Origin of the sequence: Ewingella americana (assembly GCF_006438725.1) — a bacterium.
In the GTDB taxonomy this organism is placed as follows: Bacteria; Pseudomonadota; Gammaproteobacteria; order Enterobacterales; family Enterobacteriaceae; genus Ewingella; species Ewingella americana_A.
Genome location: NZ_RCZD01000012.1, coordinates 1 through 114,662, shown reverse-complemented (window position 1 = coordinate 114,662; position 114,662 = coordinate 1). Strand labels below are relative to the sequence as shown.

Annotated in this window: 111 protein-coding genes, 4 tRNA genes, 1 rRNA gene, 1 other RNA gene and 1 pseudogene (1 of these 118 running past the window's edge); 74 read left to right on the top strand and 44 right to left on the bottom strand. The window is 53.4% G+C overall.

Annotated elements, in window-relative coordinates; genetic code table 11:
* From wecA to EAH77_RS19865, 16 genes are all read left to right on the top strand, one after another.
* On the top strand, positions 1–597 hold the 3' portion of the coding sequence (gene wecA, locus EAH77_RS19940; protein ID WP_140474564.1) for a UDP-N-acetylglucosamine--undecaprenyl-phosphate N-acetylglucosaminephosphotransferase. The gene continues 483 nt to the left of window position 1, outside the view; 597 of the gene's 1,080 nt are visible here — the last part of the coding sequence; the start codon falls outside the window, past its left edge; its stop codon occupies positions 595–597.
* 40 nt (positions 598–637) lie between these two features.
* A complete protein-coding gene (gene wzzE, locus EAH77_RS19935; protein ID WP_140474563.1) occupies positions 638–1,699 on the top strand; it encodes an ECA polysaccharide chain length modulation protein in 1,062 nt (353 codons plus the stop codon).
* A gap of 76 nt (positions 1,700–1,775) precedes the next feature.
* The gene (wecB, locus tag EAH77_RS19930; RefSeq protein ID WP_140474562.1) at positions 1,776–2,906 is read left to right on the top strand and encodes a non-hydrolyzing UDP-N-acetylglucosamine 2-epimerase; all 1,131 of its coding nucleotides are present in this window, start codon (positions 1,776–1,778) and stop codon (positions 2,904–2,906) included.
* On the top strand, positions 2,903–4,165 hold the full coding sequence (gene wecC / locus EAH77_RS19925; RefSeq protein ID WP_140474561.1) for a UDP-N-acetyl-D-mannosamine dehydrogenase: 1,263 nt from the start codon (positions 2,903–2,905) through the stop codon (positions 4,163–4,165). Before wecB ends, wecC begins: the two co-directional genes overlap by 4 nt.
* Positions 4,166–4,184: 19 nt before the next feature.
* Positions 4,185–4,883: a dTDP-4-amino-4,6-dideoxy-D-galactose acyltransferase gene (rffC, locus tag EAH77_RS19920; RefSeq protein ID WP_140474560.1), complete on the top strand. Its 699-nt coding sequence runs from the start codon at positions 4,185–4,187 to the stop codon at positions 4,881–4,883.
* Positions 4,884–4,887: 4 nt separating this feature from the next.
* Entirely contained in the window at positions 4,888–6,018 is a 1,131-nt protein-coding gene (gene rffA, locus EAH77_RS19915) for a dTDP-4-amino-4,6-dideoxygalactose transaminase (RefSeq protein ID WP_140474559.1), read from the top strand.
* 1 nt (position 6,019) lies between these two features.
* Positions 6,020–7,270, top strand: coding sequence for a lipid III flippase WzxE (gene wzxE / locus EAH77_RS19910; RefSeq protein WP_140474558.1), 1,251 nt, complete (start codon positions 6,020–6,022; stop codon positions 7,268–7,270).
* A complete protein-coding gene (locus EAH77_RS19905; protein ID WP_140474557.1) occupies positions 7,267–8,352 on the top strand; it encodes a TDP-N-acetylfucosamine:lipid II N-acetylfucosaminyltransferase in 1,086 nt (361 codons plus the stop codon). The genes wzxE and EAH77_RS19905 overlap by 4 nt, the downstream gene beginning before the upstream one ends.
* Positions 8,349–9,737, top strand: a complete 1,389-nt coding sequence (wzyE, locus tag EAH77_RS19900; RefSeq protein ID WP_140474556.1) for an ECA oligosaccharide polymerase — start codon at positions 8,349–8,351, stop codon at positions 9,735–9,737. Before EAH77_RS19905 ends, wzyE begins: the two co-directional genes overlap by 4 nt.
* Entirely contained in the window at positions 9,734–10,474 is a 741-nt protein-coding gene (gene wecG / locus EAH77_RS19895) for a lipopolysaccharide N-acetylmannosaminouronosyltransferase (RefSeq protein WP_140474555.1), read from the top strand. The genes wzyE and wecG overlap by 4 nt, the downstream gene beginning before the upstream one ends.
* A 244-nt stretch (positions 10,475–10,718) precedes the next feature.
* The gene (gene thrP / locus EAH77_RS19890; protein ID WP_140474554.1) at positions 10,719–12,113 is read left to right on the top strand and encodes a bifunctional threonine/serine APC transporter ThrP; all 1,395 of its coding nucleotides are present in this window, start codon (positions 10,719–10,721) and stop codon (positions 12,111–12,113) included.
* A 143-nt stretch (positions 12,114–12,256) separates the two neighbouring features.
* Positions 12,257–12,333 (top strand) — tRNA-Arg (locus tag EAH77_RS19885).
* Between the two features lie 72 nt (positions 12,334–12,405).
* A tRNA-His gene (locus EAH77_RS19880) sits at positions 12,406–12,481 on the top strand.
* A 31-nt stretch (positions 12,482–12,512) separates the two neighbouring features.
* A tRNA-Leu gene (locus tag EAH77_RS19875) sits at positions 12,513–12,598 on the top strand.
* A 59-nt stretch (positions 12,599–12,657) separates the two neighbouring features.
* A tRNA-Pro gene (locus EAH77_RS19870) sits at positions 12,658–12,734 on the top strand.
* 35 nt (positions 12,735–12,769) lie between these two features.
* Positions 12,770–12,898: non-coding RNA, RtT sRNA (locus tag EAH77_RS19865), on the top strand.
* A 112-nt stretch (positions 12,899–13,010) separates the two neighbouring features.
* On the opposite strand, the gene EAH77_RS19860 is transcribed toward EAH77_RS19865, so the two are convergent.
* From EAH77_RS19860 to hemC, 5 genes are all read right to left on the bottom strand, one after another.
* Positions 13,011–13,265 (bottom strand): hypothetical protein, encoded by a 255-nt coding sequence (locus tag EAH77_RS19860; protein ID WP_140474553.1) that lies wholly within the window; start codon positions 13,263–13,265, stop codon positions 13,011–13,013.
* Positions 13,266–13,656: 391 nt separating this feature from the next.
* Entirely contained in the window at positions 13,657–14,853 is a 1,197-nt protein-coding gene (gene hemY, locus EAH77_RS19855) for a protoheme IX biogenesis protein HemY (RefSeq protein ID WP_140474552.1), read from the bottom strand.
* Between the two features lie 3 nt (positions 14,854–14,856).
* Positions 14,857–16,017, bottom strand: a complete 1,161-nt coding sequence (hemX, locus tag EAH77_RS19850) for a uroporphyrinogen-III C-methyltransferase (protein ID WP_140474551.1) — start codon at positions 16,015–16,017, stop codon at positions 14,857–14,859.
* 22 nt (positions 16,018–16,039) lie between these two features.
* Positions 16,040–16,780: a uroporphyrinogen-III synthase gene (gene hemD / locus EAH77_RS19845; RefSeq protein ID WP_140474550.1), complete on the bottom strand. Its 741-nt coding sequence runs from the start codon at positions 16,778–16,780 to the stop codon at positions 16,040–16,042.
* Positions 16,777–17,718 carry a hydroxymethylbilane synthase gene (gene hemC, locus EAH77_RS19840; RefSeq protein WP_140474549.1) on the bottom strand — a complete coding sequence of 314 codons (942 nt, stop codon included), beginning with the start codon at positions 17,716–17,718 and terminating at the stop codon, positions 16,777–16,779. Before hemC ends, hemD begins: the two co-directional genes overlap by 4 nt.
* Positions 17,719–18,014: 296 nt before the next feature.
* Between hemC and EAH77_RS19835 the strand changes: the two genes are divergently transcribed.
* From EAH77_RS19835 to uvrD, 7 genes are all read left to right on the top strand, one after another.
* Positions 18,015–20,564 (top strand): class I adenylate cyclase, encoded by a 2,550-nt coding sequence (locus EAH77_RS19835; RefSeq protein ID WP_140474548.1) that lies wholly within the window; start codon positions 18,015–18,017, stop codon positions 20,562–20,564.
* A gap of 123 nt (positions 20,565–20,687) precedes the next feature.
* On the top strand, positions 20,688–20,891 hold the full coding sequence (gene lptM / locus EAH77_RS19830) for an LPS translocon maturation chaperone LptM (RefSeq protein WP_140474547.1): 204 nt from the start codon (positions 20,688–20,690) through the stop codon (positions 20,889–20,891).
* 102 nt (positions 20,892–20,993) lie between these two features.
* Entirely contained in the window at positions 20,994–21,818 is an 825-nt protein-coding gene (gene dapF / locus EAH77_RS19825; protein ID WP_140474546.1) for a diaminopimelate epimerase, read from the top strand.
* Positions 21,815–22,525, top strand: coding sequence for a DUF484 domain-containing protein (locus EAH77_RS19820; RefSeq protein ID WP_140474545.1), 711 nt, complete (start codon positions 21,815–21,817; stop codon positions 22,523–22,525). The genes dapF and EAH77_RS19820 overlap by 4 nt, the downstream gene beginning before the upstream one ends.
* A complete protein-coding gene (gene xerC / locus EAH77_RS19815) occupies positions 22,522–23,433 on the top strand; it encodes a tyrosine recombinase XerC (protein WP_140474544.1) in 912 nt (303 codons plus the stop codon). Before EAH77_RS19820 ends, xerC begins: the two co-directional genes overlap by 4 nt.
* Positions 23,433–24,149, top strand: a complete 717-nt coding sequence (gene yigB, locus EAH77_RS19810) for a 5-amino-6-(5-phospho-D-ribitylamino)uracil phosphatase YigB (protein ID WP_140474543.1) — start codon at positions 23,433–23,435, stop codon at positions 24,147–24,149. Before xerC ends, yigB begins: the two co-directional genes overlap by 1 nt.
* A 202-nt stretch (positions 24,150–24,351) precedes the next feature.
* Positions 24,352–26,514 (top strand): DNA helicase II, encoded by a 2,163-nt coding sequence (uvrD, locus tag EAH77_RS19805; protein ID WP_140474542.1) that lies wholly within the window; start codon positions 24,352–24,354, stop codon positions 26,512–26,514.
* Positions 26,515–26,642: 128 nt separating this feature from the next.
* Here uvrD and EAH77_RS19800 read toward each other — a convergent pair whose 3' ends face one another.
* Positions 26,643–27,116: a WbuC family cupin fold metalloprotein gene (locus EAH77_RS19800; RefSeq protein ID WP_140474541.1), complete on the bottom strand. Its 474-nt coding sequence runs from the start codon at positions 27,114–27,116 to the stop codon at positions 26,643–26,645.
* Between the two features lie 432 nt (positions 27,117–27,548).
* Between EAH77_RS19800 and corA the strand changes: the two genes are divergently transcribed.
* Both corA and EAH77_RS19790 read left to right on the top strand, forming a co-directional pair.
* Positions 27,549–28,505: a magnesium/cobalt transporter CorA gene (corA, locus tag EAH77_RS19795; protein WP_140474540.1), complete on the top strand. Its 957-nt coding sequence runs from the start codon at positions 27,549–27,551 to the stop codon at positions 28,503–28,505.
* Positions 28,506–28,630: 125 nt separating this feature from the next.
* The gene (locus tag EAH77_RS19790; RefSeq protein ID WP_431306783.1) at positions 28,631–29,698 is read left to right on the top strand and encodes an AbrB family transcriptional regulator; all 1,068 of its coding nucleotides are present in this window, start codon (positions 28,631–28,633) and stop codon (positions 29,696–29,698) included.
* On the opposite strand, the gene rarD is transcribed toward EAH77_RS19790, so the two are convergent.
* Positions 29,687–30,577, bottom strand: coding sequence for an EamA family transporter RarD (rarD, locus tag EAH77_RS19785; RefSeq protein WP_140474539.1), 891 nt, complete (start codon positions 30,575–30,577; stop codon positions 29,687–29,689). The genes EAH77_RS19790 and rarD overlap by 12 nt on opposite strands.
* Positions 30,578–30,665: 88 nt before the next feature.
* Entirely contained in the window at positions 30,666–31,148 is a 483-nt protein-coding gene (locus EAH77_RS19780) for a thioesterase family protein (RefSeq protein WP_140474538.1), read from the bottom strand.
* Positions 31,149–31,364: 216 nt separating this feature from the next.
* Here EAH77_RS19780 and pldA point away from each other — a divergent pair, with 216 nt between their 5' ends.
* From pldA to rhtC, 3 genes are all read left to right on the top strand, one after another.
* Positions 31,365–32,243 carry a phospholipase A gene (gene pldA, locus EAH77_RS19775; RefSeq protein ID WP_140474537.1) on the top strand — a complete coding sequence of 293 codons (879 nt, stop codon included), beginning with the start codon at positions 31,365–31,367 and terminating at the stop codon, positions 32,241–32,243.
* A gap of 191 nt (positions 32,244–32,434) precedes the next feature.
* On the top strand, positions 32,435–34,279 hold the full coding sequence (gene recQ, locus EAH77_RS19770) for an ATP-dependent DNA helicase RecQ (protein ID WP_140474536.1): 1,845 nt from the start codon (positions 32,435–32,437) through the stop codon (positions 34,277–34,279).
* 38 nt (positions 34,280–34,317) lie between these two features.
* Complete coding sequence (gene rhtC, locus EAH77_RS19765; protein WP_140474535.1) at positions 34,318–34,947, top strand: threonine export protein RhtC; 630 nt, start codon at positions 34,318–34,320, stop codon at positions 34,945–34,947.
* Positions 34,948–35,080: 133 nt separating this feature from the next.
* Here the strand turns inward: rhtC and rhtB are convergent, their stop codons facing one another.
* The gene (gene rhtB / locus EAH77_RS19760) at positions 35,081–35,701 is read right to left on the bottom strand and encodes a homoserine/homoserine lactone efflux protein (protein WP_140474534.1); all 621 of its coding nucleotides are present in this window, start codon (positions 35,699–35,701) and stop codon (positions 35,081–35,083) included.
* Between the two features lie 105 nt (positions 35,702–35,806).
* Here rhtB and pldB point away from each other — a divergent pair, with 105 nt between their 5' ends.
* Together pldB and yigL are read left to right on the top strand one after the other, a co-directional pair.
* The gene (gene pldB / locus EAH77_RS19755; RefSeq protein WP_140474533.1) at positions 35,807–36,796 is read left to right on the top strand and encodes a lysophospholipase L2; all 990 of its coding nucleotides are present in this window, start codon (positions 35,807–35,809) and stop codon (positions 36,794–36,796) included.
* Positions 36,797–36,847: 51 nt separating this feature from the next.
* The gene (gene yigL / locus EAH77_RS19750; protein ID WP_140474532.1) at positions 36,848–37,657 is read left to right on the top strand and encodes a sugar/pyridoxal phosphate phosphatase YigL; all 810 of its coding nucleotides are present in this window, start codon (positions 36,848–36,850) and stop codon (positions 37,655–37,657) included.
* Positions 37,658–37,740: 83 nt separating this feature from the next.
* Here the strand turns inward: yigL and glpQ are convergent, their stop codons facing one another.
* The 4 genes from glpQ to EAH77_RS19730 form a co-directional block, all read right to left on the bottom strand.
* Entirely contained in the window at positions 37,741–38,826 is a 1,086-nt protein-coding gene (gene glpQ, locus EAH77_RS19745) for a glycerophosphodiester phosphodiesterase (RefSeq protein WP_140474531.1), read from the bottom strand.
* Between the two features lie 2 nt (positions 38,827–38,828).
* Positions 38,829–40,181, bottom strand: coding sequence for a glycerol-3-phosphate transporter (gene glpT, locus EAH77_RS19740; protein ID WP_140474530.1), 1,353 nt, complete (start codon positions 40,179–40,181; stop codon positions 38,829–38,831).
* A 380-nt stretch (positions 40,182–40,561) separates the two neighbouring features.
* Positions 40,562–41,125 (bottom strand): DcrB family lipoprotein, encoded by a 564-nt coding sequence (locus tag EAH77_RS19735; RefSeq protein ID WP_140474529.1) that lies wholly within the window; start codon positions 41,123–41,125, stop codon positions 40,562–40,564.
* 103 nt (positions 41,126–41,228) lie between these two features.
* Complete coding sequence (locus EAH77_RS19730) at positions 41,229–41,909, bottom strand: 7-cyano-7-deazaguanine/7-aminomethyl-7-deazaguanine transporter (protein ID WP_140474528.1); 681 nt, start codon at positions 41,907–41,909, stop codon at positions 41,229–41,231.
* 211 nt (positions 41,910–42,120) lie between these two features.
* On the opposite strand from EAH77_RS19730, the gene tusA reads away from it, so the two are divergent.
* Positions 42,121–42,378: a sulfurtransferase TusA gene (gene tusA, locus EAH77_RS19725; protein ID WP_140474527.1), complete on the top strand. Its 258-nt coding sequence runs from the start codon at positions 42,121–42,123 to the stop codon at positions 42,376–42,378.
* A gap of 4 nt (positions 42,379–42,382) precedes the next feature.
* Here tusA and EAH77_RS19720 read toward each other — a convergent pair whose 3' ends face one another.
* Positions 42,383–44,746, bottom strand: coding sequence for a zinc/cadmium/mercury/lead-transporting ATPase (locus EAH77_RS19720; RefSeq protein WP_431306782.1), 2,364 nt, complete (start codon positions 44,744–44,746; stop codon positions 42,383–42,385).
* Between the two features lie 128 nt (positions 44,747–44,874).
* Positions 44,875–45,501 carry a lysoplasmalogenase gene (locus EAH77_RS19715; RefSeq protein ID WP_140474526.1) on the bottom strand — a complete coding sequence of 209 codons (627 nt, stop codon included), beginning with the start codon at positions 45,499–45,501 and terminating at the stop codon, positions 44,875–44,877.
* Between the two features lie 148 nt (positions 45,502–45,649).
* On the opposite strand from EAH77_RS19715, the gene EAH77_RS19710 reads away from it, so the two are divergent.
* On the top strand, positions 45,650–46,021 hold the full coding sequence (locus tag EAH77_RS19710; protein ID WP_140474525.1) for a DUF2500 domain-containing protein: 372 nt from the start codon (positions 45,650–45,652) through the stop codon (positions 46,019–46,021).
* Positions 46,022–46,052: 31 nt separating this feature from the next.
* Here EAH77_RS19710 and EAH77_RS19705 read toward each other — a convergent pair whose 3' ends face one another.
* Positions 46,053–46,331 carry a DUF1145 family protein gene (locus EAH77_RS19705; protein WP_140474524.1) on the bottom strand — a complete coding sequence of 93 codons (279 nt, stop codon included), beginning with the start codon at positions 46,329–46,331 and terminating at the stop codon, positions 46,053–46,055.
* Position 46,332: 1 nt separating this feature from the next.
* The gene (rsmD, locus tag EAH77_RS19700) at positions 46,333–46,938 is read right to left on the bottom strand and encodes a 16S rRNA (guanine(966)-N(2))-methyltransferase (protein WP_140474523.1); all 606 of its coding nucleotides are present in this window, start codon (positions 46,936–46,938) and stop codon (positions 46,333–46,335) included.
* Between the two features lie 252 nt (positions 46,939–47,190).
* Between rsmD and ftsY the strand changes: the two genes are divergently transcribed.
* The 4 genes from ftsY (at position 47,191) to rpoH (ending at position 51,557) form a co-directional block, all read left to right on the top strand.
* Positions 47,191–48,675, top strand: a complete 1,485-nt coding sequence (gene ftsY / locus EAH77_RS19695; protein WP_140474522.1) for a signal recognition particle-docking protein FtsY — start codon at positions 47,191–47,193, stop codon at positions 48,673–48,675.
* A gap of 5 nt (positions 48,676–48,680) precedes the next feature.
* A complete protein-coding gene (gene ftsE / locus EAH77_RS19690) occupies positions 48,681–49,352 on the top strand; it encodes a cell division ATP-binding protein FtsE (RefSeq protein WP_140474521.1) in 672 nt (223 codons plus the stop codon).
* A complete protein-coding gene (ftsX, locus tag EAH77_RS19685; protein WP_140474520.1) occupies positions 49,342–50,322 on the top strand; it encodes a permease-like cell division protein FtsX in 981 nt (326 codons plus the stop codon). Before ftsE ends, ftsX begins: the two co-directional genes overlap by 11 nt.
* A gap of 377 nt (positions 50,323–50,699) precedes the next feature.
* On the top strand, positions 50,700–51,557 hold the full coding sequence (gene rpoH, locus EAH77_RS19680; RefSeq protein ID WP_140474519.1) for an RNA polymerase sigma factor RpoH: 858 nt from the start codon (positions 50,700–50,702) through the stop codon (positions 51,555–51,557).
* Between the two features lie 60 nt (positions 51,558–51,617).
* Here the strand turns inward: rpoH and panM are convergent, their stop codons facing one another.
* A complete protein-coding gene (gene panM, locus EAH77_RS19675; protein ID WP_140474518.1) occupies positions 51,618–52,001 on the bottom strand; it encodes an aspartate 1-decarboxylase autocleavage activator PanM in 384 nt (127 codons plus the stop codon).
* A 401-nt stretch (positions 52,002–52,402) separates the two neighbouring features.
* Between panM and EAH77_RS19670 the strand changes: the two genes are divergently transcribed.
* The 12 genes from EAH77_RS19670 (at position 52,403) to EAH77_RS19615 (ending at position 65,073) form a co-directional block, all read left to right on the top strand.
* The gene (locus tag EAH77_RS19670) at positions 52,403–53,515 is read left to right on the top strand and encodes a branched-chain amino acid ABC transporter substrate-binding protein (protein WP_140474517.1); all 1,113 of its coding nucleotides are present in this window, start codon (positions 52,403–52,405) and stop codon (positions 53,513–53,515) included.
* A gap of 157 nt (positions 53,516–53,672) precedes the next feature.
* Positions 53,673–54,599 carry a high-affinity branched-chain amino acid ABC transporter permease LivH gene (livH, locus tag EAH77_RS19665; protein ID WP_140474516.1) on the top strand — a complete coding sequence of 309 codons (927 nt, stop codon included), beginning with the start codon at positions 53,673–53,675 and terminating at the stop codon, positions 54,597–54,599.
* Positions 54,596–55,885 (top strand): high-affinity branched-chain amino acid ABC transporter permease LivM, encoded by a 1,290-nt coding sequence (locus EAH77_RS19660; protein WP_140474515.1) that lies wholly within the window; start codon positions 54,596–54,598, stop codon positions 55,883–55,885. Before livH ends, EAH77_RS19660 begins: the two co-directional genes overlap by 4 nt.
* Positions 55,882–56,652 carry a high-affinity branched-chain amino acid ABC transporter ATP-binding protein LivG gene (livG, locus tag EAH77_RS19655; RefSeq protein WP_140474514.1) on the top strand — a complete coding sequence of 257 codons (771 nt, stop codon included), beginning with the start codon at positions 55,882–55,884 and terminating at the stop codon, positions 56,650–56,652. The genes EAH77_RS19660 and livG overlap by 4 nt, the downstream gene beginning before the upstream one ends.
* A gap of 13 nt (positions 56,653–56,665) precedes the next feature.
* A complete protein-coding gene (gene livF / locus EAH77_RS19650) occupies positions 56,666–57,367 on the top strand; it encodes a high-affinity branched-chain amino acid ABC transporter ATP-binding protein LivF (RefSeq protein WP_140474513.1) in 702 nt (233 codons plus the stop codon).
* 132 nt (positions 57,368–57,499) lie between these two features.
* Positions 57,500–58,687, top strand: coding sequence for a PLP-dependent aminotransferase family protein (locus EAH77_RS19645; protein ID WP_140474512.1), 1,188 nt, complete (start codon positions 57,500–57,502; stop codon positions 58,685–58,687).
* 203 nt (positions 58,688–58,890) lie between these two features.
* Entirely contained in the window at positions 58,891–60,207 is a 1,317-nt protein-coding gene (gene ugpB / locus EAH77_RS19640) for a sn-glycerol-3-phosphate ABC transporter substrate-binding protein UgpB (protein WP_140474511.1), read from the top strand.
* A 169-nt stretch (positions 60,208–60,376) separates the two neighbouring features.
* Positions 60,377–61,264: a sn-glycerol-3-phosphate ABC transporter permease UgpA gene (gene ugpA / locus EAH77_RS19635; protein WP_140474510.1), complete on the top strand. Its 888-nt coding sequence runs from the start codon at positions 60,377–60,379 to the stop codon at positions 61,262–61,264.
* Positions 61,261–62,106, top strand: a complete 846-nt coding sequence (ugpE, locus tag EAH77_RS19630) for a sn-glycerol-3-phosphate ABC transporter permease UgpE (RefSeq protein WP_140474509.1) — start codon at positions 61,261–61,263, stop codon at positions 62,104–62,106. The genes ugpA and ugpE overlap by 4 nt, the downstream gene beginning before the upstream one ends.
* Before the next feature lie 6 nt (positions 62,107–62,112).
* Positions 62,113–63,186: a sn-glycerol-3-phosphate import ATP-binding protein UgpC gene (locus EAH77_RS19625; RefSeq protein ID WP_140474508.1), complete on the top strand. Its 1,074-nt coding sequence runs from the start codon at positions 62,113–62,115 to the stop codon at positions 63,184–63,186.
* Between the two features lie 3 nt (positions 63,187–63,189).
* Entirely contained in the window at positions 63,190–63,930 is a 741-nt protein-coding gene (gene ugpQ / locus EAH77_RS19620; protein WP_140474507.1) for a glycerophosphodiester phosphodiesterase, read from the top strand.
* Positions 63,931–64,074: 144 nt separating this feature from the next.
* On the top strand, positions 64,075–65,073 hold the full coding sequence (locus EAH77_RS19615) for an aldo/keto reductase (protein WP_140474506.1): 999 nt from the start codon (positions 64,075–64,077) through the stop codon (positions 65,071–65,073).
* A gap of 73 nt (positions 65,074–65,146) precedes the next feature.
* Here the strand turns inward: EAH77_RS19615 and EAH77_RS19610 are convergent, their stop codons facing one another.
* From EAH77_RS19610 to EAH77_RS19575, 8 genes are read right to left on the bottom strand one after another with little or no spacing between them, the layout of a single operon-like run.
* A complete protein-coding gene (locus EAH77_RS19610) occupies positions 65,147–66,325 on the bottom strand; it encodes an acetyl-CoA C-acetyltransferase (protein ID WP_140474505.1) in 1,179 nt (392 codons plus the stop codon).
* Between the two features lie 13 nt (positions 66,326–66,338).
* Complete coding sequence (locus tag EAH77_RS19605) at positions 66,339–66,731, bottom strand: carboxymuconolactone decarboxylase family protein (RefSeq protein ID WP_140474504.1); 393 nt, start codon at positions 66,729–66,731, stop codon at positions 66,339–66,341.
* Positions 66,728–67,942: an MFS transporter gene (locus EAH77_RS19600; protein WP_140474503.1), complete on the bottom strand. Its 1,215-nt coding sequence runs from the start codon at positions 67,940–67,942 to the stop codon at positions 66,728–66,730. Before EAH77_RS19600 ends, EAH77_RS19605 begins: the two co-directional genes overlap by 4 nt.
* An 8-nt stretch (positions 67,943–67,950) precedes the next feature.
* Positions 67,951–68,625: an HAD family hydrolase gene (locus EAH77_RS19595; protein WP_140474502.1), complete on the bottom strand. Its 675-nt coding sequence runs from the start codon at positions 68,623–68,625 to the stop codon at positions 67,951–67,953.
* Positions 68,622–68,852: a tautomerase family protein gene (locus tag EAH77_RS19590; RefSeq protein ID WP_140474501.1), complete on the bottom strand. Its 231-nt coding sequence runs from the start codon at positions 68,850–68,852 to the stop codon at positions 68,622–68,624. The genes EAH77_RS19595 and EAH77_RS19590 overlap by 4 nt, the downstream gene beginning before the upstream one ends.
* 9 nt (positions 68,853–68,861) lie before the next feature.
* On the bottom strand, positions 68,862–69,695 hold the full coding sequence (locus EAH77_RS19585) for a hypothetical protein (RefSeq protein WP_140474500.1): 834 nt from the start codon (positions 69,693–69,695) through the stop codon (positions 68,862–68,864).
* Positions 69,688–70,467 (bottom strand): AfsA-related hotdog domain-containing protein, encoded by a 780-nt coding sequence (locus tag EAH77_RS19580; protein ID WP_140474499.1) that lies wholly within the window; start codon positions 70,465–70,467, stop codon positions 69,688–69,690. The genes EAH77_RS19585 and EAH77_RS19580 overlap by 8 nt, the downstream gene beginning before the upstream one ends.
* Positions 70,468–70,494: 27 nt before the next feature.
* Positions 70,495–71,109 carry a hypothetical protein gene (locus EAH77_RS19575; RefSeq protein ID WP_140474498.1) on the bottom strand — a complete coding sequence of 205 codons (615 nt, stop codon included), beginning with the start codon at positions 71,107–71,109 and terminating at the stop codon, positions 70,495–70,497.
* Positions 71,110–71,353: 244 nt separating this feature from the next.
* Between EAH77_RS19575 and EAH77_RS19570 the strand changes: the two genes are divergently transcribed.
* Positions 71,354–72,283 (top strand): LysR family transcriptional regulator, encoded by a 930-nt coding sequence (locus EAH77_RS19570; protein WP_140474497.1) that lies wholly within the window; start codon positions 71,354–71,356, stop codon positions 72,281–72,283.
* 29 nt (positions 72,284–72,312) lie between these two features.
* Here the strand turns inward: EAH77_RS19570 and EAH77_RS19565 are convergent, their stop codons facing one another.
* Entirely contained in the window at positions 72,313–72,627 is a 315-nt protein-coding gene (locus EAH77_RS19565; RefSeq protein WP_140474496.1) for a DUF2756 domain-containing protein, read from the bottom strand.
* 199 nt (positions 72,628–72,826) lie between these two features.
* On the opposite strand from EAH77_RS19565, the gene EAH77_RS19560 reads away from it, so the two are divergent.
* Complete coding sequence (locus EAH77_RS19560) at positions 72,827–73,726, top strand: carboxylate/amino acid/amine transporter (RefSeq protein WP_140474495.1); 900 nt, start codon at positions 72,827–72,829, stop codon at positions 73,724–73,726.
* Here EAH77_RS19560 and metR read toward each other — a convergent pair.
* A complete protein-coding gene (metR, locus tag EAH77_RS19555; RefSeq protein WP_140474494.1) occupies positions 73,632–74,567 on the bottom strand; it encodes an HTH-type transcriptional regulator MetR in 936 nt (311 codons plus the stop codon). The genes EAH77_RS19560 and metR overlap by 95 nt on opposite strands.
* A gap of 104 nt (positions 74,568–74,671) precedes the next feature.
* Between metR and metE the strand changes: the two genes are divergently transcribed.
* A complete protein-coding gene (gene metE / locus EAH77_RS19550) occupies positions 74,672–76,948 on the top strand; it encodes a 5-methyltetrahydropteroyltriglutamate--homocysteine S-methyltransferase (protein ID WP_140474493.1) in 2,277 nt (758 codons plus the stop codon).
* Positions 76,949–77,148: 200 nt separating this feature from the next.
* Entirely contained in the window at positions 77,149–77,748 is a 600-nt protein-coding gene (locus EAH77_RS19545) for a response regulator transcription factor (protein ID WP_140474492.1), read from the top strand.
* 79 nt (positions 77,749–77,827) lie between these two features.
* On the opposite strand, the gene EAH77_RS19540 is transcribed toward EAH77_RS19545, so the two are convergent.
* The 7 genes from EAH77_RS19540 to EAH77_RS19510 all read right to left on the bottom strand — a co-directional run bounded on the left by EAH77_RS19540 (position 77,828) and on the right by EAH77_RS19510 (position 81,687).
* Positions 77,828–78,169 (bottom strand): hypothetical protein, encoded by a 342-nt coding sequence (locus EAH77_RS19540; RefSeq protein ID WP_140474491.1) that lies wholly within the window; start codon positions 78,167–78,169, stop codon positions 77,828–77,830.
* Positions 78,159–78,620 carry a hypothetical protein gene (locus EAH77_RS19535; protein WP_140474490.1) on the bottom strand — a complete coding sequence of 154 codons (462 nt, stop codon included), beginning with the start codon at positions 78,618–78,620 and terminating at the stop codon, positions 78,159–78,161. Before EAH77_RS19535 ends, EAH77_RS19540 begins: the two co-directional genes overlap by 11 nt.
* 69 nt (positions 78,621–78,689) lie before the next feature.
* The gene (locus tag EAH77_RS19530) at positions 78,690–79,256 is read right to left on the bottom strand and encodes a hypothetical protein (protein ID WP_140474489.1); all 567 of its coding nucleotides are present in this window, start codon (positions 79,254–79,256) and stop codon (positions 78,690–78,692) included.
* A 102-nt stretch (positions 79,257–79,358) separates the two neighbouring features.
* Entirely contained in the window at positions 79,359–79,880 is a 522-nt protein-coding gene (locus tag EAH77_RS19525; protein ID WP_140474488.1) for a ribonuclease domain-containing protein, read from the bottom strand.
* Between the two features lie 26 nt (positions 79,881–79,906).
* Positions 79,907–80,356, bottom strand: a complete 450-nt coding sequence (locus EAH77_RS19520; protein ID WP_140474487.1) for a lysozyme — start codon at positions 80,354–80,356, stop codon at positions 79,907–79,909.
* Positions 80,349–80,954 carry a DUF2589 domain-containing protein gene (locus tag EAH77_RS19515; protein WP_140474486.1) on the bottom strand — a complete coding sequence of 202 codons (606 nt, stop codon included), beginning with the start codon at positions 80,952–80,954 and terminating at the stop codon, positions 80,349–80,351. Before EAH77_RS19515 ends, EAH77_RS19520 begins: the two co-directional genes overlap by 8 nt.
* Before the next feature lie 73 nt (positions 80,955–81,027).
* Positions 81,028–81,687 carry a DUF2589 domain-containing protein gene (locus EAH77_RS19510; protein WP_140474485.1) on the bottom strand — a complete coding sequence of 220 codons (660 nt, stop codon included), beginning with the start codon at positions 81,685–81,687 and terminating at the stop codon, positions 81,028–81,030.
* Positions 81,688–82,024: 337 nt separating this feature from the next.
* Here EAH77_RS19510 and EAH77_RS19505 point away from each other — a divergent pair, with 337 nt between their 5' ends.
* Positions 82,025–82,888, top strand: a complete 864-nt coding sequence (locus EAH77_RS19505) for a helix-turn-helix domain-containing protein (RefSeq protein WP_140474484.1) — start codon at positions 82,025–82,027, stop codon at positions 82,886–82,888.
* A gap of 27 nt (positions 82,889–82,915) precedes the next feature.
* On the opposite strand, the gene EAH77_RS19500 is transcribed toward EAH77_RS19505, so the two are convergent.
* The 5 genes from EAH77_RS19500 to EAH77_RS19480 all read right to left on the bottom strand — a co-directional run bounded on the left by EAH77_RS19500 (position 82,916) and on the right by EAH77_RS19480 (position 87,935).
* The gene (locus tag EAH77_RS19500; RefSeq protein WP_140474483.1) at positions 82,916–83,260 is read right to left on the bottom strand and encodes a PTS fructose-like transporter subunit IIB; all 345 of its coding nucleotides are present in this window, start codon (positions 83,258–83,260) and stop codon (positions 82,916–82,918) included.
* Between the two features lie 43 nt (positions 83,261–83,303).
* On the bottom strand, positions 83,304–84,191 hold the full coding sequence (locus EAH77_RS19495; RefSeq protein ID WP_140474482.1) for a [formate-C-acetyltransferase]-activating enzyme: 888 nt from the start codon (positions 84,189–84,191) through the stop codon (positions 83,304–83,306).
* Entirely contained in the window at positions 84,157–86,454 is a 2,298-nt protein-coding gene (locus tag EAH77_RS19490) for a formate C-acetyltransferase (RefSeq protein ID WP_140474481.1), read from the bottom strand. Before EAH77_RS19490 ends, EAH77_RS19495 begins: the two co-directional genes overlap by 35 nt.
* Positions 86,455–86,472: 18 nt before the next feature.
* Positions 86,473–86,793: a PTS fructose-like transporter subunit IIB gene (locus tag EAH77_RS19485; RefSeq protein ID WP_140474480.1), complete on the bottom strand. Its 321-nt coding sequence runs from the start codon at positions 86,791–86,793 to the stop codon at positions 86,473–86,475.
* A gap of 62 nt (positions 86,794–86,855) precedes the next feature.
* Positions 86,856–87,935, bottom strand: a complete 1,080-nt coding sequence (locus tag EAH77_RS19480) for a PTS fructose transporter subunit EIIC (protein WP_140474479.1) — start codon at positions 87,933–87,935, stop codon at positions 86,856–86,858.
* A gap of 401 nt (positions 87,936–88,336) precedes the next feature.
* Here EAH77_RS19480 and ptsP point away from each other — a divergent pair, with 401 nt between their 5' ends.
* Both ptsP and EAH77_RS25590 read left to right on the top strand, forming a co-directional pair.
* Positions 88,337–90,841, top strand: a complete 2,505-nt coding sequence (gene ptsP, locus EAH77_RS19475) for a phosphoenolpyruvate--protein phosphotransferase (RefSeq protein WP_140474478.1) — start codon at positions 88,337–88,339, stop codon at positions 90,839–90,841.
* A 34-nt stretch (positions 90,842–90,875) separates the two neighbouring features.
* Positions 90,876–90,980 (top strand): annotated as a pseudogene (locus tag EAH77_RS25590) (fructose-6-phosphate aldolase); the annotation flags it as partial.
* An 89-nt stretch (positions 90,981–91,069) separates the two neighbouring features.
* Here EAH77_RS25590 and EAH77_RS19465 read toward each other — a convergent pair.
* On the bottom strand, positions 91,070–91,909 hold the full coding sequence (locus EAH77_RS19465) for a dienelactone hydrolase family protein (protein ID WP_140474477.1): 840 nt from the start codon (positions 91,907–91,909) through the stop codon (positions 91,070–91,072).
* 386 nt (positions 91,910–92,295) lie between these two features.
* On the opposite strand from EAH77_RS19465, the gene udp reads away from it, so the two are divergent.
* The 11 genes from udp to tatD all read left to right on the top strand — a co-directional run bounded on the left by udp (position 92,296) and on the right by tatD (position 102,064).
* Positions 92,296–93,051 (top strand): uridine phosphorylase, encoded by a 756-nt coding sequence (gene udp / locus EAH77_RS19460; RefSeq protein WP_140474476.1) that lies wholly within the window; start codon positions 92,296–92,298, stop codon positions 93,049–93,051.
* Between the two features lie 118 nt (positions 93,052–93,169).
* Entirely contained in the window at positions 93,170–93,949 is a 780-nt protein-coding gene (locus EAH77_RS19455; RefSeq protein ID WP_140474475.1) for a tyrosine-protein phosphatase, read from the top strand.
* A 72-nt stretch (positions 93,950–94,021) separates the two neighbouring features.
* On the top strand, positions 94,022–94,549 hold the full coding sequence (locus EAH77_RS19450; protein WP_140474474.1) for a DedA family protein: 528 nt from the start codon (positions 94,022–94,024) through the stop codon (positions 94,547–94,549).
* A 158-nt stretch (positions 94,550–94,707) separates the two neighbouring features.
* The gene (gene rmuC, locus EAH77_RS19445) at positions 94,708–96,261 is read left to right on the top strand and encodes a DNA recombination protein RmuC (RefSeq protein ID WP_140474473.1); all 1,554 of its coding nucleotides are present in this window, start codon (positions 94,708–94,710) and stop codon (positions 96,259–96,261) included.
* A gap of 139 nt (positions 96,262–96,400) precedes the next feature.
* A complete protein-coding gene (gene ubiE, locus EAH77_RS19440; RefSeq protein WP_140474472.1) occupies positions 96,401–97,156 on the top strand; it encodes a bifunctional demethylmenaquinone methyltransferase/2-methoxy-6-polyprenyl-1,4-benzoquinol methylase UbiE in 756 nt (251 codons plus the stop codon).
* 13 nt (positions 97,157–97,169) lie between these two features.
* Positions 97,170–97,778, top strand: a complete 609-nt coding sequence (gene ubiJ / locus EAH77_RS19435) for a ubiquinone biosynthesis protein UbiJ (protein WP_140474584.1) — start codon at positions 97,170–97,172, stop codon at positions 97,776–97,778.
* A complete protein-coding gene (gene ubiB / locus EAH77_RS19430) occupies positions 97,775–99,406 on the top strand; it encodes a ubiquinone biosynthesis regulatory protein kinase UbiB (RefSeq protein WP_140474471.1) in 1,632 nt (543 codons plus the stop codon). The genes ubiJ and ubiB overlap by 4 nt, the downstream gene beginning before the upstream one ends.
* Positions 99,407–99,499: 93 nt before the next feature.
* Positions 99,500–99,769 (top strand): twin-arginine translocase subunit TatE, encoded by a 270-nt coding sequence (tatE, locus tag EAH77_RS19425; RefSeq protein WP_140474470.1) that lies wholly within the window; start codon positions 99,500–99,502, stop codon positions 99,767–99,769.
* A 3-nt stretch (positions 99,770–99,772) separates the two neighbouring features.
* Complete coding sequence (tatB, locus tag EAH77_RS19420; RefSeq protein ID WP_140474469.1) at positions 99,773–100,444, top strand: Sec-independent protein translocase protein TatB; 672 nt, start codon at positions 99,773–99,775, stop codon at positions 100,442–100,444.
* 3 nt (positions 100,445–100,447) lie between these two features.
* Positions 100,448–101,218: a Sec-independent protein translocase subunit TatC gene (gene tatC / locus EAH77_RS19415; protein ID WP_140474468.1), complete on the top strand. Its 771-nt coding sequence runs from the start codon at positions 100,448–100,450 to the stop codon at positions 101,216–101,218.
* A gap of 57 nt (positions 101,219–101,275) precedes the next feature.
* A complete protein-coding gene (gene tatD, locus EAH77_RS19410; RefSeq protein WP_140474467.1) occupies positions 101,276–102,064 on the top strand; it encodes a 3'-5' ssDNA/RNA exonuclease TatD in 789 nt (262 codons plus the stop codon).
* An 87-nt stretch (positions 102,065–102,151) separates the two neighbouring features.
* Here tatD and rfaH read toward each other — a convergent pair whose 3' ends face one another.
* Positions 102,152–102,640, bottom strand: coding sequence for a transcription/translation regulatory transformer protein RfaH (gene rfaH, locus EAH77_RS19405; protein WP_140474466.1), 489 nt, complete (start codon positions 102,638–102,640; stop codon positions 102,152–102,154).
* Positions 102,641–102,785: 145 nt separating this feature from the next.
* Between rfaH and pepE the strand changes: the two genes are divergently transcribed.
* From pepE to fre, 3 genes are all read left to right on the top strand, one after another.
* The gene (pepE, locus tag EAH77_RS19400; RefSeq protein WP_140474465.1) at positions 102,786–103,511 is read left to right on the top strand and encodes a dipeptidase PepE; all 726 of its coding nucleotides are present in this window, start codon (positions 102,786–102,788) and stop codon (positions 103,509–103,511) included.
* Between the two features lie 159 nt (positions 103,512–103,670).
* A complete protein-coding gene (gene ubiD, locus EAH77_RS19395) occupies positions 103,671–105,206 on the top strand; it encodes a 4-hydroxy-3-polyprenylbenzoate decarboxylase (RefSeq protein WP_241673500.1) in 1,536 nt (511 codons plus the stop codon).
* A gap of 48 nt (positions 105,207–105,254) precedes the next feature.
* Positions 105,255–105,965 carry an NAD(P)H-flavin reductase gene (gene fre / locus EAH77_RS19390; RefSeq protein ID WP_140474464.1) on the top strand — a complete coding sequence of 237 codons (711 nt, stop codon included), beginning with the start codon at positions 105,255–105,257 and terminating at the stop codon, positions 105,963–105,965.
* Between the two features lie 107 nt (positions 105,966–106,072).
* On the opposite strand, the gene fadA is transcribed toward fre, so the two are convergent.
* Positions 106,073–107,236, bottom strand: coding sequence for an acetyl-CoA C-acyltransferase FadA (fadA, locus tag EAH77_RS19385; RefSeq protein WP_140474463.1), 1,164 nt, complete (start codon positions 107,234–107,236; stop codon positions 106,073–106,075).
* 11 nt (positions 107,237–107,247) lie between these two features.
* The gene (gene fadB, locus EAH77_RS19380; protein WP_140474462.1) at positions 107,248–109,437 is read right to left on the bottom strand and encodes a fatty acid oxidation complex subunit alpha FadB; all 2,190 of its coding nucleotides are present in this window, start codon (positions 109,435–109,437) and stop codon (positions 107,248–107,250) included.
* Positions 109,438–109,622: 185 nt separating this feature from the next.
* On the opposite strand from fadB, the gene pepQ reads away from it, so the two are divergent.
* From pepQ to EAH77_RS19355, 5 genes are all read left to right on the top strand, one after another.
* The gene (gene pepQ, locus EAH77_RS19375; protein WP_140474461.1) at positions 109,623–110,954 is read left to right on the top strand and encodes a Xaa-Pro dipeptidase; all 1,332 of its coding nucleotides are present in this window, start codon (positions 109,623–109,625) and stop codon (positions 110,952–110,954) included.
* Positions 110,954–111,565 carry an IMPACT family protein gene (locus EAH77_RS19370; protein WP_140474460.1) on the top strand — a complete coding sequence of 204 codons (612 nt, stop codon included), beginning with the start codon at positions 110,954–110,956 and terminating at the stop codon, positions 111,563–111,565. The genes pepQ and EAH77_RS19370 overlap by 1 nt, the downstream gene beginning before the upstream one ends.
* 39 nt (positions 111,566–111,604) lie before the next feature.
* The gene (gene trkH / locus EAH77_RS19365) at positions 111,605–113,056 is read left to right on the top strand and encodes a Trk system potassium transporter TrkH (RefSeq protein WP_140474459.1); all 1,452 of its coding nucleotides are present in this window, start codon (positions 111,605–111,607) and stop codon (positions 113,054–113,056) included.
* Positions 113,057–113,090: 34 nt separating this feature from the next.
* On the top strand, positions 113,091–113,630 hold the full coding sequence (gene hemG, locus EAH77_RS19360) for a menaquinone-dependent protoporphyrinogen IX dehydrogenase (protein ID WP_140474458.1): 540 nt from the start codon (positions 113,091–113,093) through the stop codon (positions 113,628–113,630).
* Positions 113,631–114,367: 737 nt separating this feature from the next.
* Positions 114,368–114,662 (top strand): 16S ribosomal RNA (locus EAH77_RS19355); the annotation flags it as partial.

Here is a 114,662-nt window from a genome sequence, read left to right as displayed (position 1 = left end):
TTGGGCGGTTTATCCAGTGTTAGCTTTGGCGCGATAGGGATTGTCATGTACATGAGCGGTCACATGGATCTTGCGCTCTGGTGCTTTGCCATGATTGCTGCCACCCTTCCGTATATCATGCTCAACCTCGGCGTTTTTGGCCCGCGTTATAAAGTCTTTATGGGTGATGCAGGCAGTACGCTGATTGGTTTCACCATCATCTGGATCTTACTGCAAAGCACTCAGGGCCCGACGCACCCGATGACGCCGGTCACCGCGCTATGGCTGATCGCTATCCCACTGATGGACATGATCGCCATCATGTATCGTCGTTTGCGTAAAGGCATGAGCCCTTTCTCCCCGGACCGTCAGCACATTCACCATCTGATTATGCGGGCCGGATTCAGCCCGCATCAGGCCTTTGTCTTAATTACGCTGGCTGCTGCATTACTGGCTGCGGTGGGGGTTATCGGTGAGCATCTCGGGTTTGTCCCCGAATGGCTAATGTTGTTACTGTTCCTGCCGGCTTTCCTGTTTTATGGCTACTGCATCAAGCGTGCATGGCGCGTAGCGCGTTCAATCAAACGTTTCAAACGGCGTCTTCGTCGCGCTCGATAACTCCATCAATTATCCATTATTTAGAGGTTTACTGGCTGTGATGACATCAGAGACAAACGCCAAAAAAGTAGAGGCCAGCATCGATAACGAGCTGGATATCCGCGGTTTGTGCTGCACGCTGTGGAGTGGGAAATTTTGGATTGTCGGGATGGGCGTACTGTTTGCTGTCATTGCGCTAGGTTCTTCATATTTGATGAAACAGGAGTGGAGTTCAACGGCGATCACCGACCGGCCGACGGTGAATAATCTGTCTTCTTATTTCTCTCAGGCGCAGTTTTTACGCAATCTGGATGTGCGCAATGCGCAGGCGCCGTTGGACAGTCAGCCCACCATTTCCGAAGATGCTTATAACGAATTTGTTATGCAGCTCGCAGCGTATGACACCCGTCGTGATTTCTGGTTGAACAGCCCTTATTACCAGCAGCGTAAAGAAGGTGATGCGCGGACCGACGCGGTGTTGCTCGATGACATGATTAACGATATCCAGTTCACCTCACGGGACGCACTCAAAGTACCGAATGACAGTGTGAAGCTGACGGCCGAAAGCTCCGCTGACGCCAATAAACTGCTGCGCGAATATGTGAATTTTGCCAGCAAGCGTGCTGCGCAGCATTTATACGATGAATTGCAGGGAGCCTGGGCCGCACGCACACAGTCGATGAAGGCGCAGGTCAAACGTCAGGACGCCGTGGCGCAGTCCATCTTCCAGCGTCAAATGAACAACACCCAGCAGGCACTGAAAATCGCCCAGCAGCAGAAGATTAACGAGAGCCTGACGGCGACGCCGGCTGAGCAACTGCCCTCTTCGGATATGTTCCTGTTAGGGACACCCATGTTGCAGGCCCGTCTGGAATTATTACAAGCTTCAGGTCCGAATTTTGACCTAGACTACGATCAAAACCGTGCCATGTTATCGACCCTGAATGTGGGGCCGACGCTGACAGCGCACTTCCAGACATACCGCTATCTGCGTACCCCGGAAGAGCCGGTAAAACGCGACAGCCCGCGCCGCGCCTTCCTGATGGTCATGTGGGGTGTAGTGGGGGGGCTGATCGGAGCCGGTGTTGCGTTGGCACGCCGCCGGAGTGCCATAACCCAATAAATGAATCTATAAGGGCGAACGATTTCGCCTGGCTAGCAGGATGTGTCTGCGCCTAACTGAACAAGAGAGACTCACTTTGAAAGTGTTGACGATATTCGGCACCCGCCCGGAAGCCATCAAAATGGCCCCGCTGGTGCACGCTTTGGCTCAGGATGACGCCTTTGAGTCAAAAGTCTGTGTCACGGCCCAGCATCGTGAAATGTTAGATCAAGTATTGCATCTGTTTGGTATCCAGCCCGATTATGACCTCAACATCATGCAGCCCGGTCAGGACCTGACAGAAATAACCAGCCGCATCCTGAAAGGATTAAAACCTGTTTTGCAGGAATTCCAGCCAGACGTGGTACTGGTGCATGGTGATACGACCACCACGCTTTCGGCCAGTTTGGCTGCATTCTATCAGCGAATCCCCGTTGGGCACGTTGAAGCCGGTTTGCGCACTGGCGACCTCTCATCACCATGGCCGGAAGAGGCCAACCGCCGTTTAACTACACATTTGGCAAAATGGCATTTTGCGCCGACTGAAACCTCGCGTGACAATTTGTTGCGTGAAGGGATCTCGACAGACGATATTTTCATCACCGGGAATACAGTTATCGATGCTTTACTGTGGGTTCGTGACAGAGTCAAAGCCGATGCCGGTTTGGTTGAGCAACAGGCGTCCCGCTATCCCCTTATCGATGCTAATAAGAAAATGATTCTGGTTACCGGCCACCGCCGCGAGAGCTTTGGCGGCGGCTTCGACCGTATCTGCAATGCGCTGGCAAGCATTGCGCTGCAACATCCGGAGGTGCAAATCGTTTATCCGGTGCATCTCAACCCGAACGTCAGCGAGCCGGTAAACCGTATTTTGCGCGGTATCGACAACATTATATTAATAGACCCGCAGGACTATTTACCCTTTGTCTATTTGATGGACAAGGCCTACCTGATCCTCACCGATTCAGGCGGCATCCAGGAAGAAGCGCCCTCACTGGGTAAACCTGTGCTGGTGATGCGGGAAAGCACAGAACGGCCGGAAGCGATCAGCGCCGGAACCGTCCGGCTGGTTGGCACCGATACTGCAAAAATAGTGAAAGAAGTGAGCCGGCTGCTGAGCGACGAAAATGAATATCACAGCATGAGCCGGGCGCATAATCCTTACGGCGACGGACAAGCCTGCCGTCGTATTCTTGACGCATTAAAGAATCATCGAGTATCACAATGAGCTTCCAAACTATTTCTGTCATTGGACTGGGTTACATCGGTCTGCCGACTGCGGCAGCCTTTGCTTCGCACCAGAAAAAAGTCATCGGTGTGGATATCAACCAGCATGCCGTGGATACCATTAATCGCGGAGCCATACATATTGTGGAACCGGCGCTCGATGCGTTGGTGAAAACCGCCGTTGATGACGGTTTTCTGCAGGCATTCACCCGCCCACAGCCCGCTGATGCTTTTCTGATTGCCGTCCCGACGCCCTTTATGGGCGATCATCAGCCCGACTTGAGATACGTTGAGTCGGCCGTGCGTTCTATTGCGCCGGTGCTGAAAAAAGGCAATCTGGTGATCCTTGAGTCCACCTCGCCGGTTGGTACCACCGAGCTGATGGCCGAATGGCTGGCAGAATGCCGTCCTGATCTGAGTTTCCCCCAGCAAGAAAGCGACCACGCTGATGTGAATATCGCCTACTGCCCGGAGCGGGTCTTACCTGGGCAGGTGATGGTGGAGCTGATTAAAAATGATCGGGTGATTGGCGGTATGACGGCGATTTGTTCGCAGCGTGCCTGCGACTTATACAATATCTTCCTGCAGGGCGAATGCGTGGTGACTAACTCGCGCACCGCTGAAATGTGCAAGCTGACTGAGAACAGTTTCCGGGACGTCAACATTGCCTTTGCCAATGAACTGTCGCTGATTTGTGATGCGCAGGGCATTAATGTCTGGGAGCTTATCGCGCTGGCCAACCGCCATCCACGCGTGAATATTCTGCAGCCTGGGCCTGGTGTGGGAGGGCACTGCATTGCGGTAGACCCCTGGTTTATCGTGGCGCAAAACCCTGACCTGGCGCGGCTCATCAAAACGGCGCGTGAAGTGAATGATAGCAAGCCACATTGGGTGGTTGACCGCGTAAAATCGGCACTGGCTGACTGCCTGACAGCCACGGGCAAGCGGGCTTCCGAGGCGAAAATTGCCTGCTTTGGGCTGGCATTCAAACCCAATATTGATGACCTGCGCGAAAGCCCGGCCGTTGAAGTCACCCGCCTCATTGCTGATTGGCACGCCGGGGAAACCTGGGCGGTTGAACCGCACGTGCACCATCTGCCTGCGGCACTGGACGGCAACGTGAGCCTGCATACGGTAGAGGATGCGTTGCAAAATGCCGATCTACTGGTCATGTTAGTCGATCATCAGATTTTCAAAGCGATCCCGGCGGATCAGGTTCATCAGCTATGGATTGTCGATACCAAAGGTGTCTGGCGTTAATCATCGGCAGGAGAGTGGCATGAGTCTTTGCGGCACGCTCGAACCCCTCGAATGGGAAAGTGAATTTTTCGGTTTGTGCACTGCAAAACTGCACATAGACCCGGCAGCTGTTGCTGTGACTGAACCGGCGTTCGCCGCCTATGCGCGGGTGCAGGTGAAAGTGAATGCGGATGATACCCAGATACTTGATACCTTACAGGCCCGTGGTTTTCAGCTGGTCGAAGGTGAGATTGACCTGTGCATCACCCCCGGTGGGACAACGCCGTCGCCTGTTGACGTAAAAACCGCTACCGGTTCGGATATTTCGGCCATCAGCGCTGCGGCGGGTGCCGCTTTTCGCCTCAGCCGCTTTCGCACCCCTTGGTACCAACCGCAGGACAGTGAGCGCTTTTATGCCCGGTGGGCGGAGAAAGCCGTACTGGGTACTTTTGACCATCTCTGTTTATTGATGAAAAGCTCCTCCGGTGAAACTCAGGGTTTTGTTACCCTTCGTCAGACGGCGCAGGGTGCGGCGCGCATTGGCTTACTGGCTGTCCTGCCCGAATGGCAGGGCCATGGCGTCGGCAAACAACTCATGACGGCGGCGAAACAGTGGTGCGTCGCCAATAGCGTCTCCCGGCTGTATGTCGCGACACAAACCAGCAATCTTGCTGCTCTGAATCTTTATATCGCCAGTGGGGGAAAAATCTCTCGCTCGGCATATTGGCTGTACAGGTGAAAAAATGATCCCTTTTAATGCCCCCCCGGTTGTTGGCACTGAAATTGACTACATGCGTTCAGCGATGAGCAGCGGAAAAATGTGTGGTGACGGCGGCTTTGGGCTGCGTTGCCAGCAGTGGTTCGAGCAGCGTTTCGGCAGCGCCAAAGTGTTGCTGACGCCCTCTTGTACTGCATCGCTGGAGATGGCCGCGTTATTGCTCGATATCAAAGAAGGCGATGAAGTGATCATGCCGAGCTTCACGTTTGTCTCGACCGCCAATGCCTTTGTGCTGCGCGGCGCGAAAATCGTCTTTGTGGATATCCGCCCGGACACCATGAACATCGATGAGATGCAGATCGAAGCGGCAATCACTGACAAAACCCGTGTCATTGTACCGGTACACTACGCGGGCGTAGCCTGCGAGATGGACCACATCATGCAACTGGCTGAAAAATATAAGCTGTTTGTGGTGGAAGATGCGGCGCAGGGTGTGATGTCGACCTATAAAGGCAAAGCACTGGGCACCATCGGCCACATTGGCTGTTTCAGCTTCCATGAAACCAAAAATTACACCTCGGGTGGCGAGGGCGGTGCGACGCTGATCAATGACAACACATTGGTCGATCGCGCCGAAGTCATTCGGGAAAAAGGCACTAACCGTAGCCAGTTTTTCCGCGGCCAGGTGGATAAGTACACCTGGCGCGATATTGGTTCGAGTTATCTGATGTCCGATTTGCAGGCCGCCTATCTGTGGGGTCAGCTTGAGGCCGCTGAGCCGATCAATCAGCGCCGTCTGGCGCTTTGGCACAACTACAATGAGACATTGCAAATGCTGGCACAGGCGGGGCGCATCACGTTGCCGACCGTTGCGCAGGGTTGTGTGCAGAATGCGCATATGTACTACATCCGTCTGAACGATATCGAAGACCGGGATGCCTTTATTGCGCACATGAAAGCCGCCGATATTCTGACGGTGTTCCATTATATTCCTCTGCACGCCAGCCCGGCGGGAGAGAGCTTTGGTCGTTTCAGTGGTGAAGACCGCTTTACGACCAAAGAGAGCGAACGCCTGGTGCGACTGCCATTGTTCTATAACATGACGGATGAGACTCAGCAGACCGTCATCAGTGCCATGCTGAAATACTTCGCCTGATATGTCTCTGGCAAAGGCTTCGGTCTGGACGGCAGGCTCCACGCTGATAAAAATCGCCGCTGGCCTGCTGGTGGTGAAATTGCTGGCGGTGGCCTTTGGCCCGGCAGGTGTGGGTCAGGCGGGGAATTTCCGCCAGATGGTCACGGTGCTGGGCGTATTGTCAGGCGCCGGTATCTTTAATGGCGTGACCAAATACGTGGCCGAGCATCATCAGGATCCGGCCCGTTTAAAGGCTGTTCTCGGTACCGCTTCAAGCCTGATCTTAGGTTTCTCCACGCTGCTGGCGGTGATTTTTCTGCTGGCTGCGGGCCCGGTCAGTGTCGGGCTGTTTGGGCATGCTGATTTTCAGCCGGTGATCCGCGCGGTGGCGCTGATTCAAATGGGTATCGCCTACGCCAACTACTTTCAGGCCATCCTTAAAGGCTATCGGGATGCCAGAGGCAACGCGCTGGCGGTGATTGGCGGCAGCCTGATTGGGTTGGTAGCCTATTTACTCTGTTTCTGGCTGGGTGGTTATGAGGGAGCGCTGGCCGGACTGGCGCTGGTGCCTGCGCTGGTGGTATTGCCTGCCGGCGCGATGTTATGGCACCGTCATCCTTTCCCGCTGCATTTCCTGCGGCTGGGCTGGGACCGCGCCATCGCCAGCCATCTGGGAAAATTCACCATCATGGCGCTGATCACTTCGGTGACGTTGCCGGTGGCGTATGTGATGATGCGAAACCTGCTGGCGAAATATTACAGCTGGGACGACGTGGGGATCTGGCAGGGCGTTAGCAGCATTTCGGATGCCTACCTGCAATTTATCACCGCCTCATTCAGCGTCTATCTGCTGCCAACGTTATCCCGTCTGACCGACAAACAGGCGATTTCACGCGAAATTATTAAGTCGCTGAAATTTGTGATCCCGGCCGTGGCCTGCGCCAGCTTTATGGTGTGGCTGCTGCGTGACTTCGCCATCTGGCTGCTGTTTTCCCATCAGTTTACCGCCATGCGCGATCTTTTTGCCTGGCAACTGGTCGGTGACGTGCTGAAAGTCGGGTCCTATGTTTTTGGGTATCTGGTGATTGCCAAGGCGTCCCTGCGCTTTTATGTACTGACCGAAATCAGCCAGTTTTTACTGCTGACCGGTTTTGCGCACTGGCTGATCCCGTTACACGGTTCTTTGGGCGCCGCACAGGCCTACATGGCGACTTATATCGTCTATTTCACCCTGTGCAGCGCCGTTTTTGTTATCTATCGTAGACGAGCATGACAACGCTGATTCACGTTTTGGGATCTGATATCCCGCACCATAATCTCACCGTACTGCGCTTCTTCAATGACGTGCTGGCTGAGTGCGCGCCGCAGGATCAGATCCGTCACTTTATGGTGGTTGCGGCAGACAGCGCTGCGTTTGCCGGATTTACCCGCTTACAGATTGATATTTACCCGGATAAAAAAAGTCTCGCGCAGGCGGTGATTGCCAATGCGCGGCAGAACCGCAGCCATCGTTTCTTTTTGCACGGGCAATTTAACCCGACACTGTGGCTGGCATTACTGATCGGCAAAATCAAAGCGCGACAGGTGTGCTGGCATATGTGGGGCGCGGATTTGTATGAGGCGTCGGGTAGTCTGAAGTTTCGTCTGTTTTACCTCCTGCGACGCATTGCCCAGGGGCGGGTCGGCCATGTGTTCGGCACGCGCGGCGATCTGATTCATTATCACCTGCGTCATCCGCGGGTAGCTTCATCGTTGCTGTACTTCCCGACGCGTATGGACCCGGCGCTGACTCAACCGGCTGACCAGCCTGAGCCAGGCGGGCCGATGACCGTGCTGGTCGGCAATTCTGGCGATACCAGCAACCGGCACATCGAAGCGCTGAAGGCGTTGCATCAGCCGTTTGGCGCCGATATTCGGGTAATTATTCCGATGGGCTATCCGGCGAACAATCAGACTTATATTGAACAGGTGCGGGCTGAAGCGCTGACACTGTTTCCGGCAGAACATGTGGAATTACTGACAGAGGCCATGGCGTTTGATGATTACCTGAATATGCTGCGCCGTTGCTCGCTGGGTTATTTTATTTTTGACCGCCAGCAGGGCATCGGTACCTTGTGCCTGCTGATTCAGTTTGGCGTGCCCTTTGTGGTGAGTCGTCAGAATCCATTCTGGCAAGATTTGGCCGAGCAGCATCTGCCGGTACTGTTTTACGGCGATGCGCTGGACACTGCGACCGTTGCCGAAGCGCGCCGCCAGTTATTGAGCACTGACCGTCAGAATATCGCGTTCTTCAATCCCAATTATATTGCCGGATGGCAACAGGCGCTGAATCTGGCGGCGGGAGCCACATCATGACGCTGGCCCAGTTCGGCGGTCTTTGCGTGGTCTATGTTGTTTCGTTGATCTTCATTTTGACGCTGACCTACAAAGAGTTTCGTCGCGTCCGTTTTAACTTCAACGTCTTCTTCTCAATGCTGTATTTGCTGACGTTCTACTTTGGTTTCCCACTGACCTGCCTGCTGGTGTTTCGTTTTGACGTACAGGTAGTACAGGTGGAATACCTGTTACAGGCGATGCTGGCTGCCACCTGTTTCTACGGTATTTACTATGTCAGTTACAAAACCAGGCTGAAAGCGCGCCCGGCCACGCCAAGAGCGCCGTTGTTCACCATGAACCGGGCTGAAACCCATCTGACGTGGATACTGTTGGCCCTGGTGGCGCTCATCACGGTGTCGATTTTCTTCCTGCATAACGGTTTTCTATTATTCAAACTGAAGTCCTACAGCCAGATCTTCTCCAGTGAGGTCTCCGGCGTGGCACTCAAACGTTTCTTCTACTTCTTTATTCCCGCCATGCTGGTGGTCTATTTCCTGCGGGAGAACCGTCGCAGCTGGCTATTTTTCCTGGTAAGCACGGTGGCTTTTGGGTTATTGACCTACGTGATCGTCGGTGGTACGCGCGCCAATATCATCATCGCGTTTGCGCTGTTTCTGTTTATCGGCATCGTGCGCGGCTGGATATCGCTGTGGATGCTGGCCGTGGCGGGTGTTATGGCTATCGTGGGGATGTTCTGGTTGGCGCTGAAGCGTTATGGCATGAACGTAAACGGGCCGGAAGCGTTTTATACTTTCCTCTACCTGACCCGCGACACCTTTTCGCCGTGGGAAAACCTGGGCCTGCTACTGCAAAACTACGACAAGATTAGCTTCCAGGGACTTGCCCCGATTATTCGCGATTTCTACGTGTTTATTCCGAGCTGGCTGTGGCCGGGCAGGCCGGGCGTGGTGCTTAATTCTGCCAACTACTTTACCTGGGAAGTGCTCAACAACCACTCCGGCCTGGCCATGTCTCCGACCCTCATCGGCTCATTGGTGGTGATGGGCGGCGTGGGGTTTATTCCGCTGGGGGCAGTGGCGGTGGGTCTGATCATCAAATGGTTCGACTGGTTGTACGAACTGGGAAAAGCGGAGAAGAACCGCTACAAGGCCGCGATTTTGCAGAGCTTCTGTTTCGGGGCGGTATTTAATATGATCGTGCTGGCCCGTGAAGGCGTGGATTCGTTCTTTTCGCGCGTGGTCTTTTTCTGTCTGATTTTTTGCGCCTGCCTGGTCATGGCAAAACTACTGTACTGGCTGTTTGACGCCGCAGGGTTGGTCCGCCCGCGCTCGAATCGCGTTGGTAATATCATCAACACCGAAGGGATCTCAACGACTGGCCAGTCGTCGCAGGAACATTCATGAATTCAAATAATAACATTCCCCTCTATTCTATTCGTGGCATTAATTTGTGGGGCTTTCGCGATATGGGCCAGTTTCTGGACTATCTGTTTGCCGATACTCGCGTAAAGACCGGCGCTCTGGTGGCGATGAATGCTGAGAAAGTGTTGACCATGGAAAGCCAGCCAGAGATCGCTGAGCTGATTAGCCGCGCCGAATACAAATATGCCGATGGCATCAGCATCGTGCGGTCTATCCGTCGCAAATACCCGCAGGCCAACGTGTCACGCATCGCCGGTGCCGATCTATGGGAAGGGCTGATGCAGCGTGCCGGGCAGGAAGGCACGCCGGTATTCCTGATTGGCGGAAAACCCGAGGTGCTGGAGCAAACCGAAGCTAAACTGCGCGCCCAGTGGGATGTGAACATTGTTGGCAGCCAGAACGGCTACTTCACCGATCAGCAGCGCCAGCCATTGTTTGAGCGCATCAAAGCCAGCCAGGCCGCGATTGTCACCGTGGCGATGGGTTCCCCGAAGCAGGAGCTACTGATGCGCGACTGCCGAGAGGTGTATCCCGATGCTTTATATATGGGTATCGGCGGCACTTACGATGTGTTTACCGGCCACGTAAAGCGTGCGCCAAAGTTCTGGCAAAAGCTCGGGCTGGAGTGGCTTTATCGTCTGATTCGCCAACCCAGCCGCCTTGGGCGTCAGCTTAAACTGCTTAAATACCTGCGTTATCACTACACCGGTCGTCTCTGATTCCTCTGGCGCCACAGCATTTTACGCCAGTGGCGCGCCATCTCTCGTTTTCGTTGTCCGCTTGCCGAAAATTTCAACGCCTGTTGCCAGATGAACCCCAGCTTTCTGATTTGTGGTTTGCAACTGATCACAAAATACGAAACCATACCGCCCGTTTTGGCGCCCCACTCGGGGAAGCAGACTATAAAAATAACATTCCGGTCATCCCGGAAGGCAAACACAACAACGACAACATTGAGGATCTATGGCAAGTAACGAGGAAAAAGGTGGGCTACACCGCGGGCTAGAAGCCCGGCATATAGAACTGATAGCACTGGGTGGTACTATCGGCGTTGGGCTGTTTATGGGGGCGGCCAGTACGCTCAAATGGGCAGGGCCGTCGGTATTGTTAGCCTATATCTTGGCGGGTATCTTTGTTTTCTTCATCATGCGTTCTATGGGCGAGATGCTGCACCTCGAGCCGGTGGCCGGTTCGTTCGCCGTCTACGCGCATAAATATCTCGGCCCTTACTACGGTTATCTGACGGCATGGAGCTATTGGTTCATGTGGATAGCGGTGGGGATTTCAGAAATCACCGCCATTGGTGTCTATGCCCAGTACTGGTTCCCTGATTTACCGCAGTGGATCCCGGCGCTGGCTGCCGTGGCCATTGTCGCAGCGGCTAACCTGGCCGCTGTAAAACTGTATGGTGAGATGGAGTTTTGGTTTGCGTTGATCAAAATCACCACCATCATTGTGATGATTGTGGTCGGTCTGGCAGTGATTTTCTTTGGTTTTGGCAACCATGGTCAGGCCGTCGGCTTTGCTAACCTGACTGCACACGGTGGCTTCTTTGCCGGGGGCTGGAAAGGGTTCTTGTTTGCGCTCTGTATTGTCGTGGCATCCTATCAGGGTGTGGAGCTGGTGGGGATCACTGCCGGTGAAGCCAAAAACCCGCAGGTCACGCTCAGACGCGCTATCAATAACATCCTCTGGCGTATCCTGATTTTCTACGTCGGTGCGATTTTCGTCATCATCACTATCTTCCCGTGGAACGAAATGGGGACGCACGGCAGCCCGTTCGTGCTGACGTTTGCGAAGATTGGTATCGCCTCGGCAGCAGGCATCATCAACTTTGTGGTGCTGACGGCGGCGCTGTCGGGTTGTAACAGCGGGATGTACAGCTGCGGGCGTATGCTTTACGCGCTGGCGAAAAATCGCCAGGTCCCGGCGTTTCTCGGTAAAGTGTCGAAAAGCGGCGTGCCGGTCTACGGTATTGCGGTGACTATCGCCGTGCTGCTGATAGGTTCATGCCTGAATTATCTGATCCCTAACCCTGAGCAAGTCTTTGTTTATGTCTACAGCGCTTCGGTGCTGCCGGGTATGGTGCCGTGGTTTGTGGTGCTTATCAGCCAGCTGCGTTTCCGTGAGGCTCATGCAGAGAAGCTGAAAGACCATCCGTTCAAGTCAATTCTGTTCCCTTATACCAACTATCTGACGCTGGCATTCCTCGCCTGCGTGCTGGTGGGAATGGCAATTAACCCGGATACGCGAATTTCTTTGCTGGTAGGCGGGATTTTCATCGCGGCAATCAGCCTGATATACTTCGGGCTGGGGATGAACAGACGTTCATCTCTGACGGCTGAACAGACAAAATAACGTCGTAAGTCATGGGTGGGGAAGGTGATGCGCCTATTTTTAGCGCGTATTGGACAAAGAGCAGTCAAACGAAACTTTTCCAATAAAAAGCACTAGACAGGGTGGCATGAAAACCGTAGTATCCCCACCCGCAACGGCGCTAAGCGCCCGTAGCTCAGCTGGATAGAGCGCTGCCCTCCGGAGGCAGAGGTCTCAGGTTCGAATCCTGTCGGGCGCACCATTAAGTTTGCGCTAGAGTTGCGGTGGTCTTGTTTGAGGTTAAACAGTCCACGATGTAGAAGAGTTTGAAATGGTGGCTATAGCTCAGTTGGTAGAGCCCTGGATTGTGATTCCAGTTGTCGTGGGTTCGAGCCCCATTAGCCACCCCAAATTTTTTAAATGATTTTGTGAACGTGACATGCGATGGTGGCGGAATTGGTAGACGCGCTAGCTTCAGGTGTTAGTGTCCTTTGGATGTGAGGGTTCGAGTCCCTCCCTTCGCACCACACACAAAATGCATTTAAATGATGCTGTTAGCACCAAAAAGTAGTAAGATGCACGACATCGGCGAGTAGCGCAGCTTGGTAGCGCAACTGGTTTGGGACCAGTGGGTCGGAGGTTCGAATCCTCTCTCGCCGACCAATTCGAAGAAACCTGCTTTCATAAGCAGGTTTTTTTTCGCCTGTAGTTTATGAGGATGAGAACCTCCGAAGTAGGTTTGAGCCGAGCGCAGCGAGACCACGTTGCTTTAGCAACGGCCCGCAGGGCAAGCATCGAAGATGCGCGTAATCCTCTCTCGCCGACCAATTCGAAGAAACCTGCTTTCATAAGCAGGTTTTTTTTCGCCTGTAGTTTGCCACATAGACCCCTTCTTCCCCTGCTGTTGCTCTGAAGCGACATTCTGTCTTTCTATTGTCGTTACGCGACGACATCCAACCAACTGAAAGTAAACGAATTGTCCCCATTATGGGCAGGTTGTCTCTGGCAGACAACACTAATTGGCGTTAAGTCATTCTTTGCTATGCGTGGCTTTGGAATGGCCAACATGCTTTCTAAATAAAAAATGATAATTAAGTCATTAAAATCAATAAAATACGTGTTTTTTATTTTCCGGGCCTGAAAGAAATCCTGATGTGGCACGCGTCCTGCACTACCTGATATGTAGATGCTCATTCCACCCCTTATGTTTGCCTTCCGGCTTCATAAACCTGGGAATGATGCAGAGCCAATTTATAGTGCCTATTGTCTATCTGCCCGATAAACACCTCTCATCAGGTATTTATCAACCAGCAGGCAAAACGTTGAGTGAGGCACTCCCCTGTTGTCCATGACCTGATTGTTTTCGACACTTGCCATCCGGCAAGTGTTTTTTTTTGCGCTAATACCCGTCATCCTTCAGGCGGCAGATGCGTTGGCTTCTGTTACTCACCCGAATCACTGACTTATGTCAGCTCATCGGGATCCCCAAGTTTGCCGCCTTTCTGCCACTCGAATGATTTAAGGTATTCATTTACTCAAAGCATAAAAAAAGCTCCCGAAGGAGCTTTTAGCCGTGGGCTTAAACTTACTGCCCTTGTGAGTTATTCAGGGTCAGCATTAACCCTTTGTGACGCATCTCGGCGGCTTCTGCGGGTTTATGCAGTTTATCCAGCGCATCGGCCAACCACGCATAGTCGTAAGCGTCAGGGCGCTGTTGTAGCGCTTCACGGAAGGCTTCAGACGCCTGCAACCATTCACCATGCTTCATCAGCAACTGGCCCAACGTGCTGTTAAGCAGAGGAGTAGCGCCATTCTGCTTGATGATCTGACGCAGTGTCTTCTCCAGCTGTTCAGGATCACCCGAACGCAGTTTCGGCATCATGGCGATCAGGCGTTCATCGTACTGACGTTTTAGCCCGTCGAGGATCACTTCCTGCGCGAGGTCCTGATCGTTGCACTCAATAAGATGTGCAGCCATCGCCACCTGCAAGGCGACTTCGTGACGGGTTTTGCGGTTCTGGTCTTTCCACCAACGTTTCAGACCTTCACTGCCTTCTTCGGCCATCATTTGATTCATCATGCCGATGTACGCCTGCTCTTGCAGCACACGCAGCTCTTCGTCGTCATGAATACCGGCTTTGGACATCGATGGCAGAATCTCCAGCAATGAGCCGTAAGCCCCGGTGCGCAAATAGGCCTGTTCGGCCAGACGCAGGATCTCCGGGTGACGCGGCGACTGACCAATCAGACGGTCAACGCCGTGGCGTGCGGCGTGAATTTCGCCCCGCGCCAGCTGAATACGCACGCGGGTGATATCCACCGGCATTTGATCGATATCTGCAATTTCAGCCGCACGTTCCAGATACTGGTTGGTGCGAACATCATCGCCACGTTGTTGTGCCGCTTCGGCCGCCAGCAAATAGTTCACCACCGGTTGTTCCGCATGGTCAGCATTACGCGCCAGTAACTTCTCCATTTGACGGTGATCGCCTTCTGCCAGCTTCAGCATGGCAGCCTGGGTCTGTTTGCGCGCTTTGGAGCTTTTGCGGCCAGCGAACCAGCCTCGGGTGCGTGCGCCAGTGCGCAAGACACGGCGTAAAATCCATTCGATGAAAAACAGCACCAGCATCAGAACCACAAACATGATCACCATGCCTGTGACGCTGGTTTCGATGTTGTAATTGTCCGTCTGAATCAGTACATAGCCCTGATGCCCGGCGAGCATAGGCCCGACGACAATCCCGGCAATGATGATAATGAATAATACGAAAACCTTTAGCATGCGTTATTCCCCCTGAGCAGCGGCAGCGGGCTGTTGAAGCAGATTACGCACCCGCGTTTGCATCAGTTTTTCCAGCATGGGCTGACTTTTCAACTGATCGGGTACATCCATCGAAATGGACTGCTGGCTGAGGTTGTCTACCTCTTCAAGGAACGCTTTGGTCGACGGGTCGCTGGTATCAAAATAGGCGCGTACCCAGGTCGATACCGACTCAAGAGACTGCTTGTAGATTTCGTCCTGATGGCGCGGTACAGCCTGTGCGGCAACCAACAGGCGCGAACGGATGTTTTCACGCAGATAGACGTCCTGATTAGGTGCCAGCAAAGGCTCTGCGCTGCTGTCGCGGCGACGGACTGTGATGAAGTCCGATATAAAGCTATGCCAGCTTTTGGTCAGGTTCTGACGCCATTCGCTGAGGGATCCCGACAGGCTGGTGCCGTCGTCGTCCATTGGAGCCTCATCGCTGTCGTTGTCAGCCAGACGCAAGTTATCAACCTGGTTGGACAGCTGATTCACTTTCAGAATAATACCGTCGAAATCGACCTGCGTAACCGCGGAGAGGCTGGCGACGTCTTCATTTAGCGCACGGCGCACATCAATCAGGCTCGGGTCATTCATGTCGGCCAGGCTGGCATCGGCACTTTTCAGGAGCGCAGCGGCGGTGGTGACATCCTGATCGCTCCACAGTTTACGGCCAGCCAGTTTGACCAGGAAATCGGCCTGCGCCAGCATCCAGGTTTTGGCATCGCTGCCAGAAATGCTGGCGACTTTGTCCTGTAATTCATTCAACTGTCGACTAAATGAAGCCTGCTGGCGCTCGCTGGCCTGCTGTGATTTATCCTGTTCACCGAGCAGGGCGGCAATTTGCTGTTTGTCCTGCTGCTGGCTTTTTTGCAAGGCGATAAGCTGGTCTTGTAGCTCATCGACGGCTGCCGTTTGTCTGAGCGTCTGCTGGTGCCCGTGATAATAGAGGCCCGCGCCCAGTGCGATGACCAGCACGATGGCAATCGCGCCGAGAACCGGAGCAGTACGCTGTTTTTTACGCAACGAGTTCAACAGGTCATCTTGTTGTTTTTCACGGGAATCAACGTCTGGCTGTTGGGGGCTCTCAACCGCTGGGGTGATCACATCATCCTGGGCGGAAGGATTTTTTTGTTCCGTCATCTTGGCACATCCCTTAGTCAGGTTATTTTAATGCGCGGATCAGCGCATCATTATCTGCGTTTTCAGCCACACGGATGTCGCTCCAGCCCAACTGGCGGGCGAGGGTGGCTAAACGTTCACTGACCACTACCAGGCTACAGCGCAGCAACCAGGTGTCACGGTAGTATTCAGGAACTAACGTATGAAGCAGTTGTAACATTTCGCCGCTGGTGACGACCAGCGTCGTGATGCCTGCGCGCTGCCAGCTTGAGCTTTGCTCACTGCCGTCATAAAAAATCGGGCTGCGCTGGTAGCATTCGCAATAAATGACTTCAACGCCGCGTTCGCGAAGCGTTTCGGCCAGCAGTTCCCGGCCGCCATTGCCGCGCAGGATCAGCGCTTTCTTACCTGCCAGATTTTGTAAATCCGGCAGTTGTAATAAGGTTTCACTGGTTTCACCATCATGCGGATAAATAACAGGAAGGCGACTCAGGCGATGAAACAACAGACCCGTTGTCCGGCCAATGGCATAATAATGCACGTTTCCAGCCCAGCGCTGCTGTGACTGCTGCAAGGCGTGGTCAGCATATTTCACCGCGTGTTGTGACAGTATAAACACCAGATCTTGCTGATTTAATGAGGATAGCAGGTTCGGCAGGCTTGCGAGTCCGTCGCCTGGCGCAAATTCAATCAACGGAGAATGATAGGCAACCCGGCCAAGCGTGCGCAACCGGCTGACAAGCTGCTCGCCGAAAGGAGAAGGACGGGTTACCAATATGGTCATCGTGGTGGGTTTCCCTGGTAAACCTCATGCAGAATTTCACGTGCGCCGTTGGCCAGCAACTCTTCGGCCAACTCAATGCCCAGCTTTTCTGCATCAGCGGTGTTGCCGCGACGTTCGCCGCGCACCATCTGGCGACCATCCGGTGCGCCAACCAATGCGCGCAACCAAATTTGATCACCCTCTATTTCAGCATAGCTGCCAATCGGCACCTGACAGCCACCTTCAAGACGCATATTCATCGCCCGTTCTGCCAGCACGCGCAGCGTAGTTTCACGATGGGCGAGAGGAGCCAGCAATTCGCGGGTGTGGTGATCGTCAAGACGACATTCGATACCGACAGCACCCTGGCCAACCGCAGGCAGGCACTCTTCCGGCGACAGCGCCACGCGGATACGGTCTTGCAGATTGAGACGCTTCAGACCGGCAACGGCCAGAATAATGGCGTCGTAATCGCCGTTGTCGAGCTTACCCAGACGTGTGCCGACGTTACCGCGCAAATCGCGGATCACCAGATCAGGGCGTTGTTCGCGTAGCTGACACTGACGGCGCAGGCTGGACGTGCCGACCACGCTGCCTGCAGGCAGGGTATCGAGATTGGCAAAAAGGTTGGAAACGAAGGCGTCACGCGGATCATCCCGTTCACAAATCGTCACCAGGCCCAACCCTTCGGGAAACTCAACCGGCACATCTTTCATCGAATGCACGGCAATGTCTGCCCGGCCATCCAGCATGGCCAGCTCAAGTTCTTTAACGAACAAGCCCTTACCGCCGACTTTTGCCAGGGGCGTGTCCAAAATGACATCGCCACGCGTCACCATCGGCACCAGTTCGACCTGTAAGCCGGGATGAAACGCCATTAATTGGGTTTGAACATATTGTGCCTGCCACAATGCCAAAGGGCTTTGTCTGGTGGCAATTCGAACGATTTTGTCTAACATGCTTGTTACCGTTTTACTGATTCGCTGACCATCCTACCACCGACGGAGGGAGGCGTCAGCCATCGTCAAACGAGGAGAACGGGCAAAAAAGGAATTTGTTACATCCAGGATCAGGACGTAAAATGTAAAGTAGCGGAAGAATAATTGTGGTGTGTTACTTCCTTTACGGTCAATCAGCAAGGTGTTAAATTGATCACGTTTCTAGCATTTATCCGTCAACTAATTTCCATTCTTACGATAAATGACGGTTTTGGAACGGGGTTTTTTCTAGACACTGTAAAATCAGGCGAACAGTCTTGTACCTCTACATCGAGACACTGAAGCAGAGATTAGATGCGATAAACCAGCTACGTGTGGATCGCGCTTTAGCGGCCATGGGGCCGGCTTTCCAACAGGTCTACAGTCTTCTGCCAGTTTTATTACATCATCATCACCCTCTGATGCCGGGATACCTTGACGGTAAGGTTCCACACGGCGTCTGTATTTTCACGCCTGATGATACCCAAACGACCTACCTTTCCGACCTCGAAGATAAATGGGGCAGCTCCGTCGAAGCCATGGTGAAAGGCGAATTGCCGATCACCGGTGTCTACTCTATGGGCAGCACCTCATCTATAGGCCAGAGCCACACCTCGGATCTCGATATCTGGGTATGCCACCAGTCCTGGCTCGACAACGAAGAACGCAACCGTTTACAGCAAAAATGCAGCCTGTTGGAAAAATGGGCCGCGTCGCTGGGCGTGGAAGTCAGCTTCTTCCTGATCGACGAAAACCGCTTCCGTCATAATGAAAGCGGCAGCCTCGGCGGCGAAGACTGCGGTTCGACGCAGCATATTCTCTTACTCGATGAATTTTACCGTACCGCCGTGCGTCTGGCCGGGAAACGAATTCTGTGGAATATGGTGCCGGGCGAAGAAGAGGGGCATTACGACGAATACGTGCTGTCGCTTTATGCGCAGGGTGCACTGACGCCCAATGAGTGGCTGGATCTCGGGGGGCTGAGTACGCTGTCAGCTGAAGAGTATTTCGGTGCCAGCCTGTGGCAACTGTATAAAAGCATTGATTCGCCGTACAAAGCGGTGCTGAAAACCCTGCTACTCGAAGCCTACTCGTGGGAATACCCAAACACGTCGCTACTGGCGATGGACATCAAAAAGCGTCTGCATCAGGGTGAGATCGTCTGCTTCGGCCTCGACTCTTACTGCATGATGCTCGATCGCGTAACCCGCTATCTGACTCAAATAGAAGACTTCACCCGGCTTGATCTCGTCCGCCGCTGCTTCTATCTGAAAGTGTGTGAGAAGCTCTCCCGCGCCCGTGCCTCCGTGGGCTGGCGTCGTGAAATTCTCAGCCAATTGGTCAGCGAATGGGGCTGGGACGAAGAACGACTGGTGATTCTGGATAACCGTGCCAACTGGAAAATTGAGCGTGTGCGTGAAGCACATAACGAACTGCTTGATGCGATGATGCAGAGTTACCGCAATCTGATCCGCTTCGCCCGTCGCAACAATTTAAGCGTCAGCGCCAGCCCGCAGGATATCGGCGTGCTGACCCGTAAATTGTACGCCGCCTTTGAAGCGCTGCCGGGTAAAGTCACGCTGGTGAATCCGCAGATTTCGCCTGACCTGTCAGAAAGCGATTTAACCTTTATTCACGTGCCGATTGGCCGCGCCAACCGCACCGGCTGGTATCTGTATAACCGGTCGCCGTCGATGGAGTCGATTGTCAGCCATCAGCCACTGGAATATAACCGCTATCTGAACAAGCTGGTGGCCTGGGCCTACTTCAATGGTTTATTGACCTCCACCACGCGGTTGCATATTAAAAGCAGCAACCTGTGCGACATCGCCAAGCTGCGTGAACTGGTGGCGGACGTTTCACATCACTTCCCGCTGCGTCTGGCGGCCCCAACGCCAAAAGCGCTGTACAGTCCGTGTGAAATTCGCCATCTGGCCATCATTGTTAACCTTGAATATGACCCGACCGCCGCGTTCCGCAATCAGGTGGTGCATTTCGATTTCCGCAAACTGGACGTGTTTAGCTTCGGCCAGCAACAGCAATGCCTGGTGGGCAGCATTGATCTGCTCTACCGCAACTCGTGGAATGAAGTGCGAACCCTGCATTTCAACGGCGAGCAGGCGGTACTGGAAGCGCTGAAAACTATTCTGGGCAAAATGCATCAGGACGCCGCGCCGCCGGAGTCGGTAGAAGTGTTCTGCTACAGCCAGCACTTACGCGGCCTGATCCGTACCCGCATTCAGCAGTTGGTGTCGGAGTGTATTGAGCTGCGTCTGTCGAGCAAGCGTCTTGAGCCGGGCCGCTTTAAAGCGGTGCGCGTCGCCGGGCAAACCTGGGGCTTATTCTTTGAGCGCCTGAGTGTTTCGGTGCAGAAGCTTGAAAATGCGATTGAATTCTATGGCGCTATCTCCAACAACAAACTGCACGGTTTGTCGGTCAAAGTACAAACCGATCAGGCGCATTTACCGGCGGTGATTGACGGTTACGCCAGCGAAGGGATTATTCAGTTCTTCTTCGAAGACAGCAGTGATGATGCCGGTTTTAACATCTATATCCTTGATGAAGCTAACCGCGTTGAGGTTTATCACCATTGCGAAGGCAGTAAAGAAGATCTGGTGCGCGACGTTAGCCGTTTTTACTCCTCCTCGCACGACCGGTTTACCTACGGCTCAAGCTTCATTAACTTCAACCTGCCGCAGTTCTACCAGATTGTGTCGCTCGATGGCCGCACTCAGGTGATCCCTTTTCGCAATAATCCGCTGGCGCATTTATGTGTCACCGCGCCTGATAGTACAGCAGAAGAGCCGAAGCGTTTCCAACTGCATTAAGCCGAGATTTCGCTCCCTGGATGCACTAAACAGCGCGGCCTGAGATTATCGATTCCTATTGCTTTTCATGATCCACCTGCGATGATAGAGAGCTTGGTGGCATGAATTACAGGCATTCATAAAATGAAAAACGTTTTACTCTGGTCTTTGGCCGCAACGGTACTCTTTACGCTTTCTGGTTGTGGATTGAAAGGACCGCTCTATTTCCCACCGGCTGACAAATCATCGACACAAAAAAACGGCCAGACACAGGGTGTTCCAGGTGATGGCTCATCTCAGCAAAACGGTGTGTCACCCGAGAAGCTCGGTACCCATTCAAGAAGTTAATTGAGTGGCCAGATTGCGTTTTCTGCAGGGTTTCTGTGGAAATAGACAATAATGTAAAGGATCATCGCGACTGGATCTGACCAGCGGTAAGCGGAGCAAAATATGCAGTTCTCCAAAATGCACGGCCTGGGCAACGACTTTATGGTCGTCGATGCCGTCACCCAAAATGTTTATTTCTCTCCCGAGTTGATCCGCCGTCTGTCTGACCGTAATCGTGGTGTAGGCTTTGACCAGTTGCTGGTTGTAGAACCCCCTTACGATCCTGAACTCGACTTTCACTACCGTATTTTCAATGCTGACGGCAGTGAAGTGGCGCAGTGTGGCAACGGCGCACGCTGCTTTGCCCGCTTTGTCCGTATTAAAGGCTTAACCAATAAACGTGATATCCGCGTTAGTACGCAAACCGGCCGCATGATATTAACCGTCACCGAGGACGAACTGGTGCAGGTCAATATGGGCGAACCGATTTTCGAACCGCAGCAAGTCCCGTTCCGTGCGCCCAAGCAGGAAAAAACCTACATTCTGCGTGCCGAAGAGCACACCGTATTTTGCGGCGTGGTCTCGATGGGTAACCCACACTGTGTTTTACAGGTGGAAGATGTTGCCACCGCCAGCGTCGAACTGTTGGGTCCGATGCTTGAAAACCACGAGCGTTTTCCTGAACGCGTCAATGTCGGTTTCATGCAGGTCGTTGATCGTGAAACGGTTAAGCTGCGCGTCTACGAACGTGGCGCGGGTGAAACCCAGGCCTGCGGAAGCGGCGCCTGTGCTGCGGTCGCGGTGGGTATCCAACAGGGGTTATTGGATGAAGACGTTCAGGTGGAACTGTCGGGAGGCAGCCTCGAGATTCGCTGGAAAGGACCGGGTCATCCGCTGTATATGACCGGCCCTGCCACCCACGTATATGATGGATTTATTCATTTATGAACAATCTTGATGACCAACTGGATGCCGCCGTTGCCCTCGTGCTCGACGACGACAGCGTGATGCAGTATCTGCTGCAAAACCCGGACTTTTTTATTCGCAATGCGCGCAGCGTTGAACAAATGCACGTACCGCACCCGGTGAAAGGCAGCATTTCGCTGGTGGAATGGCAGTTAGGCCGCCAGCGCCACCAGATTGGCCAGTTGGAAGAAGAGATCACGCTGTTGATGGAGCAGGCGTCAGTCAATGAAGGCCTGTTCGGACGTTTAATCGAATTACAGGCCACGCTGGCCGCCGCCAGCAGCCTGCAGGATATGCTAAACCGACTGCAACGCTGGGCGCGCGGTCTTGGGCTGGCGGGCGCGAACGTCCGCCTTTTCAGCGAAAGCTGGCGCATCGGTGCGCCGTCGGACTTTACTCATCTGGCGCTCAGTCGCAGCGCGTTTGAGTCACTGCGCATTCAGCGTCTCGGCGACACCCACCACTTCCTTGGTAGCCTAAACGGCCCCGAATTGTTGCTGGTACTGCCACAGGCCAAAGCCGTCGGTTCGGTTGCGCTGTCGATGATGGGCGAAAACAGAGAGTTGGGCATGCTGATTTTCAGCAGCCGCGATGCGCAACATTATCAGCCGGGAATGGGGACCGTCATGCTCAACCAGTTGGCGAAAATGCTGCCTGGTTTGCTGGAACGCTGGATAGAACGGGCATGAGCCACACTGACTCGCCCCTGAATCCTGTGGTCGAGGCATTTTTACGTTACTTGCGCATTGAGCGCCAGCTCAGCCCGCTGACCTCCAGCAGCTATGCGCGCCAGCTCGACGTCATTATCGGCATGGCTGGTGATATCGGTATTACCTCCTGGGATCAGCTGGATGCCCCAAAAGTGCGGATGTTACTGTCAAAAAGTAAACGCGCCGGGCAAGGTGAAACCAGTCTTGCTTTACGTATGTCCGCATTGCGCAGTTTCCTTGACTGGCAAGTCAGCCAGGGCCTGCTCGAGGTGAACCCCGCGAAGGGGATCTCCACACCGCGGATGAACAAGCATCTGCCAAAAAATCTTGATGTTGATGAAGTCGACAAACTGTTGGATATCGATCCCAGCGACCCGCTTGCCGTCCGTGACCGCGCCATGCTGGAGGTGATGTACGGCGCAGGTTTGCGTCTGTCAGAACTGGTCGGTATTGATATCAAACATGTGGATCTGGCCGAAGGTGAAGTCTGGGTATTGGGTAAGGGCAGCAAAGAGCGTCGCCTGCCTCTGGGCCGCACCGCCGTAACCTGGCTGGAAAAATGGCTGGTCTGCCGTAAAGAGTTTGGCCCTAAAGATGATGCGATGTTTTTATCCAGTCAGGGAAACCGAATCTCCGCCCGCAATGTGCAGAAGCGCTTTGCCGAATGGGGCGTCAAACAAGGCGTCAACAGCCATATCCATCCGCATAAACTGCGCCACTCTTTCGCTACCCACGTACTGGAATCGAGCGGCGATCTTCGCGGGGTGCAGGAGCTGTTAGGCCACTCAAGCCTGTCCACCACGCAAATTTACACCAGTTTAGATTTTCAACATTTGGCGTCGGTGTACGATGCCGCGCATCCACGGGCTAAACGAGGAAAATCCTGATGAAGTTCTATCGACCGCTGAAACGCATTGAAGCGATCACCTTCGATTTAGACGACACGCTGTATGACAACTATGAAGTTATCCGTCACACCGATGCCCAGACGCTGAAATTTATTCAGGAGTTCCACCCGGCGCTGGCGGACATGGCTGCGGACAGGATCCGTCTTATGCGCGCAGAATTACTGGCGCAGGACGCTGAGATTTACCACGACGTCACCGAATGGCGTCGGCAGGCCGTATTGCTGGCGATGACCCGTGCGGGCCTGAGTGACGGCGATGCTAAACAGGGCGCGAAAGCTGCGATGGAAAACTTCGCCTACTGGCGCAGCAAAATTTATGTGCCTGAGGAAAACCATGAGGCGCTGGCTGCATTGGCTGAACGCTGGCCGCTAGTGGCGATCACCAACGGCAATGCAGATCCCCATGCCTGTGGTTTGTCGCAGTATTTCCAGTTCACATTGAGAGCAGGCCCGCATGGCCGCGCCAAGCCCTATTCTGATATGTATAAAAAGGCCGCGCTGAAACTGGATTTACCGTTGGAACAGATCCTGCACGTGGGCGATGACCTCACCACTGACGTGGCCGGTTCGGTGGCGTGCGGCATGCAGTCATGCTGGATAAACCTGCGTGAAGGCAACCTGATGCACATCAAAGATGCCCGCCTGTTACCCCACATTGAGATTTCGCAGTTGGCATCGCTGACAGCATTGCTATAATTCCCATCGTTCTCAGTATATACCCGTCATCCTTCAAGCTGCAGTCGCGTTGGCTGCACTTACTCACCCGAATCACTGACAAGTGTCAGCTCATCGGGATTCATTCGTTTGCCGCCTTACTGCAACTCGAATGATTTTGGGTATTCATTCACAGTAGAAAAGCGTCCTCCGGGGGCTTTTCTCTTCCAGACCCACGGTGCCTATGGACGTTTCTGACCTGCTCGACAGCCTGAATGAAAAACAACGTGAAGCCGTGGCCGCGCCGCGCAGCAATCTGTTGGTGTTGGCGGGAGCAGGCAGTGGCAAAACCCGCGTCCTGGTCCACCGCATTGCCTGGCTTTTGTCGGTAGAAAACTGCTCGCCGTACTCCATCATGGCAGTGACCTTCACCAACAAAGCCGCAGCGGAAATGCGCCACCGTATTGACCATCTGATTGGTACCAGTCAGGGCGGCATGTGGATCGGCACTTTCCACGGTCTGGCGCACCGTCTGCTGCGCGCCCACCACCTTGATGCCAACCTGCCGCAGGACTTCCAAATTCTCGACAGTGACGACCAGCTGCGTCTGCTCAAACGCATCGTTAAAGCACTGAATATCGACGATAAACAGTGGCCGCCGCGTCAGGCGATGTGGTACATCAACGGCAAAAAAGATGAAGGTTTGCGTCCGCAGCATGTTGAAACCTATAACAATCCGGTGGAAGCCACCTGGCTGCGCATCTATCAGGCCTATCAGGAAGCCTGCGACCGCGCCGGGCTGGTGGATTTCGCCGAGCTGCTGCTGCGCGCTCATGAACTGTGGCTGAATAAACCGCATATCCTGCAACATTACCGCGAACGTTTTACCAACCTGATGGTGGACGAGTTCCAGGACACCAACAGCATTCAGTACGCGTGGATCCGTATGCTGGCGGGCAACAACAACAACGTGATGATCGTCGGCGACGATGACCAGTCAATCTATGGCTGGCGCGGAGCACAGGTCGAAAACATTCAGCGCTTCCTGAAAGATTTCCCCAATGCCCACACCATCCGCCTGGAGCAAAACTACCGCTCGACCAGCACCATTCTGACCGCCGCCAATGCGCTGATCGCCAATAACAGCGGGCGCATGGGGAAAAACCTGTGGACCGAAGGTGTCGAAGGCGAACCGATTTCGCTCTATTGCGCGTTCAATGAACTCGACGAATCGCGCTTTGTGGTCAACCGCATTAGAGCCTGGCAGGACAATGGCGGGGCGCTGAAAGACTGCGCGATCCTCTATCGTAGCAACGCCCAATCGCGTGTGCTGGAAGAGGCGTTATTACAGATGGCGATGCCGTACCGCATTTATGGCGGGCAGCGCTTCTTCGAGCGCCAGGAAATCAAAGACGCACTGGCGTATTTGCGCCTGATGGCCAACCGCAATGACGATGCCGCTTTTGAGCGCGTGGTGAATACGCCGGTGCGCGGCATTGGTGATCGCACCCTGGATGTGGTGCGCCAGACAGCCCGTGACCGGCAGATGACTATGTGGCAGGCCACGCGTGCGCTGTTGCAAGACAAAGTACTGGCGGGCCGTGCAGCGTCTTCGTTGCAGCGTTTCTGTGAACTGGTGGACGCCCTGGCGCATGAAACTGCCGATATGTCTCTGCACGTGCAGACCGACCGGGTGATCAAAGACTCCGGCCTGTTCATGATGTATGAGCAGGAAAAAGGCGAGAAAGGCCAGGCGCGTATCGAAAACCTTGAGGAACTGGTGACGGCCACCCGTCAGTTCAGCTATCAGGACGAAGATCAGGACCTGATGCCGCTACAGGCCTTCCTGTCCCATGCCGCGCTGGAAGCGGGCGAAGGGCAGGCGGATGCCAATCAGGATGCCGCGCAACTGATGACGCTGCACTCGGCCAAAGGGCTGGAGTTCCCGCAGGTATTTATCGTTGGTATGGAAGAGGGGATGTTCCCGAGTCAGATGTCGCTTGATGAAGGCGGACGTCTGGAAGAGGAGCGCCGTCTGGCCTACGTTGGCGTGACGCGAGCCATGCAAAAACTGACGCTGACCTACGCGGAAACCCGCCGCCTGTACGGCAAAGAGGTTTACCACAAGCCTTCACGCTTTGTCGGTGAGTTACCGGAGAACTGCGTCGAAGAAGTTCGCCTGCGCGCCAGCGTCTCGCGTCCGGTCAGCCATAAACGCATGGGCACACCGGTAAGTACCAGCGATACCGGGTTCACGCTCGGCCAGCGCGTGGTACACCCGAAATTCGGCGAAGGTACCATCGTGAATATGGAAGGCAGCGGCGAACACAGCCGCCTGCAAGTGGCCTTCCCCGGCGAAGGCATTAAATGGCTGGTTGCCGCATACGCCCGCTTGGAAGCTGTATAAGCTAGCTTACTGGCGATCTTGAGCCCAGGCAGTGCTCGACATCCTCATGGACTACGTGTCCATTCCGGTGTCTCCGCGCTGTCTGGACTCAACCTCGCTGCGCCGCTGACGCTTAACCTTTAATATTTTTACTGGAAAACATCCCCCACATCGGCCTTCGCATACCATTCCAGCGTTGCTTTCACGCGTTCGTCGCCTTCGGGTGCTGAGCCCGGCAGGTAATCTTCTTCAGTGACCGGTTGGTAAGCGCCGCGTTTCACTTCGAAAATCACGCCGCCTTCGTCCAGCGACAGCACGCTGTGCCAGGTGTTGGCAGGGATCTCCAGCAGACGTGTCTCCGCGCCGAGCCACAGGCGGTCGGTAACTTTCCCCTCGGCGTCATAAATCAGCACCAGAAAACGTCCGCGCAGCGCGGTGAGCATCTCCCAGGTGTGCGGATGGCGATGCACTCGCACGTAAGTGCCCGGCTCCATGGCGATGGCCAGACGCTGCACGTCATCTTCCGGCGCCGGGTGGATATTCAGGTTCTGACGCAGGCGGGGCGAGTTGGCCGCTTTTGTGATCAGTTCGCACATCATGTCTTGGTTAATCTGTTTAATCATCGGAGTTCCTGTGCAGCACGTGCCGGAAAAGGGCAGAATCGAGGCCGTTGAGTGTAGCCAAAAATCCTGTGGCATATAAGCCCGTGCAGGTTATCGTGATAGCCTGAAAATTATGCATAAATGTTGCGGGATTACTTTTGTTCGTAGTTGACACTGTTTTTCTTCTCGGCGTAACATGCGCGCACTATTATCTTTGAGGACCTTCGCCTTGGACACACCCAGTAGATACTGGCTCGATAACCTGTTCTTCAGGTACCACTTCTAAGGCTATCCTCTTTGCTGATAGCCTTAGTGGTTGTCAGCGACTTCCGTACTGTCGCTGTGAGTCGGATCTGAATTTGGTCTGAAACACGCCGGTGACACCTTCTCACCCTGTGTTTTCCTGTGCTTCAACGCGTTGTCCATACCTGTCACCATAGGGAGAACGGGCACATGCTGAGTGCTTTTAAATTAGATAACAGCCGCTTATCCCGTTTGGAGCTGGACGAAGCCGATTCTGACGACCTGAAAACGTCGTTGTGGGTCGACTTGATTGAGCCAGATGAACAGGAACGTGAGCGTGTTCAATGTGAGTTAGGTCAGAGCCTGGCAACCCGCCCGGAGCTGGACGATATCGAAGCGTCGGCCCGTTTCTTCGAAGACGAAGACGGCCTGCACATTCACTCCTTTTTCTATTATGAAGATGCGGAAGACCACGCGGGCAACAGCACCGTGGCATTTACTATCCGCGAAGGCCGCCTGTATACGCTGCGTGAGCGCGAACTGCCGGCATTTCGGCTCTACCGTATGCGTGCCAGAAACCAGACGCTGGTGGACGGTAATGCCTATGAACTGCTGCTGGATTTGTTCGAAACTAAGATCGAACAGCTGGCGGATGAAATCGAAAATATCTACAGCGATCTGGAAAAACTCAGCCGCGTGATCATGGAAGGTCAGCAGGGTGATGAATATGACGCCGCGTTGTCCACGCTGGCGGAGCTGGAAGACGTGGGCTGGAAAGTGCGTTTGTGTCTGATGGATACCCAGCGTGCGCTCAACTTCCTGGTGCGCAAGGCGCGTTTACCGGGCAGCCAACTGGAACAGGCGCGTGAAGTCCTGCGCGATATCGAATCGCTGTTGCCGCATAACGAATCGCTGTTCCAGAAGGTCAACTTCCTGATGCAGGCGGCGATGGGTTTTATCAACATCGAACAGAACCGCATCATCAAGATCTTCTCGGTGGTTTCCGTGGTGTTCCTGCCGCCAACGCTGGTGGCATCAAGCTACGGCATGAACTTCAAGTTTATGCCGGAACTGGAGCTGACCTTTGGTTACCCGGCAGCGATAGGCCTGATGATCCTGGCCGGTCTGGCTCCTTATCTGTACTTCAAGCGTAAAAACTGGCTTTAAGCATTCAACCTGTCAGCCCCGATGCTGGCAGGTTTCTTCCTTCCTGTTTCCTTTGCCAGATTTCCCTCCACGGTTCGAACTGTGTTAGAAATGTGCCTCCGCTTACGCTAATGCAGAATTAAATCATGTTGATGGAAAGGATTGCTCCCTGGGGCCAGTGGTCATTGCTGGTTATCGCGTCGCTGATCCTCGGTTTCTTCTTTCAGGCCTTTCATGTACCGGCTGCCTTGCTGCTGGGGCCGATGATCGTCGGCGTCCTGATGGGATTGCTCGGTGCCACGGTGCGCATCGCACCGGTCTTCTTCAAAATTGCCCAGGGTATTTTGGGGTGCATGATCGCCCAAAGCTTGTCGCCCTCCATATTGCCGCCCCTGCTCAATGACTGGCCGATGGTGTTACTGGTACTGATTGCCACCCTGCTGGCAAGTGGTCTGTCAGGTTGGTTGCTGGTGAAATTCAGCAGCCTGCCGGGGCCGACGGGCGCATGGGGTTCATCTCCCGGCGGTGCCAGTGCGATGGTGGCGATGGCCGGAGATTTCGGCGCTGATGTGCGTCTGGTGGCCTTCATGCAATATCTGCGAGTGCTGTTTGTGGCAACAGCAGCGGCGTTTGTCGCCCGCATGAGCCTCGGGGATAGCGCATCGGCGGCGGCGGCGGTGATTTGGTTCCCGCCGGTTGACTGGCGTTTCGCCGCCACCTTGTTGTTGGCGCTGGCAGGCGTCTGGCTTGGGCCGTTATTGCGAATACCTTCCGGTGCATTGTTGCTGCCTGCGGTGGTCGGTGCGGCGCTGCATTCGACCGGCACCATGACGTTGCAAGTACCGGAATGGCTGCTGGCAATGGCGTATACGCTGATTGGCTGGAGCGTCGGGCTGCGCTTTACCCGGCCTATTTTTAAACTCGCGTTAAGAACCCTGCCGCAAATGATCGCGTCGATCATCGGGCTGATGCTGATTTGTGGGGGAATGGCGTGGGTGCTGACGAAAGTGCTGCATGTGGACATGCTGACAGCTTATCTGGCGACCAGTCCCGGCGGGCTGGATACCGTGGCGATCATCGCGGCAGGCAGTGATGTGAATTTAGGGTTTGTGATGGCCATGCAGACGCTGCGTCTGCTGACCATCATTGTGACCGGTCCGGCCATGGCGAGGTTTATTTCGCGCAGTGCCAGACCGTCGTCCTCAACGCCGTAAGCGGCGCTGGGTGTAAAGCGCATCAGCGACAAAGCAGAACAGCCCGGCCCAGATAAAGCCGAAGGTCACCAACTGCGACGTCGTGACGGACTCACCGTAAACCGCGACAGCCAGAATAAACATCAGCGTCGGCCCCAGATACTGGAAGAAGCCCAGCGTCGACAGCTTCAGGCGCGTGGCGGCAGCGGTGAAAAACAGCAGCGGAATGGTAGTAATAATACCGGCAGCCATCAGCATGAGGTTGAGTGACCAGGGATTCGCCGGTAAGTGACTGGTCGCGGTGTCGGCGATGAAAAACAGATAAATAGCTGCCACCGGCAACAACCACAACGTTTCAATCAACATGCCGGTCTGGGCCTCGACGCCGATGCGTTTACGCAATAACCCATACAGCGCAAAACTCAGCGACAGACCGAGGGCAATCATTGGCACGGAGCCATATACCCACACTTGATAGCTGACGCCGATAAACGCCAGCACCACGGCGACCCATTGCATCCGGCGAAAACGTTCGCCTAAAAACATCATCCCTAACAGCACGTTAACCAGCGGGTTGATGAAATAACCCAGGCTGGCTTCCAGCAGATGATTGTTGTTGATAGCCCAGATATACAGCAGCCAGTTCCCGCCGATGATCACCGCCGTCAACAACAACAGGGCCACTTTCTTCGGCACTTTCAGCACCTGACGCACGTTCCCCCAGCTGCGGCTGACTGACAGCAATACCAGCATAAAGAAGAACGACCAGATCACCCTGTGAGTGAGGATCTCGTCCGCTGGGACCTGTTTAATCAACTTAAAATAGACCGGAGCGATGCCCCAGATAAGATAGGCAACGAAGGCAAAAATAATGCCCTGCCGTGTGCGTTGTGCGTCCATGTTCATGCCTGATATCAGAAGAAGAGGGCGAGTTTACCCGATACTTGCCACCGGTGTTTTGCTTTGTAATGGGTTTAGTGCAACCTCATCAACCCACCATATACGTGGCTGTGGCGGTAGCGATATGTACCCCGCTTTCGTTGTGCAAATCCACCCTGGCCACCGACACCTTATTGCCGGCGCGGATGAGGTGGGCGCTGGCGGTAAAAACGTCACCACGGCCAGGGCGCAGGTAATCAACGCGCAAATCAATGGTGCCCATTTTTGCCAGACGCTGGCGCATTTCGGCCTCCAGCAGCGGATGGTCGGGCTTATCGCGGCGGATTAACGAACTGGTGACGCACACCAGACCAGCGGCGACGTCCAGCACGGCGGCAATCACCCCGCCATGCAGAATTTTCTGTGCGGCATTGCCGACCAGGCGGTTTTGATGCGTAAAGGTCAGTTCGGCGAGGTCAACGTCGAGTTGTTTGAGCTCAAGACCCAGCTCGCGGTTAAACGGCATATCGTAAACGAAAATATCGCCAATTAACTGGCGGGCGGCATCGTGGCTCATGGATGTGGCAGACATGAAAGAATTCCTGAAGTGCGGGCCTACATGTTAACAGAATGTAGATTTTAGGCCGTGGGGGAATTGATTTCCAGAGTGCAAATGATAAATCTAATCAATACTCAGTCAGCGTGCATTTTGTGTGTAAAATGGCCTACTTTTCTGGGTTCTTAACAACGTTTGATTGATAAATATAATCCAGCCGCTCTGACGGCAATGACTTTTGGTGGAGGAATAATGCGTAACAACTGGGCTGTTGGGGCAACCTTACTGGTAATGCCAGCACTGAGCTATGCGGCAGAAGCAACAATTCAAGAAGTGCATGATCAGCCTAGCGTGCGCGGTAGCGTGATTGCCAACCTGCTGCAGGAGCATGACAACCCGTTTACCTTATATCCCTATGACACTAACTATTTGCTTTACACCGATACCAGCGGCGTAAACAAAAAAGCCATTCAATCCTATAACTGGTCAGATAATGCGCGGCATGATGAGGTCGAATTCCAGTTAAGCCTGGGCTTCCCTATCTGGCGCGGTATTGCGGGTGACAACTCGTTGATCGGCGCGTCTTACACCCAGAAGGCCTTCTGGCAGTTGTCGAACCGTGCTGAATCTTCGCCATTTCGCGAGACCAACTATGAGCCTCAACTGTTTATTGCCTGGGCGACGGACTACAACGTCTTTGGCTGGACACTGCGTGAGGCCGAATACGGTTTCAACCATGATTCGAATGGCCGTTCAGACCCGACGTCCCGTAGCTGGAACCGGGTCTATGCGCGCTTTATGGCGCAAAACGGTAACTGGCAGGTGGATCTCAAACCCTGGTACCGCATTCCCGAAAGCGACAAAAATGACGATAACCCGGACATCACCAAATATATGGGCTACTACCGTCTGAAAGTGGGTTATGCATTGGGAGAAAGCGTGATAAGCGTTGAAAGCCGCTACAACTGGAATACCGGTTACGGCGGCGCGGACGTTGGCGTCAGCTACCCGATCACCAAACATATGCGTTTCTACACCAAGGTGTTCAGCGGTTATGGTGAGTCATTGATTGACTACAACTACAAGCAGACTCGCGTGGGTGTTGGTATCATGCTCAACGACATTATGTAATATACCCGTCATAGTTCAAGTTGCAGGTGCGTTGGCCGCGCTCAATCACCCGAATCACTTACTTGAGTAAGCTCATCGGGATTCTTTCGTTTGCCGCCTTCCCGCAGCTCGAATTATTTAGGGTATATGATATATGGCAGCCCCGGTGGCCTTTTCAGGTCGCCGGGCGGTTTGAACAGTTGGGGAATTGAGTGTCTACGGCGGCAGTGATAAATGCAGTGATAAATAAAGAAGAGCTGGCTCATCAGGTATTACGCGATACCTTCGGCTATCAGCAATTCAGACCGGGTCAGCAAACGATCATCAATACGGCCCTTTCTGGCCGGGATTGTCTGGTAGTGATGCCGACCGGCGGCGGTAAGTCGCTGTGCTATCAAATCCCTGCATTGGTGATGGACGGCCTGACGCTGGTGGTGTCACCGTTGATCTCCCTGATGAAAGATCAGGTAGACCAACTGATGGCGGCGGGCGTTGAAGCCGGCTGCCTGAATTCGACCCAAACCCGCGAACAACAGCAGGACGTGATGGCCGGTTGCCGCACGGGCCGCATCAAGATGCTGTATATCGCGCCGGAACGCCTGATGCTGGGCGATTTCCTCGAACAGCTGCAACAGTGGAATCCGGCCATGCTGGCCGTTGATGAAGCCCACTGTATTTCCCAATGGGGCCACGATTTCCGCCCTGAATATCGCGCACTCGGCCAGTTAAAACTGCGTTACCCGCAGCTGCCGGTGATTGCCCTGACCGCCACCGCCGACGAAGCCACCCGCAACGACATTGTCCGTCTGCTGGAGCTTAACGATCCGCTGATTCAGGTCAGCAGTTTCGACCGTCCGAATATCCGTTACACGCTGGTGGAGAAGTTTAAACCCCTCGACCAGTTGATTCGCTTCGTGCAGGACCAACGTGGCAAAAGCGGCATTATTTACTGTAACAGCCGGGCCAAAGTCGAAGACACCGCCGCCAGGCTGCAAAGCCGTGGGCTGAGCGTTGGCGCCTATCACGCTGGTCTGGATAACGACACCCGCGCCCGCGTGCAGGAAGGTTTCCAGCGCGACGATCTGCAAATTGTGGTCGCCACCGTGGCGTTCGGGATGGGTATCAACAAGCCCAACGTGCGCTTCGTGGTGCATTTTGATATTCCGCGCACCATCGAATCTTACTATCAGGAAACCGGGCGTGCCGGGCGTGATGGCCTGCCTGCTGAAGCGGTGCTGCTCTACGATCCGGCCGACATGGCCTGGCTGCGCCGTTGTCTGGAAGAGAAACCCGCGGGCGCTCAACAGGATGTCGAGCGGCATAAACTCAATGCGATGAATGCCTTTGCCGAAGCGCAAACCTGTCGCCGTCTGGTGCTGCTCAACTATTTTGGCGAAGGCAAACAGAACGCCTGTGGTAACTGCGACGTCTGTCTTGATCCGCCAAAACGCTACGACGGCCTGCTTGATGCGCAGAAAGCGCTGTCGGTGGTGGCGCGGGTTGGGCAACGCTTTGGTTTAGGTTACGTGGTGGAAGTGCTGCGCGGCTCGAATAACCAGCGCATCCGCGAATACGGGCACGACAAGCTGTCTGTTTATGGCATCGGTAAAGAGCAAAGCAATGAACATTGGACCAGCGTGGTGCGCCAACTGATCCACCTCGGGATGATCATGCAGAACATCGCCATGCACTCGGCGCTGCAACTGACTGAAGCCGCGCGTCCGGTACTGCGCGGCGAAATTCCTTTGCAGCTGGCGGTGCCGCGAATTCAGACGCTGAAGATCAAAAGCAGCGCCAGTCAGAAAACCTACGGCGGCAACTACGATCGCAAACTGTTTGCCAAACTGCGTAAGCTGCGTAAATCATTGGCAGATGACAACAACGTGCCGCCATACGTGGTATTTAACGACACCACGCTGCTGGAAATGGCCGAACATTTGCCGATCAGTCCAAGCGATTTGTTGGATATCACCGGCGTTGGCCAGCGTAAGCTCGAGAAGTTTGGTCGTCCGTTTATGGCGATGATCCGTGACCATATTGATAACGGCGACGAATAAGCGCCTATTCCCAAAGATAAACAGAGAGATACACACTCATGCTGATTCTATTTCTGACTGTTGCCTTGATGCATATGATCGCGCTGGTAAGCCCGGGTCCTGACTTTTTCTTTGTCTCGCAAACGGCGGCCAGCCGTTCGCGCAAAGACGCGATGATGGGTGTGGTGGGCATTACGCTGGGCGTGGCAGTCTGGGCGGCAGTGGCGCTGATGGGATTACATCTGATTTTGCAAAAAATGGCCTGGCTGCACCAGATTATTACCGTCGGCGGTGGCCTGTATCTATGCTGGATGGGCTGGCAATTGCTGAAATCAGCGCGGGCCAAAAAATTGGCTGGTGATACCGATGAAGTGGAAAGCCCCGTCGATCTGCCTGCCCGTGGCCGCACTTTTATGCGCGGTCTTCTGACCAACCTTTCCAACCCGAAAGCGGTGATTTACTTCGGCAGCGTGTTCTCATTATTTGTCGGTGACAATGTCAGTGGCGGGGAGCGCGGGGGCCTGTTTATTTTGATCGTAGCGGAAACTTTTGTCTGGTTCTCGGTGGTGGCGATGGTCTTTGCGTTGCCGGCAATGCGTCGTGGTTACCAGCGTTTGGCGAAATGGATTGATGGCGTAGCGGGCGTGGTGTTTGCTGGTTTTGGTATCGCGTTAATTGTGAATCGTTAACAGGCTTCGTGCCACTTACCATTTTAGCTGCGGGCAGTGCTCGACATCCTCATGGACTACGTGTCCATTCCGGTGTCTCCGCGCTGGCCGCAGCCAAACTGGCTGCGCGCACTGTGCCTGAGTTGTCGCTAAATCAAACTTTCCTCGCACTCGCCAGCAACACCCCGACCAGCATAAACAGCGAGCCGAAAATGCGGTTCAGCAGTTTCATCTGTTTCGGCGCTTTGACCCAACCGGCAATGCGCGTCGCCAGTGTCGCATAACCTATCATCACGATAATATCGACCATCACGGTGGTGACACCAAGTACCACGTACTGTGCCGTTTGTGGCTGGTGCGGGATGATAAACTGCGGGAACAGCGCGGCTAAAAACACAATACTTTTCGGGTTGGTGAGATTGACCAGAATTGCGCGTTTGAACAGCCGCCGGCGTGGCATACTGCTGGCCAGCGCATTCAGATCGATGGCTCCGGCGGCGCGCCACTGGCAGATACCTAGCCAGATCAAGTATGCGGCCCCGAGCCATTTCAGCACTTCGAAGGCCATCAGCGATTGCGACACCAGTGCGCCGAGACCGATGCCGACCAGGACGATGTGGATCGCCAGCCCGAGCTGCAAACCCGCAATGGATGCGACGGCACCGCGATAACCATGGCTGATGCCTACGCTCATGGTATTGATAGCGCCGGACCCCGGGGAAAGACTTAAAATCGAAGTTGTGAGCAGATAGGTTAACCACCAGTCTAACGTCATCGAGCGACTCCCTGAATACACCATTTTATGGCACAATACGCTATTGTTTATGGGCTCACAAATAACTTACTTCACCTTCCTGTAACACGGTTTCGGAACCCTTCCATGTCATCGAATTTTGCAAAGTGGTTAACACGTGAGAAAGAGTTTTCTGCTTTTGCAACCGGTCCCTTGCTGGATTTTTGGCGTCAACGGGAAGAAGGGCAATTTGCTGGCGTGGACGACGTGCCGATTCATTACGTCCGCTTTAGCGCTTTTGAGCACGACAGTGTCATTGTGGTGTCACCGGGGCGTATCGAAAGCTACGTAAAATACCCGGAACTGGCTTATGACTTATTTCACAGCGGGTATGACGTCGTCATTGTTGACCATCGCGGGCAGGGGCGCTCCGGGCGTATGCTCGATGACCCGCACCGTGGACATGTGCAGCACTTCGATGATTACGTTGAAGATTTTCACCGGCTGTATGAACGGGAGATCACCCCGCGTCATTACAATAAGAAATATGTCCTGGCCCATTCGATGGGAGGCGCGATTGCCGCCCTGTTCCTGGCGAAATACCCACAGACGTTTGACGCGGCAGCCTTTTGCGCGCCAATGACCGGCATCTATTTACCGATGCCCGGCTGGATCTCACGGCGAATACTCAACTGGGCGGAAAATCACCCGCTGCGCCGCGACGGATATGCCCTGGGAACCGGCCACTGGCGCCCACTGCCGTTTGTGGTTAACCGTCTGACGCACAGCCGTGAACGCTATCGCCGCAACCTGCGTTTTTATGCCGATTACCCCGAGCTACAGGTTGGCGGACCGACCTACCACTGGGTGCGGGAAAGCATTGAGGCAGGTATGCATATCCTGCAACAAGCCGAAAAGATCACCACACCCCTGCTATTATTACAGGCAAGTGAAGACCGGGTCGTTGATAACCGGTCACACCTTGCTTTTTGTCAGGCGATGGCCGTTGCCGGACACCCTTGTGAAGGGGAGAAGCCAATGGTCATTGAAGGCGCGCGCCATGAGATCCTGTTTGAACGGGACGACCTGAGGGCACAGGCGCTCGATGCCATCATGCGCTTTTTTGCGCGGCATTAACTCGCGGCGAACTGCCGCGCATAACTCCATCAGAGGTTAGAACCTACCGCTATGTATCATGTTGTTGCTTCCGATTTAGATGGCACCCTGCTGTCACCCGACCATACCCTGAGCCCCTACGCCAAAGAGACGCTGAAGATGCTGACTCAGCGCGGCGTGCACTTTGTGTTCGCCACCGGCCGCCATCACATTGATGTGGCGCAGATCCGTGACAACCTGGAAATCAGCGCATTTATGATCACCTCCAACGGCGCACGGGTGCATAACACCGAAGGCGAGCTGATCTTTTCGCATAATGTCGACGAAGACATCGCCCGTGACCTGTTCGGTATCATGCACAACAACCCGAACATTCTGACTAACGTCTATCGCAATGATGACTGGTATATGAACCGCGATCGTGACGATCAGGACCAGTTCTTCCGCGAATCCGTCTTCAAATACAAACTGTACGAACCGGGTCTGCTGGAAACCGATGGCATCTGTAAAGTCTATTTCACCTGCGAAAGCCATGAAGAACTGATCCCGCTGGAAGATGCGATCAACGCCCGCTGGGGCGATCGCGTTAACGTCAGCTTCTCGCTGCCAACCTGTCTGGAAGTGATGGCCGGTGGCGTGTCGAAAGGCCACGCTCTTGAGCACGTCTCTAAACTGATGGGATATTCGTTGAAAGATTGCATCGCCTTTGGCGACGGTCTAAATGATTTGGAAATGCTGACCATGGCCGGTAAAGGCTGCCTGATGAGCGGCTCTCTGCCGCGTCTGAAAGCGGCAATGCCGGATGCCGAAATTATTGGTTCGAATGCTGACGACGCAGTGCCGCATTATCTGCGCAAAATGTATCTCTCCGAACCGGCTTAATTTTCCGCTGTGTTGAATGATAAAAAAAACGGGCAGGGTGAAAACCTTGCCCGCTTTTTATGGCGTCGCATCCTGAGAAAAACTTACTTCTGAGGCTGCGTTTGCTGGTGCTCTAAATAACTCACCGCTTTGTCCGGGAAGTCAGTGAACAGACCGTCAACGTGCGCCTGCTGATAGAGAATTTGATACAGCGAATTCACATTGGTGACGTACTTCGGCAAATCGTCTGCGCGAACGGTAAACGGATGCACCACCAGCTTGCTGGCGTGCGCCTCCGCCGTCATCGGCGTCAGTTTGATGTTATTGACCGTAGAGTCCGCTTCAATCAGCATATGGTAATCCGGCCCGATGCCGTCAGCGTACTGCGCAATCTGTTTCATCGCGCCCGGCTTGAACATCCAGTCATAGTTGTAGTTCACCCACTTGCCGTCTTTCTGCTCCTGGGTTTCGTCCCACTTGGTGTAGGCGATCAACTGAACCAGTTTCAGGTCGATGCCCATCTTCGGCTCCAGCTCATTTTTGATGCGCTTAAGCTCATTCGGGTCGAAGCACTGGACATAGACGTTGCTGCTTTTGCGGGTGTATCCGTACTCCTTGAGTACCTCCAGCACTTTGGCAGAAATGTCTTTGCCTTCCTGACGGTGGAACCACGGTGCTTTGATCTCGGTATAAATCCCGACGTCTTTACCCGTCGAATGATTCAGCCCCTGCACAAACTCGATCTCTTCCTGGAAGGTGTGCACACGGAAATCAGATTTACCCATCGGGAAACGTCCCGGATAGGTCTGCACCTGCTTACCGTCTTTGATATTAAAACCTTCGGTGAACTTCAGCGACTTGATCTCAGGCAGCGTGAAATCGATGGCGTAATAACGCCCATCTTTACGCGCCCGGTCCGGGAAGCGCTGTGCCACGTCGGTCACGCGGTCCAGATAGTGGTCATGCAGAACGACCAACTGGTCGTCCTTGGTCATCACCAGATCCTGCTCGAGGAAATTGGCACCCTGCGCGTAAGCCATGGCTTTGGCGGGCAGGGTGTGTTCCGGCAGGTAACCGCTGGCACCGCGATGGGCGATAACCACCGGCTCGGCAGCACTGGCGTAGCATGAGGCGGCAATCAGCCCTGCCAGCAGACTACTTTTCAATACATTCCCTAATACCTTGCGCATCCTTATGCTCCTTTAGCCAGTTGGGCTTTGTGTTTGTTTTCACTCAGCATGACCATCACCAGCAACATCACCGCCAGCACACAGCCACCGATCATCACGATAAAGCCGCCGTCCCAGCCGAAGTAGTCAACGGTATAGCCGACGATAGCACTTGCCGCGACCGAGCCACCGAGGTAGCCGAACAGACCGGTAAAGCCTGCTGCCGTCCCTGCCGCTTTCTTCGGGGCCAGCTCCAACGCGTGCAGACCAATCAACATCACCGGGCCGTAAATCAGGAAGCCGATGGTGATCATACAGGCCATATCAATGCCCGGATTACCCACCGGATTCAGCCAGTACACCACGGTGGCGATAGTCACCAGTACCATGAAGAACACACCGGTGGCGCCACGGTTACCTTTGAACACTTTGTCCGACATCCAGCCGCACAGCAGCGTGCCCGGGATCCCGGCATATTCATACAGGAAGTAGGCCCACGAGGATTTATCCAGCGCGAAGTGTTTCACTTCTTTCAGGTAGGTCGGTGACCAGTCGAGGATGCCATAGCGCAGCAGGTAGACGAACACGTTGGCGATGGCGATGTACCACAGCAGTTTGTTCGGCAGGATGTACTGCATGAAGATCTGTTTCGCCGTCAGTTCCTGCTCGGCGGACTCTTTCACGTAGTCTGGCGGATAGTCGTTTTTGTACTCTTCAATCGGCGGCAAACCGCAGGACTGCGGGGTATCTCGCATGGTGATGAATGCAAAAACGGCCAGCGCAATCGCACCGAAAGCGGGCATATACAGCGCCGCGTGCCAGTCGTTAAACCACGCCATACCCAGCAGGAACAGCAGCGGAGGAATACCGCCGCCGACGTTATGGGCGCAGTTCCACACCGACACAATGCTGCCGCGTTCTTTCTGCGACCACCAGTGAACCATGGTACGTCCACACGGCGGCCAGCCCATTCCCTGGAACCATCCGCACAGAAACAGCAGTACAAACATGATGGCAATGCTGGACGTTGCCCAGGGCACAAACCCCATAAACAGCATCACAGCGGCGGCCAGAATCAGGCCGACAGGTAAAAACACGCGTGGGTTAGAGCGGTCAGAGACCGACCCCATGATGAATTTGGAGATACCGTAAGCAATGGAGATCCCGGAAAGGGCAAAACCGAGGTCACCACGGGAGAAGCCCTGATCGATCAGGTAGGGCATGGCCAGTGCAAAGTTTTTACGCACCAGATAGTAAGCAGCATAACCGAAGAAGATCCCCATGAAGATCTGCCAGCGCAGGCGGCGGTACAAGGGGTCAACATGGCTATCTGCCACGGGGGCCTGATGGGCTGCGGGCTTAAAGATACTGAGCATTAACGCCTCCAATGGCATTGGTCAGTTCACTCATGCTGAGTGGCTGACAATAAAATCAAATCGAAATGTTCCATAACGAGCGCCATGCTAATCACATGCGCATAAGCGAATTGTGATAGATGACATAATTGTTACAGTTTTATGAATCTGGAGGCGGATTTTGCGACATTGGGTAACAATTGGACATATGAAAATGCGGACTTTAGCTGCCCGTGATCACACTTTTGGCTTTTTATTGCCCTATTTCAGCGCACTGGTGCGAAATTATTCGTTTATGAGCGAATAAGTCCATAAGGAAAGTGATGTTTTAATATTTCAGGGGATATCAGACATGAAAAAGCGGGGCATGCCCCGCTTTCATCGTGCTTAGATGAGAATGATCACTGAACTTTCAGGGTGCTAATGATCGCTTCTGCATCGGTTTGCGCCTGCTGCTGGTTGTCAGCCGGCAGGGTGATTTGCAGGGTCAACAAGTGGTTGTCCACTTTGCCCAGCACGATAGACGAATAGGCCTTCTGACCGGCAGAAGAGATCACACTGTCATACTGTTGCAGTGTCTGGCCATTGACCTGAATCGACTTATTGGTCACGACTTGCAGATTGGTATCGCGGGCTTTTTGTTGATCTTGCAGGCGGGCTGTCAGAACGTCCAGCGACTCAGCGGTGTTGTCACTCAGGATCACAATCACCGCTTTCTGGCCGGTACTGTCGGCGTAAACGTGCATATTGTTGGCCTGGCTGCCCAGCTTGCCGCTCTGGTCACTCATGCCCTGCGGCAGAGAGAAGGTCACTTTACCGTCAAGCAGACTGACTGGCACGGTTGACGTCGCAGAGGCCGCCGGTGCGCCTTTATCCGCCGCCGCTTTGTCAGTGGTTTTACCATCACATGCTGCCAGACCGATGATCAGTATGGTCATGCCTGCAAATTTCACTAAGTTACGCATAGTTCTTCCTTTGATTTTAAAGCGCCGCAGATTCTTGATTTCACTGCCCGTATGGCAACCCATTCACGCGCTAAATGCAACTCCAATTATCTGGAATATAACCCTAACGCGATGAGTGTGAATTTAGCTGAAACTGAGCGTTATGGCCGCTTTCAGAAAGGCGTTTTAACAGTACATTGAGCAGCACACCGTACATCGGCAGGAAGAACACCAGGCAGATCAGCACTTTGAAGGCATAATCCACCATGGCGATCTCCACCCAGTTGCTGGCCATAAACGCATTGCTGCTTTTATAAAACGCGATAAAGAAGAACGACAGCGTGTCGCTGATATTGCCAAGGAACATGGCAGCGGCCGGGGCTATCCACCAACTGCGCATCTGGCGCAGGCGGTTAAAGACATGAACGTCGAGGATCTGGCCGAGCACATAAGCCATAAAGCTGGCGATAGCGATGCGGGCAACCATGATATTCAGGCTGCCGAGTGCGGCAAAACCTTGCCATGCGGCGTCAAAGAACAGCGCGGAAATGATATAGGAGATGATCAGCGCAGGCATCATGACCGACAAGATAATGCGTCGAGCCAGCGGCGCGCCAAAGATGCGCACGGTCAGATCGGTGGCCAGAAAAATGAACGGGAAAGTGAAAGCACCCCAGGTGGTGTGTAAACCGAATATCGAGATCGGTAGCTGCACCAGATAGTTACTGGAAGTGATGATGGCAATATGAAATAGCGAAAGCCATATCAACGCGGAAAACCGCTGTTGAGCAGTAAAGGAATACATAGATGTGACCTTTTTAGTGAATGGGGTGAGGGAACCCAGGAATATCTTTTCGTTTCGCACCCAACTTGTATCAGCAAGGGCGGCGCGCATAGTAACCGTTTATATCGGTATTGCAATGGTTAATTTTAGCGCAATGGTTTGCGTTTGTTGCGTCGCAGAATCAGCGGTATAAACTGTCGCGCATTACCGCATTAAGATGTCGAGAGAAGAAATGACCGATCCCTTTATCAACCCTGACCACCAGTTGGATGCCGTGGGACTGCGTTGCCCGGAACCCGTGATGATGGTTCGCAAAACGGTGCGCGGTATGAAAAATGGCGAAACCCTGCTGGTGATTGCCGATGACCCTGCGACCACCCGCGATATCCCAGGTTTCTGCCGTTTTATGGAACATACCCTGTTAGCGGCCGACACTGAACAACTGCCGTACCGCTATTTGCTCGCCAAAGGGTCTGTTCAGCCGGAGTAATGGCTTACCTGGCTTTCTTACGCAGTAACCTCAACGCATTGGCCGTGACCAGCGCGGTAGCCCCCGAATCTGCCAGCACCGCCAGCCACAACCCGGTCAACCCCATCAGCGTAGTGACCAGGAAAATGGCTTTCAGGCCAAGCGCAATCGTGATGTTCTGACGGATATTGGCCCGCGTCGCCCGTGACAGGCTGATCATCTGCGCCAGTCCGCTCAGGCGGTTGTGAGTTAACGCCGCATCGGCGGTTTCCAACGCCACGTCGGTGCCACTGCCCATCGCAATACCAATTCGCGCCGCTTTCATCGCCGGTGCATCGTTAATGCCATCACCAACCATTGCCGTCGGGCGCAGGGCATTGAGAGCAGTCACTGCCTCGACTTTATCCGCTGGCAGCAGCCCGGCGCGAAACTCAATGCCCAGTCGTTCGGCAATGGTTTTGGCGGCCCGAGGGTTGTCCCCGGTGAGCATCACCGCTGAAATCCCCAGTGCTTTCAAATCGGCCAGCGCACTGATCGCGTCTTCGCGCAGAGTGTCCTGCATAGCAATCAACCCGATCGCATTCCCTTCCTGCAAAACCACCACCACGGTTTTTCCGCTGGATTCCCACTCAGCAATCTGGCGCAGATGCTCTTCTGCCACGCCTTTTGCTGCCAGTCGTTTCGGTGCCAGTACCTGAATTTTTCTTCCAGCCACTTCACCTTCGACGCCAGATCCGGCCAGCGCACGACGCGCCTGTGCATTGATAGGCAGCGGGTTTTCCGTTCGGGCGCGGGCAATAATCGCCAGCGCCAGCGGATGATGTGAGCCTGCTTCTACCGCAGCCGCCAGACTCAACAGTTCATTTTCACTTACGCCACCCAGCGGCATGACATCGGTGACTTCCGGCTTGCCTTCGGTCAGCGTACCGGTTTTATCCAGCGCAATGGTCTGAATCAGTGCCAGCTGCTCCAGCGCGGCACCGCCTTTGATTAATGCCCCCTGACGCGTTGCCGCCGCAAGGCCTGAGGTAATAGCCGCCGGGGTTGAGATGACCAGTGCACAAGGGCAACCAATCAGCAGCAGGGTCAGCCCGCGATAGATCCAGGTTTCCCACGGCAGGCCCATCGCCAGCGGCGGGATCAAAATCACCAACAGCGCCATCAGCATAATCGCCGGGGTGTAATAGCGGCTAAAGGTATCGAGGAAGCGCTCAATCGGGGCACGGCGTTCGTCCGCTTCTTCAATCAGTTGCAGAATACGATCAATGGCGCTGGCACCGGGCGCGGAAGTTACGCTCAGATGCGCCACGCGATCCACACATAAACTCCCTGCCGGAACTTTTTCCCCCGGCTGATGCTCAACCGGTACCGACTCACCGGTCAGGGCGCTTTCATCAAAACTGGCGGCGTTGTCCAGCAGGGTGGCGTCAGCGGGAAGACGCCCACCGGCGGCCACTTCGATGACATCACCCGGACGCAAATCAGCCACCGGCACGCGGGATGACTGGCCCTCAACAATGCGCACGGCGCTGTCGGGGATCAGCGCCATCAGCGCTTTCACACCACTGCGTGCGCGGTTGGCGGCGAAAGACTCCAGCCGTTCACCGACCATAAACAGCAGCAATACCATCGCGGCTTCTGCGGTGGCACCAATGAAGAGCGCGCCGAGTGCTGCAATGCTCATCAGGGTTTCAATGGTGAAAGGCGATCCGGCGCGGGTAGAGCGGATAGCCTGCAACAAGACCGGCCACAGTCCGACCAGTGTGGTGGCAATGAAGGCGATTTCCCCCAGCGGCTGGCTAAACTGATCGACTATCCAGCTGATCACCATCAGCACAATCAGGATCAGCAACGGCGCGTATTCTTTCAGGGGTGAAATTTCAACGGCAACGTCGGGATTTTTGGCGCTGAGAGACTGCAGGGTAAAACCGGCGCTGATGACGGCCTTTTGCACTTCAGGAGAGACATCACTGGTGGCGCTGACCACTAATTTTTCGGTGGCAAACTGGACCTTTACACCGCTGACACCCGCGACGGCGCTGACGGCTTTTTCGATGGTGCGGGCGCAGGCCGGGCAGTCCATGCCGTCCACTTTCCAGCTGAGTTGGCAGGCACCGGCAGGCAATCCGCTGGGGTCACTGTCACCGTCGCCTGAACCGTCATCATCACTCTTAGACGTTGGTGAGTGCTCACTGGGTTGTGAGCGACAACTGTCGGATGCGCAGCAGGCCGATGCGGCAAGCGGGGCTTTGTCACTGCAACAGGTCGCCGGATGTGGCTCGCTGTGGGTGGTTTCAGAGATTTTGTTAATGCGCAGCATCGTCGGTTTTGCACATTTATCGGACGAGCAACCGCAACCGCTGTTGGTGTGTTTGTGTGGCTGAAGCATAAGAACTCCTGTCGAACCAGAGTGGGATTGCTTACAGTCTACAGCCTGGAGTTGACTCCAGGGTCAAGAGGAAAATAACGGTGCGTAAGTAAAAGGCGAAACCGGGCAGTTTCGCCTGAAAGGATCGGTTAAAGATAGAGCGAACGCACAATCAGAAAATGGCCACCGAAATAGCAGGCGGCGACGATAGCATCCGATGCCCGGAACGTGATGCGGTAGCGGCTGACCAGCCAGACCACGTTACCCAGCAACAGCAGAACCGTACCGCACAACAGAGAAAAGGCCAGATCGGTACTGCGGGCGAAATATTGTTCCCCCGCCAGCCACACCATCAGCAGCGTCATGGCGATATAGGTCGACACCGCCCAGCGCATTTCTGCCAGCCGTGACCAGATCACCGCCAGCAGCAAAGCCCCAATGACGATCAACGCCAGCGGTAACGGCCAGAAGAACGTCAGCGTCATCTGGCTGGCGAAACTCAGCGTATAGAGCAGATGCGACAGGAAAAAGGCGCCAATGGCGTAAAGAAAACGCTCTTCCGGCAGCAACAGCAGCCCATCGGCCACCAGTGTGGCCGCGAGACCCAGCAAAATCAGGTAGCTGTAGACGTTAAGAACCGGTGCCTGCCAGGCTAACAGCAGCAGCAGTAAAAGGGTGACGGGTTTAAACAGCCAGCGTTGCCAGCGCGGCCCACGATAACTGGCATCGACGAACAGCCAGCCTGAGAAAAATACGGCAAGAAATGGCCAACTCATTGTTTATCCTTTTTTAAAAAATAAAACGTAAGCAAGGTTCTGCCTGTTAGGAAAGGGCTTCCTGCTTTCCTGCATGGTTTTCAGTGTAGGAGATCGGGGCCTTCGTCTACAATCAGAATCCCCTGTCATCTGAGATGAAATATGCACTATGAACAAACCGCCGCTGATTATTTTGCTGGTTGTGGTGGCCATCGCCATCTTCGCCATCCGTCAGTATTTCCATCAGCGTCGTGAGAATGCCAACAACGATGCCGCGCCTCAGCGCGATGTGATGGTCGAAGTCACGGCCAAACGTGACTGGTTGTCACCCAACCGGCGATCGCGCCAGCGGGAAAAGATCCCGGTGGAAGAGAGGAAGTATGAAGCGTACTTCAAGCCGTTAAACGGCGGAGCGCAAATTAAGCTGACGCTGGAGCCGCAGGCCTATGACCAGCTGGCTAAAGGGCAGCAAGGCGTGCTGAGCGTGAAGGGGAAGCGGTTTATCGCTTTTAGGCCGCAGGACGCCGCACAAAAACCATAAACCCTTTGTATTTTAAACGGGTACAACGCTGCTATTTGCGGCCAGGCAGCGGGGGCTGTTTTTTCTGCCACGCCAGCAGTTCAAACACGCCAAATAAAAAGATGCGCACCTGCAGCCAGGTGCCAATTTTGGTCTGGTCCTTCCCCTGGGTAGCCTTGAGCAGCATGACCTGCAAACCGTGCATGAAGAACATGAACACCATCGCCACATCCAGAAAGTATTTCATCGGTTTGGGAAACGGGTGAATGATATTGAACAGCAGGAAACCCCAGATACACAGCATTAATAACCGACCAACATTGATTAACATTTTACTGCTCCTGTTCGCCAGACGTTGGCGAGGTATCTCGATGATAAAGACGGTAGGCGACCTGTCCGGCGACCTTTTCCCGATGCAGACGCCAGCTGGCAGGAACCGGAATGGCGCCGTGCTCCACTTCCGCTTCGACATAAATCCAGGCTTCATCCGCCAGCCAGCCCTGTTGTTCCAGCAGGAGCAGCGTCTCTTGCAGAATCCCTTTGCGAAACGGTGGGTCGACAAACACCACGTCAAACGGCGTACCTGTTTTCGCCAGCCAGTTCAGCGTGTTGGCGTTGAATACCTTCGCACCGGTGGCATTGAGCAGCGCCAGGTTTTTCTCCAGTTGCTGGGCGACCGGACGCTCAAATTCCAGCAGGGTGGCGCTGGCCGCATAGCGTGACAACGCTTCAAGACCGAGCGCGCCGCTGCCGGCGAAACAATCCAGACAGTGCGCACCACGAATAACGGGGGCCAGCCAGTTAAATAGGGTTTCGCGCACGCGATCGGTGGTAGGGCGTAAGCCTGGGCTGTTTGGTACCGGCAGCTTGCGTCCACGCCATTGGCCGCCAATCAGACGGATTTGACCCGCAGCGGGGGTGTTAGGTTTTTTAGCCATAGCTCGCTTCAATAATACGCAACCGTGATGGCGGCGTGGTAAATCAATGGGTGGCTATTCTACCGGTGTGTCGGCCTGCGGCAAATCTTTATACCCTTCTCACCGTCACTCGAACGATTTTAGGTATTGATTGAATACCCTCCACAAATCAACAGGCGGGTGTGTAGCCTTATAGGAAAGTGATAGACTGCGGGCATTACCTTATTAACAATCCGTTCGCCCTGAATTAACGGCGAGGAGTGAAGTTGTAAAATGGCAAAAGATAAAAAACGCGGGTTTTTCTCCTGGTTTGGCCGTGGCCGTCAGGAAGAAGAACAGCAGAAAGAAGAGACCCGCGTTGAAAAACCGGGGATTGAAGAGAACTCCCCTGAAACGGCGGGTATAGCGGGTATAGAAGAACAGCCCGTTGCAGCAGAACCTGAAATTGAACACGCCGAAGCGCCGGGTGTACCGGTTGAAAATCACCCCGGCGAATGGGATGCCACCTCCACCGTGGAAGCTGCCGCAGAAATCGAACCTGCTTTCGAACCTGTGCATGAAATCCCGGCCCCAGCGGCTGAGCCACAGCCTGTTGCCAAGGAACTTGCTTCTGTCCAACTGGCTGAAGACATTGTGGCGGTCACGGAGCAGGTTGCCGCCGCGCAGCATGAACCGGTGGCTGAAGAGTTTGTCGAGTCAGACGTTGAGATCGCCGCTGATGTTCGTCAGGACGCGCTGGATGTTATCGACGATAGCCTGGCGGAAGAGCCACTACCGGTGGCGCTTGACCCCATCATTACACTGCCAGCCGTTGAAACCGAGCAGGAACGCCCGACCAAAGAGGGTTTCTTTGCACGTCTGAAACGCAGCCTGGTGAAAACCAAAGAAAATTTGGGATCCGGATTTGTCGGGTTGTTCCGCGGTAAGAAGATCGACGATGATCTCTTCGAAGAGCTGGAAGAGCAGTTGATCATCGCCGACGTTGGCGTTGAAACCACCCGAAAAATCATTACCTCGCTGACCGAACATGCCAGCCGCAAACAGTTAAAAGATGCCGATGCGCTGTATGGCAAGCTGAAGGAAGAGATGTCCGAAATTCTGGCGAAGGTGGATCAACCCCTGGATGTCAGTGGTAAAACTCCGTTTGTCATTTTAATGGTCGGTGTTAACGGTGTCGGTAAAACCACCACCATCGGCAAAATGGCGCGCCAGTTTGAAGCGCAGGGCAAATCCGTCATGCTGGCAGCCGGTGATACCTTCCGCGCGGCGGCGGTAGAGCAGCTCCAGATCTGGGGCCAGCGCAACAAGATCCCGGTGATCGCCCAGCACACCGGCGCGGATTCCGCCTCAGTGATTTTCGATGCAATTCAGGCTGCTAAGGCCCGTAACGTCGATGTGCTGATTGCCGACACCGCCGGGCGTTTACAGAACAAAGCGCACCTGATGGAAGAGCTGAAGAAGATTGTCCGGGTCATGAAAAAACTGGACGAAGACGCCCCCCATGAGGTTATGCTGACGCTTGATGCCAGTACGGGCCAGAACGCGGTCAGTCAGGCGAAATTATTCAATGAAGCCGTGGGTCTCACCGGTATTACATTGACTAAACTGGACGGTACCGCCAAAGGCGGCGTGATATTTGCCATTGCCGATCAGTTCGAAATCCCTATCCGCTATATCGGTATGGGTGAAGGCATTGAAGATTTACGGCCGTTTAAGGCTGACGATTTTATTGAGGCACTTTTTGCCCGAGAGGATTAATACGGATGATTCGCTTTGAACAGGTCAGTAAAGCTTATCTAGGCGGGCGACAGGCGCTGCAGGGCGTCGATTTTCACATCCAGCAGGCAGAAATGGCCTTTCTGACGGGGCATTCTGGTGCCGGTAAAAGTACCCTGCTGAAACTGATATGCGGAATTGAACGCCCGAGCGCCGGACACATTTTATTCGGCGGTCATGACATCAGCCGTCTGAAATCGCGTGAAGTCCCTTTTTTACGCCGCCAGATCGGCATGATTTTCCAGGACCATCACCTGCTGCTCGATCGCACCGTGTATGACAACGTGGCGATGCCGCTGATTATCGCCGGTGCCAGCAGTGAAGATATTCGGCGTCGTGTTTCAGCGGCACTGGATAAAGTGGGTCTGCTCGATAAAGCCAAAAACTTCCCGATCCAGCTCTCCGGCGGTGAACAACAGCGCGTGGGTATTGCCCGTGCGGTGGTGAACAAACCGGCGGTGTTACTGGCTGATGAACCCACCGGTAACCTTGACGACGCACTGTCAGAAGGCATTTTGCGCCTGTTTGAAGAGTTCAACCGCGTCGGCGTTACTGTTTTGATGGCAACACATGACATGGCACTGATCGCCCGTCGTAATTACCGGACGCTGACACTCAGTCAGGGTCGCATGGCGGGGAGCGCACATTATGGCCAATAGCCCTAACCCGGCGAAAACCGCCAAAAGCGCCCGCGCCGCTAAAAGTAAAGCCTTGCAGGGCGGCTGGCGTGAACAGTGGCGTTACGCATGGATGAACGCCCTGGCGGACATGATGCGTCAGCCGCTGGCGACGCTGCTGACTGTCATGGTGATCGCGATTTCCCTGACGCTGCCAAGCGTCTGTTACCTGGTGTGGAAAAACGTCAGTACTGCCGCTGAGCAGTGGTATCCGACGCCACAGCTGACGGTGTATCTCGACAAAGCACTCGACGACAACGCGGCCGAAAATGTGATTAAGGCATTGAAAGCGGAAGCGGGCGTTGAGAAAGTGAATTATCTGTCGCGTGACGAAGCCATGGGCGAGTTCCGCAACTGGTCAGGCTTTGGTGGCGCAATGGACATGCTGGAGCAAAACCCGCTGCCCGCTGTGGCGATCATTACGCCGAAGATGAATTTCCAGGACTCTGCGACGCTCAATACGTTACGTGACCGCGTGGCGGCCGTTCAGGGCGTTGACGAAGTGCGCATGGATGACAGTTGGTTTGCACGGCTGGCGGCGCTGACCGGGCTGGTCGGGCAGGTAGCGGCAATGATCGGCGTACTGATGATCGTCGCGGTCTTCCTGGTGATTGGTAACAGTGTGCGTCTGAGTATCTTCAGCCGCCGCGATACGATCAACGTGATGAAACTGATTGGCGCCACTGATGGCTTCATTCTGCGTCCGTTCCTTAACGGTGGGGCGATGCTCGGCTTCTGTGGTGCGTTGCTGTCACTGATCCTTTCCGAAGCGCTGGTGTTACGTCTGGAAAGCGTGGTGACGCAGGTGGCGAAAGTCTTCGGTACGACGTTTGATCTGCACGGTCTGGCGTGGGACGAAAGCCTGTTGCTGCTGCTGATTTCCGCGATGATTGGCTGGATTGCCGCGTGGCTGGCAACGGTACAACATTTACGGCGATTTACACCACAATAGCGATTCTTTGATATACTCTTCCCCTGATGTACAGGATCTTGTGCACAGGGGGAGAGCAAGATCGGTTGCTCTATCACGTCGTCTTACATCTCTTCTTCCCCGAAAGCACAAATTCCCTATCCGGTAGCCTGATCGTCACATAAAGTCGCTAGGCTCTTGCATTGAATAATGAACTTTATGTAAAATTCGCGGTCGAAAAAACGGCAAAAGTATGAGCCGGTACGCTGAAGCATTGGGCAGAAAAGAATTCAGTAATAAAGCAGTAAACGGTGAAGGGCTCTGCGTTGTTTTGTTTGTGCGCCACGAAGGCGAAGCGGTATTCACTCCGCAGCAACGCAGTATAAAACCTACATGACGTCATACATGAGAGGCTTTGAATGACCAAAGAAATGCAAACTTTAGCATTAGTTCCCCAAGGTAGTCTGGAAGCCTACATTCGGGCAGCCAATACTTATCCTATGCTCACCGCAGAGGAAGAAAGGGCGCTGGCTGAACGGCTGCATTACGACGGTGATCTGGAGGCAGCGAAACATCTGATCTTGTCTCACCTGCGCTTTGTTGCTCACATTGCCCGCAACTATTCAGGCTATGGTCTGCCACAGGCTGACCTTATCCAGGAAGGCAACATCGGCCTGATGAAAGCGGTACGCCGCTTCAATCCTGAAGTCGGTGTGCGTCTGGTTTCCTTTGCGGTGCATTGGATTAAAGCGGAAATTCACGAATATGTGCTGCGTAACTGGCGCATCGTGAAAGTCGCGACCACCAAAGCGCAACGCAAGTTGTTCTTCAACCTGCGTAAAAACAAACAGCGTCTGGGTTGGTTCAGCCACGACGAAGTTGAGCACGTTGCCCGTGAACTGGGTGTGACCAGCAAAGACGTTCTGGAGATGGAATCACGCATGGCCGCACAGGACATGACGTTTGACCCAACCCCGGACGACGAACCACGTGATGGCGCAGCCATGGCACCGATGCTTTATCTGCAAGACAAGAGTTCAGACTTTGCAGAAAGTATTGAAGAAGATAACTGGGATAAAGACGCGACGGACAAACTCTCTTATGCAATGGAAGGTTTGGATGAGCGCAGCCAGGATATCATCCGCGCCCGCTGGCTGGACGATGACAACAAATCCACCTTGCAGGAGCTGGCCGACAAGTACGGCGTCTCCGCAGAGCGTGTTCGTCAGTTAGAAAAGAACGCCATGAAGAAACTCCGCCTGGCGATTGAAGCCTGATAATACGGCGTTTCCAAAGTAAAAAAGCGACCTTCGGGTCGCTTTTTTTATGCCAGAAATTCAGGGCTGTCTTTCCCAGCCACCCGCAATTTTGCGAAATCCACAAGCTGGCATAAACGCATCCAGCACAGCCTCCGGCTCCGCTTTCATCTCCCAGCGTTTCACCTGCGGCAGTTGCGCCTGCAAGTCTTCCAGCAGATACAGCCCGACCCCCCGACGGCGAGTGACTTCGCGCACCAGTAAATCGCTCAGTTGGGCCGAGTCTCCGCTCAGTGCGATTTTTACTGCCCCAAGAATACGTTCGTTAAATACGGCGGCGAATAATGCCCGATCACCTGCAAGCGTGGCTTGCCAGTCAGCCGGGGTCTGACCCGGCCAGATTTTTGCCAGATCGATCAGGTCCTGGGTGCTGAGTGAAGTGAGTCTTTGAATGGTTAATTTCATGGCATGAGGTTTCAGAAAAATCAGGCGACCAGTATAGCGAATAGCCTGAAAACAGGGGCGTAACTTTTTTTGTACAGTAACAGGTTGAAAACTTTTTCGGCGATCCCGCTATAAGCGATAAATGTTGGCTTTAATTGATAAAGCCAGCGTTAACAGCTGACTGCTCATCAAAACACCGAGTTAACACCCAAATAAAATTCTGTTTACACCTCTTGTTTCTGATTGGCTCATTTGATTTGCAGCAGAATATTCCTGTTTAATGATATGAAAAATAAAGTCTTATTTAAAAATAAGACCCTATAAGCCGCTAAGGCGTTATTACTTATAGTAAAATTCTTAAGTGATGATGTTTTAAGCAGGCGCAAAACAACATACACATCACAGACAAATGGGGTATCAGGATGAAAGTAACAACGGGCAAGATCTGGTTGGCAGGATGTATCGCTTTAGCCATGAGCCATGCAGCAGTCGCAAAAGATATCAAAGTGGCCATCGTCGGTGCCATGTCAGGTCCGGTTGCCCAATACGGCGACATGGAGTTCACGGGTGCCAAACAGGCCATCGCTGACATCAATGCTAAAGGTGGTGTGAAAGGCGACAAACTGGTTGGCGTTGAATACGATGATGCCTGTGACCCGAAACAAGCGGTCGCCGTAGCAAACAAAGTGATCAACGACGGCATCCGTTACGTGATTGGCCACCTGTGCTCTTCTTCTACCCAGCCTGCGTCTGACATCTATGAAGACGAAGGCATACTGATGATCACGCCAGCAGCGACCAACGCTGACCTGACCACCCGTGGTTACAAAATGGTGATGCGCACCACCGGTCTGGATTCTGACCAAGGCCCGACTGCCGCAAAATACATCCTCGATACCATCAAACCTAAACGCATTGCCGTCGTGCATGATAAACAGCAATACGGCGAAGGTCTGGCGCGTTCCGTTCAAGACAGCCTGAAGAAAAACGGCGGCAATGTGGTGCTGTTTGAAGGCATCACTGCAGGCGACAAAGATTTCTCCACGCTGGTGGCGCGCCTGAAAAAAGACAACGTGGACTTCGTTTATTTCGGTGGCTACTACCCGGAAATGGGCCAGATCCTGCGCCAGGCGAAACAAGCCGGTCTGAATGCTAAATTTATGGGTCCTGAGGGCGTGGGCAACTCTTCACTGTCGAACATTGCCGGTGATGCGTCTGAAGGCATGCTGGTGACCCTGCCAAAACGCTACGACCAGGTTCCGGCTAACCAGCCTATCGTTGATGCGCTGAAAGCCAAGAAACTGGATCCAACCGGTCCGTTCGTCTGGACCACCTACGCCGCGTTGCAGGCGCTGACCACTGGCATGGAACGCAGCGGCAGCATGGAACCGGCAGATATCGCCAAAAACCTGAAAGCCGAACCGGTGAATACGGTCATGGGGCCACTGAGTTGGGATGCGAAGGGTGACCTGAAAGGCTTCGAATTCGGTATCTTCGAGTGGCATAAAGACGGCACGTCTACCCCAATCAAATAAATGCCCTGCATCCTTCAGGTTGCAGGGGTGTTGGCTGCAACCAGAATGATTTTGGGCATCCAAAGTAGAACAACGCAGTACTCCGCTTTGCATCGGATAGATGCAAAGCGGGGATCGCAGCACCGTATTCAACCCCCTTGATGTAAAAGGATAGGGTATGTCAGAGCAGTTCTTATATTTCCTTCAGCAGATGTTCAACGGCGTGACGTTGGGCAGTACCTATGCGCTGATTGCCATCGGTTACACCATGGTTTACGGCATTATCGGCATGATCAACTTCGCCCACGGCGAGGTGTATATGATCGGCAGCTATGTCTCCTTTATTGTGATTGCGGCCCTGATGATGATGGGTATCGATGCCAGCTGGTTGCTGATCGGTGCCGGATTCATTGCCGCGATTGTCATTTCCAGCGCCTATGGCTGGAGCATTGAGCGCGTGGCATACAAGCCAGTGCGCAACTCCAAGCGCCTGATTGCGCTGATTTCCGCCATCGGGATGTCGATATTCCTGCAAAACTACGTCAGCCTGACCCAGGGCTCGCGCGATTTAGCGCTGCCAAGTCTGGTCACCGGCCAGTGGACGCTCGGCGTGGCCAACGGTTTTGCGGCAACCATTTCCACCATGCAGCTGATTATCTGGATCGTCACCTTTGTAGCGATGCTGGCGCTGACGTTGTTCATCCGCTATTCCCGCATGGGCCGCGCCTGTCGTGCCTGCGCTGAAGACCTGAAAATGGCCAGCCTGCTGGGGATCAGCACTGACCGCGTGATCTCCCTGACCTTCGTCATTGGCGCCTTAATGGCCGCCGTGGCGGGCGTGTTGCTTGGCCAGTTCTACGGTGTTATCAACCCGTACATCGGCTTTATGGCCGGGATGAAAGCTTTCACCGCCGCTGTTCTCGGTGGTATCGGCAGTATTCCAGGCGCGATGATTGGCGGGCTGATTTTAGGGGTTGCCGAAGCACTCACCTCGGCCTATCTCAGCACCGAATACAAAGACGTGGTCTCCTTCGCGCTGCTGATTGTGGTACTGCTGGTCTTACCGACCGGGATCCTGGGTCGTCCAGAGGTTGAGAAAGTATGAAGCGCCTCAATCTGTTCAATGCCCTGTTATCGGCCTTTGTATTACTGGTGCTTGCCTCGTTCATCATGGGCCTGCAATTGGGTCTCGATGGCACGAAACTGGTGGTCAACGGTGCCGGTGAAGTGCGCTGGATGTGGATCGGCATCGGCTGCGCCATTGTGTTTGTGTTCCAGCTGTTCCGCCCAATGATGAGCAACGGACTGAAGAAGCTCTCCGGTCCGAGCTGGGTACTGCCAAGTTTTGACGGTTCGACGCCGAAACAGAAACTGTTGGCGTTGGTGATGATCATCGCCGCCATCGCCTGGCCGTTTATCGTCTCTCGCGGTACCGTGGACATCGCCACGCTGACACTCATCTACATCATGCTCGGCCTTGGTCTGAACGTCGTGGTGGGGCTCTCAGGCCTTCTGGTGTTAGGTTACGGCGGCTTCTATGCCATCGGCGCTTACACCTACGCGTTGCTCAACCACTATTACGGATTAGGTTTCTGGGAAGCTCTGCCACTGGCTGGCCTGGTGTCTGCCGCGTTTGGCTTCCTGCTCGGTTTCCCGGTGCTGCGTCTGCGGGGTGACTATCTCGCCATCGTGACCCTTGGCTTCGGCGAGATCGTGCGTATTTTGCTGCTTAACAACACTGAAATTACCGGTGGTCCGAACGGTATCAGCCAGATCCCTAAACCGACCTTGTTTGGGCTGGAGTTCAGCCGCACGCCGCGCGACGGCGGCTGGGATACCTTCAGCCACTTCTTCGGCCTCAACTACGATCCCGGCGACCGCATTATCTTCCTGTACATGGTGGCGCTGCTGCTGGTGATTGCCACGCTGTTCATCATCAACCGCCTGCTGCGTATGCCGCTGGGAAGGGCGTGGGAAGCTTTGCGCGAGGATGAAATCGCCTGCCGCTCGCTGGGCCTGAACCCGACCCGCATCAAACTGACCGCATTCACCATCAGCGCCGCTTTTGCCGGTTTCGCCGGTACGCTGTTCGCGGCACGTCAGGGTTTTGTCAGCCCGGAATCCTTTACCTTTGTTGAATCCGCCTTTGTGCTGGCGATTGTCGTACTGGGTGGGATGGGTTCGCAGTTTGCGGTGATCCTGGCGGCGATCCTGCTGGTGGTTTCCCGCGAGCTGATGCGTGATCTGAATGAATACAGCATGTTACTGCTCGGTGCGCTGATGGTATTGATGATGATTTGGCGTCCGCAGGGCTTACTGCCGATGAAACGTGTGCAGCTTAAACTGAAGCTTTCGAAGAAACAGATCGCCGATCAGGGGGAACAGGCATGAGTACGCAACCTCTGTTAACCGTTGAAGGTCTGATGATGCGTTTTGGCGGCCTGCTGGCGGTCAACAATGTGGCACTGAACCTCAATCAGGGCGAAATCGTTTCATTGATCGGCCCGAACGGCGCCGGTAAAACCACGGTATTTAACTGTCTGACCGGCTTCTATAAGCCGAGCGGCGGCACCATCAAACTACGCGATCAGCATCTCGAAGGGTTGCCGGGGCAGAAAATCGCCCGTATGGGCATGGTGCGTACTTTCCAGCACGTACGCCTGTTTCGCGAAATGACGGTGATCGAAAACCTGCTGGTGGCACAGCATCAGCATCTGAAAAGTGGCGTCCTGGCAGGGCTTTTCAAAACGCCGGGTTTTCGCCGCGCTGAAGCTGACGCCCTGGACCGCGCCGCCGACTGGCTCGAACGCGTCGGTTTGCTCGAACTGGCCAACCGTCAGGCGGGTAATCTGGCTTACGGCCAGCAGCGCCGTCTGGAGATTGTGCGCTGCATGGTCACCCGGCCTGAAATTCTGATGCTCGATGAACCCGCTGCCGGTCTGAACCCGCGCGAAACCGAAGAGCTGAATCAGCTGATTGCCGAACTGCGTAACCAGCACAACGTTTCCGTGTTGCTGATTGAGCACGACATGAAACTGGTGATGGGCATTTCGGACCGCATCTACGTGGTGAATCAGGGCACGCCGCTGGCGCAGGGCACTCCGGCTGAAATTCGTAACAATCCTGACGTGATCCGTGCGTATTTGGGTGAAGGCTAAGGGACAGAACACGATGTTGTCATTCAATCAGGTATCCGCCCACTACGGCAAAATTCAGGCACTGCACGAGGTCAGCCTGCACATCAACAAAGGCGAAATCGTTACGCTTATCGGCGCGAACGGCGCGGGTAAAACCACGCTGCTCGGCAGCTTATGCGGCGAACCGCGCGCCTCCCACGGCTCGATTCTGTTCGAAAGCCAGGACATCACGCAGTGGCCGACGGCGAAAATCATGCGCGGCGATATCGCGATTGTGCCGGAAGGCCGACGGGTATTCTCGCGCATGACGGTGGAAGAAAATCTGGCGATGGGCGGCTTCTTCGCTACCCGCGACCAGTATCAGACGCGGCTGGTGAAGGTTTTTGAGCTTTTCCCGCGGCTGAAAGAGCGCCGTGCTCAGCGCTCCGGCACCATGTCTGGTGGTGAACAGCAGATGCTGGCGATTGGCCGTGCGCTGATGAGCCAGCCGCGCCTGTTGCTGCTCGACGAGCCGTCGCTGGGTCTGGCGCCGATCATCATCCAGCAGATTTTCGACACTATCCAGCAACTGCGCGAAGAGGGCATGACTATCTTCCTGGTCGAGCAGAACGCCAACCAGGCGCTGAAACTGGCCGACCGTGGCTATGTGTTGGAAAACGGCCATGTGGTGCTGGAAGACACGGGAGCGGCGCTGCTGGCGAATGAAGCCGTGCGCAGTGCCTATCTTGGGGCATAAAACCCGGCGATAATCAGCCGCAAACCGTTATCATTTAAAAAACCGCACGGCTGGCGCTTGGCGGTTTTTATTTTTGCTTTAAATTACTGCCATTAACATTTCATTAAATTTTACGCATCATTTGGAGCCGTAATGAATACAGAGGGTTTACTCGCCAACCGCATGGCCCGGATCAAGAGTTCGGCCATCCGGGAGTTACTGAAACAAAGCAAAATGGAAGGCGTTATTTCACTGGCGGGTGGTATTCCTTCGGCGGCATTATTCGATTTCGAGGGGCTAAGGCTGGCGACGCAAATGGCCATCACCGAACAGCCTGAACACGCTTTCCAGTATGGTTTGACCGAAGGCAGCCACACGTTGCGTCAGGGCATTGTTGAATTGTGTGCCGGGCGCGGCGTACTGGCCAGCGCGGAAGATATCGTCGTCACCGCCGGTTCCCAGCAGGCGTTGGATCTGGTGATGCGCGCGGTGGTCAATCCGGGTGATGTAATTGTCGTGGAAAGCCCAACCTATCTGGCGGCGCTGCAAACGTTAGAACTGGCCGAAGCGAAAATGGTGACGGTCGGGTCAGATGCGGACGGCATGCTGGTGGACCAACTGGCTGAACTGTTGCAAACGCAAAAAATTAAAGGCGTTTATCTGGTGCCGACCTTTGGCAACCCGAGCGGCGTGACGCTGAGCCGCGCCCGTCGCGAGCAACTGGTGACACTGGCGGCGGAACACCACTTCCTGATCATTGAAGATGACCCTTATGGCGAGCTGCGGTTTACTGATGAACGCCAGCCAACGCTGTATCAGTTGGCGCATGAGATTAACGGCCACGCTGAGAACGTCATTTACACCTCGACCTTCTCTAAAATTCTGGCTCCTGGCCTGCGTTTGGGCTGGGTGATTATGCCCGCCTGGCTGCTGCGTAATGTGGCTATCATCAAGCAGGCCGCAGACTTACATGCCAGCGCACTGTCGCAATCGGTGGCTGAATGCTATCTCGGGCTGAACCGCATGGCGGCCCAGGTCGAAAAAATCCGCGCCGCCTACAAGAAAAAATGTGAGGTTCTGGCACAACTGCTGGAAAGCGAACTGGGTGATGTACTGACGTTTGAATACCCGAAAGGGGGCATGTTCCTGTGGGCTAAATTCCGCGAGCCGCGCAATTGCAGCGAATGGCTGAAAAAGACGCTGGAGCAGGGTGTGGTATTTGTTCCCGGTGAGTATTTCTTTGCCGAAAATCCCGATCACTCGACCTTCCGCTTGTCATTTGCGACGGCCACTGAAGAACAAATGCAGGAAGCGGTTGCCCGTTTGAAACGCGCTTTATAATCTCTACGGCGTATTGCGCCCGCAATACGCCTTGTTCTGGCCCCGTAAAAATTGCCATCTCTCCGTCACCTGCACTTCACGTCTCTGTAACCTTAATGTCATTTAACCTTTATTTTTCTGTCATTTAGACATGTCATGTTAGCTCCCGAATCAAAAAATCCTTTCACCACCGACATCACACCAGCCCTCTTCAGGAGACAAGCATGCTTAAGCACGCTGTTACAAAAACGACACTTTGCATCGCACTGGCATTCGCGTTCAGCACCCAGGCGATGGCGGTTACGGAAATTCCTTTCTGGCACTCAATGGATGGCGAATTGGGTAAAGAGGTGAATTCTCTGGCCGACCGTTTTAACCAGACCCACCCGGACGTCAAAATCGTACCGGTATTCAAGGGTAAATATGATGAAAGCCTGGCCGCTGGCATCGCCGCATACCGTACCGGTAAAGCCCCGGCTATTTTGCAGGTCTACGAAGTGGGCACGGCGACCATGATGGCAAGTAAAGCCATCAAACCGGTCTATGAAGTGTTCGCCGATGCGGGCCTCAAACAAGACGTTGCCCAGTTCGTGCCGACCGTCTCCGGCTACTACTCCGATTCCAAAGGGCGCCTGCTTTCGCAGCCGTTCAACAGCTCCACCCCGGTGCTGTACTACAACAAAGATGCCTTCAAAAAAGCCGGTCTGAACCCGGACCAGCCACCAAAAACCTGGCAGGAGATGGCAACCTACACCGAAAAACTGCGTGAATCCGGCATGAAATGTGGTTACGCCAGCGGCTGGCAGGGTTGGATCCAAATTGAAAACTTCAGCGCCTGGCACGGCCTGCCGGTTGCCACCAAAAACAACGGGTTTGATGGCACTGACGCGGTTCTGGAGTTCAACAAACCGGAACAAATCAAACATATTCAGATGTTGCAAGACATGAACAAGAAAGGTGATTTCACCTATTTTGGTCGTAAAGACGAATCCACTGCCAAGTTCTATAACGGCGATTGCGCGATGACCACCGCGTCGTCCGGTTCACTGGCTGATATCCGCCAGTACGCCAAATTCAACTACGGCGTAGGCATGATGCCTTACGACGCTGACGTGAAGGGCGCACCACAAAACGCCATTATCGGCGGTGCCAGCCTGTGGGTGATGAACGGCAAAGACAAAGAGACCTACAAAGGCGTGGCTGAGTTCCTGCAATTCCTGACCACACCGGCGATTGCCGCTGAATGGCATCAGAAAACCGGTTATCTGCCAGTCACCACCGCCGCGTATGAGCTGACTAAGCAGCAGGGCTTCTACGATAAAAACCCAGGTTCCGACGTGGCAACCCGTCAGATGTTGAACAAGCCACCGTTACCGTTCACCAAAGGTATGCGTCTGGGCAACATGCCACAGATTCGTACCATCCTGGATGAAGAGCTGGAAAGCGTCTGGAGTGGCAAGAAAACCGCTAAAGAAGCCTTAGACACCGCAGTTCAGCGCGGGAATCTGCTGCTGCGTCGCTTCGAAGCTTCTACTAAGTAAGTCGGCTACTGCGCTTTGCCAGACTGGGATGGGGCAGTGCTCGCCCTCCTCATGGACGTTATGTCCACTCCGGGGGCTGCGCGCTGTCCGCACCCAGTCTGGCTTCGCTCGCTACGCCTCATTCGGAGTGGCCTGCCTTTTGTCTTAACGCATTAACGAGTAACCCAATATGAGTTCACACCGCCCCGGTTTTGGTTGTAGCTGGCTGCCCTATGTACTGGTACTGCCGCAACTGCTGATCACGGCAATTTTCTTTTTATGGCCTGCCGGTCAGGCGTTGTGGTATTCGGTTCAGACGCTCGACCCGTTCGGATTATCCAGCCAGTTCGTGGGGCTGAGCAACTTCGAGCAGCTGTTCCAGGACCCGTATTACCTTGAGTCTTTCTACACCACCCTGAAATTCAGTTTCCTGGTGGCGTTTATCGGCCTTGCCGTTTCCCTGTTTTTTGCCGCGCTGGTGGACCACGTGGTGCGCGCCAGCCGGATTTACCAGACGCTGATGATTCTCCCTTACGCCGTAGCCCCTGCGGTTGCCGCCGTGCTGTGGATGTTTTTGTTCAGCCCTGGTCTCGGTCTTATCACCCATTTCCTCGGATCGATGGGCTACAACTGGAACCACGCGCAAAACAGCGGTCAGGCAATGTTCCTGGTAGTGCTGGCGTCGGTGTGGAAACAGGTCAGCTACAACTTCCTGTTCTTTCTCGCCGCGCTGCAATCTATTCCTAAATCACTGGTGGAAGCGGCGGCCATTGACGGCGCAGGCCCGGTACGGCGCTTCTTCAACCTGGTGCTGCCGCTGATTTCGCCGGTCAGTTTCTTCCTGCTGGTGGTTAATCTGGTGTACGCCTTCTTCGACACCTTCCCGGTGATCGACGCCGCGACCGGCGGCGGCCCGGTGCAGGCCACCACCACGCTGATTTATAAAGTGTATCGCGAAGGCTTCGCCGGTCTGGATCTCTCCAGTTCTGCGGCGCAGTCGGTGGTATTGATGGTGCTGGTGTGCGGCCTGACGTTTATTCAGTTCCGCTTCGTCGAACGTAAGGTGCGTTACCAATGATTGAGAACCGCAGAGGGCTGGATATTTTCAGCCACATCATGCTTATCCTCGGGGTGCTGGTGATCCTGTTTCCGCTGTATGTGGCGTTTGTGGCCGCATCGCTGGATAACAAACAGATTTACGAAGTGCCGATGAGTCTGATCCCAGGATCACACCTGTGGGATAACATCCGCGCCATCTGGACGCAGGGCGTCGGCGACAACAGCCCGGCGTTTGGCCGGATGCTGATCAACAGTTTTATCATGGCGATAGTCATCACCATCGGGAAAATTTCGGTGTCGATGCTGTCGGCTTACGCCATCGTCTATTTCCGTTTTCCGCTGCGTAACCTGTTCTTCTGGCTGATTTTCCTCACCCTGATGCTGCCGGTGGAAGTACGTATTTTTCCGACCATCCAGGTGATCGCCAATCTGAATATGCTCGACAGCTACACCGGCCTGACGCTGCCGCTGATGGCCTCGGCCACCGCCACGTTCCTGTTCCGTCAGTTCTTTATGACCCTGCCGGATGAACTGCTGGAAGCGGCGCGCATCGACGGCGCGGGCCCGATGCGCTTTTTTTGGGATATCGTGCTGCCGTTGTCGAAAACCAATCTGGCGGCGCTGTTTGTCATCACCTTTATCTACGGCTGGAACCAGTATCTGTGGCCGATCCTGATCACCAGCGACGCCTCCATGGGCACGGCGGTGGCGGGAATCAAAAGTATGATCTCTTCCGGCGATGGTTCCACCCAGTGGAATCAGGTGATGGCAGCGATGATTTTGACTTTATTGCCCCCGCTTGCGGTGGTGCTCCTGATGCAGCGCTGGTTCGTGCGCGGTCTGGTAGACAGTGAGAAGTAATGCGAAATGGCTAATTTAAAACTACAGGCAGTAACCAAATCCTACGACGGCAAAAATCAGATCATCCAGAGCATCGATCTGGACGTCGCGGACGGTGAATTTATTGTGATGGTCGGCCCGTCAGGCTGTGGCAAATCCACGCTGTTGCGCATGGTAGCCGGGCTGGAACGCACCACCAGCGGCGATATTTACATCAACGATCAGCGCGTTACTGAGATGGAACCGAAAGATCGCGGCATCGCCATGGTATTCCAGAACTACGCGCTCTATCCGCATATGAGCGTGTTTGACAATATGGCGTATGGCCTGAAAATCCGTGGGTTCGGCAAAGCGCAGATCCACGCCCGCGTCGAAGAGGCGGCCCGTATTCTGGAACTCGGCCCGCTGCTCAAACGTAAACCGCGTGAACTGTCCGGCGGCCAGCGGCAGCGCGTCGCCATGGGGCGTGCGATTGTGCGCGAACCGGCGGTATTCCTGTTTGATGAGCCGCTGTCGAATCTCGATGCCAAACTGCGCGTGCAGATGCGCCTCGAGCTGCAACAGCTGCACCGCCGCCTGCGTACCACCAGTTTGTATGTGACGCACGACCAGGTCGAAGCCATGACGCTGGCCGAGCGGGTGATCGTGATGAACAAAGGCGTCGCCGAGCAGATCGGCACGCCGTCTGAAGTCTACCGCCGTCCGGCCACGCTGTTTGTTGCCAGCTTTATTGGCTCACCGGCCATGAACCTGTTACCGGGCATACTTGCCAGTGACGGTACGTCGCTGGTGATGGAGGGCGGCTTCGAGCTGCCGCTTCGCAAACCGCGCCCGGAGTGGGGCGGGCGTGAACTGACCGTCGGCATCCGGCCGGAACATATTCAGCTGTCTGACGACCGGGACACCGGCATTCCGCTGAATCTCACCACGCTGGAGTTGCTCGGTGCCGATAACCTGGCGCACGGCAAATGGGCGGGCAGTGGCGTGGTGGTTCGGCTCAATCATGAAAATTGCCCGGAGCCGGGCACACAGTTACGTTTGGTTTTGCCGACGAACGCGCTACACTTTTTCGATTCACACAGCGGATCACGAATGGAGTAAAACATGTCAGTCTGGCCTTATCCACGGATTGTGGCGCATCGCGGCGGCGGTTCGCTGGCCCCGGAAAATACCCTTGCCGCCATCGATATGGGCGCGAAATACGGCCATACCATGATTGAGTTCGACGCCAAACTGGCGCAGGACGGCGAAATTTTCTTGTTGCATGACGACACCCTAAACCGCACCAGCAACGGCTGGGGCGTGGCGGGTGAACTGAGCTGGAACAAGTTGCACGAACTGGACGCCGGTGGCTGGTACAGCGCGGCATTCAAAGGCGAGAAACTGCCGACGCTGGCAGAGGTTGCACAGCGCTGTGCGCAGCACAACATGATGGCGAACATCGAGATCAAACCGACCACCGGCACCGATACTGAAACCGGCACCCAGGTGGCGCTGGCCGCCCGTGAGCTGTGGAAAGATCACTCTGCGCCGCCGTTGCTCTCCTCGTTCGAATTCGATGCGCTGGTGGCCGCTAAAAAAGCGGCACCTGAGTTGCCGCGCGGGTTACTGATTGATGAGTGGCGTGACGACTGGAAAACCCTGACCGACCCGCTGGAATGTGCATCGTTGCACCTTAATCACAAAGTGCTGACCGCCGAACGGGTCAAAGAGATCAAAGACGCGGGGCTGCATATTCTGGTTTATACCGTCAATAAACCGGAACGTGCGCGCGAGCTGCTCGGCTGGGGCGTGGATTGCATCTGTACGGATAAGATTGATGTGATTGGGCCAGATTTTGTCTGAGTTCATCGCCTGAAAGCGCCAGCCGCAAAACGGGATATCCTCTTTGTGATATCCCGGTGATACCTTTCTTATATTAATATCTTTGGAATTCTCCCGGTTCTGACCTTGATTCATACTCACTTTTTATTCTGAGGAGAGACGAAGATGCAAATAAGAACATTAGGTAGAGAGTTGAGCGTATCGGCGATGGGCTTTGGCGCAATGGGACTCAGTGAGTTCTACGGCGAAGCGAAAGATGCGCATTCCCTTGAGGTATTGAAAACGGTGATCGACACCGGCGTTAACATGATCGATACCGCTAATGTCTACGGCCGTGGACATAACGAACGCCTGATCGGACATTTTCTGGCCACGCTGAAAAGTGCGCAGCGTGAACAGATAAAAATCGCCACAAAATGTGGTATCGACCGCCCGGCCGACGCCACCTACGAACGCAGCATCAACAACCAGCCTGATTACATTCGCCAATGCTGTCATGAGTCTTTGCAGCGTCTGGGCGTGGAACGCATTGATCTCTACTACCTGCACCGCGTCAACCCTGATGCCTCTATTGAGGAGAGCATGTCTTGCCTGAGCGAACTGGTGAAAGAGGGTAAAATTGCTCATGTGGGGCTGTGTGAGGTTTCGGCGACCACGCTCGAAAAAGCTCATCGTGTTCACCCGGTCGCTGCGTTGCAAACCGAGTATTCCCTCTGGACGCGTGATATTGAACAGGACATCCTGCCGATGGCCGTCAAACTGGGGATTGGCGTGGTGCCGTATTCGCCGCTGGGACGAGGTTTCCTGACCGGGAAATACCTCAATAACAGCCATTTCTCTGAGGGTGATTTCCGTAAAAACAACGCCCGTTTCAGTGATGAAAATATGAAGTACAACACCCGCATCCTGGATGTTATTCAGCCCCTGGCCGAAAAGTATCACTGCACATTGGGGCAAATCGCCCTGGCGTGGCTTCTGGCGCAATATGATCAGATTGTGCCGATCCCAGGCACCAAAAACAGTCAGTATGCGGTGGAAAATGCCGGTGCGGCTGACATTAGGTTAAGCCCAGAGGATGTGGCGTTTATTAACGCGCTTAAAAACAGCATTGAAATTAAAGGCGAGCGCTACAGTCTCGAAGGAATGAAAGGCGTGAATGCTTAGCGGCGGAGCTTGACCGGCAGGGAATAAAAAAGGGCTGAATTATCAGCCCTTCATTTTTTGTCTCGTTTAACCTTCAATCACGTTGTACTGCCAGAGCCACACCTTCCCCACCACCGATACACAAAGCAGCCACGCCTTTATGTAAATCATTACGTTTCATATTGTGGATCAGCGTGACCAAAATACGGCAACCGGAAGCGCCAATCGCGTGACCCAGCGCAATCGCCCCGCCATAAGGATTCACGCGGTCGGGATGAATATGCAGTGCGGAAAGGACGGCCAGGGCCTGGGCCGCGAAAGCCTCATTGGACTCAAGCACCTCAACGTCGGCGACATCCCAACGCTGTTTTTCCAGACAGCGGCGGATGGCGTCAATCGGTGCCGCCCCCATGATTTCAGGTGTAATACCGGTATTGGTGAAGTGTCCGAGCGTTGCCAGTGGTACCAGGCCCAGGCTTTCGGCTTTTGCACGGCTGCAGAGTAGGATCGCCGCTGCGCCATCATTCAGTGATGAGGCATTGCCTGCCGTGACGGTACCGGCTTTTTCGAATGCCGGTTTCAACTGAGATAACTTGTCGAAGCTGGTTTCGCGCGGTCCTTCATCCTGAGAAAATACCGTGACTTCTCCTTTGCGGGTGACAGATTCAAACGGCACAATCTCGTCGCGAAAATGCCCAGCCTGTTGTGCTTTTAACGCCCGCTGATGTGAAATGGCAGCGTATTCATCCTGACGTGAGCGGGGGATGTTGAACTGGCGGGCGACATTTTCCGCCGTCACGCCCATGTGGATATGGTGAAAGGCATCCCACAAACCGTCGTGAACCAACGTGTCCTTCAACTCGCTGTGACCGAGGCGCAGCCCCTGACGAGCACCGTTTAGAATATGCGGCGCCAGAGACATATTTTCCTGCCCCCCGGCGATCACCACTTCAGCCTCGCCGCACTGAATTGCCTGCATCGCCAGATGCACGGCTTTCAGACCTGAACCACAGACTTTATTGACGGTCATCGCATTCACGGTGGCGGGCAGACCTGCCAGTAATGCGGTTTGCCGTGCTGGATTCTGGCCACAGCCTGCGCTCAGAACTTGTCCCATGATGACTTGCTCAATGGCCTCTGGCGGAATGCCGGTTTCGTCGAGCAGCGCCTTAATAACGGCGCTGCCTAATGCGGTTGCCGGTTGCTCAGCCAGTGCACCCTGGAAACTTCCCGTTGCGGTTCGTTTTGCCGCGACTACCACTACTTCTATCATGGTGTTTCCTTTGTTAATGGTTCTGCGCCTGGTACTGCGCGACGGCTAAGCGGTAAGCCGTGAGGGCATTCATACAGGCAGGGACACCGGCATAAACCGCCATTTGAATGACAATCTCCAGTAATTCTTCCTGGGTCACCCCGACATTCATCGCACCGCGCATGTGCAGTTCAAGCTGAGGCTGCGCGTTTCCCAACGTGATGAGCGAGGCGACGGTGATCATCTCGCGTGTTTTGAGATCCAGGCCGGGACGTCCCACCACCGCTCCAAAGGCATAATCGGTGATAAGTTTTGGCAGGTCGCTGTCCAGTTCACTTAAACGTGAAGTGACTTTGTCAGCCAGACCTGGCTCTAACTTGTCCATAATCGAACGGCCGTGCTCGGTTAACGTGTTGCCTGATTTCATGCTGCCTCCCCGGAGAGAATGGATGTCTGCTCAACTTTTATCGGAATGATGGCGACCAGAAGTAATGACAGAGCGATCGCCACGCCAGCAATGCTCATCAGTACAGGAATACTCAGCGTGGAGACCAGCCAGGCGCCAGCCAGTGCGCCACAACCAATCGCCCCATTAAAGAAAGAGACGTAGATGGCCGACGCCGGGAAAGCGTTGTCGCCAGCCAGCCTCAACACCCAGGTCTGGAAGCCGACGAAAATACCGGAAACCGCCAGGCCCCAGACCACAATCAGTGCCAGAATTTGGCCCGCAGCCAGGTTTGCACCCCATTGTCCAAGGGTGATCAGCGTTGCGGCAATCAGCACCACGGAGAGCGATACCAAAGGTTTCAACCATTTATCAATCAACATACCGGTGACAAAATTGCCCGCTAAACCGGCGATACCAAAAACGAATAGCATGACGGGGATCATGCTGGCAGATACGGCGTTAATGCTGTGCAGCCAGGGTTCGATGAAGGTGAATGCGGCAAAGTGTGCAGTGATCGCCAGCAGGGTGGCAGCATAGATTTTCCACAGTGCGCCGGAGCGTAATATCCGGCCCAGAGCATCAAGCCCCAGCGTGCTGCTGCTTTTCACTTTCGGTACAATCAGGGCGATACCGAAAAAAGCGATCACGCTGAGTAATGACATCAGCCAGAAGGCCGGACGCCAGCCGAGATTAAGGCCGATATAGTTTGAAAGCGGCACACCAAATACGCTGGCGGCAGAGACGCCACCAAAAACCACCGAGGTTGCTACGCCGATATACCGCGCAGGAACCATCGAAACGGCGGTAGCCCCGATCATTGCCCAAAACGCGCCGTGTGCGAGTGCACCAATGACCCTGGCCGCCAGCAACCATGAATAGCTGTCAACCGATGCACATAGGCTGTTGGAAACTAAGATAATCAAGGTCAACACCAGCAACAGCATTTTCTTCGGCAGATTGCCCAGAAACAGCGAAGAGAGCAGGGCGCTGATCGCCCCAACCCAGGCATACAGCGTGACGGTCAAACCAATCATCGATTCAGACTGATGTAAGCCCTTTGCCATGGGGGTTAACAGGCCAATTGGTGCTAATTCCGTGGTAACGATGGTAAACGTAGAAAGCGCGAGAATAATCAGTGCCAGCCATGTTTGCAGACTCAGCGGCGGATGGTCATGATGTGAGATATTCATAATATTCCTTACGTTGCTGGAACATTCTGTTCAAGAATGGTCCATTTATTCTGAAGCGCATATTCAGCAAGTTTTGAATCTGCTCCGACACATACGGGATAGCCTGTTACTTCCAACATCGGAATATCTGAAAGATCATCGCCATAGGCATAACTCTTTGTGAGGTTAATCGTGTTTTTTTGGCTAAATTCTAATAATGCTCGCTGTTTCCCACGGCCAATGGTCTGTGGCTCACCAATTTCGCCGGTTAATATTCCGCTGCTATTAATCAGCAGCGGCGCGCTGAGTATGGCGTCAACGCCGAGATGCTCTCCGAGCGGTTTCAAAATAGGCAGCATTGAACCAGAGATAAATACCGTCACATACCCGAGCGACTTATGTTGACGAAGCGCATCGACTGCACTCGAAATATAAGCCTCATCGTGCTGCAAGAAGTTGTTGAACCAGTTCTCTCCCACACGGTTAAGGTCATTGATATTGACGCCAGCAAATTCGCGATAATACATCCGATTAAGCTCTTCTCTGGCGGTGCCTGCCGATAATGCGTGCCTGAATCTCTCGGTAAAATGCTGATGTTTTTCCTGCCACTGGCAAACATCGCTCCAGTATTGATAAAAATGGAACATGCTTTTCATTTTTATCAATGTTTCATCCACATCAAAAAAAGCAGCTGCCGATTTCACAGCTTCTCCTCATAATTTTTCCTACGACTTTGGGTAGGGAATGTTTCATCACTGCCTAATATCCCGGCATCTGACCAGCGGGAAGGGGATAATTCGCTGATCACCACGGATATTTTATCCAGAGGTGCGCCGCAGTGCAGATGAATGGCATGGGTGATGTCCTCGACTAATTTTTTAACTTTAGCCTCATCATTCATTTTCCAGGTGGTGATTTGTACAAATGGCATAGTCTTTCCTTATTCAGAGGTATTTAATTCACTGAAAGATAATGTCGGTAATTTTAGATGAGCATGAATATCCCCACCCAAACCATACAGGCCGATTGCACCGCCATAACTTTGTTGGCTGCTCATAAATAGCACCACAACATTAATTACCCGATTTCGCGCATTGCCCGTGGCAGGAAAGGGATTGGGCAGTTCAGCCCAATAGGTCGCATTGCCTTGTGCATCGGTAATAAATACGTTTGGAATACCTAACGGGCCAGGTCTGCTCGGTTGCTCCGGGGCAAGATCTCTTTCCCTTAAACTCATCACGGTATACAGACTGTCAGGGAGTAGATTTTTAAATATAAAATCAAAGCGTGCGGAACGTTTATCTTCACTCAACGTCACGACGAGTTCGCCCTGAGCTTTAACCCAGTCTGCCAGTGTGATGGCCGGCAATTTCCTTCGGCCATCTGCCGGGCGAAAATCTGCGATATACCCTTCATGCAGCGGTCGGGCTGGCCGCTGATCCTGTGCTGCCTGCGGTCTTTGTTCCGGGGCAAACAGCATCGGGTAGTTATTCAGAGGAAGAGGCAATGGCAGGGTGTAAAGCGTAATTTCGGCCAGTTGATCTTCTGTTAACTCACTAATATTATGAATAATAGTATAAGGTTTTACCTGGCCAAACGGCGGGAGTGGACTGTTCTTATCCACAATCGCGCCACCCCAGGCAATGCCGGCGTGCGTTGAGATCTGACCGATAACAACAAAATTCCCCTGTGCGTCCACGACCTCCGCAGGGGGGTAAAGCGGCCCCTGCGTGGTCACGGCCAGAGTATAATGTTGGCCGTTTGGTTTAGACATGTGTGCTCCCGTCAGACACTAACGTGTGTGTTATTTGTGACTGTAAAATGGAGTGGGTCATGTCCGTGGCTAATAACCCTTCCTTCTCACTGATCACGCTTGAGGGATAAACGGTGAACGCGACTGACATCGTTGCACATAACGTGGTGTGCTGAGATATTCGAATCGTGGCCTTAAAGCGCGATCTTCTTTCATTAATATCTTTTTCCAGCAACTCATAATTAACCAGCGCCGGAAGTGGAAAAAGAAAATTATCAAATTTAATATTCATGTCATTAATAACGTAATAGGACTTGCCCACTTGCCCGGCCATGTAAAACTCTTCCGTAATGGCAATAAACGTCTGGCGGCAAGCCTCAACTAATATCATTCCCTGAATATGCTGACCTGTCTGATGGTCAGCCATCAACTCGCAACGCTCATCAATTAATAACGGGAGCGCAAATGAATCCTCTTCAACCCTTTCTGCCATGCCAATTAAGGTGTTATGGTACATTTTCTTATGTGAATGTGCATTTTTGGCAGAAGTAGTCAGTTGCTGTAATTCGGTTAAATCGAGTTTGTTCTCATGGTTTTTATTTCGGCGCTGATTATCCAATACCTTGCCGGCATAATCATCACGAACACCTTGGCCTACAATAAAATGACTGTCCGTATCAATGATATGTGCGGGTATTTGGGTGATGAGATCTAACTGACTAATTGTAACAACATCTTTTCCGTTAGAAAACTCGCTAAATTTGTCGCCAACGACAATGATTCTTTTAGTCATGATTATTTCCTATCATAGGAGAAAACATCAACAACCCGAAATTGAACGATAGAACCGGGTATAAAGCCCCTCGTTCCCGCCAGTGATGTAATTATCCCCTGCTTGTTGGATAATTGTCTGGTAGCGCTCGTTGGTGAATGCTTCTTTATAGGCTTCTTTATTACCATTGAATGCGGAGATAAACATCACGCCAGGCTGGCCACTGATCAATGAATGATAAGCACCAAAGCTGACGATCTTATCTTTGTTGTCACGAACTACATTGAAAATGGTCTCGTCACGCCATTGACGATACTGACTGTAATTCTCTGCAGGGACTTCAACATGGCGCAGTTGTACATATTCAGTCGCTGGCAAATCATCCGTGGAGTCGATCGGGGCTTCAACATATTTAACTAACTCGCGGCGGACATCACCGGCAAGCACTTTAGCGAATGTTTTAAATGCTTCTTCTAATTCACCTTCCTGACTTTCAATGTCAGCAATTGAACTGAAAGCACGCAGCTCCAATAATTCATTGATGCCCTGTTCGTCGGAGAAAAAATATTTTTTGCTATCGCTATTATTTAATGAAGAGAAAAGCGTTTTATCAGTATTGGTTTTCAACGGGAAGCGCGAGATGAGTACATATTTAGCTGACATAGTAAAGCCTCTATAGGAACGTGTGTGAGAGACATCACAATATCAATTCGCTCTTTTTAGAGAATTGTTACTTTTGTAATATAGATTTGGTATCACACATGTTATGGAAAGTGATGATTGGTTCGGGTAACCTACTTAACAGCACTCTTTCTACCTTAACTGACACCTGGACAGGTTGTTTTTCTGATGTTGACTATTCCCTCTTTCTCTCTGGATCCAGGGAAAATGGCGCGGGAGCTATGCATTGAATTATTTCAACGAAAAACTGCCTACAATCAAGCAATTACAATGCTTCGTTGCGGTTGCTCATGAACTGAATTTTCGGCGGGCCGCTGAACGAATGCGAATGACTCAGCCCCCGCTGACCCGACAGATTCAGTGCCTTGAGGACGTGATTGGTTGCCATCTTTTTACCCGTAATACTCATCAGGTTCACTTAACTGAGGAAGGCATGCGGTTACAGACTCAGGCCATGCAACTGATTGAACAACTTTCACAATTGGTCAAAAGTCTTAAAGTAGAAAGTGGGACCGTCAAAATTGGCGTGACCCGAACGTTGGATTTCACGTTAATTCCCACCATTAACGCACATCTGGAAAAACTGATTGATGCTGATGATGTTTCTTCTTATCAGCTGACGTCCAAGCAGTTATTACAAATCCTCGGCCGTGGAAATTTGGATATCGCGCTAACCGGGGAGAAATCTTCCAGTAATGATGACGAATTCGATTTCCGCTGGTTGCATCGCGAGCCTCTGATGCTGGCCTTGCCTTCATCACACCCGGCCAGTATTAAGGACAGCCTCTCATTGCAGGATGTGGCTGATTTGCCACTGTATTGGTTCAGCCGCAGCGCAAACCCCAGCTTTTATGATAAGTGCGAAGCATTTTTTGAAAAGCTGCCTTTTACCCTCAAGCGGAAATCAGAACCGGATGACTCTTTGCTGACGCTGGCGAATGTGGCCCGTGGAAAAGGGATGGCGTTGATGCCTGAATCCATGTGTTTGTCGATGCGTGAAGGGTTGTGTTATCGCAAGCTGGAGGCGCGGACGGCCCGGCAGTTGAATATTGATGTCTATTTAGTGGTACGCAAAAATGAGCAGCGCGAAAATGTCCTCAGAGCCGTGGAGCAGTTGATACCGCTGGCCCCCGAAGAGCAATCTGAACGGGTTTAAACCAGGCAGAACCGGATGAAAAGACGCCTTTACGGCGTCTGATTCAATTTCTGATTTAGCTGCTGATTGTTCTGATTCAGCTGTTGGGTTTGCAGGCGCTGCTGATCGTTTTGGATCTGCGAGCGCAGCCTGAGTTGTTCCTGCTGCTGGCTGTTGGTTATCCCCTGCTGCAACTGGCGCTGTTGCAGTTGTGAGTTGTTTTGCTGCTGCTGTTGCATCCGTTGTTGTGAGGGATTATTTAACAACTGCTGTGCACGGTCCGGCGGTGGGATCGTATTGGCCGCTGTGGCGTGTACGGCGAAAATCAGCGGCATTAGGGCCAAGAGTCCATAAACATGTTTCATCAGAGTACCCTCCATTCAGTCATTGCTTAAGTTTACGCTATAGAAGCGCACATCGTGGAGGTTCGCAGCACGTAACGCTTAAAGCGTGTCCTGGCTCTCATTGGGTGCATTATTGTACAGATGTAAACCATCTTTGAGCGCTGTCCCTTTCCAACTTCCGTTACAATCCCTCATCTTGTTCCTTTTCGGGCTGAACTGCGTGCCGTTACTTATTATTACCACCCTTTTGTGGGCCTTTTCTTTCAGCCTGATCGGCGTCTATCTCGCCGGTCAGGTTGACAGTGTTTTTTCCGTGCTGGTCCGTCTGAGCCTGGCTGCGCTGGTGTTCCTGCCGTTTCTGCGCTGGAAAGGGTACCCGGTTAAAACCCTGCTGATGTACATGGCGGTCGGCGCGATGCAGCTTGGCATCATGTATCTGATCAGCTTTGAGGCCTATTTGTACCTGTCGGTGCCGGAGTTCCTGCTGTTCACCGTGATGACCCCGCTCTACGTGACGCTGATTTATGACCTGATCAGTGGCCGCAAAATCCGTATCGGCTATGCATTGAGCGCATTGTTGGCCGTTGCCGGCGCGGCAATCATTCGCTATGACCATATCAGCGAACATTTCATCATCGGGCTGTTGCTGGTGCAGGCGGCAAACCTCTGCTTTGCGCTCGGGCAGGTGGGGTACAAACGTCTGATGGAAACCCATCCGATGCCACAGCACACGGCATTTTCCTGGTTTTATCTTGGTGCGCTGCTCTGCGCGGTGGTGGCGTGGTGCCTGTGGGGCAATCCGCAAAAACTGCCCACCACTGAACTGCAATGGGGGATCCTGGTATGGCTGGGGATTGGTGCGTCGGGGCTGGGTTACTTCATGTGGAACTACGGGGCGACGCAGGTGGATGCCGGAACGCTGGGGATAATGAACAACTTTCATGTCCCGGCCGGGTTGCTGGTTAATCTGGCGATCTGGCAACAGCAGCCACACTGGCCGAGTTTTATCCTCGGCGCTGCGGTGATTATGTCCTCACTGTGGGTGCACCGGCGTTGGGTCGTGCCGCGTCGCGAACAAACGGCAGATGATCGCACGCGTGCTGGCGCGCCGAACGAATAAACGCTTCGGTCACCGGCTGACGCTGTTCGCCGTCTCTCACGGCGGCGTACAAACGGCTCCACAAGCCGTCGCCCAGGGTTTTGGTTACGACTAAACCCTGGCGCTCAAAACTCTCCACCACCCAGTGTGGTAATGCCGCAATACCCATTCTTGCCGACACCATCTGAATTAATAACAAGGTGTTATCGACACTTTTCAGTGACGGGCTGACGCCTGCCGGTTGCAGGAAATGCCGCCAGATATCCAGACGTTGACGCTGCACCGGATAAATCATCAGCGTTTCTGTGCTCAGATCTTCCGGCGTGATGACAGGTTTGGTCGCCAGCGGATGGTCCGGTGCCAGCACCAGACGGACTTCAAAATCAAACATCGGTGAATAGTGCAAACCGCTGCGCGGCAGAATGTCAGACGTTAAGACGATATCCAGCTCGCCCTGTTGCAGCGCCGGTTGCGGATCAAAGGTCACGCCAGATTTGAAATCCATCAGCACCTGAGGCCAGTTCTGATGGAAGCTATCCAGCGCGGGCGTCAGCCACTGAATACAGCTGTGGCATTCGATGGCAATGCGCAATGAAGTCTGATGCGGTTCATTACACGCCTGCAACGCCCGCTGGATTTGCGGCAGCACCTGCTCGGCCAGATTCAGCATGATTTCGCCCTGCGGCGTAAAACGCAGCGGCTGACTTTTACGCACGAACAACCTGAAACCCAGCCGTTGCTCAAGGTCACTGAACTGGTGCGACAGGGCCGATTGTGTCTGATGAAGCTGCGAAGCGGCAGCAGCCAGTGACCCTGTGTTGCGCAGTGCTTGCAACGTTCGCAGGTGTTTCAGTTCGATCATGAGAGTCCTTCACTGTGACATGAATAATTTGCGCTTGTGGAATATACAGTACCTGCGGATTATGGATGTGTAAACATCTGGACGGCTAAACAGGAATTAAAAAGATGACGATACTGAATCACACTCTGGGTTTTCCACGCGTTGGTCTGCGTCGTGAACTTAAAAAAGCACAAGAAAGCTACTGGGCAGGCAATTCCACGCAGGAAGAGCTGTTGGCAACTGGCCGCGAACTGCGCGCCCGTCACTGGAAACAACAGGAAGAAGCTGGCGTGGATCTGGTGCCGGTCGGCGATTTCGCCTGGTACGATCACGTACTGACCACCAGCCTGCTGCTCGGCAACGTGCCAGCCCGCCATCAAAATGCTGACGGTTCTGTCGATCTCGATACCCTGTTTCGTCTGGGACGTGGTCGCGCACCGACCGGTAAACCGGCTGCCGCTGCGGAAATGACCAAATGGTTTAACACTAACTATCACTACATGGTGCCGGAGTTCGTGAAGGGGCAGCAGTTCAAACTGACCTGGACCCAACTGCTGGACGAAGTGGATGAAGCCCTGGCGCTCGGTCACAAAATCAAACCCGTTCTGCTTGGTCCGCTGACTTACCTGTGGCTCGGCAAAGTGAAAGGCGAGCAGTTTGACCGTCTTTCCCTGCTCAGCGACATCCTGCCGGTTTACCAGCAAGTGCTGGCCGAACTGGCAAAACGCGGTATCGAATGGGTGCAGATTGATGAACCTGCGCTGGTGCTGGAATTACCGCAAGCGTGGCTGGATGCCTACAAACCGGCTTACGAGCAGCTACAGGGTAAAACCAAACTGCTGCTGACCACCTATTTCGACAGCGTCGGTCACAACATTGAGACCCTCCGTCAGTTACCGGTTCAGGGTCTGCACATTGATGCGGTGGCCGGTCGCGATGACCTGCAAGCGGTGATTAACGCACTGCCCAAAGAGTGGCTGATTTCACTGGGTGTGATCAATGGGCGTAACGTCTGGCGTGCAGATTTGAGCAGCTGGTTCGACCGTCTGAAACCACTGGTGGAAGGCCGTAACGTCTGGATCGGCAGCTCCTGTTCACTGCTGCACAGTCCGATCGACTTAAGCGTTGAAACCCGTCTGGATGACGAAGTGAAAAGCTGGTTCGCCTTTGCCCTGCAAAAATGTGCCGAGCTGTCGCTTTTGACGTCGGCGCTGAATAACCCGACGCCTGAAGCCCAGCAGAAACTGGCGGACTACAGCGCACCTATCCGCGCCCGCCGTGAATCGACCCGCGTGAACAACGCTGCCGTCGGCAAACGTGTCGCCGCCATCGCTGCCGCCGATATCGAGCGCCCGCACGTTTACACCCAACGTGCCGAAGCGCAGCGTGCCCGTTTCAAACTGCCTGCATGGCCGACCACCACCATCGGTTCATTCCCGCAAACCACTGAAATCCGTGGCTTGCGTCTGGACTTCAAACAGGGTCGCCTCGACGGTAAAAACTACCGCACCGGCGTCAGCGAGCACATCCGTCAGGCCATCAAAGAACAGGAACGTCTGGATCTGGACGTCCTGGTGCACGGCGAAGCCGAACGTAACGACATGGTGGAATACTTCGGTGAGCATCTGGACGGTTTTGTCTTCACGCAAAACGGTTGGGTACAGAGCTACGGTTCCCGCTGCGTCAAACCACCGGTCATCATCGGCGACGTCAGCCGCCCGGAAGCCATCACCGTTGAGTGGGCGAAGTACGCACAGTCCCTGACCGAAAAACCGGTCAAAGGCATGCTGACAGGACCTATCACCATTCTCTGCTGGTCCTTCCCGCGTGAAGATGTCAGCCGTGAAACCATCGCCAAACAAATTGCGCTGGCGCTGCGTGACGAAGTGGAGGATCTGGAAAAAGCCGGCATCGGCATCATCCAGATTGACGAACCGGCACTGCGCGAAGGCTTGCCGCTGCGCCAGTCAGAGTGGAATGCGTACCTGCGTTGGGCAGTGGATGCGTTCAAACTGAACGCCGCGATTGCCAAAGATGACACGCAGATCCACACCCATATGTGTTACTGCGAATTTAACGACATCATGGATTCGATTGCCGCGCTGGATGCTGACGTGATCACCATCGAAACCTCGCGTTCCGATATGGATCTGCTGGAGTCCTTCAAAGACTTCGAGTACCCGAACGAAATCGGACCCGGCGTTTATGACATTCACTCGCCGAACGTACCGAGCGTTGAGTGGATCGAAGACCTGTTGCGTAAAGCGGCGGACCGTATCCCGGCAGAGCGTCTGTGGGTGAACCCGGACTGCGGCCTGAAAACCCGTGGCTGGCCGGAAACCCGTGAATCGCTGGAAAACATGGTGAAAGCTGCCAAACGTCTGCGTGCAGAGAACATCTGACCCTGACTGGGTGTGGTGATGCAGTTACATGAGGGCACTTCGGTGCCTTTTTTTGTTTTCATTCTCGCCTGAAACGCCTATCTGTTAATCGTCATATGCCGAATGACTTCTCCGTTTTTTATTTATTACAGCGATACTCATTAAGCGAAGGATTTCCTTTTGCGACTGCACACAATCAGTTTTAAACGGAGAGTTTTACAATGAATGTACTTATTGTTGATCAACTATCCATTTTCATTCAGGGTATGTCGGCGGGTCTAAAAAATATAATGCCGGAGATTGGTGTAAACGGCGTCAATAGCTTAGATGCAATATGGCATGCTCTGGACGAAAATAATATTTCAGTGATTTTACTTGATGGTGAAATGGATCATGAAGCCTGTGTTCCTGTACTGGATGAAATTTCATTGTCGCACCCAAATATTCGGATCGTGATCATGTTGGTGAAGGTAAAAAAGAGCGCCTTACAGTTTTACCTGCGACATCATGCTATTGCGGTAGTCTCTAAAAATGCATCGCTGGAAACCATTGGGCAGGTATTAAGAACGGCATCCTGCGGAATGGTCTGTGTACCGAATGAGCATTATGAAGATATTGGTGAGGAGCAGTCATTAACCCGGCTCAGTCAACGGCAAAGGGAAATATTGCGACTGATCGCGGCCGGAGAGTCTAATAAGCAGATCAGTCGCCTGTTAAATATCAGTGCAGGAACGGTAAAGTCCCATCTTGAATCCATTTACCGGCGGCTGAATGTGAAAAATAGAACGCAGGCCGCCATGATGTTATCACTCGATGAATAATCGTCACTAGTCAGTCCTTTCTGTTCTGCTTTATTTCTCCAGGGATCCTTTATTGTTATTTCACACGAGTGGCACCGTTTTATTTCTGAACATTTTTCTTGGTTCGTGGTGACAAGCGTGTCCCCAATTTTCGTTTATCTCGGATGACTTGCCAGAAATAGTGGCAGGCCACCATCGCAATCCCGACATCTTTCAGCGCCCAGAACGGCAGTGCATGAGCATAAAGCTGTATATCGAACAGCAAGTACGGCAGATTCAGCCCGCCCTGAGCGGCGAAACCAAAAGCGGCGGCGATCAGCCCGATCCTATACCAGGCTGGTAGCAGCAACATGCGCTCGTTCAGTGCGCAGAAAAAGATAATCAGGGCTGTGGTGATATCAATCAGCGTCAGGGCTAAAAAACCCCACCATTCAATGTTCATTGCGGTTATCTCCGGCAGATTTTTTGGTTGCCCGTGTGCGCGGCGGGGTATCGCGTGGTGTGGCGGCGCGGGGTTTCGACATACCCCGCGCCACGCGTTTCAGCTCCCCGGCCACTTCGAGAATGTCGTCGTCTTCGCGGCGGTTAAAGAAATTCGCCAGCCAGGCGATCATTCCAACGCTGACAGCACCGACGACATAACCGAGGCCCATGGCGGTGTCGGCTTCGTTAAAATTCATCCCCAGCCAGCGGGAGACAATACCGCCAAGGGCTGACGTTGCGCCGACGCTGATGCTGCCAATGATCAAGCCAGCCGAAAACCGGCCATGGCGATGAAGCTTTTTGGGCTGCCAGAAAAACGAAATACTCAGGCCGCCAAACAATCCGGCAAAGGCGGCGAGGATCTGGCTGACAAAAAAATTACCGACGGGGTCAAGTATCGCGGCTGTCATAGTCTCTCCTCATGGCTTAACACAGTGCCACGGAGGGCGTGGCACTGTCTGATTGCGGGGGACATGCTGTCAGAAGCAGATCAGAATGCCGGCGAACACATAGTTTTGCGCATTGAACGTCAGCGCATTTCCCACCAGACCGGTCGGAATGCCGTGCTGTCCGGTTGCGGGGTCATACATGTAAAATCCGTGTGCATCACGACCGAGTGCCACCCAGTGTGTACCGCCCGCCACCAGCGCCAAATAATAACCGGCGGCTTGCACCATTCCCTGAAGCTGAGCTGCACTGTCAATCACGGTGGCGGTATTGCCGATTCGCGCCCGCTGCGGAGCAATGAGCGGAAGCAGAGCGCCGGGTAAGTCAGGCGTCACCATCACCTGCACGCCATCATTAAAGCCACTCTGGATACCGAGGCTGACCAACGTGGAGGGCAGAGAGAGCGGCGCGGCGTTGGTAAACGCCGCTGGATATCCCGCCAGGCCGTTCTGGATGTGGATCACCGCGTTGTAAGTGGTATTACCCAGCGGTGTATTGGCCGGATTGCCCAAATTACGGGCATTAATTAACGCGCTGAGTGCATAAGCACCGCATGAATTACTGCCGGCAGGCTGCTGAAGATTATAATTTTGGAACATAATAACACCTCAAAAGTCATTAACAGGATGGGCGGAGTATTGAACGCCGAAAATAATGTCGCCGTTCAAGCTTTAATTGAAATAAAAGAGTGAACCGGTTATTTATTCGCAGGGGCTGATCTTCACCCAGGAATGATAAAGATCGGTGGTTAAATAACGCGTCTGTGTTTCGGGTGAATATGCCAGGCGTTTAGGACTGCGATTACCGCGCACCGCTTCTATATCGGCGCTGTACCAGCGGTATTTTTCTGGTAATGCCTTATTTTCAAGCGAGTCACCACCAATCGATTTCTTATTCAGCGACCAGCTGTTCCATAATGAGCTATTATCTTTTCCGCTCCAGCCGGCTTCTTTGGCCTGCGCCGTGGTGACATAACTGGACGGTAAGACATCATCGCGGTTGAGTATCTTTAATAACTGCACTAACTCTTTTTCATGTTGAATAGGTTTTACACCAAGCTGATGCAATGCCTTATTTGCTTCGCTGACGGCCGTGGTGCAAGAAATACTTTCTGCCGCGCTGGCAGAATAAACCGGAGAAAGGGCGCAGGCCAGCAGGGCACTGTTAAGCAGCGCGATGGCAATACGATGAGGGAGCAAATCGGACAACGGCGTTTTTTTCATGACAATATCCTTAATGATGAGCGTGTTCAGGCCAATAAAAATAAGCTACGTTCTGCGATTCTGCGGCGGGTCAGCCCGGCGACCTCTTTGCCACCGGCTTTATTCCAGCGCAAAAACTGGTCGGCGGCGCTCTGCAACTGTCCCTGATTGAGTAATTTCAGCAGCGTTGAGCTTTGTAAGTTGCCGACACCTAAATTGAAGGTAAATGAGACCAGTGCATCGAACTGGTTTTGCGTCAGCACCATGCTGACCCACTTATTCACCCCAGCCTCGCTGACTGCCAGATCCTTACGCAGCAAATCCCCGGCTTGCGCCCCGGTGATGGGTTGCGGAAAACTTTCGGTCGGTAGGATCAAATGGCCGTAACCAATGGTCCATTTGCCGACCACGTCCTGGTACTTCTCCAATCGCAGGCCTTCGAAATCTTTGATCAGCGCCAGGCCATTCGCGCCGGTGGTTAACATGACATTACTCATCTGCTGACTCCTTAACGTTAGGGATTGGGATCACCCGGTTGGTGTACTCATCGATCAGGCGCATGACACTTTCCGGTGGCTCCAGCACCGTGAACTGCATTTCGATCTCCACATGGCGGCTGTCGCGGCCTTCACTGTCTTTACTGGCGGGTGACAGGCTGACATGAAAACGGCTGACATTGTCCTGCCCGCTGTCTGGGCCAGCCGACAGCTGTTCGACGCCATCGGTACGCACAGTCAGATGCACTTTCATCTTTTCCAGCATCAGGCCGCGCGGTGTGGCCAGTGCCACCAGCGGCAGCTCGAAGTGATTTTTCTCATCAAGCTGCATAATCAGAGTGCGCGGCATCAGACTGCCGTCGTCCATATGTTCAAAAAAGGGGTCCAGCGCCTGCATATATTGGTGCGCAATCAGCTGGTTGGCTGACGAAGCCGCGAGCTGCATACCTCGGGTAATGTCCTCCAGCGTGACAGGAACCCGCGGGCCCTCGGCCACCGGTGGTTCTGGTGGAGGATCGGGTAAGGTGGGATCCGAGGGGGTATCGGGTGGGCCTTCTGGCGGGCGCTTTCCGCCGCCAAACCAGTTTTTCAATGACATAACTGACTCCTGAAAAAGAAGGCCGCCACAGACGCGGCCTTCGGTTTACATTGCCTGCCACCAGGGGGATAACTCAGTTCACTTTTTCAGGCTCTTTGGCTGGGGTCGTCCCGGGACCTGCGGTTGAGGTTTCCGGGAAGGCGTCGAGTTTTTTGTCGTCCAGTTTTTTCGCTTCGGCAGGCAGAACGGCCGGTTTAGTGGCAGCATCTGTCAGAAAATCAATCACGCGCATCAGCGCTTCCGGCGGTTGCTGGCGTTTGATTTGGGTATGGATGCTGTACTTCGCGCGGGTATCGGATTTGCGGGTTTGTTCTGCTTTATGCGAAACACGGCCAGAGACTTTTACTTTGACCGGACCCCAGCCGAGCGTGGCTTCGAAAGACCCTTCTGCATCGTCCGTACTGGAACTGGCTTCGCTTTGGGTGACTTCAAGTTCGAAATCAATGGTCCCTTCTTCGATACAAATGATCGGGTGAGTGATGGCCGCCAGCAGAGGAATGCGCATGGTTTTTTTGACCACCCCCTGAATCACACCGGCTTGATCAACCACCGTTTCGTCATAATCAAACTGCACGGCTTCGGCCTTGCCGTCCTTGATACAGACGGAAAGCAGGAAATCGGCATAAGCCTTGCTGGCCTGAACCTGCGCTTTAATCATGGCCTGCAGCGGGCCGCCAATCATATTTTCTAACGGCAGGGCATTGATAACGGAACCAATAAATTGTGTATCCATAATGCGTACTCCTGTGAGGTGAAAAGTGATGACGAAGTGCGAGCTCGCAGGAGAAACAATAGGGGGTATGGGGCGGTGAAAATATCCGCTTAGCGGCGGGCGACATGGCTATGAATGGCGGAGTACCTACCGGATATCTGGCCGATGGCAAAGTGCAAAAACGCGTTTTTTACTGGGGCGAATTCCCCGTATCCAATTCATTGCTGCCCGCATTGCTGATGCGGGCAGCAATCCTTCTACATTTTATCGACCTTTCTCGCATTCCCTGCGAGCGGAACAAAAGTTCGCGCTGTAGTTTGGTTATGATGAGCTGCTTATTTCTGAAAGGTCGCCGACGATGAAAACCCCTCTGCACATTGCTCTGATGCCGTTGCTGGAAAACCCCAAAGGGGTGCGGCAAGTGTATTTTGCGGGGAATCAGCATCCTGCACCGCCGCTGGCTTATGACGTTAATTTTCCGCGCCTTGAGCTGGTGCTTTCCGGCGAGCAGGAGATGGGGTGGGGCGATCCGCAGGGGCATCATCAAGTGCAGACCCTGTCCGTCGGTGACGTGCTGTTTGTGCCTTCTCACGGTTGGAACAACCCGCGCTGGCAGTTGCCGGTGACGACCCTGAGTATTTTATTTGGTAAACAGCAGCTTGGTTTCAGTTTGCTGAACTGGAACGGTGAGGTTTTTTTTGCGGGGGAGAAGGGCAATGTGGCACGACGTGGGCCGAGGGTCGGGGCATTTATGTTGCAGGCACTGAATGAGTTGGCCTGGCATCAGGAGGATCAACTTACTGCGCACTTTCTGGTGAAAGGGTTATTGAGCCATGTGCTGGATCTGTTTGGGTCTTCCACGCTAACCACATCGCGCAGCCAGACGTTATTTACGGTGATCCGTGAATATTTGGAAGAGCATTACCGTGAACCGCTGACCCGGGAAGCGGTGGCCAGCGTCTTTTATATTTCGCCCAACTACCTGTCACACCTGTTCCAGAAATCAGGCGGCATCGGTTTCAATGAATATCTCAATCATGTACGGCTGGAGCAGGCTAAAAACCTGCTTAAACGCTATGATATGAAGGTAAAAGAAGTGGCGCATGCCAGCGGCTTTCTCGACAGTAATTACTTCTGCCGTCAGTTTCGCAAAAACACAGAAAGGTCACCTTCTGAATACCGCAGCCAGTATCGCAGCCAACTGAGCATCACGCCTGATTGATCGCTGAAAGTTAAATATTTGTCGCGGTTATTCAAGCCGAATCCGGGTTTCCTGCGGTGAAGTGGCCACTTTACGCACCGCGCTGATCACCCGGCCACTGCCGCTTAAAAAACCATGAATACTGACCTCCACTACGCGCTGGTGAGCAAATCGTTCAGCCTCTTCGAGCATAATATCGGCAATTAACAGTACGACATCAGCCTGGGCAATATCTTCTGCAGAAAGGCGGTTTTCGACGCCGAGCGCGCCCTGAGTTTCCACTTTCAGGGACCATTTCTCCTGCGCACAGAGTTTTTCTAAGCGTTCAGCGGCCATGTAAGTATGGGCTACGCCGCTGATACAGGCGGTCACGGCCACCAGTTTTATAGACATATCCCCATTCTCCTTCAGGCCGCATTGGTGCGGCTTCCTTCACTCAGCCGCCAATATGCACATCATAGCCTGCACGGATTGCCACTGTTTGAAAACGTGCAATCTCTGCGGTATCTGGCACAGGAATATGCCGCATCAGATAAGGCTTGCCGAGCAGGGCATATTTGTCCTCACCGTACTGATGAAAGGGCAGCAGATGCAGTTCGGGTAATTGGAAAGGAGCAAGAAAGTTCAGGATCGCCTGAAAATTGTCGCAGTCCAGCGTGTAGCCAGGGATCAATGGCAGACGTGGTAAAAGCAGGGCTCCCCGTTTCGCCAGTGCCTCAAAGTTCTTCAGCACGCGTGACTGGTCCATGTTCAAAATCTTACGCGCCTGTGTGATGTCCATGATTTTCAAATCGAATAAAATCTGATCGCAGTGTTCCGCTACGCTCAGCAGATGCTCACAGGGTACATCCCCCGCTGTTTCAATTGCCGTATGAATGCCTAATGCCCGCAGACGTTGCAGCAGATGACGGGCAAAATCATGCTGCATAAGTACCTCTCCACCGGAAAGCGTGACGCCTCCGCCGGAAGTGCGAAAGAACACTTCATCTTTCAGTATGCGTTCCAGTAATGCACTCAGACCGATAGTTTCCCCTATTCGCTCCATTGCGCCGCTTGGGCATTCATCTGCATCATTCAGACAATGCCTGCAGTGCAGGCATTTTGATTCGCGCCGGACGGTTTGAATCCGGGGCGAAATAGATTCTGGGTTAGCGCACCATGGGCAACGGTGTGGGCAGCCTTTGAAAAAAATCAGGGTACGGATACCCTGACCATCATTGAGCGAAAAACGCTGAATGTTGAATATCCGCGCCTCGGGTTCAGGCGGTACCCGGCCCGATTCGACGCAGTTACAACTGATGCGCTGTGCGGCGGATGATGTCATCCTGAATCTCCTTCGACAGTTCGACGAAGAATGCGCTGTACCCAGCCACCCGCACCACCAGACCGGCGAAATCTTGCGGACGTGCCTGCGCTTCCCGCAGTTGTTCAGCATTCACTACGTTGAACTGAATGTGTTGCAGTTTTAGCTTGGTAAAAGCGCCGAGAAAGTCTGCCAATTTATTCAACCCCTGTTGGCCCTCGAGCGTTGATGGGGTGAATTTCACATTCAACAAAGTACCATTGGATAACAGATAGCTGTCGAGTTTGCTGACTGATTTCAGCACTGCCGTCGGCCCCTGATGGTCCCGCCCTAACATCGGCGAAAGACCGCCGTCGGCTAACTGTTCTGCGGCATAACGGCCATCCGGTGTTGCGCCGACCACCGCCCCAAGCGGAACGTGAGCGGAGACGGTATACGAGCCGGGTGTAAATTGGCCCCCTCTCGGGTTACGGAATTTTTCTACTTCTTTGCAGTAAAAACGCAGTAAATCTGCGCTGATTAAATCGACATCATCAATGTCATTGCCATATTTATCGAAACGGTTAATCAGCCGCGCGCGAATCGCTTTCCCTTCTTCGCTGGCGAAATTCTCTTTCAGTGAGGCCAGCAATTGATCAAAGCTCAGGCGTTGCTGGTCAAAGACTATGCCTTTGAGGGCAAACAGTGAGTCACTGAGATTGGCAATGCCAATGCCCTGCACGCCCGAAAAGTTGTAGCGGGCACCACCCGCAGTGATGTCCTTACCACTTTGCAGACAGCCCTCAATGAAAGAGGAGAGCAGGGGGACCGGCGCCCAGTCGCGATGTCCGATATCGCAAATATTGCTACCTTCGACCATCAGGCGCACAAAGTGACTGATTTTATGGCGTATTTGGTCGAGGAGTTGTTCATACGTGATAGCACTGTTGCCCTGGTTTTCATGCAGGGTCAGCTCCATCACTTTCAAAAGGTTGAACATCGCGATGTCGTGTAAACCGTAGGTTTTCCCCGGAATTGAGAGCTCGACGCAGCCAACCACGGCGTAGTCGCGTGCGTCTTCCAGGGTAACCCCCCGATTAAGAAAGGCCGGTACCACGACTTCATCATTAAAGATTTGCGGTATGCCGGTACCGAGCCGAATGGTTTCTGCGGTTTTCAGCAGAAATGGGCGGTCAATTAACTCATTGACGCGGACACCCAGATTGGGTTGCGGCAGGCGAATGTTCTGATAAGCATCAAGACATAAGGTGGAGAGAGGATTGACCGCACTGCGGCCGGTTTCTGTCAATCCTCCAAGTAAAATGGTGTAACCCGTCGGGAAACCGGCAAAGTAGCGGGCGCTGGAGGTTGAGCGCAGCAACACAATGTCATTACATTTCACCCACAGGCATTCCAACAACTCCTGCAAGAACCCAGGATCTTCTCCCTGGCGAAGCGATGTCTGATAAAACGGCAACATATATTGGTCGAAGCGGCCCAGAGATAACGAGCTGGCGTTGGACTCGTACTGCAAAATGATATTCATGTACCAGAACAGCTGACACGCCTGATGGAAATCCTCAGGTTTGCAGTAAGCAATGTGCAGCGAAACTGATGCGATGCGCTCAAGTTCAAGGCACCGCTGTGGATCCTGACACTGTTCGGCTTCGAGCGTAGCCAATGAGGCATAGCGTAAAATATGTCGCTGTGAGGCCTGTAATAAAATCAAAGCTGCCTGATAGAACGCGTTGTCGGGGGATTTTTCCACATGGTTTTTAATCTCTACCAGCAGAGCATCCAGTCCTTTATTCAACAGGCGCGGGTAATCGATAATGATGTGCCCCTGGCCTTTATCCGTCTGGTTGATACTGAATATTTGTGTGCTGGTTGCCGCTTTGACCTCTTCTGACATCTGGCCGTTGATGAAATCCTTCATCGAACGTTTTTCCCAGTAGGGGAAAAGCATCTGGCGATAAATCTGTTTATCTTGCTCAGAAATGGCAAACCTGTCCTGCGGGCGGGTTGGGAAATCCTCCAGCTCTTTCATTAACCAATAAGGGTCCATCTCCGGTGAGATAATTCCCGCCCGCGGTTTTACCGTACGGTTACCGGCGATCAGTTCGTCGTCGCGCAGGGATATTTCCACATTCTCCAGAATATGCGCCGTAGCTTTGGCTCGCCGGATAACTGTAGGTTCACCCTCGGTCTGACGGTGGCTTTCCGTATACAGCAGGGCACGCTCCAGTGAGATCTCACGCGGGCTGGAAAACAGCGCCGACTTGAGACGTTCGATGCGAGATGTCATCACTTTCTCCTTGTGGCCTTAGACCCGTGTGGCGAGGTGTGCGGCAATTTTTTCCATAATGGTGTCGGTGCGTTTTACAGCATCACTGATCCCAACACGCACCACGATTTTACCTTTGAAGCGCTCTTCAAATTTGATACCGATGTCCTTGGTCAGAATAACCATGTCCGCACCGGCAATGTCTTCTGCCGACAGCTCATTTTCCAACCCTATTGACCCCTGAGTTTCTACTTTGCACAGCCAGCCCCGGGCAATGGCTGCGCGCTCGATGGCTTCTGCGGCCATATAAGTGTGTGCAACACCTGATGGGCAGGCTGTAACAGCGATAATAGTCGTCATAATGATCTCCTTATGTACCCGCAATCCTTCCTGCAACTTGAAGGATTTGGTGGGTAAATGGGTTAGTTAATTTCGAAGTCCAGATCCAGGTCAGATTCTTGTGGCACAGCGGCTGTGGTTTTTTTACTGGCTAAATGTTTGAGCAGATTGACGCATAGCGCCGTTATCACCGTGCCTACCAGCAATGCGACGAGATACCCGAGCTTGCCTTCGACTACCGGTAACACGATGAGGCCGCCCCAACCGGCGTAGCACTGCGCGCATACCAGTGCTGCTGTCACAGCCGCACAGGCTGAGCCAATCATGATGGAGGGGATGACGCGCAGCGGGTCAGCGGCGGCAAACGGAATGGCCCCTTCGGAGACACCCACACAACCCATCAGCAGTGCGGCTTTGCCGGCTTCGCGTTCATCTTCGCTGTAGTAGCGCCGACCGATCAGCGTGGCAAAACCCATACCCAGCGGCGGGGTGGCAATCGCCACTGCGGCGATAGCGACCACGGCATAAACGCCCTGTGAGACACAAATCAGCATAAAGGCGTAGGCGACTTTGTTGACTGGCCCACCCATGTCGAAAGCCAGCATCAGACCCATAATGATGGCAAGCACAATAATGCTGCCTTGCTGCATCCCTTGCAGCCAGTGGGTCAGGCTGGTGGTTAGCAGCCCTACAGGCTCGCCGAGTCCCCACATCATGATCCCGCCGGTGAGAAGGGTGCCAATAATAGGAATGACGAAAATAGGCATAACGGAACGCAGAATTTTGGGTACCGGGGCTTTCTTCAAATAGAAAACAATGATGCCGCCCAGCATGCCGGCAATGATGGCACCGAAAAATCCCGCGCCGAATGAAGCACCCACCCATGCGCCAATCGCCGAGGGTGCCAGTGCTGAGCGATCCGAAATGGAGTAGCCGATGTATGCAGCCAGGAAAGGCACCATCAGGGTTAATCCTGCGACGCCGATATCAAACAATTTTTTTAGGTTGGGATCTGTTGCGGCATCAGGCACTGCGCCTTTGCCATAAAGCATGACAGACACTGCCAGCAAAATGCCCCCTGCTACCACAAAGGGGATCATATGGGACACGCCGGTCATCAGATGCTGGCGCGTATTTTTCAAAATCGTGAGCAACTCTTTCATGATTGGCTCCTGTGGGTTATCAGAGCGGGTCGATGGCGCGTGTTGTGTTCGGCTCCGTTTTAGCGCCTCTTTTGAAAACTGATCACCCTATAAAAAGAAAGGTAATTGGCCTACACGATAGGCTTAGGTGACTCGGCCTGACAGGAGACAAAATTGCGTTTTACTGGATTTTTGTAATCTAAAAACAAAAATGCGAGCAGCCTCAAATAATCGATGTTTCCAGCTATCGCTGGTTAACTTTCTCTCTGTGAGATGCTTCGCAAAAAATCACCAAGAGTACATTTGTCCAGTATTTGGCTTTTTTGTCTCATATTCATCATGACGTACAGCCTGCAAGCTAAAGCAAACCGGTATTGTTCGCCGTCATTTGGATGAGAGTGTATTTGGATGAGGATGTATAAATGGCCAAAAAAATGACCTTCACCTGCATGTTGCCCAATGGCGTACACGCACGTCCCGCTAGCCATATTGAGACGTTATGCCACCGTTTCAGCGCCCGTATTGAATGGCACAACACGCGTACAGAAAGAATCGGTGATGCCAAAAGCGTGCTGTCGCTGATTGGTACAGATACGTTGCTGGGCGATGAGTGTTACATCATGGTTGAAGGCCAGGATGAAGAGGCGGCACTGGCGGCTTTTAGCCACTTTATCGAACATGAATTTGCGCACTGTGATGAAGCGCTGGCACAAGAAAATGAAGGCGATGAAGCTGAGCCCATTCCTGAATCATTAAGCCATCTTGCACCGACTCTTTTTCGCGGGCGTTCAGTCAGCGCGGGCTGTGCCAGTGGAAAGCTAACCAGCCTGATAAGCGTTAATTTAAACGCATTGGGTGCTTTACCTGCTGCCGGAACGCTTGACCATGAGCAAGCGCTGCTTTCTGCCGGAGTGAGCCGCTTTGCGAAGGTGCTGGAACTGCGGTTAATGGAAGGCAACCCGACGACTACCGCTGTACTCGAAGCTCATCAATCCTTATTACGTGACCAGGTATTCCGCGACCAATTACTGCTGCAAATTGAGGAGGGTAAGAGCTGTGCGCAAAGTATTGTCGGGACTGCTGCTTATTTCAGCCAGCAACTCGGACTCTCTTCCAGCGCCTATCTTCGTGAACGCGAGCTGGATATCAGGGATGTCAGCTTCCAGCTGTTGCAGCATATTTATGGCGAGCAACAGTTTGCTTCTCAGCTTGCGTTGAATGAACCCAGTATCTGTCTGGTTGATGAACTCACACCCAGTCAATTTATCGAGCTGGATAAGCGTTATCTGAAAGGGCTATTGCTCGGTAGTGGAGGTAGTACGTCGCATACGGTGATCCTGGCCCGTTCTTTTAATATTCCGACATTAGTAGGCGTAAATACCCAGGCACTGCAGCCCTATCTCAACCAGACAGTGCAAATTGATGGCGATCTCGGCCTGGTTGCTTGTGAATTAAGTGAACAGGTACGTCGCTATTTTCAACAGGAGCAATGGGTTGCCGGGCAACTGCGTCAGCAGCAGAGCCAGTATCTGGATAAACCGGGATATACCGCCGATGGCGTCAGGCTTGAGGTCGCGGCGAATATTGCCCATTCCATTGAAGCGCAGGCGGCTTTTGCCAACGGCGCTGAGGCGACAGGACTGTTTCGCACCGAAATGCTCTATATGGACCGCACGAACGCGCCGTCAGAAGATGAACTCTACAATATTTTTTGTCAGGCCAGCGAGGCAGCAAAAGGAAAAACCATCATTGTCCGCACTATGGACATTGGCGGTGATAAGCCTGTCGATTACCTGAATATTCCTGCAGAAAATAATCCTTTCCTTGGCTATCGTGCAGTGCGTATCTATCAGGAATATCTACCGTTATTTACGACTCAGCTACGCGCAATTTTGCGCGCTTCGGCTCATGGGCCACTGAAAATCATGATCCCGATGATCTCTTCTATGGAAGAGGTGTTGTGGGTGAAGGATAAACTGGCGGAGGCTAAACAATCCCTGCGCACAGAGCAGATTCCCTTCGATGAGAGAATCCCCTTAGGCATCATGCTGGAAGTACCCTCGGTGCTGTTCATTATTGATCAATGTTGTGAAGAGATAGATTTCTTCAGTATTGGCAGTAATGACCTCACACAATATTTGTTAGCGGTAGACCGTGATAACGCCAAAGTGACCCGCCATTACAACAGCCTTAATCCGGCATTCCTGCGTGGGCTGGATCATGCCGTGCGTGAAGTACACCGGCATGGGAAATGGATTGGTCTGTGTGGCGAGCTGGGCGCGAAAGGTTCAGTGTTGCCGTTGCTGGTGGGACTCGGGCTGGATGAAATCAGTATGAGTGCCCCTTCTATTGCTGTTACCAAGGCGCGTCTGGCGAAGCTGGACAGCCGTGAGTGCCGTCAACTGTTAAACAGCGCTATGGCATGCCGCACCTCACTGGAAGTAGAGCATCTGCTGGCGAAGTTCCGTATGGAGGTCAGCAATGCGCCGCTCATCACACCGGAGTGTATTGCTCTTGATACGGACTGGTGCAGTAAAGAGGAGGTGATTAAAGGCATGGTAGATAACCTGATGCTGGCCGGGCGTTGCCGTTATCCGCGCAAATTGGCGTCAGATCTGTGGGCACGAGAAGCAGTATTTTCGACCGGGCTGGGTTTTGGTTTTGCCATTCCTCACACCAAGTCCGGGCACATTGAGCAGTCAACCATCAGCGTGGCAAAGCTGCCCCAGCCAATAGCCTGGGGAGATGAACAGGCAGAGTTTGTCATTATGCTCACCCTCAATAAACATGCGGCAGGGGATCAACATATGCGTATTTTTTCCAAACTGGCGCGCCGCATCATGCATGAAGCTTTCCGTGATGCGCTGGTCAATGCGACCTCCGCGCAGCAGGTTGAGTTGTTGCTGAAACAAGAGCTTGAACTCTAAATTTGCAAGGATAAGGAATGTTATGGAACTCTATCCAGTAGAGGTCGCGGAACAGCTGCTTAGTACACCGGCGGTGCAGGCCGCAGTGAAGAAATTTGAGCAAGAATGGCAGGGCGCATTTGGTCAGGCTGGCCTGGCCTGGCCTGGCCTGAGGTTGATTGACACAACGACCCTGGCAAAAACGCCCCACAGGCATGACTGCCTTGGGGCGTGCCATGCCTGTGCGTATTATTTCACGCCATATTGCTCAAACCATTTCAGCATGCGCTGCCAACCATCGGCAGCGGCTTCGGGGTCATAACTGGCACGGTAATCGGCATTGAACGCATGTCCGGCATCCGGGTAAACCACGATTTCAGCTGTGGCGTTCGCTGCGCGGATGGCCTGACGCATGGTTTCCACACTTTCGAGCGAAATTCCTGAGTCCTTGCCACCATATAAGCCGAGCACCGGTGACGTTAAATCGACAGCTTCATCTACCGGATGCGTCGGGCTGGTGAGCGTCTTATCCCCCACCAGTTTGCCGTACCAGGCGACACCGGCTTTCAGTTGCGGGTTATGTGCGGCATAAAGCCAGGCGATTCTCCCACCCCAGCAAAAACCGGTGATCGCCAATTTTGAAGTATCCCCGCCATGCTGTGAGGCCCAGTGCGCCGTGTGATCAAGGTCCGATAACACTTGTTGGTCGGGCACTTTGCTGACGACTTTACTGATGATATCGCTGATTTCGGTATAGTCGCGGGGATCACCCTGGCGGAAATAGAGCTCAGGGGCGATTGCCATATATCCCTGCTTTGCCAAACGGCGACACACATCCTGAATGTGCTCATGCACACCAAAAATCTCCTGAACCACCAGCACGACCGGCAATTTTCCCGTGTAATGTTCCGGGCGCGCAAGATAGGCAGGCATGTCCTCACCCTGAGATGGGATAGTGGTCTGACCGGCGTGCAGGCCTTCGGTATCGGTGTGCACCGTGGTGCTGGCGACAGGTGTAACCGCCGGGGCGAAGCTGGTCGGAGCCTGTTTTACTTGCGGTGCAGGCACAGGTAAGTCGTCATTCTTCATGTCGGTCTCCATACTTTTCTTATGCAATGAGTCGTGCTGTTGTTTTTAAACTATAGCCATAAACCCGGTACGGCAAGACACAGGACATGTCCTATAGTTAGGCGTTGAGTAAAATGCAGGTCTTTGTACGCTTCCCTACCGTGTCAGGGTTCTCGTGGCCTGGCTAAGACCTTTGCTATTTTCAATGCGTAAAAAAGAGAAATCAGTACGGTATGAATAATCACCAAATAGAGCCTTTATTGTGAAATGGATCACATTTTAAATGTACGCCGTATTTTTGTTGTTACGCCATAGTGACCTTCATCACTAAATAACGGCACAATGATCAGTAGAGTAGCCGGGTGTCCTCCTGCGAAAATATGACCTTAAATAAAGAGGAGTTTGTTATGTCTGACGTTTTTCACCTTGGCCTGACCAAAAAAGATTTAAATGGCGCGACGCTGGCTATCGTTCCCGGTGATCCTGAGCGCGTTGAAAAGATCGCCAAACTGATGGATAACCCAGTGCATCTGGCTTCGCATCGTGAATTTACCTCATGGCGTGCAGAGCTTGACGGCAAATCGGTCATCGTTTGCTCAACCGGTATCGGTGGTCCGTCTACCTCTATCGCGGTTGAGGAACTGGCCCAACTGGGTATCCGCACCTTCCTGCGCGTGGGGACGACCGGCGCGATTCAGCCACATATCAATGTGGGTGACGTTCTGGTGACCACCGCTGCTGTGCGCCTTGATGGCGCAAGCCTGCACTTCGCACCGATGGAATTCCCAGCAGTGGCTGATTTCACCTGTACCACGGCGCTGGTCGCCGCGGCGAAGGCCGTTGGCGCAGAAATTCACATCGGCGTGACCGCGTCTTCTGACACCTTCTATCCGGGTCAGGAACGTTATGACACTTACTCCGGCCGCGTAGTTCGTCGCTTTAAAGAGTCGATGAAAGAGTGGCAGGAGATGGGCGTCATGAACTATGAAATGGAATCAGCGACGCTGTTGACCATGTGTGCCAGCCAGGGCCTGCGCGCCGGTATGGTCGCTGGCGTCATCGTCAACCGTACCCAGCAAGAAATTCCGAATGTTGAGACGATGAAAAAAACCGAAAGTCATGCGGTGAAAATTGTCGTAGAAGCCGCTCGCCACCTGATCTAAAGGCCGCTGCGTTGCTTTTACTTACCTATAACGGGCTGCTTCGGTGGCCCGTTTTTTTATCTTACAACGCGAATCTGTTAAGGTCTGGGAAGAGATAATTCCAGAAAAAGGACCTTTTATGACCGCCACCATTTTACTTCACCCCTCGCTGACTCCTCTTGAAGGTGGCATCAATTTTCGCGAATTAGGCGGCAACAGTGTCGCAGACGGACGTCGGATCAAACGCGGCTGGTTGTACCGTTCGGGCTCACTTGACGCACTGACGGCGAAAGATTGCGACTTTCTGAGTAAAGTCCCGGTTGCGCATATTCTCGACTACCGCGATGCCGATGAAGTCGCCGTAAAACCTGACGTTCTCTGGCATGGTGCTCAGTATCACCATGCGCCGGCCAATCCACTGAGCCACGTAGTTAACGCCAACCTCGAAAAGCTCACGGAACACACCATCAATGCATTTGACCCCGAAGCCTTTATGCTCGAGCTTTATCGCCGGTTGCCCTTCAAAAATGCGGCTTACCAGCAACTGGTAACCCTGCTGAGGCAACCCCGCGGCGGTATTGTCCAACACTGCGCCGTGGGGAAAGATCGCACCGGCATGGGCTCTGCGCTGGTCCTTTTTGCGTTGGGTGCAGACCGCAACACTGTGCTGGAAGATTACTTGCTCACTGACACTACGCTGGCGCCATTCCGCGAACAAATGCTCGATAGAATGTCTATAAAACTCAACGAAAAAGCGCTGGCTAAATTTGCCTATGTTCTTTCTGTGCGCGAAGAGTTTATCGACACTGCGCTAAAATCTATCGATGATTTGTACGGCTCCACCGATTTGTGGCTTGAAAAAGAGTACGGTCTGACAGCAGAGCAGCGTGGCAATCTGCGTGACCGCTATCTTGAGTAGCTTCGAATGGTCAACCCACTCAGTGGTGAGCTAAAAAGTCAGATTTTAAAGTACGTATGATGAGGAAGAGCTTTGACCGTTAACGACATTATTCACCTCACCACCGAATTTGTTCGTGCGCATGAGGGATGGGCTGTGCCCATTGTTTTTTTCCTCGCGTTCGGTGAATCCCTGGCATTTCTCTCCCTGTTGCTTCCCGCCACGGTGATCTTGCTGGGGCTTGGGGCACTGATCGGGGAAAGCGGCATCCCTTTCTGGCCTATCTGGGCGGCGGCTGCAGCGGGTGCTTTTTTCGGCGACTGGCTCTCTTACTGGGTTGGCGCACACTTCCAGAACCGGGTAGGTCATTTTTGGCCGTTTTCAAAACATCCGCAGATGTTGGCGCGCGGGCACGCTTTCTTTGACAAATGGGGGATGCCTGGCGCCTTTATCGGCCGCTTCTTTGGTCCCCTTCGCGCCGTTGTACCGCTGGTTGCGGGCATTTGCGGCATGCCCCAGCGCTATTTTCAAATAGCGAACTTCACCTCCGCCCTGATATGGGCATTTTGGGTATTGGCGCCCGGTGCTTTTGGTATTCAGTGGCTCAGTCGCTGGTTTTAATCTTGTGGTGCGCGGAGGGTTTGCGCAAGAGGGGGGGGGGCTGAGAAATCACATCTTGCGAGACGTCTCGCAAAGTACCAAACCGCCTTAAAATGGGCTGGACATCCATACAGCATGACATTACCTTGGCCGCAAGAATTGACTGATAGGGAGAATCCGTGGACCTCAGCATCCTATATCTGATGGGCGGCGGTTTGGTTGGCATATTATTGGGTTGGCTGATTGCCAGCCTGCGTCAACAGCGGCATCAGACCGAGCATGAAACGCAGCGCCGGTTGTTACAACAAGCTCTGGAGCAGCGGGCTGCGGAAAACGACGGGCTGAAGGCTGAGCGCCAGCATGCCCAGCAGGAGATCCGTCAGGCCGAACTGGAACATCGCAATTTACACAGTGAACTGGCGGGTAACCGTGAAAAACTACAGGTCTTGGCTCACTGGCAAAGTGAGTGCGAACAACTGAATCAGGAATTGCGCGCCCAACGTGAAATCAACAGTGCGCAGGAAGCTGAATTGCGTGAAGTCTCGACGCGACTTGATGAAACTAGGATGGCGGCTGAAGACAAGCAGCGCTTGCTGATCAATAGCGAACAGCGGCTGACCAGCCAGTTTGAAAATCTGGCCAACCGAATTTTTGAGCACAACGGGCGGCGTGCTGATGAGCAGAATAAACAGAGTCTGGACAAGTTGTTACTGCCGTTGCGTGAACAGCTGGATGGTTTCCGCCGTCAGGTACAGGACAGCTTTGGGCAGGAAGCACGTGAACGTCATACGCTGTCCCATGAGATTCGCAATCTGCAACAACTGAACGAACAGATGGCCCGTGAAGCGATAAACCTCACTAAGGCGCTTAAGGGTGACAATAAAACCCAGGGCAACTGGGGCGAGGTAGTCTTGAGCCGGGTGCTTGAGGCCTCTGGCCTGCGTGAAGGGCATGAATATCAGACGCAGGTCAGCGTACAGGTCGATACCAACAGCCGTATGCAGCCTGATGTGGTGGTAAGGTTGCCGCAAAACAAAGACGTAGTGATTGATGCCAAAATGACGCTGGTGGCTTATGAGCGCTACTTCAACAGCCAGGACGAAATCGAACGTGAAATCGCCCTGAATGAGCACATCGCTTCGGTACGCGGCCATATCCGTCTGCTTGGGCGTAAGGATTATCAGCAGTTACCGGGGCTGCGTAGCCTCGACTACGTGCTGATGTTCATTCCTGTCGAGCCAGCTTTCCTGTTGGCTATCGACCGGGAGCCCGAATTGATCAGTGAAGCGCTGAAGCACAACATTATGCTGGTCAGCCCAACGACCCTGCTGGTGGCGCTAAGAACGATCAGTAATCTCTGGCGTTACGAACATCAAAGTCAGAATGCCAAACGCATTGCTGACAGGGCTGCACGGTTGTATGACAAGCTGCGCCTGTTCGTTGACGACATGGAGTCGATGGGACAGAGCCTCGAAAAAGCGCAGGGCAGCTACCGCCTGGCGATGAATAAGCTGGCGCAGGGGCGAGGTAATTTGATCGGCCAGGTTGAAGGTTTTCGTGCGCTGGGTGTTGAGGTTAAGCGGCCAATCAGCCCCTCTCTGGCTGAACAGGCAAGAGCAGAAGACGAGCCGGAAATTGCCGCTTCTCTTGAGAATGATTTACCGCAAGAGGGCGATGACCTGACGCAAAAAAGCAATAACGGTGACACTAACATGTCACGTGAGCGAGAATAATCAGGTCTTATCACTGTGGTTTTTCAAAGATTATTCCAGTGAATGTCTTTGGAAGTTCAATCAGCATCGGTGATGGGGCTTTCCCTGGGGTTCTGATACACTTTCCCCAAGAGTTTGACTGAATAAGCAGGCATAAATAATGGAAAAGCAGACGAAGGACACCACCCATTTCGGTTTTCGTACCGTAGCCAAAGATGAAAAAGCGGAAATGGTGGCGGAAGTTTTCCACTCCGTTGCCGCCAAATATGACCTGATGAATGACCTGATGTCTTTCGGTATTCATCGTATTTGGAAGCGTTTTACCATCGACAACAGCGGTGTTCGCCGTGGCCAGCGCGTTCTCGATTTAGCGGGCGGTACTGGTGATCTCACAGCTAAGTTCTCTCGTCTGGTCGGCGAGACGGGTGAAGTGGTGCTGGCAGATATCAATGACTCCATGCTGAAGATGGGGCGTGAAAAACTACGTAATCTCGGTATTGTTGGCAACGTCAGCTACGTGCAGGCTAATGCCGAAGCGTTACCTTTCCCTGATAACTATTTTGATTGCATCACAATTTCATTCGGTCTGCGTAACGTGACTGAAAAAGAAAAAGCGTTGCGTTCCATGTTCCGCGTGCTTAAACCTGGTGGGCGTTTGCTGGTGCTGGAGTTCTCCAAACCAGTGCTGGCTCCACTGAGCAAAGCCTACGACACTTACTCATTCCACATTTTGCCCCGCATTGGTGAACTGGTCGCTCAGGATGCAGGGAGCTATCGCTATCTGGCGGAGTCCATCCGTATGCACCCCGATCAAGAAACGCTTAAAGGCATGATGGCGGATGCTGGTTTCGAAAACGTCAACTACAGCAATCTCACCGGTGGCATTGTCGCGCTGCACCGTGGTTTTAAGTTCTAAGATGAGTATGCCGATGTTGTTAACGCCGTTACTGACTGCCGCGATTGAGACGTCGCTGAATTATCTGTTGTTCAGAGACCGCAGTTTGAAAGCTGCGCGCACCCGTTTAGCGGGGAAGGTTCTGCGTGTGGAATTGCAGGAGCTTAGCGCTCCGCTGACGTTCATCTTCAGTGATCAGAAGATTGACGTTCTTGGGCATTGGGATGGTGCAGCAGATTGCACCGTTACCTCAACGTTATCCGTTCTGCAGAAATTACGCGATCGGCAGCAACTCTCTCCTTTGATGCGCAGCGGCGAACTGATTGTTGACGGTGATATTGCTGTCGTCCAGCAGTTGGTCGCGCTGTTTGATCTTGCTGAGTGGGAACCCGCTGAATTTCTTGCACCCTATATCGGCGATATTGCAGCGCAGGGTCTCACCCAAGCCATAACAGGCGGTTTTCGCCTGGTAGAAAAAGGCCTAAAGCGCCAGCAAAGTTATGTGGCGCAAACGTTAACTGAAGAGTGGAAACTGGCACCGGGAACGCTGGAAGTGGTGTGGTTTAACGATGAAGTAACCGAGTTGGCCCGCGAGCTCGCTGCACTGGATAAACGTTTCGACAAGCTGGAGAATACGCCATGACTCCAGGTGAAATGCGACGCCTGTACCTGATTATTCGCATGTTTTTAACTTACGGCCTTGACGAACTGATTCCCAAAATTCGGTTAACACTGCCATTGCGACTGGGGCGTTATCTGTTCTTCTGGCTGCCACATCGCCATAAAGATAAACCGCTCGGTACGCGCCTGCGTCTGGCTCTCGAACAACTGGGTCCGGTATGGATTAAGTTTGGTCAGATGCTCTCCACGCGCCGTGATCTTTTTCCTCCCCAGATAGCCGATCAACTTGCGTTACTGCAAGACCATGTTGCCCCTTTCGACGGTGCGCTGGCCCGCAAACAGATTGAAGAAGCCTTGGGCGGACCGCTGGAAACCTGGTTTGATGAGTTTGATCAAACCCCGCTGGCGTCTGCCTCTATTGCGCAGGTTCATACAGCGATACTGAAAGAGAACGGTAAACCCATTGTACTCAAAGTGATCCGCCCGGATATTTTGCCGATCATCAAAGCGGATATACGCCTGATGTCGCGCTTAGCGGGCTGGGTGCCGGTACTGCTTCCTGATGGCCGTCGCCTGAAGCCGCGAGAAGTGGTGCGTGAATATGAAAAAACACTGCTCGATGAGCTGAACCTTCTGCGCGAATCTGCCAATGCTATTCAGTTGCGCCGCAATTTTACGGGCAGCCCGATGTTATATGTTCCTGAAGTGTATCCCGATTATTGCAGCGAGCGGCTGATGGTGATGGAGCGTATTTACGGCATTCCTGTTTCTGACGTTAAAGCGCTGGAAAAGCAGGGTACCAACATGAAATTGCTGGCCGAACGTGGCGTCCAGGTGTTCTTTACTCAGGTCTTCCGTGACAGCTTTTTCCATGCAGACATGCACCCAGGTAATATTTTCGTCAGCTATGAAACGCCTGAAGATCCTTGCTACATAGGCATTGATTGCGGCATAGTTGGTTCATTGAACAAAGATGATAAGCGTTATCTGGCGGAGAATTTCATCGCCTTCTTTAACCGAGATTATCGCAAAGTTGCTGAGTTGCATGTTGATTCAGGTTGGGTTCCACGTGATACCAATGTTGAAGAATTTGAGTTCGCCATTCGTACCGTTTGCGAGCCGATATTCGAGAAGCCTCTGGCAGAAATCTCCTTTGGTAATGTGCTGTTAAACCTGTTTAACACGGCACGCCGCTTTAATATGGAAGTACAGCCCCAGCTGGTTCTGCTGCAAAAAACTCTGTTGTATGTTGAGGGTTTGGGACGTCAGTTATACCCCCAGCTTGATCTCTGGACCACAGCCAAACCCTTCCTTGAAAGTTGGGTGAAAGATCAGGTCGGCTTACCAGCGATGCTACGGGCTCTGAAAGAGAAGGCGCCTTTCTGGATTGAGAAAATGCCAGAGCTTCCTGATCTGGTTTACCAAAGCCTCAATCAACATAAGCTTTTGCAATACAACATTGAGAAGCTGTCTACGCAAATCCAGCATCAGGGCGTGCGACAGGGGCAGTCCCGATATCTTTTCGGTATTGGTGCCACCCTCCTGCTCAGCGGTACAATCTTGCTGCTTGGTCAGGTTGAGGTTTATCCCGCCTGGCTGATGGCCGCCGGGGTGGTTTTCTGGTTGATTGGCTGGAAGCGCAGCAGTTAATCCCCGGGCTCTTAAGAACGTTTTACGTGTTTAAATTTGAATGTCGCTTTTGGCGACAATGAATGTAGTCCCCTTCATATTGAGGTGAAGATAATGGGTGGTATTAGCATTACACAACTTCTGATCATTGCGGTGATAGTGGTCCTGCTGTTTGGTACCAAGAAACTGCGTGGTTTAGGTTCAGATCTGGGTTCTTCAATCAAAGGCTTCAAAAAAGCCATGAGCGATGAAGACACGACAACCAAAGTACATAAAGAAACTGACACTACGCCCGCTGACGCTGACTTTACGGCTAAACCTCTTGAGGTAAAACCGGAAGCAAAGGCGGAAGAAACCAAGAACAAAAACAAAGAGCAGGTATAAGCCGTGTTCGACATAGGATTTAGTGAACTGTTGCTGGTATTGGTGATTGGTCTGGTGGTTCTCGGGCCAGAGCGTTTGCCAGTGGCCGTCAGAACAGTTGCAGGCTGGATCCGTGCGCTACGCGCCATGGCGGCCTCGGTACAGAATGAACTGTCACAAGAGCTGAAACTTCAGGAATTACAGGACAGCCTCAAGAAAGCTGAAGAGTCTGGCCTTAAGAATTTAACACCTGAAATTAAAGCTTCTATGGATGAGTTGAAAGAAGCCGCCGAGTCAATGAAGCGCTCCTTCACCACCGAGCCTGATGCGGTAGCGAAAGAGGTGCAGGCTGCCAGATCTGAAGGCAATACCATTCATAATCCTGTGGTTCAGGAAGCCGAAGCGTTACATGACGAAGGTGTGTCGCCTGCGACGGCCAGCCATGTGGCCTCTTCTCCTGCCCAAGCCCCGCAAAATGCGGTAGAAGCGGCTCTTGCTTCCAGCAAGCCGGTTCACCAGGCCGAAGCGGCTGCCGAGGCGCATGCAGCATCGGCTCCTGTTGCTGACGTTGCGTTAGACATTGTGGCCCCGTCTAAAGTTAGTGACGCTCAGGTGATGAATACACCTGCTCCGGCGAGTGAAACTGTACCCGCAGTGAAACCGACCTCTTCTACTCATTCTACAGGCGAACGTTAAACCATGGCTGTTGAAGATACCCAACCGCTTATCAGCCATCTGATAGAACTGCGTAAGCGTCTGCTCAATTCCATCATCTGTATTTTGGTGGTTTTCCTGGCTTTGGCCTATTTTGCCAATGATATTTACTACCTGGTCTCTGCGCCGTTAATTAAACAAATGCCGCTTGGCGCGAGCATGATTGCAACCGACGTGGCGTCGCCATTCTTTACCCCGATCAAGCTGACGATGATAGTGTCGGTGTTTGCTTCTGCGCCGTTCATTCTTTATCAGATATGGGGTTTTGTGGCACCGGCGCTGTATAAGCATGAGCGTCGTTTGATGATGCCATTGCTATTTTCCAGCTCGCTGTTGTTTTACCTCGGCATGGCGTTTGCCTACTTTGTGGTGTTTCCGCTGGCGTTTGCCTTCTTTGCCAAAACGGCACCTGCCGGTGTGCAAATTGCGACGGACATTAATAATTACCTCGATTTCGTCATGGCGTTGTTTATGGCGTTTGGCGTGTCGTTTGAAGTGCCGATCGCCATCGTTCTGCTGTGCTGGAGCGGTGTAACGACCCCCGAAGATCTCAAGAAAAAACGGCCATATGTGTTGGTGGGCGCGTTTGTGGTCGGTATGTTATTAACGCCGCCGGATGTTTTCTCGCAAACTTTGCTGGCTATCCCGATGTACTGCCTGTTTGAAATCGGGGTGTTCTGTGCCCGTTTCTATGTCGGTAAGCGCCGTCGTTCTGACGTTGATGCTGAAGACGACGAGCAGGATCAGGCTTCCTGATGGGATCATTGATCTAAAAAACCGCCCTGTTGGGCGGTTTCTGTTTTAGGACCGGATATGTTTGAAATTGGCGTAAACCTGACCAGTAATCAGTTTGATAAAGACCGCCTTCAAGTGATTGAACGCGCACGGGCCGCCGGGCTTTCCGGTATGTTAATCACCGGAACATCTGTGGCTGAAAGCGTTGAAGCCGGGCTGCTTGCGGCGCAATATCCGCAGTTCTGCTGGTCGACTGCGGGTGTGCATCCGCATCAGGCCAGCAGCTGGAACCGTGAAACCGAACAGACTATCCGAACGCTGGCAGCCGACCCTCAGGTGGTGGCAATTGGTGAATGTGGTTTAGATTTCAACCGTAATTTTTCACCCGCAGATAAGCAGGAGTCGGCGTTCAGTGCACAGTTGGCGCTGGCAGCGGAACTGAGCTTACCGGTCTTCCTGCATTGTCGCGACGCGCATCCCCGTTTTGCTGATTTACTGACACCTTGGCTAAGTCAACTACCCGGTGCGGTCGTTCACTGTTTTACCGGCACTCAGCAGGAGCTTGAGCTGTATCTTTCGCTGGGGCTGTCTATCGGTATCACGGGTTGGGTATGCGATGAGCGTCGTGGATTGGCGCTGCGGGGGATGCTGGGCCTTATTCCGGCTGACCGTCTGTTGCTTGAAACGGACGCTCCTTATTTGCTCCCGCGTGATATGCCTGAAAAGCCGAAAAATCGCCGCAATGAGCCTGCCTTTTTACCGCATATCATCAAACAGGTGGCGCAGTGGCGCGGTGAAGACCCGGTGTGGTTGGCGCAAAAAACTGAGGCGAACGCGCGTTCTCTGTTCGGTTTACCGCAACATTAAATGGTGTATATAGGAAAGGCACCTCAAAAGGTGCCTTCATTTTTAGTACCTGGCCTTGGTATCAGGAAAATTATAAGCCGGTGTCGATCAAATCTTTTGAAAATGCGTGTTATCGAGACTTTGCTTAACCTGTTGATTGATAAGATTGAGTAACAACAACGAACGCGCTTCGCCATCAGGTTCGGTATAAATCGCTTCGAGGCCTTCGAAGGCACCCTGAGTAATGACGACCACGTCACCGGAGTGCGGGGTATCGGGGTCAAGGACTTCGGGCATCGGCTGGGCCATCAGTTGATGAATGACATCCGGCTGCACCGTGGCCAACTGTGGGCCAAAGCGAACAAAATGACTGACGCCACGCGTGGCGCTGATCGTTGTTGTATGGATGCGCTCGGGGTCAAACTCAATGAACAGATAGTTCGGGAATAGGGGTTCACTCACCGGAGTACGGCGGCCACGCACCATTTTTTCCAGTGTGATCATCGGGGTTAAACAGTTAACCTGTTGACGTTCTAAATGTTCTTTAGCGCGAAGAAGTTGCCCGCGTTTGCAATATAATAAGTACCAGGATTCCATAGTCTCACACGCCTTCAAGCCTAGCCCGTCAGCATAGCAAAAGTGACCGGTGATAGACAGACTGGAGGGATGATGATTGCAGGCGAACGCCAGACGTATCGCGGCACTTTACACAGGTTTCTAACGACAATAACGGAGAAGCGTCATGGAGTTGTTCTTGTTGAGTAACGGTAAGCTTTCAGGGGAGTCCTCGCTGTTAGGCTATGCCAATGAACATATTCAGGCAATGTTGAAAGCTCGCAATATTACTTCTGCTGTTCTGATCCCTTATGCCCTGATTCGCAGCGACTATGACGCCCGCGCACAGGATCTCGAACAGGCGCTGGGGATTAAGGTCGGCAGTATTCACCATGCCGAAACGCCATCTGAAGCCATCGAACAGGCGGAGTGCATTCTGATAAGCGGCGGGAATACCTGGATGCTGAATCAGTTATTACACGAGAACGGCCTGATTGTTCCCATCCAGCGCGCTGTGCGTGAACGCAATGTGCCTTATATCGGCTGGAGCGCAGGTTGTAATGTCGCGACGCCAAGCATTCGCACTACCAATGATATGCCGGTGCGTAACTCAGTGGTTTTGCCGTCTCTTGGCCTGTTCCCGGTGCAAATCAATCCGCACTATATTGATGCGCATCTCAGCGGTCACATGGGCGAAACCCGAGACGAACGCATTGCTGAGTTTTGTGCTGTGAACCCGAGTGAGTCGGTGATTGCGTTGCGTGAAGGCAGCCTGTTGAAGGTGTCAGGCAATGATCTAAGCTACTTCAGCGCGAAGGGGCAAGGCTTTAAGGTCTTCCGCCACGGCCATGATATTCGGGAATATCACGATACTCTGGCCCTGAGCCCACTGGTACCGTTTAACTGCCGATAGCCGCCATCTCCGCTTTTCGCACCGCCAGTTCAACCGATAGCCGGGCTGATGGTTACACTGCCTTTTATTATCGGTATTTACTTATTGATAACGAAAAGGCAGCAACAACTCTGGAGAGGCTTTATAATGCTCTCCTCCAATTTGGCGATGAAAATTAGCATGAAATACCGTGACTTACGTGACTTCCTCTCATTACTTGAAAAGAGAGGCGAACTGAAACGCATTACTCAGCCTGTCGATACCTATCTGGAAATGACCGAAATTGCTGACCGCACGCTGCGTGCCGGTGGCCCCGCGCTATTGTTTGAAAACCCCAAAGGTTACGACATGCCGGTGTTGTGCAATTTATTCGGTACGCCTGAACGCGTGGCATTGGGGATGGGGCAGGAAGAGGTTAGTGCGCTGCGTGAAGTCGGCGAGTTACTGGCATTTCTGAAAGAGCCTGAGCCACCGCGCGGGTTTCGTGATTTTTACGACAAAATGCCCAAGTTCAAGCAAGTGATGAATATGCCGACCAAGGTTCTGCATTCAGCACCTTGCCAGGAACTGATTTGGGAAGGGGATGACGTTGATCTGTCGCGTATCCCGGTGATGCACTGCTGGCCCGAAGATGCCGCACCGCTGATCACCTGGGGTTTGACGGTCACCCGCGGGCCACACAAACAGCGTCAGAACCTGGGCATCTACCGCCAGCAGGTGCTAGGCAGGAACAAAGTGATCATGCGCTGGTTGTCGCATCGCGGCGGTGCGCTGGATTTCCAGGAGTGGTGCCAGCAAAACCCGGGCAAACCGTTCCCGGTTTCTGTGGCACTTGGCGCTGACCCCGCGACCATTCTCGGCGCGGTGACGCCTGTACCGGATACGCTGTCAGAATATGCTTTTGCCGGTCTGCTGCGCGGCAATAAGACCGAAGTCGTGAAATGCATTTCCAACGATCTTGAAGTGCCTGCCAGCGCGGAAATTGTGCTGGAAGGTTATATCGATCCGGCGGAACTGGCACCCGAAGGCCCTTACGGCGATCACACTGGCTACTATAATGAAGTAGACAGTTTCCCGGTGTTTACCATCACACATATCACTCAGCGTAAAAACGCCATTTACCATTCCACCTATACTGGCCGGCCGCCGGATGAACCTGCCGTGCTGGGGGTGGCGCTTAATGAAGTCTTTGTGCCGATTTTGAAAAAACAATTCCCGGAAATTGTGGATTTTTATCTGCCGCCTGAGGGTTGCTCATACCGACTGGCAATCGTTACCATGAAGAAGCAGTATGCCGGTCATGCCAAGCGCGTGATGATGGGAGTCTGGTCATTCTTGCGCCAGTTTATGTACACTAAATTCGTGATTGTCTGCGATGACGACATTAATGCCCGTGACTGGAATGATGTGATCTGGGCAATAACCACCCGCATGGATCCTGCGCGTGACACCGTGTTAGTTGAAAATACGCCCATCGATTATCTCGACTTTGCCTCACCGGTTTCCGGTTTGGGGTCGAAAATGGGGTTAGACGCCACCAATAAATGGCCGGGCGAAACGCAGCGCGAATGGGGACGCCCTATTGTGAAGGATCCCACCGTGACCGCGCGCGTTGACGCCATCTGGGATGAACTCGGCATCTTTGCCGGTGATAAGTACGCCAGTAAAGCGCCAACCTATAATAAAAATGCAGGCAGCGGCAGCGCGAAGAAATAACCGCGCCGCTGTTCTTCGCCTTGCTTTGATGACCCACAGAGGGAACGCATGACAACATTGAGCTGTAAAGTAACCTCGGTTGAGGCCATTACTGATACGGTGTACCGGGTTCGGTTATTGCCGGAAGCACCGTTTTCTTTCCGTGCCGGTCAGTACCTGATGGTGGTGATGGACGAGCGGGATAAACGCCCGTTCTCCCTCGCGTCTACGCCTGCCGAAAGCGAAAAGAGTGACACAATTGAGCTGCATATTGGCGCGTCAGAATTGAATCTGTACGCCATGGCGGTAATGGATCGCATTCTGAAAGAACAAACCATTGCCGTGGATATTCCTCACGGCGATGCCTGGTTGCGTGACGAGGGCGATCGTCCGCTGGTACTGATCGCCGGTGGTACCGGTTTCTCTTACGCGCGTTCGATTCTGGTGGCCGCCCTTGAGCAGCAGCCGGATCGTGATATTTCCATTTATTGGGGCGGTCGTGAGCTCAAACACCTTTATGATTTGGGCGAACTGGAAGCACTGAGCGTGAATCACCCGAACCTGAAGGTGATCCCGGTGGTTGAACAGCCGGAAGAGGGTTGGCTGGGCCGCAGCGGTATCGTGTTAAGCGCTGTGCTTCAGGACTTTTCTTCGTTGGCAGGACATGACATTTATATCGCCGGACGCTTCGAAATGGCGAAAATCGCCCGCGAGCGCTTTGTGGCTGAACGGGGTGCATTAGCAGATCGTATGTACGGTGATGCGTTCTCTTTCATCTAAACGCTATCTGCAAAAAGCCCGCCCCTGACGGGCGGGAACAACAGCAACTAAACGCGGTAGTAATGAATACATTCAAAGCGGGCTAATGCCCGCTTTTTTACGTTTGATCAGACTCTTTCAAAGACGGTTGCAATTCCCTGGCCTAATCCGATACACATGGTTGCCACGCCAAACTGTACGTCGCGGCGCTCCATTAGATTGAGCAGGGTGGTAGAGATACGGGAGCCGGAACAGCCAAGCGGATGGCCCAGAGCAATGGCACCCCCGTTAAGGTTGACGCGTTCTTCCATCGTTTCCAGCAGCCCAAGATCTTTCGCACAAGGTAAAGCCTGGGCGGCGAAAGCCTCGTTCAGTTCAAATAGACCGATGTCCTGTACGCTCAGCCCGGCGCGTTTCAATGCCAGGCGGGTCGCCGGCACGGGCCCGTAGCCCATAATCGACGGATCACACCCCACCACCGCCATCGCTCTGATGCGGGCGCGGGCTTTAAGTCCCAGGGATTTGGCCTTCGATTCGCTCATAATCAGCATTGCCGACGCACCGTCGGACAGCGCCGATGAGCTGCCCGCCGTCACCGTGCCATTAACCGGATCAAACGCCGGACGCAGGGCAGCCAGCGTCGCCACGGTGGTTTCGGGGCGGATCACTTCATCGTAGTTGTAGTTGGTCAGCACGCCATCAACGTCATGTCCGTCTGTCGGCACAATTTCATGGGCGAAATGCCCGGCGACAGTGGCAGCATGGGCGCGCTGATGTGAGCGGGCGGCAAATTCGTCCTGCATTTCGCGGCTGATCTGATGCATTTTCGCCAGCATTTCGGCGGTCAGCCCCATCATGCCTGCGGCTTTTGCCACGGTTTTGCTCAGGCCTGGATGGAAATCTACGCCGTGATTCATCGGCACGTGACCCATATGTTCCACGCCACCAATCAGGCCGACGTGAGCATCACCCACCATAATGGCGCGGGCAGCATCGTGCAGTGCCTGCATAGAAGAACCGCACAGGCGGTTGACCGTCGTGGCCGGCACGCTGTGGGGAATGCCCGCCAGCAGCGCGGCGTTGCGGCCAATATTGAAGCCCTGTTCCAGCGTTTGTTGCACACAACCCCAGTAAATATCGTCAATTTCTTTTGGGTCCAGCACCGTATTGCGCACCAGAAGGGCACGCATCAGGTGGGCGGATAAATCTTCGGCACGCACATGGCGGAAGGCTCCGCCTTTTGAGCGGCCCATCGGTGTGCGGACGGCGTCAACAATGACTACGTTTTCCATGATTTCGGTCCTTATGCCTGAGTGCCGGTGCTGAGATCTTCCAGCGGTGCTGCGACCGGATAATAAGTGTCATTGGTTTTGGCCTTGGCGCGTAACCCTTCAGGTACCTGATACAACGCGCCGAGGTGCGCATATTGCTCAGTTAATTTCAGGTAAGCGGCTGTGCCCAGCGTATCGAGATAGCGGAATGCGCCACCGTGGAACGGAGGGAAACCAATGCCATAGACCAGCGCCATATCGGCCTCGGCCGGACTGGCGACAATGCCCTCTTCCAGACAGCGCACGACTTCGTTGATCATCGGGATCATCATGCGGGCAATAATCTCTTCTGGCGTGAATTGGGCCTTTTCGGCGCTATTTTCAGCCAGCAGTTTATCGACTTGATCGTCGTTTTCTTTACGCGGTTTGCCTTTGCTGTCTTCGCTGTAGCGGTAGAAGCCGAGCTGGTTCTTCTGGCCGAAACGCTGGTTGTCGAATAATACATCGACGCCATCGCGGTAATTTTTGGCCATACGATCCGGGAAACCGGCGGCCATTACGGCCTGCGCATGATGAGCCGTGTCGATTCCCACCACGTCGAGCAGATAAGCCGGGCCCATTGGCCAGCCGAACTGTTTCTCCATCACTTTGTCGATCTGGCGGAAATCCGCGCCATCGCGCAGTAACAGGCTGAATCCGGCGAAGTAAGGGAACAACACGCGGTTAACGAAGAATCCCGGGCAGTCATTGACCACAATCGGCGTTTTGCCCATGGTCAGCGCGTAGGAGACGATGCGCGACAGGGTTTTTTCTGACGTTTTTGCACCACGCACAATTTCAACCAGCGGCATACGGTGCACCGGGTTGAAGAAGTGCATGCCGCAGAAGTTTTCCGGGCGCTTCAGCCCCGCCGCTAACTGATCGATGGGAATGGTTGAGGTATTGGAGGCCAGCACGGTGTCGTTGTCCAGCAGCGCTTCGGCTTCTGCCAGTACCGCCGATTTGATTTTTGGATTCTCCACCACCGCTTCAACGACAATACTGGCGCGCTCAATGCCGCTGTAGTTCAGCGTAGGCTGGATGGTCGCCAGCACTTTCGCCATTTTTAGACCATCGAGTTTGCCGCGTTCCAGCTGTTTGTTGAGCAGTTTGGCGGCTTCATTTATGCCCAAGGTCAGGGATTTGTCATTAATGTCTTTCATGATGACCGGCACCCCCTTCAGTGCAGACTGGTAGGCGATGCCGCCGCCCATGATACCTGCACCGAGAACGGCTGCCTGAGCGACTTTTCCGCTGTCACTGGCCAGTTTTTTAGCTTTGCCTTTAACAAACTGATCGTTAAGGAATATCCCGACCAGGGCGCGGGCCTCTTTAGATTGTGCGAGCGGCACGAAGCTGGCGGTTTCTAGTTTCAGGGCTTCGTCACGACCCAGCTTCGCGGCCGCTTCAATGGTTTTCACGGCGGTTATCGGCGCGGGGTAATGTTTTCCTGCCGTCTGCAGCACCATACTTTTAGCTACGCTGAAGCTCATGGTGGCTTCGATAGCGTTCAGTTTAAGCGGCAGGCGTTTCGGTTCACGGCGCGCCTGCCAGTCCAGTTTGCCGTCAATCGCCTGCTGCAATATATTCAGCCCGGCATCGCGGAGTTTATCTGCGGCAACCACGGCGTCTACCAGACCGACCTTCAGCGCTTCTTTACCGCTGATGTCTTTTCCCGCCGCGATAATCTCCAGCGCACTGTCTGCGCCCAGCAGACGCGGTAAACGCACTGAACCACCAAAGCCCGGCATGATCCCAAGCTTGGTTTCAGGCAAACCGATGCGGGCGTCAGGTGTGGCAATACGGAAATCCGTCGCCAGCACACATTCACAGCCGCCCCCGAGCGCGTATCCCGCAATAGCGGAAAGCGTCGGCACGGGTAGGTCTTCCAGACGGTTAAAAATACTGTTGGCAAAATTCAACCACTGATGCAGTTTTTCCGCCGGTGCATTGAACAGGGAAAGGAATTCGTTTATGTCGGCGCCGACGATAAATGCCGGTTTGGCTGACGTGAGCAGCAGGGCTTTCAGATCGTTCTGTTTTTCCAGCACACTGATCGCTTCGCCAAGACTGGCGACGGTGCGGGTGTCGAGCTTGTTAACGGAGCCGGGTGCATCAAACACCAGCTCGGCTATGCCGTCATGGAGCCAGTGCAGGTGTAGTGTTTCGCCTTGGTAGAGCATGTGTCTCTCCTGAATCATCTGGGATGATCTGGTATGACCAGATGAATAGAGTGTGGTTTTTATGTTAATAATTTGCAAATGAGATGAGTGTGATTTGCAGGCAAGATCACAAACCTTCCAGGGCTATGACCCGCGCACGGCTGTGATAAGATGCGGCATCGTTGTGCAGGAAAAAGGACAGTTTGATGGAATCGCTCACTACGCTTTACAAAGAACATATCGCCACGCTGCAAGCGCGTGCGCGCGAAATACTGCAACGCAATCAACTCGATGCGTTATTGATTCACTCGGGTGAATTGATGACGACTTTCCTTGATGACCATAGCTATCCGTTCAAAGTGAACCCGCAATTCAAAGCCTGGGTGCCGGTCACCAAAGTGCCGAATTGCTGGTTATGGGTCGATGGGGTTAATGCGCCTAAACTCTGGTTCTACTCACCGGTAGATTACTGGCACAGTGTGGAACCGTTGCCGGATAATTTCTGGACCCATGAAGTGGCGCTGTCGCCGCTGGCGAAAGCGGATGACATCAGAAACCAACTGCCTGCGGACCTAAAACGTGTGGCCTATATCGGCTCAAGCCCGGATCGCGCCCTGCATATGGGTGTACCTGCGGGTAACATTAATCCTCAGGCCGTGCTGGATTATCTGCATTACCACCGCGCGTATAAAACAGGCTATGAAATGGCTTGTATGCGTGAAGCACAAAAAGTCGCGGTCAGCGGCCACCGTGCGGCGCAAGAGGCGTTCCTGTCCGGCATGAGTGAATTCGATATCAACCTCGCCTACCTGACTGCGACGGGTCACCGCGATACCGACGTACCTTATGACAACATCGTGGCGTTGAACGAGCACGCTGCTGTGCTGCATTACACCAAACTTGATCATCAACCGCCGTCTGAGATGCGCAGTTTTCTGATCGATGCTGGTGCTGAATACAACGGCTATGCTGCCGATTTGACGCGCACTTACGCAGGGAACTCTGACAGCGATTTCGCCGCGTTGGTGAAGGATTTAAACCAGGAAGAGCTGGCGTTGATTGACTCCATGAAAGCCGGTGTGACCTATACCGACTATCATATCCAGATGCATCACCGCATTGCCAAATTGCTCAAAGCGCACAAGCTGGTGGTGGATATCAGCGAAGAAGCGATGGTCGAGAAAAACCTGACCGGCCCATTCCTGCCGCATGGTCTTGGCCACCCGCTTGGGTTACAGGTGCATGATGTTGCGGGTTTCATGCAGGATGAGAAGGGTACGCATCTGGCGGCGCCGTCGCAGTATCCTTTCCTGCGCTGCACGCGTGTTATCCAGCCGGGTATGGTGTTAACCATTGAACCGGGTCTGTATTTCATCGAGTCGTTGCTGGCACCTTGGCGTGACGGGGAGTTCAGCAAGCATTTTGCCTGGGATCGTATCGAGGCGATGAAACCATACGGTGGGATTCGTATCGAAGACAATATTATCATTCACGATAATCATATTGAAAACATGACGCGTGATTTGAAACTTGCCTGATGCAGCCTTACCCGGTTCCTGCTGAAGCCGTCAGTTTCAGTGAGGAAATAAAGAAGAGCCGCTTTATTACACTTTTGGCACCCACCGAAGGCGTAGAAGCGGCTAAAACGTTTATACATGATGTAAAAAATCAGCATCCGGCAGCGAGGCATCACTGTTGGGCGTTTGTCGCGGGTGCGCCAGCAGATTCACAGCAACTGGGTTTTTCAGATGATGGTGAACCGGCGGGTACAGCCGGTAAACCTATACTCGGGCAGTTGATGGGAAGTGGCGTTGGCGAGATAACGGCGGTGGTCGTGCGTTATTATGGCGGCATCATGTTGGGCACGGGGGGTTTAGTGCGAGCCTACGGTGGTGGTGTTCAACAGGCGTTGAAGTTATTGCCGGTTTATCAAAAAGTCCCGCTGGCAGAATATAAGCTGCACTGCGATTACGCTCAGCTCACGCTGGTGGAAAGCTTGATGCAGCAGGTTGGCGGGCATATTTTACACAGTGATTTCGGTGCGGCTGTCGAACTGCGTCTGGCATTGCCCGCCGCAGAGGCAGCAGCGATCGTCATCCGTTTATATGATCTCAGTCGCGGCACGCTCCAATTGCAGCCGGTGTCATAAATTTTATTCAATGGTTAATTCGCTGAGGAACGCGCCAGCATGCATTTTCGTGCCATAACACGCATCGTGGGGGTGCTTGTCATCCTGTTCTCTGGAACGATGATTATTCCCGGATTGGTCGCGTTAATTTACCGCGATGGCGCAGGGCGCGCGTTCAGCCAGACGTTCTTTGTCGCGCTGGCCATCGGGCTTTTCCTTTGGTTGCCAAACCGAAAACAGAAGAGTGAGCTTAAGCCACGCGAAGGTTTCCTGATTGTCGTGCTGTTCTGGACGGTGCTGGGAAGTGTGGGGGCTTTGCCTTTCTTGTTCTCAGAGCGACCAAACCTTTCACTGACCGACGCCTTTTTTGAATCTTTCTCAGGGTTAACAACCACTGGCGCGACTACGTTAGTCGGCCTGGATTCGCTGCCGAAAGCCATCCTCTTCTATCGCCAGATGTTGCAGTGGTTTGGTGGGATGGGGATCATTGTGCTGGCTGTCGCTATTTTGCCGATTTTGGGCGTTGGGGGGATGCAGCTCTATCGCGCTGAAATGCCGGGGCCGCTGAAAGATAACAAGATGCGGCCGCGCATAGCAGAAACGGCGAAAACGCTATGGTTGATTTACGTGCTGTTGACTATTGCCTGTGCGCTGTCCCTTTGGGGAGCGGGGATGTCGGTATTCGACGCTATCGCTCATAGCTTCTCAACCATTGCGATTGGCGGGTTCTCTACTCATGACGCCAGCATCGGTTATTTCCATAGCGGTACAATTAACACCATCATCGCAGTCTTCCTGCTGATCTCCGGTTGTAATTATGGGCTGCACTTTGCGGTACTGAGCGGTCGCAATCTTAAGGTGTATTGGCGAGATCCCGAATTCCGTATGTTTATTGGCGTGCAGCTGACGCTGGTGGTGGTCTGTACATCGGTACTCTGGATGCATGACGTTTACAGCTCTGGGCTGGAAACACTCAATCAGGCCTTCTTCCAGGTGGTATCAATGGCGACTACCGCAGGTTACACCACCGACAGTATCTCTAAATGGCCGTTGTTCCTGCCCATCCTTCTGCTGTGTTCTGCTTTTATCGGCGGCTGTGCCGGGTCGACCGGTGGTGGTCTGAAGGTAATTCGTATCCTTTTACTCTATTTACAAGGATCGCGTGAGCTAAAACGCCTGGTTCACCCGAATGCGGTATATACCATTAAGCTCGGTAGCCGTGCATTGCCGGAGCGAATTATCGAAGCCGTATGGGGATTCTTCTCGGCTTATGCGCTGGTATTTATCGTCAGCATGTTGGCTATTGTGGCCACGGGCGTAGATAACTTCTCAGCCTTTGCGGCGGTAACGGCTACGTTGAACAATCTCGGCCCGGGTCTGGGTGTCGTGGCCGACAACTTTGCGTCGATGAACTCGGCGGCGAAGTGGATCCTCATCGTCACGATGTTATTTGGTCGACTTGAAGTGTTTACGTTATTGGTTCTGTTTACGCCGACCTTCTGGCGCGAATGATTCAGAGCCTTATAAAGAGAGAAAGGAAACTGTTATGAAAGCATTGGTGCTCTATTCAACGCGTGATGGACAAACACATGCCATTGCTTCTTATATAGCAAATTGCATGAAAGAGAAGTATGAGTGCGATGTGATTGACCTGCTGCACGCGCAGCATGTGACGCTTTCTCGCTACGATAAGGTGCTGGTGGGCGCGTCAATCCGCTACGGCCACTTCAATGCCGTACTGGATAAATTTGTAAAACAGAATATCCAACAGCTTAATAGCATGCCGTCGGCGTTCTTTGCGGTGAACCTTACTGCGCGTAAGCCTGAGAAGCGCACGCCTCAGACCAACTCCTATGTACGCAAGTTCCTACTGGGGACACCATGGAAACCTGCCATGTGCGGTGTATTCGCTGGCGCGCTGCGTTATCCGCGCTATCGGTGGGTAGATAAAGTCATGATTCAACTTATTATGCGCATGACCGGTGGCGAAACGGATACCAGTAAAGAAGTGGAATACACCGATTGGGAGCAAGTTAAGAAGTTTGCCGAGGATTTTGGCAAGTTATCGTACAAAAAAACGCTCTAATGCTGGATCTCTGGGCGTATCGGCCAAAAAAAAGACGGTCAGTAAATTATTTGAAATTAAGGGTTGCCACTGTCTGAGAACTCCCTATAATGCGCCTCCACTGACCGGGAACAACGACTCCTCTAACGAGAACCAAGTCGCCCAGTCAGGAAGTCTCAACCCGGTGAAAACACCGCGTCTCGTAAGAGAAAAAGGTTGACTCTTCAGCGGGAAAGCGTATTATCTGCCTCCCGCGTTACCGAGAACTTATCCGGTAACGAACGCTCTTTAACAATTTATCAGACAATCTGTGTGGGCACTCACAAGACGATATCAGCCACCTCGGTGGCAAAAAATATCAAGTCTTAAAGANAAATTAAGGGTTGCCACTGTCTGAGAACTCCCTATAATGCGCCTCCACTGACCGGGAACAACGACTCCTCTAACGAGAACCAAGTCGCCCAGTCAGGAAGTCTCAACCCGGTGAAAACACCGCGTCTCGTAAGAGAAAAAGGTTGACTCTTCAGCGGGAAAGCGTATTATCTGCCTCCCGCGTTACCGAGAACTTATCCGGTAACGAACGCTCTTTAACAATTTATCAGACAATCTGTGTGGGCACTCACAAGACGATATCAGCCACCTCGGTGGCAAAAAATATCAAGTCTTAAAGAGTGACCAAGCAGTAATTCATTTAAGTGAATTATTACGAAAGTTAATTTTTGAGCACCGCTTCACGAGTTGAAGCAAATCGAACTTTTTAATTGAAGAGTTTGATCATGGCTCAGATTGAACGCTGGCGGCAGGCCTAACACATGCAAGTCGAGCGGTAACACAGGAGAGCTTGCTCTCTGGGTGACGAGCGGCGGACGGGTGAGTAATGTCTGGGAAACTGCCTGATGGAGGGGGATAACTACTGGAAACGGTAGCTAATACCGCATGACCTCGCAAGAGCAAAGTGGGGGACCTTCGGGCCTCACGCCATCGGATGTGCCCAGATGGGATTAGCTAGTAGGTGAGGTAATGGCTCACCTAGGCGACGATCCCTAGCTGGTC

Coding starts and splice junctions, on each gene's coding strand:
- EAH77_RS19500 (WP_140474483.1), bottom strand. CDS start 83,260: ATGTCTATAAAACTGGTGGCCGTGACCGCCTGTATCAGCGGCGTAGCC.
- livH (WP_140474516.1), top strand. CDS start 53,673: ATGTCAGAGCAGTTCTTATATTTCCTTCAGCAGATGTTCAACGGCGTG.
- ugpE (WP_140474509.1), top strand. CDS start 61,261: ATGATTGAGAACCGCAGAGGGCTGGATATTTTCAGCCACATCATGCTT.
- glpQ (WP_140474531.1), bottom strand. CDS start 38,826: ATGCGCAAGGTATTAGGGAATGTATTGAAAAGTAGTCTGCTGGCAGGG.
- corA (WP_140474540.1), top strand. CDS start 27,549: ATGCTGAGTGCTTTTAAATTAGATAACAGCCGCTTATCCCGTTTGGAG.
- EAH77_RS19660 (WP_140474515.1), top strand. CDS start 54,596: ATGAAGCGCCTCAATCTGTTCAATGCCCTGTTATCGGCCTTTGTATTA.
- fadA (WP_140474463.1), bottom strand. CDS start 107,236: ATGGAAAACGTAGTCATTGTTGACGCCGTCCGCACACCGATGGGCCGC.
- wzzE (WP_140474563.1), top strand. CDS start 638: ATGACATCAGAGACAAACGCCAAAAAAGTAGAGGCCAGCATCGATAAC.
- ugpQ (WP_140474507.1), top strand. CDS start 63,190: ATGTCAGTCTGGCCTTATCCACGGATTGTGGCGCATCGCGGCGGCGGT.
- tusA (WP_140474527.1), top strand. CDS start 42,121: ATGACCGATCCCTTTATCAACCCTGACCACCAGTTGGATGCCGTGGGA.
- ubiJ (WP_140474584.1), top strand. CDS start 97,170: ATGTTGTTAACGCCGTTACTGACTGCCGCGATTGAGACGTCGCTGAAT.
- EAH77_RS19485 (WP_140474480.1), bottom strand. CDS start 86,793: ATGACGACTATTATCGCTGTTACAGCCTGCCCATCAGGTGTTGCACAC.
- EAH77_RS19505 (WP_140474484.1), top strand. CDS start 82,025: ATGAAAACCCCTCTGCACATTGCTCTGATGCCGTTGCTGGAAAACCCC.
- EAH77_RS19545 (WP_140474492.1), top strand. CDS start 77,149: ATGAATGTACTTATTGTTGATCAACTATCCATTTTCATTCAGGGTATG.
- rarD (WP_140474539.1), bottom strand. CDS start 30,577: ATGGACGCACAACGCACACGGCAGGGCATTATTTTTGCCTTCGTTGCC.
- pldB (WP_140474533.1), top strand. CDS start 35,807: ATGTCATCGAATTTTGCAAAGTGGTTAACACGTGAGAAAGAGTTTTCT.
- glpT (WP_140474530.1), bottom strand. CDS start 40,181: ATGCTCAGTATCTTTAAGCCCGCAGCCCATCAGGCCCCCGTGGCAGAT.
- EAH77_RS19455 (WP_140474475.1), top strand. CDS start 93,170: ATGACCGCCACCATTTTACTTCACCCCTCGCTGACTCCTCTTGAAGGT.
- livF (WP_140474513.1), top strand. CDS start 56,666: ATGTTGTCATTCAATCAGGTATCCGCCCACTACGGCAAAATTCAGGCA.
- hemC (WP_140474549.1), bottom strand. CDS start 17,718: ATGTTAGACAAAATCGTTCGAATTGCCACCAGACAAAGCCCTTTGGCA.
- EAH77_RS19625 (WP_140474508.1), top strand. CDS start 62,113: ATGGCTAATTTAAAACTACAGGCAGTAACCAAATCCTACGACGGCAAA.
- EAH77_RS19735 (WP_140474529.1), bottom strand. CDS start 41,125: ATGCGTAACTTAGTGAAATTTGCAGGCATGACCATACTGATCATCGGT.
- ugpA (WP_140474510.1), top strand. CDS start 60,377: ATGAGTTCACACCGCCCCGGTTTTGGTTGTAGCTGGCTGCCCTATGTA.
- EAH77_RS19715 (WP_140474526.1), bottom strand. CDS start 45,501: ATGAGTTGGCCATTTCTTGCCGTATTTTTCTCAGGCTGGCTGTTCGTC.
- metE (WP_140474493.1), top strand. CDS start 74,672: ATGACGATACTGAATCACACTCTGGGTTTTCCACGCGTTGGTCTGCGT.
- EAH77_RS19540 (WP_140474491.1), bottom strand. CDS start 78,169: ATGAACATTGAATGGTGGGGTTTTTTAGCCCTGACGCTGATTGATATC.
- EAH77_RS19565 (WP_140474496.1), bottom strand. CDS start 72,627: ATGAAACATGTTTATGGACTCTTGGCCCTAATGCCGCTGATTTTCGCC.
- EAH77_RS19615 (WP_140474506.1), top strand. CDS start 64,075: ATGCAAATAAGAACATTAGGTAGAGAGTTGAGCGTATCGGCGATGGGC.
- EAH77_RS19905 (WP_140474557.1), top strand. CDS start 7,267: ATGACAACGCTGATTCACGTTTTGGGATCTGATATCCCGCACCATAAT.
- ubiD (WP_241673500.1), top strand. CDS start 103,671: ATGAAATACCGTGACTTACGTGACTTCCTCTCATTACTTGAAAAGAGA.
- EAH77_RS19600 (WP_140474503.1), bottom strand. CDS start 67,942: ATGAATATCTCACATCATGACCATCCGCCGCTGAGTCTGCAAACATGG.
- pldA (WP_140474537.1), top strand. CDS start 31,365: ATGCGTAACAACTGGGCTGTTGGGGCAACCTTACTGGTAATGCCAGCA.
- wecG (WP_140474555.1), top strand. CDS start 9,734: ATGAATTCAAATAATAACATTCCCCTCTATTCTATTCGTGGCATTAAT.
- EAH77_RS19645 (WP_140474512.1), top strand. CDS start 57,500: ATGAATACAGAGGGTTTACTCGCCAACCGCATGGCCCGGATCAAGAGT.
- EAH77_RS19710 (WP_140474525.1), top strand. CDS start 45,650: ATGAACAAACCGCCGCTGATTATTTTGCTGGTTGTGGTGGCCATCGCC.
- ugpB (WP_140474511.1), top strand. CDS start 58,891: ATGCTTAAGCACGCTGTTACAAAAACGACACTTTGCATCGCACTGGCA.
- tatE (WP_140474470.1), top strand. CDS start 99,500: ATGGGTGGTATTAGCATTACACAACTTCTGATCATTGCGGTGATAGTG.
- EAH77_RS19530 (WP_140474489.1), bottom strand. CDS start 79,256: ATGTTCCAAAATTATAATCTTCAGCAGCCTGCCGGCAGTAATTCATGC.
- EAH77_RS19515 (WP_140474486.1), bottom strand. CDS start 80,954: ATGTCATTGAAAAACTGGTTTGGCGGCGGAAAGCGCCCGCCAGAAGGC.
- rffC (WP_140474560.1), top strand. CDS start 4,185: ATGAGTCTTTGCGGCACGCTCGAACCCCTCGAATGGGAAAGTGAATTT.
- wzyE (WP_140474556.1), top strand. CDS start 8,349: ATGACGCTGGCCCAGTTCGGCGGTCTTTGCGTGGTCTATGTTGTTTCG.
- EAH77_RS19705 (WP_140474524.1), bottom strand. CDS start 46,331: ATGTTAATCAATGTTGGTCGGTTATTAATGCTGTGTATCTGGGGTTTC.
- EAH77_RS19525 (WP_140474488.1), bottom strand. CDS start 79,880: ATGAAAAAAACGCCGTTGTCCGATTTGCTCCCTCATCGTATTGCCATC.
- EAH77_RS19670 (WP_140474517.1), top strand. CDS start 52,403: ATGAAAGTAACAACGGGCAAGATCTGGTTGGCAGGATGTATCGCTTTA.
- fre (WP_140474464.1), top strand. CDS start 105,255: ATGACAACATTGAGCTGTAAAGTAACCTCGGTTGAGGCCATTACTGAT.
- pepQ (WP_140474461.1), top strand. CDS start 109,623: ATGGAATCGCTCACTACGCTTTACAAAGAACATATCGCCACGCTGCAA.
- panM (WP_140474518.1), bottom strand. CDS start 52,001: ATGAAATTAACCATTCAAAGACTCACTTCACTCAGCACCCAGGACCTG.
- EAH77_RS19575 (WP_140474498.1), bottom strand. CDS start 71,109: ATGTCAGCTAAATATGTACTCATCTCGCGCTTCCCGTTGAAAACCAAT.
- hemX (WP_140474551.1), bottom strand. CDS start 16,017: ATGACGGAACAAAAAAATCCTTCCGCCCAGGATGATGTGATCACCCCA.
- yigB (WP_140474543.1), top strand. CDS start 23,433: ATGAAGTTCTATCGACCGCTGAAACGCATTGAAGCGATCACCTTCGAT.
- hemG (WP_140474458.1), top strand. CDS start 113,091: ATGAAAGCATTGGTGCTCTATTCAACGCGTGATGGACAAACACATGCC.
- ubiB (WP_140474471.1), top strand. CDS start 97,775: ATGACTCCAGGTGAAATGCGACGCCTGTACCTGATTATTCGCATGTTT.
- wecC (WP_140474561.1), top strand. CDS start 2,903: ATGAGCTTCCAAACTATTTCTGTCATTGGACTGGGTTACATCGGTCTG.
- xerC (WP_140474544.1), top strand. CDS start 22,522: ATGAGCCACACTGACTCGCCCCTGAATCCTGTGGTCGAGGCATTTTTA.
- EAH77_RS19490 (WP_140474481.1), bottom strand. CDS start 86,454: ATGACATCTCGCATCGAACGTCTCAAGTCGGCGCTGTTTTCCAGCCCG.
- tatD (WP_140474467.1), top strand. CDS start 101,276: ATGTTTGAAATTGGCGTAAACCTGACCAGTAATCAGTTTGATAAAGAC.
- EAH77_RS19520 (WP_140474487.1), bottom strand. CDS start 80,356: ATGAGTAATGTCATGTTAACCACCGGCGCGAATGGCCTGGCGCTGATC.
- EAH77_RS19590 (WP_140474501.1), bottom strand. CDS start 68,852: ATGCCATTTGTACAAATCACCACCTGGAAAATGAATGATGAGGCTAAA.
- EAH77_RS19495 (WP_140474482.1), bottom strand. CDS start 84,191: ATGACATCATCCGCCGCACAGCGCATCAGTTGTAACTGCGTCGAATCG.
- livG (WP_140474514.1), top strand. CDS start 55,882: ATGAGTACGCAACCTCTGTTAACCGTTGAAGGTCTGATGATGCGTTTT.
- ubiE (WP_140474472.1), top strand. CDS start 96,401: ATGGAAAAGCAGACGAAGGACACCACCCATTTCGGTTTTCGTACCGTA.
- EAH77_RS19510 (WP_140474485.1), bottom strand. CDS start 81,687: ATGGATACACAATTTATTGGTTCCGTTATCAATGCCCTGCCGTTAGAA.
- EAH77_RS19605 (WP_140474504.1), bottom strand. CDS start 66,731: ATGAAATCAGGCAACACGTTAACCGAGCACGGCCGTTCGATTATGGAC.
- EAH77_RS19480 (WP_140474479.1), bottom strand. CDS start 87,935: ATGAAAGAGTTGCTCACGATTTTGAAAAATACGCGCCAGCATCTGATG.
- rffA (WP_140474559.1), top strand. CDS start 4,888: ATGATCCCTTTTAATGCCCCCCCGGTTGTTGGCACTGAAATTGACTAC.
- fadB (WP_140474462.1), bottom strand. CDS start 109,437: ATGCTCTACCAAGGCGAAACACTACACCTGCACTGGCTCCATGACGGC.
- hemY (WP_140474552.1), bottom strand. CDS start 14,853: ATGCTAAAGGTTTTCGTATTATTCATTATCATCATTGCCGGGATTGTC.
- metR (WP_140474494.1), bottom strand. CDS start 74,567: ATGATCGAACTGAAACACCTGCGAACGTTGCAAGCACTGCGCAACACA.
- hemD (WP_140474550.1), bottom strand. CDS start 16,780: ATGACCATATTGGTAACCCGTCCTTCTCCTTTCGGCGAGCAGCTTGTC.
- EAH77_RS19465 (WP_140474477.1), bottom strand. CDS start 91,909: ATGAAGAATGACGACTTACCTGTGCCTGCACCGCAAGTAAAACAGGCT.
- udp (WP_140474476.1), top strand. CDS start 92,296: ATGTCTGACGTTTTTCACCTTGGCCTGACCAAAAAAGATTTAAATGGC.
- ftsE (WP_140474521.1), top strand. CDS start 48,681: ATGATTCGCTTTGAACAGGTCAGTAAAGCTTATCTAGGCGGGCGACAG.
- EAH77_RS19580 (WP_140474499.1), bottom strand. CDS start 70,467: ATGACTAAAAGAATCATTGTCGTTGGCGACAAATTTAGCGAGTTTTCT.
- EAH77_RS19790 (WP_431306783.1), top strand. CDS start 28,631: ATGTTGATGGAAAGGATTGCTCCCTGGGGCCAGTGGTCATTGCTGGTT.
- dapF (WP_140474546.1), top strand. CDS start 20,994: ATGCAGTTCTCCAAAATGCACGGCCTGGGCAACGACTTTATGGTCGTC.
- wzxE (WP_140474558.1), top strand. CDS start 6,020: ATGTCTCTGGCAAAGGCTTCGGTCTGGACGGCAGGCTCCACGCTGATA.
- EAH77_RS19610 (WP_140474505.1), bottom strand. CDS start 66,325: ATGATAGAAGTAGTGGTAGTCGCGGCAAAACGAACCGCAACGGGAAGT.
- rsmD (WP_140474523.1), bottom strand. CDS start 46,938: ATGGCTAAAAAACCTAACACCCCCGCTGCGGGTCAAATCCGTCTGATT.
- rhtB (WP_140474534.1), bottom strand. CDS start 35,701: ATGACGTTAGACTGGTGGTTAACCTATCTGCTCACAACTTCGATTTTA.
- ftsX (WP_140474520.1), top strand. CDS start 49,342: ATGGCCAATAGCCCTAACCCGGCGAAAACCGCCAAAAGCGCCCGCGCC.
- trkH (WP_140474459.1), top strand. CDS start 111,605: ATGCATTTTCGTGCCATAACACGCATCGTGGGGGTGCTTGTCATCCTG.
- EAH77_RS19370 (WP_140474460.1), top strand. CDS start 110,954: ATGCAGCCTTACCCGGTTCCTGCTGAAGCCGTCAGTTTCAGTGAGGAA.
- thrP (WP_140474554.1), top strand. CDS start 10,719: ATGGCAAGTAACGAGGAAAAAGGTGGGCTACACCGCGGGCTAGAAGCC.
- EAH77_RS19800 (WP_140474541.1), bottom strand. CDS start 27,116: ATGATTAAACAGATTAACCAAGACATGATGTGCGAACTGATCACAAAA.
- EAH77_RS19720 (WP_431306782.1), bottom strand. CDS start 44,746: ATGCTTCAGCCACACAAACACACCAACAGCGGTTGCGGTTGCTCGTCC.
- lptM (WP_140474547.1), top strand. CDS start 20,688: ATGAAAAACGTTTTACTCTGGTCTTTGGCCGCAACGGTACTCTTTACG.
- tatC (WP_140474468.1), top strand. CDS start 100,448: ATGGCTGTTGAAGATACCCAACCGCTTATCAGCCATCTGATAGAACTG.
- rpoH (WP_140474519.1), top strand. CDS start 50,700: ATGACCAAAGAAATGCAAACTTTAGCATTAGTTCCCCAAGGTAGTCTG.
- ftsY (WP_140474522.1), top strand. CDS start 47,191: ATGGCAAAAGATAAAAAACGCGGGTTTTTCTCCTGGTTTGGCCGTGGC.
- pepE (WP_140474465.1), top strand. CDS start 102,786: ATGGAGTTGTTCTTGTTGAGTAACGGTAAGCTTTCAGGGGAGTCCTCG.
- EAH77_RS19820 (WP_140474545.1), top strand. CDS start 21,815: ATGAACAATCTTGATGACCAACTGGATGCCGCCGTTGCCCTCGTGCTC.
- rhtC (WP_140474535.1), top strand. CDS start 34,318: ATGCTGATTCTATTTCTGACTGTTGCCTTGATGCATATGATCGCGCTG.
- uvrD (WP_140474542.1), top strand. CDS start 24,352: ATGGACGTTTCTGACCTGCTCGACAGCCTGAATGAAAAACAACGTGAA.
- ptsP (WP_140474478.1), top strand. CDS start 88,337: ATGGCCAAAAAAATGACCTTCACCTGCATGTTGCCCAATGGCGTACAC.
- EAH77_RS19730 (WP_140474528.1), bottom strand. CDS start 41,909: ATGTATTCCTTTACTGCTCAACAGCGGTTTTCCGCGTTGATATGGCTT.
- rfaH (WP_140474466.1), bottom strand. CDS start 102,640: ATGGAATCCTGGTACTTATTATATTGCAAACGCGGGCAACTTCTTCGC.
- yigL (WP_140474532.1), top strand. CDS start 36,848: ATGTATCATGTTGTTGCTTCCGATTTAGATGGCACCCTGCTGTCACCC.
- EAH77_RS19585 (WP_140474500.1), bottom strand. CDS start 69,695: ATGTCTAAACCAAACGGCCAACATTATACTCTGGCCGTGACCACGCAG.
- EAH77_RS19780 (WP_140474538.1), bottom strand. CDS start 31,148: ATGTCTGCCACATCCATGAGCCACGATGCCGCCCGCCAGTTAATTGGC.
- EAH77_RS19535 (WP_140474490.1), bottom strand. CDS start 78,620: ATGACAGCCGCGATACTTGACCCCGTCGGTAATTTTTTTGTCAGCCAG.
- EAH77_RS19860 (WP_140474553.1), bottom strand. CDS start 13,265: ATGAGCATCTACATATCAGGTAGTGCAGGACGCGTGCCACATCAGGAT.